The sequence below is a fragment of the Castellaniella defragrans genome, from assembly GCF_014203015.1.
GTDB lineage: Bacteria > Pseudomonadota > Gammaproteobacteria > Burkholderiales > Burkholderiaceae_B > Castellaniella > Castellaniella defragrans.
The window spans coordinates 1-110241 of record NZ_JACHIB010000015.1 but is presented as its reverse complement, the minus strand read 5'-3'; the positions used below and the strand labels follow the sequence as shown (position 1 = coordinate 110241).

The following is a 110241-nucleotide window of genomic DNA, read 5'->3' as shown; positions in this document are numbered from 1 at the left end:
ACCGTGGCGTCGGGCTTGACGCTGCGCAGGCCGCGCGTGAAGGCGTTGATGCCCTGCAGGACCTCGGGGATCGGGTAGGCGCCGACGTAGCCGACCACGCCGGTCTGGGTCTTGTGCCCGGCCAGGATGCCGGCGACGTAGCGCGCCTGGTAGAAGCGGGCGTTGGTGGTGGCGACGTTGGGCGCGGTCTTGTAGCCGGTGGAGTGGACGAACTTCACGTCCGGGAACTGCTTGGCGACCTTGATGGTCGGGTTCATGTAGCCGAATGAGGTGGTGAAGATCAGCTTGTTGCCCTGCTGGGCCAGGTCGCGGATGACGCGCTCGGCGTCGGCGCCCTCGGGCACGTCCTCGACGTACTGGGTCTTGACCTTGTCGCCCAGCTGCTGCTCCATGTACTTGCGGCCCAGGTCCTGTTGCCAGGACCAGCCGGCCTCGCCCACCGGGCTGACGTAGACGAAACCGATCTTCAGGGGCTCGGCGGCGGCGGGGCCGGCGGCCCAGAGGCAGGCCGCGGCAGTGGCGGCGGCCAGGGTTTGACGAAACAGGCGGGTTTTCATGGGAAGGGTCTCCGTGGACGACGATCAATGATTCGGGTTGAACACGCGCCCGAGCGACGCGGGCATGTTGATGCGGATCCAGTTCACGTTGCGCGAGATCAGGACCAGCACCAGGATGGTGGCCAGGTAGGGCAGCATCGACAGCAGCTGCGAGGCGATCGGCACCCCCAGCGCCTGCATGTGGAAGGTCAGGATGGTGATGCCGCCGAACAGGTAGGCCCCGGCCAGCACCCGCAGCGGGCGCCAGGTGGCGAACGGCGTCAGCGCCAGGGCGATCCAGCCGCGGCCGGCGACCATGTTCTCGACCCACATCGGCGTGTAGACCAGCGACATGAAGGCGCCGGCCAGACCGCAGCAGGCGCCGCCGAACAGCAGCGCCGCCAGGCGGATGCGGCGCACCGGGTAGCCCAGGGCGTGGGCGGATTCGGGGGACTCGCCCACCGCGCGCAGGACCAGGCCGGCGCGCGTGCGGTAGAGGAACCAGCTCAGCCCGACGGCCAGGGCGAGCGCGCCGTAGACCAGCGGATGATGCTGGAACAGGGCCGGCCCGACGAAGGGCAGGCCGGACAGGCCCGGCACCGCCCAGGACGCGGCCTGGATCGTGGCGCCGACGTAGGGCAGGCCGATGGAGGCGGACAGGCCCACGCCGAACAGGGACAGGGCCAGGCCGCAGGCGATCTGGTTGGCCCCCAGCCAGACCACCAGCCAGGCGAACAGGCCGGCCAGCAGGGCGCCGGCCCCGGCGCCGGCGAGGAAGCCCAGCCCCGTGCTGCCCGACTGCACGGTCACGGCGAAGCCCAGGGCCGCCGCCACCAGCATCATGCCTTCCGAACCGAGATTGATGACGCCGGAGCGCTCGTTGACGAGCAGGCCCAGGGCCGCCAGCATCAGGGGGGTGCCGGCGTTCATGGCGGCCGCGATCAGGGGAGCCAGTACGTCCATGGTGTCAGCGCCTCCAGCGCAGGCGTTGGTGGATCAGCACGTCGCAGGCCAGCAGCGAGAACAGCAGGATGCCCTGGAAGATGCCGGTGATGGCGCTGGGCATGCCCAGCCGCGTCTGGGACAGCTCGCCGCCGATGTAGAACAGGGCCATGACGAAGCTGGCGAAGATCACGCCCACGGGATGCAGCCGCCCCACGAAAGCGACGATGATGGCGGCGAAGCCGTAGCCCGGCGAGACCGAGGGCGTGAGCTGGCCGATCGGCCCCATGATTTCACAAGCGCCGGCCACCCCGGCCAGCGCGCCGGAGCCCAGCATGCAGCCCCACAGCGCGCGGCGCGAGGAAAACCCGGCGTAGCGCGCGGCCAGCGGCGCCAGGCCGCCCACCGTCAGGCGGTAGCCGGCGAACAGGCGGGCCAGCAGCAGCCAGGCCGCCAGCGCCGCCGCCAGCGCCAGCCCGAGCCCCAGGTGCAGGCGCGTGCCCGGCCACACCGGCAGCAGGAAGCCGTCGTCGAACAGCCGCGACTGCGGGAAGCCGAAGCCGTCCGGATCGCGCATCACGCCGTGCACCAGGTAGCTGAGCAGGAGCTGCGCGACGTACACCAGCATCAGCGACACGAGGATCTCGTTGGCGTGATAGCGGTCGCGCAGCCAGGCCACCAGCGCCGCCCAGACCGCGCCCCCCAGGGCGCCGGCCAGCAGCGCCAGCGCGATCATCAGCGGCCCGCCCCCGCCGCCCGTCCCGTCGTCGAAGCGCAGGATGAAGGCGCCGGCCACGATCGCGCCGACGACCAGCTGGCCTTCCGCCCCGATGTTGAAGATGTTGGCGCGGAAGCACAGCGCCAGGCCGACCGCGCACAGCAGCAGCGGCGCCATCTTGACGCCGATCTCGGCCCAGCCGTGGCCGCTGGCGAGCGGCTCCACGAAGAAGACGGCCAGGCCCTCCAGGGGCGGCCTGCCCACGGCCAGGAACATGAAGACGCCGCACAGCGCCGTCAGCGCGACCGCCATCAGGGGCGACAGCCACACCATCCGGCGCGACGGCTCGGCGCGGGAGACGAGCTCAAGCATGGACGGCCTCCGCGGCGGCGTGGCCGGCGTCCGGCCCGGCGGCCGCATCGGCCCCGGGCCACAGGCCGCTCATCCACTGGCCGATCCGTTCGCGCGTGGCCTCGGCGCGGGCGATGGGGGGCGACAGCCGCCCCTTGGCCAGGACGACCAGGCGGTCGGACAGCTCGAACAATTCGTCCAGTTCCTCGGAAATCAGCAGGATGGCGCAGCCGGCGTCGCGCAGCGCCAGGAGTTCGCCCCGGATCTGCGCCGCCGCGCCCACGTCCACCCCCCAGGTGGGCTGGGCGACGATCAGCAGGCGGGGCTGGCGCACGACCTCGCGGCCGACGATGTATTTCTGCAGGTTGCCCCCCGACAGGCTGCCGGCCAGCGCCTGCGGGCCGGCAGCCTTGACGTGGAAGCGCTCGATGATGCCGGCCGTGATGCGGCGCACGGCCCCGTCGCGGATCCAGCCGCGCCGCACGGTGTCCGGCCCCTGGTGCGAGAGCAGCAGGTTGCGCGCCAGGGACAGTTCCGGCACGGCGCCGCGCCCCAGGCGTTCCTCGGGCACGAAGGCCATGCCGCGCATGCGCCGCCAGGCCGACGAGCGGTGGCCGACGGGCTGGCCGTCGAACAGGATGCTGTCGCGCGCCGCGCGCCTGTCCTCGCCCGAGAGCGCGCCCATCAATTCCTGCTGGCCGTTGCCGGACACGCCCGCCACGCCCAGGATCTCGCCCGCGTGCAGGTCCAGGTCGATGCCCGCCAGCGGCGTGGCGAAGGGATGCGCGCGCGGCAGGTCCAGGCCGCGCAGCCGCAGCAGCACCGGCCCGGCCGCCCGCGCCCGGTGCTCGTGCACCGGCAGGTCGGCGCCGATCATCAGGCGCGACAGGCTGGCCTCGGTTTCCTGGCGCGGGTCGCAGACCCCGGTCACCCGGCCGGCGCGCATCACCGTGCAGCGATGGCACAAGGCGCGGATCTCGTCGAGCTTGTGGCTGATGTACAGGATGCTGCAGCCTTCGGCCGCCAGCTGGCGCAGGACCTCGAACAGGCGCAGCACGGCCTGCGGCGTGAGCACCGAGGTCGGCTCGTCCAGGATCAGCAGGCGCGGCTTGCCCAGCAGGGCGCGCACGATCTCCACGCGCTGGCGCTCGCCCACCGACAGGGTGTGGACGTGGCGGCGCGGCTCGACGTCCAGGCCGTATTGCGCCGCCGTGGCGGCGATGCGGGTTTCGAGGGCCCGCATGTCGGTGTCCGGCGGCAGGCCCAGGGCGATGTTCTCGGCCACCGTCAGGGTGTCGAACAGGGAGAAATGCTGGAACACCATGCCCAGGCCCAGGGCCCGCGCCGCCGCCGGATTGGCGATCCGCACTTCCTGGCCGTCCCAGTGGACCGTGCCCTCGTCCGGGCGGACCACGCCGTAGATGATCTTCATCAGGGTCGATTTGCCGGCGCCGTTCTCGCCCAGGATGGCGTGGATCTCGCCGGGCTCGACGGTCAGGTCGACCGCGTCGTTGGCCCGGACGGCCGGGTAGGCTTTGCTGATGTTTCGTAAGGCCAGTCGCGGTGGCATGCAGGCATCCTGTTTGAATCGTTCGTGAAACACCCGGGATGCGAAAAATTCTACTCAGGATGCGCAAGCCCACCTAAAGGGGATAAACCCCTAGCCTGAGAGGGCAAGCGCGATCCGCCACCGCAACGCCAGAGGGGCGACGGGCGGATGACACCGGTACATCACTCGATATGAATGATCGGTATTATTGCACGATGATGAGGCCCCGTGCCGAAGGCGGCGCCGGGATGTTTCAGGCCTCGAAGGCCATGCGTCCGGCGAACCACAGGAACAGCAGGCCGACCATTCCGCTGCCCGCGCGCGCCAGGCCCTGGCGGCGCCGGAACGCCGCCGCCAGGCGCGCGCCGCCGAAGATCAGGACGGACAGGTACAGCAGGCTGCAGGTCTGCAGGATCGCGGCCAGGATGAGGAAGGACAGGGCCGGATGCGGATAGGCCGGATCCACGAACTGCACGAAGAACGACAGCAGGAACAGGATCGCCTTGGGATTGAGCAGGCTGAGCAGCAGGGCCTTGCGGAACGGGCTGCCCGGACCGCCGGAAATCGTGTGCGCCTGGGCCGGGCCCGGGCGCCAGGCCGACATCAGCAGCCGGACCCCCAGGTACGTCAGGTAGACCGCTCCGGCGGCCTTCAGGGCGAAGAACACCATGGGCAGCAGCCGCAGCACCGAGGCCGCGCCGGCGGCCGTCAGGGTCATCAGGATGGAATCGCCGACGAACACGCCCAGGGCGGCCTGGTAGCCGGCCCGCACGCCGCGCCCGGCGCCGGTCGCCAGGACGAACAGGGAATTGGGCCCCGGCAGCAGCACGATGAAAATGGTGCCGGCCAGATAGGTCCAGACATTCAGGACGCCGTATTGAGACAGCATGATGGGGTTCGCCCGGGCCTGCGGCACCCGGCCTTTTCGGTTCAGACAGGCGTCATTGTATCGGCACGGACGGGATCCCAGGCGGCCGCATCCCGCCGGCGCCGCCAGAAGGGCGCGTCGCGCCAGCGCGGCTGGCTCGCATAGTAGAAGCCGAGCTGTGTTCGATAGGTTTCCCAGGCGCGCGCCTGCCGCTGCGCATACTGGCGCAGCTGGCGGGCGCGCTCGTCCGCCGCGCGGCCGCCGTCCTCCCGGCCTTCCTGGAGCAGGTCATGCGCCGCGTGCCCGGCCTGGCTGCCGGTGTCCAGCGCCTTCCAGATGCCCTGCGAAGACAGGGGATCGTACGCCTGCGCCGCATCGCCGGCGGCCAGCCAGCCCTCGCCGCAGAACGCGTCCAGGCGCTGGCTGTGCGCGGGCGCCCCGCGCACGGGGCCGCGGGCGGCGTAGGCGCGGTCGCGCAGCAGGGGCCCCAGCAGCACGGAGTCCCGCAGCAGGCGGTCGAAGCCCGCGGCGCTGGCGGCATCCCTGGCCGCCGGGGTGTCGCGGTCGCCATGGAACACCACCAGGCGCCTGGATCCGGCGCCGGCGGCGTGCAGGCGGTTGCTGTACCACCAGCCCTGCGGCCCGGCCTCGATGCGCGTGAGGCGGTCCTCGTCGGCGAGCGGGCTGTCGTACCAGCGGGCATAGGCGAACAGCCGGTCCAGCCTGGCATGGCCCACGCCCAGGGCGCGGCCCACGGCGGCCTGCCGGCCCGAGCAATCCAGCAGGAAGCGCGCCCGGCAGCGGCGCTGCCCGCCAGCCACCGCCACGGTCGCCAGCCAGTCCGCCGATCCGTCCGCCGCGCGCGCGCACGAGACGAAGCGCGCGCCCGTCAGCAGGGTGGCGCCCATGCGCGCCGCGCGCCGCCGCAGGGCCTCGTCGAAGGCGACGCGATCCACGCACAGGCCGTGGCCGGCCGGCGTGAAGAAGAAATCCGTCGTCTGCGGCGCGGCATCGGCCCAGACCGAGAGATTGCCGGCCGTCCGGAAGAACGCCAGGTCGCCGGGAAAGGACTCGGGCTCGCCGAGGAAATGCCGCACCAGCCCCAGCGCCCCCGGCGCGATCGACTCGCCCAGCTTGAAGCCGTGCGCCACGCTGCGATCCAGCAGCAGGACGCGCCGGCCGAAGCCGGACAGCACCATGGCGGCGGCGCTGCCGGCCGGCCCCGCGCCGACGATGATGACGTCCCAGGCGGCCTCGGGACCGGCGCCGCCATCGCTTTCGGGCCCGGGCAGGCCGGCCGGCATCAGCCGCCCTGCTTGGCGGGCGGACGATCCAGGGCGGGGTCGCGCTGCTGTTCGACGAATACGATCTCGCCGTTGTCGTGCACGACGCCGCCGTCGGGGCCCTTCAGCGGCAGCACCATGCCGAGCTTGGGCCAGGCATACACCATCTGGTCGTAGCCGTCCTCGGAGGACAGGGGCTCGCCCTGCTCGTCGTAGCCGCGGAACCATTCTCGGTGGGTGCGGGACTGGTCCTTGGGATCGTACTGGAAGACGACGTCCGGCCTTTGCGTCGGCCACCAGGCCGTGTTGCACGACCAGAAGTCCCCGTGCCAGGGGCTGGACATGTAGGCGCTGAGCTCGCCGGGCTCGATATCGCTGGCCACCCGGAACGGCGCCGCGAATTTTTCCCGGTAGATCACCAGATAGGGGAATTCGATGCCGGGATGGAAGCCCCCGCCGATGGTGGGCTCCACCGCGGCGGCATCCAGGGCATGCGGCTGCTCCTGCAGCGGCAGGCGGTCGAGGGGCACGGGCTCCTGCGGCGTGCCGGTCTCGAAATCGCCGTCCGCCCACGCTTTCAGGTGGCGCAGCTGCCAGTCGGTCAGGCTGAGGAACTGGTTGGGGAAGTGGTCGCCCAGCTGCTGGTTCTGCAGCGGCTTGCCCCCGGTGCCCCAGAGCTTCGGCATCTTGCGGTCGTCGACCTCGACGGCGAATTTCGGATCCTTCCAGCTGGTGGGGCGCTGCGGCGGCGCCGGCAGCAGGGAATCCACCAGGCGGCCGTTGGGGCCGGAGGCGTGGCGCATGAAGCCATAGATGCGCTGACGCAGCGGCTTCATCGTTTCGCCGGGATCGGCCAGCGCGGCGACGTAGCCCGGGCTCAGGAGATTGCCCGGCTGCCTGGGGCCGTGCGCCAGGTCCTTGGTGTGCGCCTCGACTCCCGCCGCTTCCGCGCTGACCCAGCCGTAATTGACGGCCTTGGCGAAGAGCGGATGGATGTCGCGGTAGAAGACGGTCTTTTTTCCCCGGTGCGGATAGGCTTCGGGGAACGCCTCGTAGATGCGGTCCAGGATGGACACCACGTGGAGCATGTGCGGTGCGTACTTGGGCGGCGCGGTGATGATCCAGGCGCCCTGCGCCGGATTGCGCCGGCCCTCGTCCTCGGCCTTGCTCACGCCGTCGCGCGTGCTGAGGACGGTGCCGTCCTTCAGGGTGACGGTGACGTCGATTTCGCCCCCGCAGGTGTCGTCCCACCAGCCGGGAATGTTGAAGTAGGCGAACTGGTTCGTCAGCGGGTCCGTGCCGCCCCGGGGACCGTTGGGCGCGTCGTGGAATTCGCTGGGGTTGGACAGGGCCACGCGGGGCGTGGTGACGCATCCGCCCTTGCCGGGCGAGGCCACGAACAGCAGGCGGCCCGCCTCGTCCAGCCGCAGCTGGCCGAGCTCGATGTCGTGCGCCGCCTGGTAGGTGACCTCGACTTCCTTGGAGATGTCTTTCGGCACGAAGCCTTCGTAGCGCAGTTCGCCGGGCAGCGTGCCCTTTTCGACGCCCGTGAACACGCTGCCCTTCAGGACGACCGGCTGCGCCTGGCCCGTCGAGAGGGTCTGCACGCCCGGATCGATGATGAGCTGGGTGCGTTCGCGCGGCTTGAGGCCGGGCTGGATGCCCGGGTTGCGCAGCTTGTCGGGGTCGAACAGGTAGGCGCCCTGGAAGGCGTAGTTGGCCGCCTTCATGTTGCGCACGTGCACCCGCCAGCGCATGGACCGGACCTCGCCCGAACCGGCGGAGAGCTCGCCGATCACGGCGCCCGCCTCGTCGTAGGCATACACGCGGTAGCGTTGCGCCTGGCGCTTCAGGCGCTGGGCGCCGTCGCGGTACGCGCCGCCTTCCGGGCCGGGGCCGCCCTGCCCGCCCGGATCGGGCACGATGCCGGGCGCCTCGGGACCGATGAAGAATTCGTCGCTGTCGCCCATGCGGGCCAGGCCGATGCCTGGATGAATGCGGATGCTCTTGATGGCTGCTGTCACGCGGCGTCTCCGATCTTGTTGGATGAAATCAGGGGCAATGGCAAGACCGCGGCCCGCTCAGGCGCGCGTCGTCGCCACGACGTGCCAGTCGAACAGATCCTGCGAGACGACCCGGTAACAGGTGCCGGCATGCTGGATGTCGGCATGGACGAGGCGGCCGTCGCAGCGGTGGCTGCGCACGGAAAAGCCGCCGCCGAAGCCGGCCTTGATGGATTTTTCGATTTGCGCGGGGCTCGGCCCGGCGGAGGAATGGGCGTCCGGGCCCGGGAGCCGCGACGCGCCCGCGAGTCCGGGGAGCATCATCGCGCTCGCGGCGCCGCATGCCTGCATGAAACGTCTGCGCTGGCTGTTCATATCACCTCAGGTTCAGGGAATCCACGATGGATCGACAACGGGAGGGAAAAACGGTCTGGCCTGCGGCAGCAGGCTTCGAGCTTTAAGGCAGATCAATTCTAGAGGGTGCCACCGGAACTGTCGAGGCACGCGGCGCTCCCGACAGGCACGCGGCGCGCCCCCGCCCCATGCCGGAGGGGGCCGCCCGGGACCGGTGCGCCGGTCCCGGCCGCGTTCAGGCACAGGCCATCTGCTCGCTGCGCATCGACCCGGTGCGGGCGTGGCGTTCGTGCCAGGACAGGGCCTCGCCGACGAGGTGCGGAGTGTGACCTCCCTGCGCGCGGGCGCGCCGGAAGTAGTCCATCAGTTCCTCCCGGTAGTCCGGATGCGCGCAGCATTCGATGACGCGGGGCGCGCGCTCGCGCGGCGCCAGGTTGCGCAGGTCGGCCAGGCCCCATTCGGTCACCAGGATGTCCACGTCGTGCTCGGTGTGGTCCACGTGGGCCACCATCGGCACCACGCTGGAGATGTCGCCGCCCTTGGCCACCGACTTGCTCACGAAGATCGACAGGTGGGCATGGCGGGCGAAGTCGCCCGAACCGCCGATGCCGTTCATCATGCGCGTGCCGCCGACGTGCGTGGAATTCACGTTGCCGTAGAGGTCGAATTCCAGCGCCGTGTTGATGGCGATGATGCCCAGGCGGCGCACGATCTCGCAGTGGTTGCTGATTTCCTGGGGACGCAGCACGATGCGCCGGGCGTATTCGTCCAGGCGCTCCATGAAGCGCCGGTACACCGGTTCGGACAGGGTGATCGACGAGGCCGAGGCGAACGACACCCGGCCCGCGTCGATCAGGGCGATGGCGCTGTCCTGGAGGACTTCGGAATACATCCGCAGGTCGCGGAACGGCGCGTCCACCAGCCCGTGCATGACCGCGTTGGCGATGGTGCCGATGCCCACCTGCAGCGGCAGCAGCGTATCGGACAGGCGGCCGGCGGCCACCTCGCCTTCCAGGAAGCCGATGATGTGGCGGGCGATCGCGCGGGTGTCCTCGTCGGGCGGCTGGACGCTGGAGGGACTGTCGGGGTGGTGGGTGACGACGATGGCGGCGATGCGCGACGGGTCGACGGGAATCGCCGGCGTGCCGATGCGCTGGTCCGGCTCGGTCAGAGGAATGGGCTGGCGCCCGGGATAGGCCTCGGGCACGTAGATGTCATGCATGCCCATCAGGCTCGTGGGCATGCGGGTGTTCAGCTCGACGATCACGCGCTCGGCCTGGGCGACGAAGCTGGCGGAATTGCCGACGGACATGGTGGGCACGATGCCGCCGTCGGGCAGGATGGCGGCCGCCTCGACCACGGCGATGTCGATCTTCGGAATGTGGCCCGCGCGCAGCTGCTCCACGGTCTCGGACAGGTGCTGGTCGATGAACATGACCTGCCCCTCGTTGATCCTGCGGCGCAGCCGGGCGTCGGACTGGAACGGCAGGCGGCGCGCCAGCAGCCCGGCCTCGGCCATGAGACCGTCGCTGTCGTTGCCCAGCGAGGCCCCCGTGATCAGGTTCAGCCGCAGCGTCTCATGCCGCGCCCGCTCCGCGAGGGCGGCGGGCAGGGCCTTGCAGTCCCCGGCGCGGGTGAAGCCGCTCATCCCGACCGTCATGCCGTCCCTGAACAGGGCGGCGGCTTGCGTCACCGTCATGATCCTGGATCTCAGCTCGGCGCATTGCAGGCGTTCCATCATCATGGTCTCCTCGTCTATTGGTGCGATGATGAGCCGAGAATATCATCGCCAATATTCATTGAAACCATAGGTACAATTCTATTTATTCATGATCAGGGGAGCCAGCCACGATGGACCTGCGCGCGCTCAGCTACTTCATCGAGACCGCCCGGCGGCAGAACTTCACCCACGCCGCCACGGCCCTGGGCGTCACGCAATCGACGATCAGCAAGATGATCCGCCAGCTCGAGGACGAGATCGGCGCCCCGCTGCTGGACCGGGAGCGGCGCCCGGCGCGGCTCACCGACATGGGCCGCGTGGTCCTGGCGCGCGGCCAGGACGTGCTCGCGGCACACCGGGCCCTGCTGCGCGACATCGCCCGCACCCAGGCCCTGGAACTGGGCCGGCTGGACCTCGGCCTGCCGCCGATGATCAACCGCCTGTTCACCGCGCCCCTGAAGGAATACCGCCAGCGCTATCCGAAGATCGAGGTCGCGCTGCACGAGGACACGGGGCGCGCCATCGAGCGCCAGGTGGCCGAAGGCCGGCTGGACCTGGGCTTCAGCCTGATGCCGGTGGCGCCGGAGCTGGGCCTGCGCCCGCGGGTCGTCGCCCGGCACCGGATCCTGGCCGTCGGCCAGCCCGGCCTGATGCGGCCGCTGCCGCCCGCGCCCCAGGTCCGTGACCTGCGCGGCCAGCCCCTGGTCCTGCTGGACGACGACTTCGCGCTGGCCCGCCTGCTGGACCGGCAATTCCAGGCCGCCGGCTTCGAGCCGCTGATCGCCGCCCGCAGCGGCCAGTGGGACTGGACCCTGTCCATGGCGCAGGCGGGGATGGGCATCGCGCTGCTGCCCGAGCCCTTCATCCGCACCCCGGAGGATCTGGGACTCGATGCCCGCCCCCTGGGGCCCGACACGCTGAGCTGGGACATCGCCCTGCTGGCGGCGGCCTGGCCGATGCTCGGCCACGCCGCCCAGGCCTGGGTGGACCTGTGCAGCAAGCACATCGACGGCCCCTGGCCGCGGATGGAGGACGGCGTGCCGGACTGAAGCGCGTCGCGGACGGGGCCGCGCACCCGGGAAAACGGCGGGCCGGATCGCTCCGGCCCGCCGTGCGGGAGGCGCGCCCCGGGGATCAGGCGACGGCCTTTTCCTCGGCCGCGACCGAGCTGCGGATCAGGTGGTCGAAGGCGGCCAGGGCGGCCTTGGCGCCTTCGCCGGCGGCGATGATGATCTGCTTGTACGGCACCGTCGTCGCGTCGCCCGCGGCGAACACGCCGGGCACCGAGGTCTGGCCGCGGGCATCGACCACGATCTCGCCGTGCTTGCTGAGCTCGACCGTGCCCTTGAGCCATTCGGTGTTGGGCACCAGGCCGATCTGGATGAACACGCCTTCCAGCTCGACGCGATGCGCGGCGCCGCTGGCGCGGTCGGTGTAGCTCAGCCCGGTCACGCGCTTGCCGTCGCCGTGGATCTCGGTGGTCTGGGCCGAGGTGATGACGGTCACGTTGGACAGGCTGCGCAGTTTGCGCTGCAGCACGTCGTCGGCCCGCAGGGCGTCGCCGAACTCGATCAGCGTGACGTGGCCCACGATGCCGGCCAGATCGATCGCTGCCTCGACGCCGGAGTTGCCGCCGCCGATCACCGCCACGCGCTTGCCCTTGAACAGCGGACCGTCGCAGTGCGGGCAGTAGGCCACGCCGCGATTGCGGTATTCGTTTTCCCCGGGCACATTGATCTGGCGCCAGCGCGCGCCGGTGGACAGGATGACGGTCTTGGCCTTCAGGACGGCGCCGCTGGCCAGTTCGACCTGGATCGACTTGCCCGGCACCAGGCGGCTGGCCCGCTGCAGGTTCATGATGTCCACTTCGTAGGCCTTGACGTGCTGCTCCAGCGCGACGCCGAACTTGGGCCCTTCGGTCTCGAGCACGGAGATGTAGTTCTCGATCGCCATGGTGTCGAGCACCTGGCCGCCGAAGCGTTCGGCCACCACGCCGGTGCGGATGCCCTTGCGCGCCGCGTACACGGCCGCCGCGGCGCCCGCGGGGCCGCCGCCGACCACCAGCACGTCGAACTCCTCGCGGGCGTTCAGGGCATCGACCTTGGCGCTCGTGTCGCCGGCGTCCAGCTTGGCCAGCAGTTCCTCGACGCCGGCGCGGCCCTGGTGGAACAGCTCGCCGTTCAGGAACACCGCGGGCACGGACAGGATCTCGCGCTGCTGGACTTCGTCCTGGAACAGGGCGCCGTCGATCGCCACGTGGCGGATGCGCGGGTTGAGGACCGACATCGCGTTCAGCGCCTGCACCACGTCCGGGCAGTTCTGGCACGACAGCGAGAAATAGGTTTCAAACGTATAGTCGCCCGGCAGCTTGCGGACCTGCTCGGCCACGGCCTCGTCCAGCTTGGGCGGATGGCCGCCGACCTGCAGCAGGGCCAGCACCAGCGAGGTGAATTCATGGCCCAGCGGGATGCCGGCGAAGCGCACGGCCACGTCGGTGCCGGCGCGGGCGATTGCGAACGACGGCACGCGCGCCCCGGGGGCGTCGTCCGTCACGGTGATCTTGTCGGACAGGCTGGCGATGTCTTCCAGAAAGGCCCGCAGTTCCTGCGACTGGGCGCCATCGTCCAGCGACGCGCGCAATTCGACGGGCAGCGTCACCCGCTCGAGGTAGGTTCCCAATTGCCCTTTGAGGTTTGCATCCAGCATATTCGTACCTTTTTGGAAAAAAGCGTCCCCCCCGACGACACCCACATGGTATCGCCCGCTCAGAAAGCGCGGGGGAGAAAAATCGGCGGCCCGCGGGCAGGCCGCCGAGACATCACGCGGCGCGCATCCCGAAGGCGCGCGCCGGTCCGGTGAGGGAAAGGATCAGATCTTGCCGACCAGGTCCAGCGAGGGGGTCGGCGTCTTGGCGCCTTCTTCCCACTTGGCCGGGCAGACTTCGCCCGGGTGGCTGGCGACGTACTGGGCGGCCTTGACCTTGCGCAGCAGTTCGGACGCGTCGCGGCCGATGCCGTTGTCATGGATTTCCAGGACCTTGATTTCGCCGGCCGGGTTCACCACGAAGGTGCCGCGCAGGGCCACGCCTTCTTCTTCGATCAGCACGTCGAAGTTGCGCGCCAGCAGGTGGGTGGGGTCGCCGATCATCGGGTAGTTGACCTTCTTGATGGCGTCGGACGTGTCGTGCCAGGCCTTGTGGGCGAAATGGGTGTCGGTGGACACGGAATAGACTTCCACGCCCAGCTTCTGGAATTCGGCGTAGTGGTCGGCCAGGTCTTCCAGTTCGGTCGGGCACACGAAGGTGAAGTCGGCCGGGTAGAACACGAACACGGACCACTTGCCGGCGACGGTCTGGTCGCTGACTTCGACGAACTTGCCATTGTGGTAGGCGGTGGCTTTGAAGGGCTTGATGGTGGTGTTGATCAGGGACATGGAAACTCCTTGTTCAGAGGTTCAGTGAAAGGGCCACGAGGGCGACGGAAACCGGTGTAGGCGAGCCCTTATGATAAGTAAAATTGATTGTTTAAATAGAGCCGATTGTCGATGACTATCAATCAAGGGTTCTGCGTGCTGAAACGTAATGGAGGCGTGTTGTTTTATGCCGATTTCGCATCATGAAACATGCGAAAAAAATATGTACCCCGGGTATGATGCTCGTTCGTTGGAATATTTGTCGTAAGTCATTGATACGAAAGATATTTTATACCTTAACGATCCTGGGGATCACCATGCGCAAGAACCTGCCCGTCACGCAACAGGAATACGATTTTCCAGAAGATGAGACGCTGCTGTCCGCCACCGACCTCAAGGGCCGCATCACGTATGCCAACGCGGCATTCGTGCGTGTGAGCGGCTTCGACTACAACGAGCTGCTGGGCAAGGCCCACAACATCGTGCGCCATCCCGACGTCCCCCCCGAGGCCTACCAGGATTTGTGGGATACCCTGAAAGAGGGCCGCTCGTGGACGGCCCTGGTGAAAAACCGGCGCAAGAACGGCGACCACTACTGGGTGCGCGCCAACGTCGCGCCCGTCTACCACCAGGGCGCGCTCAGCGGCTACCTGTCGGTGCGCACCAAGCCCAGCCGCGCGGAAATCGCCGCGGCCGAGCACGTCTACGCCTCCTTCCAGGCCGGCCGGCCCGTCGCGCGCTTCCATCGCGGCCTGCTGCTGGACACGGGCTGGCGGCGCTGGCGCAACGGGCTGCGCACGCTGTCGCTGCGCCAGCGGCTGGTGCTGATCCTGGGCAGCCTGATTCCGCTCTGGGCCGGCCTCGCCTGGCTGGCCGGACTGCGCGGCACGGCGTGGCTGGGCGCCGCGGGCGGCGGCGCCGCGCTGGTGCTGCTGGCCGGCCTGCTCCTGGACCACTGGCTGGTGCGGCCGCTGCGCGCCATCCAGCGCCAGGCCGTGCAGGCCGCCACGGGCCAGCCCGTGGACGACTGGCGCCTGCCCCGCCTGGACGAGATCGCCTCGATCCAGAAAGCCATCACGCAATCCAGCCTGAACCTGCGCTCCTTCATCGACGACGTGCACGCCCAGCTCGGCGGCCTGCGCCACGCCTCCGGCGAGATCGCCCAGGGCAGCCAGCACCTCAGCACCGAAACCGAACAGGCGGCCAACCGGCTGGCCGAGACGGCCAACGCCATGGAGCAGCTCGCCGACCTGATCGAAAGCAACGCCGACCGCGCCCGGCAGGCCGTCGCCCTGGCCAAGGATTCGGGCAATTCGGCCGTCCACGCGGCCAGCACCGTGGAACAGGCCGCGCACCAGATCGAACACATGGACGCGGCCAGCCAGAAGATCGGCGAGATCGTGGGGGTGATCGACAGCATCGCCTTCCAGACCAACATCCTGGCGCTCAATGCCGCGGTCGAGGCCGCGCGCGCCGGCGAACAGGGACGCGGCTTTGCCGTGGTGGCCGGCGAAGTGCGCGCGCTGGCCCAGCGCTCGGCCAGCGCCGCCAAGGAAATCGGCGGCCTGATCCACGAAACCGTGCAGATCGCCCAGGGCGGCGTGGCCCGCACGCGCGAGGCCACCGAAGCGATGGGCCACATCCTGGAGCAGAACCGCCAGGTGGGCGCGCTGATCGACCACATCCATCAGGCGGGGCGGGAGCAGGCCGACGGCCTGGCGCGCATCCGCGAAACCTTCGTCCAGCTCGGCGACCTGACCCGGGGCAACGCCGCCATGGCCGAGGAGTCGTTCACGGCCGTGCAGACCCTGGACGGCCAGACCCTGAACCTGGCCAGCGCGGCCGGGGTGTTCCGGCGGGACACGGAAGATGGCGCGCCGGCGCCGGCCCGGCCCGCGCCGCGGCGGCGGCTGGCGATCGCCTCGTAGGAGGAGGCACGACGCGACTCATGCGGTGCGGTTCGCGCGCTCAGGCATCCAGCAGCGTCTGGTAATGCTTGCGCGCCCGCAGGTACAGGTCCAGGGGAAAGCGCACCGGCACGTTCTCCAGGGCCGCGGCCAGCATGTCCAGGTGGCCGTCGAATCCCGCGCAGGCCTTGGCGGCGTCCTCGTCGCCGGGCAGGCGCACGGTCAGCGTCAGCCGCGTGCCGTCCGCCTCCTCGGCCAGTTCCCAGCGGATGGGCCGTTCGGGCTGCGAACCGCTGCTCCAGGAATATTCCAGCACGCGCTGCGGCTCCAGCGCCGTGACGGCGCTGTCGATCACGATGCCGCTGTCGGCGAAATCGATGCGCACGGCCCCGCCCTGCCGCAACTCGATGGTGCCGGGCGCCAGCCACTGGGCCAGGCGCGCGGGCTGCGTCAGCATGGCCCAGACGGCCGCCGGATCGTGGCCATAGAACCGCTCCAGCCGCCCCTCGAACCCCTGCTCCAGCCGCTGGATCGTGCCGGGCTGGAAATCGTCATCGCTCATCTCGAAACCTCTCTGGATTGCACGGGCCGGGAGCGCGGCGCCCCCACCGGGACACCGGCCCGCGGCCGAAACCCGCATCATCGCCCAGAAGGGGGCCGGATTTCCCCATAGCCCTGTCCGCTGCGGGGTCGTATGCTGGGGGCGGACGGCGCGCCGGGCCGCGGAGGCGGCCGCGCCGGACCCCAGCGCGGCGGCCGCGCCGCGCCCCGTTTCCCGGAGGACCGTTGCCGTGTCACCGACATGCTCTGCCCGCAGGCGCCTGGCGCGCGCCCTGCTTCCCTTCCGGGCCCCCGGTCTGCCGGCCCGCGTTTTGCCGGCTCCGGTCCTGCTGGCTTCCGTTTTGCTGACCCTCGGCCTGCTGGCCCCGGGCGGCGCCGCCCCCGCGCGCGCCGCGCACGTCCTGGTGGACGCGGGCCACGGGCCGGAACATCCGGGCGCGGCGGGCGCCAGCGGCCGCCCCGAGTACCTGTACAACCGGGATCTGGCCGCCGCCCTCGCCCGCGCGCTGGCGGCGCTGGGCGAGCGGACGACGCGGGTCGAAGGCATCGGCGCGGACATCCCCCCGGACCAGCGCGCGGCGGGTGCGCCGGATGCCGACGTCCTCGTCTCGATCCACCACGACTCGATCCTGGCGCGGTATCTCCAGGCCGGCCGCCAGGGCGAGTTCGCGGGCTATTCGATTTTCGTGTCGCGGCGCAACCCCCATCCCGCGCACAGCCTGCGCTGCGCCCGGCGCATCGGCGAGCGGCTGCGGGCGGCGGGCGAACGGCCCTCGAACTATCACGCCGAGCCGGTCGAAGGCGAAAACCATCCGTTCGTCGACCGCCGCCTGGGCATCCACCGCTACGACGGCCTGGCGGTGCTGCGCACCGCGCCCATGCCCGCCGTTCTGGTCGAGGCGGGGGTGATCGTCAATCCGGCGGAAGAAGCCCGCCTCGGCGAGCCGGAGACGGTCGCGCGCCTGGCCCGCGCCATCGCACGGGGAGTGCACGCCTGCCTGGCGGAGCGGTGAGGCGGCGGCATCAGGCCGGACCTGGATCGCCCGGGCGGGCGCGGGAGTTCAGGATCGCCCGGTGCGGCGATTTCAAGAAAATGCATGCAGTGGCTTGCTGACACGTACAAGAGGCAATATATGCCACCATTTGTAACCCAAGCAATGCATGCACACCATCGTACCCTGCCCTCGAATGGGCCGGCGGAAGGATGGCGAAGCAGCCGATTGGGCCGGCCTTGAACACCAGTGATGCGCCAATGTCCGTGGATCCGGATCTTTCCTGTCCGCCTCCGAGAAAACGCTTGGTGCAGTTCCATACATACTGAACATGCAAGGCGGGGTCCACCATGGAGCATGTACAGGATTGAAGTCGATGAGCCTCAGTGTTCCCTGCAGGCCCGGCGATACCTGTGCCAATGCCCGGGAGCGTGCTGCACCAGCGCACGGCTTTCCGTCCACGCCCTCCGCCGCGCGCTTCGATCCCCGCATCGCCCCTTCAATTTCCCGCTCGAAACCACCGTCGAAGATCTGTCTTGATTTTTTGGCGCAACCGGAACCTCGGATTTTCGATCCATGCTCCTGTCCAACGTTCTCCGCAAAGAAAACAACAATCTGGATATCTTCCGGCTGATTGCAGCGGCCATGGTGATATATGGCCACGCCTACGCCGTGCTTCCCACCGAAGGGAAGCTGGATTTCTTGAAAAGGCTGCTGGTTTTCGATTACTCGGGCTCGCTTGCGATCAAGACATTCTTCTTTCTGAGCGGCCTGGTCGTGACCAACAGCCTGGTCGAGAAAAAGGACACCTGCCAATTCCTGATGTCGCGGTTTTTCAGGATCTGGCCCGCGCTGGCGGTCGTGCTGGCAGCCATGGCTTTCGTGTTCGGGCCGCTCCTTTCGGCCCATCCACCCCACGAGTATTTTTCAAATCCCGCCATCTACGAATACTTCCTGCACGGACTGATCATGGACATGCAATATGATCTTCCGGGGGTGTTCCAGGACAATGCGCTCAGCTCCGTCAATGGATCATTGTGGTCGATCCCGTACGAGATCTATGCCTATGTCGCACTGCTTGCGGCATTCCTGCTGGGCTCGACCCGATCCCGCTCTCTGTCGATCGGGCTGTTTCTCGTCATCCTGGTGGATTCGGCCACCGGAAACACGCTGCTCTTCACCTGGCTGCCGCAGAACACCGAGATCACCATGCTCGCACCCTGTTTCGCCGCGGGGTCGCTTTTCACCCTGTTCAAGGACAGGATCCAGGTGCATTTCCAGGGGACCATTGGCGCATGGGCCCTGTACTTTTTGTTCATGAAGTCGTCGTACAATTTTTATTTCTTCTATCTCGCCGTTTTTTACTCCATCCTGTTTTTTTCCAGCCGGAAGGCCCTGCTGAAATTCAAGCCGGCCATCGACATCTCTTACGGGATGTATTTATGGGGCTGGCCGGTCCAGCAGGTGATGGCGCAATATTTTCCCGAACAGGGGATCAGCTTCAACCAGCTCGCATCGGTGGCGATTGCGGCATTGCTCGGCTATGTTTCCTGGCATTTCATCGAGCGGCATTTCATCCGGATGGGATCGAATTTCAGCCGGTGGGCGCCATCGGGGGCGGGCAGCCTTCCCTCCTGAAGCGCCGCCCGCGCGATCCATGGCCCCGGCGCCGGGCGGCCGCCTCGGGCGCCCGCCTGCAGTCCAGCATCGGCCTCGCCCACGCCTCAGCGCCTTCAGTCCCGTGGCCGGCAGGCCGCCGGACCCCTCGAAGGTCTCATCGGCGCCCCCTTACTTGTAACAAGCCCGGCTCCCCTCTTGAAACGCGGGGAATCGTCCTTATAATTAGCACTCGACGGGGTTGAGTGCTAACAATCCTCTGCCCCAGCACCCATTCACACTTTCTACGTACAGGAGTTCCTCCATGGCACTGCGTCCTTTGCACGATCGCGTGATCGTCAAGCGTCTGGACAACGAGCGCACCACCGCCTCGGGTATCGTCATCCCTGACAGCGCGGCTGAAAAGCCCGACCAGGGCGAAGTCCTGGCCGTCGGTCCCGGCAAGAAGACCGACGACGGCAAAGTGATCCCGGTCGACCTGAAGGTCGGCGACAAGGTCCTGTTCGGCAAGTACGCCGGCCAGTCCGTCAAGGTCGATGGCGAGGAAGTGCTCGTCATCCGCGAGGAAGAAGTCCTCGCCGTGATCCTGTAAGCCCCCCTCATACCAAGGAATTTCGACATGGCTGCAAAGCAAGTTTATTTCGGTGACGATGCCCGCACCCGCATCGTCCGCGGCGTCAACATCCTCGCCAACGCCGTCAAGACCACCATGGGCCCCAAGGGCCGCAACGTGGTGCTGGACCGCTCCTTCGGCGCCCCCACCGTCACCAAGGACGGCGTCTCCGTCGCCAAGGAAATCGAACTGAAGGACAAGTTCGAGAACATCGGCGCGCAACTGGTCAAGGAAGTCGCTTCCAAGACCTCCGACAACGCCGGCGACGGCACCACCACCGCCACCGTGCTGGCCCAGGCCATCGTCGAGGAAGGCCTGAAGTACGTGGCCGCCGGCATCAGCCCCATGGACCTGAAGCGCGGCATCGACAAGGCCGTGATCGCCGCCGTCAACGAGCTGCACGCCCTGTCCAAGCCCTGCACCACCAGCAAGGCCATCGCCCAGGTCGGCTCGATCTCGGCCAACAGCGACACCTCCGTCGGTGAAATCATCGCCAACGCGATGGACAAGGTCGGCAAGGAAGGCGTCATCACCGTCGAGGACGGCAAGTCCCTGGAAAACGAACTCGACGTCGTCGAAGGCATGCAGTTCGACCGCGGCTACCTGTCGCCCTACTTCATCAACAACCCCGACAAGCAAGTCGCCGTGCTGGACGATCCGTTCGTCCTGATCTTCGACAAGAAGATCAGCAACATCCGCGACCTGCTGCCGGTGCTGGAACAAGTCGCCAAGTCCAGCCGTCCGCTGCTGATCGTGGCCGAGGACGTCGAGGGCGAAGCCCTGGCCACCCTGGTGGTGAACAACATCCGCGGCATCCTGAAGACCACCGCCGTCAAGGCCCCGGGCTTCGGCGACCGCCGCAAGGCCATGCTGGAAGACATCGCCATCCTGACGGGCGGCACGGTGATCTCCGAGGAAACCGGCCTGTCGCTGGAAAAGGCGACCCTGGAGCTGCTGGGCCAGGCCAAGCGCATCGAAGTGGCCAAGGAAAACACCACCATCATCGACGGCGCCGGCCAGGCCGCCAACATCGAAGCGCGCGTCAAGCAGATCCGCGCCCAGATCGAGGAAGCCACGTCCGACTACGACCGTGAAAAGCTGCAGGAACGCGTCGCCAAGCTGGCCGGCGGCGTCGCGGTGATCCGCGTGGGCGCGGCCACCGAAGTCGAAATGAAGGAAAAGAAGGCCCGTGTCGAAGACGCGCTGCACGCCACGCGTGCCGCCGTCGAGGAAGGCATCGTCCCGGGCGGCGGCGTCGCGCTGATCCGTGCCAAGGCCGCCGTGGCCAAGGTCAAGGGCGACAACGCCGACCAGGACGCCGGCATCAAGCTGGTCCTGCGCGCCATCGAATCCCCGCTGCGCACCATCGTCAGCAACGCCGGCGACGAAGCCAGCGTGATCGTCAACGCGGTCGAGAAGGGCGAAGGCAACTACGGCTACAACGCCGCCACCGGCGAATACGGCGACCTGGTCGAGCAGGGCGTGATCGACCCGACCAAGGTCACCCGCACCGCGCTGCAGAACGCCGCCTCGGTCGCCAGCCTGCTGCTGACCACCGAAGCCGCCGTGGCCGAGATCGTGGAAGACAAGGCCGCGCCGGCCATGCCCGACATGGGCGGCATGGGTGGCATGGGCGGCATGGGCGGCTTCTAAGCTCCCGTCCGTCTCCAGCCGGCGCTCCGGCGCCGGCCCCGCCTTGCAGCTTGCACGCTGCCCGGATTCGGCAGGCACGAGATAGTCCGCAGGGGCTATCTCGTGTTCTGCATCATCCCCGTCACGGTTCGCCGCGGCGGGGATTTTTTATCGGCCGGGCTGCGCTGCCCCTACGGCAGCATCCACATCGACAGGCGGATGGAAGCGGCCGCTTCCCGACACCCCATCCATTACAATGCCCGCACCATCCGGACCCGTCGCCCCATGACCCAGCCCTCCCCTTACAAGAGCACCGGCGGACTGCTGCGCATCGCGCGCGCCTTCGGCTATTCGCTGCAGGGGCTGGGCGCGGCGTGGCGCCACGAGGCCGCCTTCCGCCAGGAAACGGTGCTGGCCGCGATCCTGATCCCGCTGGGACTGTGGCTGGGCGACAGCGCCGTCGAACGGCTGCTGCTGGCGGGCGCGCCGGTGCTGGTGCTGGCGGTGGAGCTGCTCAATTCCGCGATCGAGACGCTGGCCGACGCGATCGGCACCGACTATCATCCCCTGCTGGGACGCGCCAAGGACATCGGCAGCGCGGCGGTGCTGCTGACGCTGCTGCTGGCGGCCGCCGCCTGGGCGGCGGTGCTGGCGCCGCGCTGGTGGCCGTCCTGAGCTCCCGAGCCCATGAAGACGCACGCGGCGCGCGACCGCGAGCGCACCGCACTCCCCCGAACCCATACCCATACGAGACAGAGGCCGACCCCATGACCTTCATCGACAAGCTGAACCGCGCCTGGGCCGCCCAGGATTCCCTGCTGATGGTGGGCCTGGATCCGGACCCGCGGCGCTTTCCCAAGGAACTGGAAGGCCGGCCGGACGCGATCACCGAATTCTGCCTGCGCATCGTCGAGGCCACCGCGCCCTACGTCTGTGGCTTCAAGCCGCAGATCGCGTATTTCTCGGCGCTGGGCGCCGAGGACCAGCTGCAGGACATCTGCCGGACGATCCGCGAGCGGCATCCGGACCTGCCCATCGTGCTGGACGCCAAGCGCGGCGACATCGGCAGCACCGCCGAGCAGTACGCCCGCGAGGCGTTCGAGCGCTACGGCGCCGACGCGGTCACGGTCAATCCCTACATGGGGCGCGATTCCGTGCAGCCCTACATCGACTACGGCGAGCGCGGCGTCATCATCCTGTGCCGCACCTCCAACGTCGGCGGCGCCGATTTCCAGGACATGCGCCTGGCCAACGGCACGCCGCTGTACCTGCACGTCGCCGACCAGGTGGCCCGCGTCTGGAACACCAGCGGGCAATGCGCCCTGGTGGTGGGCGCCACCTTCCCGGAAGAAATCGCCCAGGTGCGCCGCCGGGTGGGGGACATGCCCCTGCTGGTTCCCGGCATCGGCGTCCAGGGCGGCGACATCCGGGCCACGGTGCAGGCGGGCCGCACGCCCGCCGGCCGCGGCATGATGATCAATTCGTCGCGCGCCATCCTGTACGCCAGCGCCCAGGAAGGCTGGGAACAGGCCGCCGCCAAGACCGCGCGCGCCACGCGCAGCGCCATCCGCGCGGCGCTGCAAGGCTGACCCCCGCCCGGCGGCCGCCCGCCCGCGACGTCAGGCGGGCCGGCTCGCAGGAAGACGGGCGCCGGGAAGATGCCTCCCAGGAGGACGGCCTCCGGGCAGACGGCTCACAGGAAGACACTCATGACCCTCGACTATCGCCAGCTCTACGACACGGTCCGCGCGCGCTTTGAATCCGACGAGGCCCTGGAAGCCTTTCTGCCCCGGGCGCTGACGCCCCGGGCCTTGAAGGACCAGGGCGACGACCGCTATCTTTCCGCCATGACCCGGCGGGTCTTCCACGCGGGCGTGCAGCACACGATGGTCGACGCCAAGTGGCCCGAATTCGAGCAGGCCTTCCAGGGCTTCGCCCCCGAGGCCATGGCGCAGCTCGGCCCTTCGCTGATCGAAGCGCACATGCAGAACGACCGGATCATCCGCGACCGCGCCAAGATCAAGAGCATTCCGGCAAACGCCCGCTTCATCCTGGACATCCGCCGGGAACGGGGCACCGGCTTCGGCGCGTTCCTGGCCGACTGGCCGGACACCGACACGATCGGCCTGTGGCGTCTGCTGGCCAAGCGGGGCGCGCGCCTGGGCGGACGCTCGGCCGCCGGATTCCTGCGCCTGGCCGGCAAGGACACGTTCCTGCTGACCAGCGACGTGGTCGCGCGCCTGGCGGCCGCGGGCGTCATCGAGCGCGAGCCCACCGCCCAGCGCGACCTGCAGGCCGTGCAGGAGGCTTTCAACGCTTTGCGGCGGGATTCGGGCCGGCCGCTGTGCCAGCTCTCGGCCCTGATGGCCCTGAGCATCAATCCGGCGTTCTAGGGCCGGCGCGGTCATCCGCCCGGCCTTCCCTAGATATCAAGCACCAGCGTGGGGCCCGCGCAATCCGCAACACAGACGCAGACCTCGCGTTCGCGCTCCCGTGGCGTCAGCACCCGATCGTGGTGGATGGGCGGCCCTTCGCTCCAGGGAGTGCGGCATGCGCCACAAATGCCGCCCCCGCACGACACAATGATGTCGGCATCCATGGATTCCAGGGTGGCCAGCAGGCCGATTTCGGGCAATACGTCCTTTTCACGGCCACTTTTGGCCAAGACGACACGATACGGCTTGACGCTCGGATCCGGCGTATGGGCAGGCGCAACAAAGCGCTCGATGTGCTTGCGATCTTCGGGCCAATCAGCGACCAGCGCCTCGACGGCATCCAGCATGCCGCCGGGCCCGCAGCAGAAGACTTTGGCAGTATCGCCATATTGTCTGATAAGGGTTCCCAGGTCAGGAGGAGCCACCCGTCGCGTATCGTACAGATGCACACGCCCCGCAGAGAGCGCCGGCTGGAGCATGTCGCCCAGGCTGGGCGGCCCCATGCTGGCCCAATGCAGCACGTAGTCATTCCTGCCCTGGCGTTCCAGCGTGCGGATGGCCGAGACAAAAGGCGTAATGCCAATGCCGCCGGCAATAAAGACATTCATCGCTGAATCGGCGAATTCCAGCCCGCCCCTGGGTACCGAGACACCAATGGTCTGGCCCGGCCGCAGGGTTTCATGAATATAGCGGGACCCACCCCGGCCATTCGCTTCTTTTTTCACGGCAACGATATACCGCCGATTGTCTTCGGGTTCATTGCACAGCGAATAGGTGCGCACCAGGCCCCCGTCCAAGTGCAGATCGATATGCGCTCCAGGTCGGAAAGCGGGCAATCGCCAACCATCCTGATCAGCCAACAGCAGCCGTTTCACACCGGGAACCGGCTCGTCAAGCGCCTGAACGAGCAACTGGAGATGTTTGATGGGAGACGCCATTTCACGCCTCCCGCACAATGTCGCCCACGCGGATCGTGCCGCCTTGCAGGATTCTGCAATTGAGCCCAGCCCGATTGATCATGGGATCAAACACGGCCTTGTCCAGGATTTCCTCGATATGCCGGCACGGCGTGGACAGGCGCGTAGCCTCCAGCAACGCCCCACCCAGCCAGAATCGCCGTCCGACCAGATGATTCAGAGGGACACCCTGAACGGTGACATTACGGCGATGTTCTTGCGGCAGCATTTCAATGCCGGCATCCCGCTGCAACGCCTCAAGCGTTTCAATCTCGAACAACGTGATCTGGCGTCCCTCCTCTGGTTTATGCGAATAAAACCCCTGCTCGTGGCCGAGGAGGTAGCGGTCGCCGACAATACCCTTGCCGGCCACCAGGGTGAGCTCCTGGAACGATTCCATGGGCAAAAAGGCACGCGGCGTGATGTGCAGATGCCGGATGACCCCCGTCCAGGCAGGAACGACCCTATGCTCCTGCGCGGGCTGACTGACAACGGTACTCATGTGAATATCCTTGATGTTGAGACGCTTGCCACAAGGCGGGTGCTTGGTTTCACCCCGCCAAGGCTCGATCCAGAAAGTCCAATCGGTCCTGGCCCCAGAAGACCTCCCCTGCCAGCACATAGCTGGGCGAGCCAAACACGCCAGCCGATACCGCTTCATCCGTGTAACGCCGATACTGTCGCTCCGCCTCAGGCTGTGCCGCACGCTGCATCATGGCAGGCCCAGGCAGCCCCAGCCGGGCGGCCACGCCCAACAGCACATCGGCCTGAGCAATATCCTGTTCGTGACACCATTGCGCAGCCAAGATTTCCTTGTGCAGCTGGGCCACGGGATACCCCAGCAGCTCAGCTGCGATCAGGAACCTTGAGGCCAGCGAGGCATCCGGACACATATACCGAGGCGTCACGTTAATCTGCATGCCCAGTAACGGCATCCAGCGCCGCAATTCCTGCTCGCGGTAATCCTGACGCTGCACTGAACGCTGGGACAAGGGGATGCCTCCGGTGCGCGCATAGACATCCAGCAAATCCACAGGCTTGTAGTTCACCTGGACATCCTGGCGCTGGGCCAGCAGCGCCAGTCGATCCGCTCCCAGCAAGGCCCAGTCGGAATTCAACCAGAAGTAATAATCAAGCTGCTTCATACTGACGCCCTTCGAGGACGGGGGCCTGCGAACGCATCCGCCAGGCACACACGCCAGCAATCGCACCCAGGCTGAGCAGGTACCACACCACATAGCGCGGACTGCCGTCGCCCAAGGCCAACAACCAGGTGGCCACCAGGGGAGCCAGCCCGCCGCCAATCGCCCCGGAGATCTGTACAGCAAGGGAAATGCCGCTATAGCGGACCTCGGGCGGGAACTGACTTGAAAACAGGCTGCCTTCGGGGCCGTAGAGCATGGCATAAACGCAGCCAATGGCCAGCACCATGCCCAGGGTGATCATGCCGAATTCACGCGTCGCCAGCAGATCGAAAAACACATTGCCGACGATCAGCACGCCGATGGCGCCGAGCATAAAAACGTATTTGTGTCCGATGCGATCACCCAGCATGCCGCACAAAGGCATGGTAAAGAACGAGACTGCGGCCCCCCACATGATGCCATCGAGCACTGTGATTTTCGGAATCCCCAATGTCCCGGTGGCATAGGCCAGGGCAAATGTCACGACGGTATAAAACCAGGTGACTTCACCCAGACGGGCACCGATCACCAGCAAAACGCTGCGAGGATGCTTGGTGAGCACCGTGCGCAAGGGCACTTCGATTTTCTTGCCGGCGGATTGCATGGCTTCAAAATCGGGCGATTCAGCCACGCGAATGCGAATGAACCAGCCCACCAGCAGCAGCACCACACTGGCCAGAAACGGCAGCCGCCAACCCCAACTGAGCATCTGTTCTTCGGGCAATGCCGCAACGGCGGCCATGGCAAAAGACGATAGCAGCAGACCCGGCGCCACCCCGGCCTGGGGCAGACTGCCGAAAAAGCCTTTCTTGCCCTCGGGAGCGTGTTCAACCGCCATCAGTACGGCGCCCCCCCACTCGCCACCGACCGCCACACCCTGCAGGAAACGCAGGATGACCAACAGAATGGCAGCCCAATAACCAATGCTGTCGTAGGACGGAATCAGCCCGATCAGAATGGTGGGCACCCCCATCATCACCAGGGTGATGAGCAACATGGACTTGCGTCCGACACGATCTCCGAAATGTCCGAACACGATCCCGCCCAGCGGGCGGGCGAAAAAGCCCACCGAATAGGTGGCAAACGCCGCCAGTGTGCCCATCAGGGGGTCAAACGCCGGAAAAAATATCTTATTGAAGATCAGGGCGGCGGCTGTCCCATACAGAAAAAAGTCATACCACTCGATGGTGGTCCCGAGCATGCTGGCTACACCAGCAGTCACATAGTGCTTCGATGACCCAGACTTGTGCGGCCTACCCGGGGATTGTTGGTTTTTCATGCGCATGTCTCCCTGCCGGCATTGGCCAGCATGTGTTTTGATCATTTTTTATGCCGGGGCGTCAGGCCCCGTTCAGATGGGTACTTCCAGTCAGGCGGCGGACCGGTCGATCTGGCGGCACCAGTAGTCGAACGTGCCCTTGACGATCGAAGGCTTGAGCAGATAGTCGTGAGCCTCCTGCGCCAGATGGTCCGGCACGGGGGTCAGCTCACCGTAGACGCGGGCACGGGTCTGCATGCGGGCCGCGCGCTCCAGGTAGACCGACAGGTAGGTGGCTTCGGCCATGGTGCCGCCCGTCGTCAGATAGCCATGATGCGCCAGGATGATGGAACGCTTGCCGCCGAGCGCCTCGGAAATCAGCACGCCCTCCTGGTCGGCGATGGGCACCCCGGGCCAGTCAGCCAAAAACGCGCAGTCATTGTGAAAAGGCGTCATGTCCATTTGCGCCACCACCAGGGGCTGGCGTGCGGCCACCAGCGCGCTGACCCACGGAGAATGCGTATGGATGATGGCATTGACATCCGGCCGGCTCTTGTAGATCCATAGGTGAAAGCGGGTCGCCGGATTGGCCATGCCCTGCCCCGACAGGGTTTCCAGGTCAGCGCCGACCTCGATAAAGTCATTGGGCGTGGCCTCGTCAAACCCTAACCCGAAGCGCAAAGTCCAGTAGGCCCCCGGGGTGTCGGAGCGCGCACTGATCTGCCCAGCCAGCCCGGCCTCCTGGCCGGTTGCGGCCAGGATCCGACAGGCATAGGCCAAGTCTTCCTGGAGGGTTCGCTGAACGGGGTGAAGATGTTCGCGCATTTCTTGTGTAGCGCGTTGATCAAAATACGATTTTTCCCTAAGCACTGCCGTCATGATTCGTCCCCGTGGTGTGATTAATTGACATGAATCATTCTAGGGACGGGGCCGTTCCAAGACCATGAACCTCAAGTCATACCAGCTATGCCAATACTTGCTATGCCATTGTGGAAATAGCCTTGGCCATGTTCAGCAACTGACGCGCCAAGCTGCCGGCGGCGATATCGTGGCGCACGATGGCGACCACCAGGCGTTGCAGTCCAGGCGCCTGCAAAGGAACCTTGACCAGGCCATAGTCTCGCAACAGTGGCGCCGGAATATTGGCCGGCAGCACACAAGCGCCGATACCCGTGGCGCTGAGCTGCAGCATGGCATCCACCGTTTCCGCCACCACGGTCACGCGCTCATCCAGTCCAGCGCTTTTCAACATGCGCCGCAAGGCATAGTTCTCTGGAAAGCCCACCAGCATCAACGACGAACGAGCGAGGTCCACAGACACCTGATCAGGCAGATCCTGCGCGCGCGCAATGAGACACATCTCGTCCATAAGCAGCGGGGTCGATTCCAGCCTGTCGCTGGCCACGGCCGAGTCATAGACCAGGCCGATGTCAGCCTTGCCCTTTTCCACCAGTTCAACGACTTCGGGGGAACTGCGCGCCAGAACCGTCAGGTTGACCTGGGAATGCTTGCCGACAAAGCGCGACAGCAGGTCAGACACAAAGTAATAGCCGACGGTATGGATAATGGCGATGCTCAAGTTGCCTTGCGTCAGGCCTTCCCTGTCGCGCAGTTGCACCAGCATGTCATCGATCGCCGTATAGGCCGGCAAGGCGGCCTCGGCCAGCTTACGGCCGGCCTCGGTCAGCTCCATGCCCCTGCCAGTGCGCAGAAACAGCGGTTTTCCCAGATGGGCCTCCAGGGACGCCAGCTTGCGGCTCAGGCCCGATTGGCTCAAGCCCAGGTCTTCGGCTGCACGCGACAGCGAAGATAATTCCGCGATCTTCAGAAAATACCGGATGGGCCGGTCCAGACAATCCATGGCATGAGCCTTCTTATGACGACCTGTACACTGCGCGGCCCGCACCCGCGCCAGAAACAATCACAATCCAACGAAGCCCCCGAGCTTACTGCGAAACGGGTCAACCAGCCCCCTATTCTTCCCGCCCGGCTGGCTTGAAGAATCCCGATCACGATTCGCTGACGGGGATTCTTGTGGTGTCCAACCACATTTTCCCTCATGGACATTTCCATGCCGCGACGCACCGGCATGGGCCTGCCCTGACTATCCTGTCCATCGGGAGCCCGTGTCAGCCGCTCATCAAAAATACATGTCACGCGATGAGACTGGAAGGGTGATCACTGCTGTAAAAACAAACAGCACTTGATACGATGGACGCCATGGAACGACATGACAGCCAAACTCATCGTCAACCAGAAATCCTTTGATGAAACCGGCGGCATCATCCAAATGACCGTCTGGTCCGTCCCAGAACCTGTCCCGCCTTCGACGCACGGATTCAAGTACCGGCTGGTCTATGCACGGAACGGCCGCCGCCTGGTTGGATTCGACAACGGACGCGGCAAGGGTGACCCCATGCGTCTGGGGCAAGCGGAACTGCACTATCCATTCACGACAATCGACCAGCTCATCAAGGACTTCATCACGGAAGTAGAAATCATCAGAGGTCCCCCATGACGACACCCAGAACACTGACGATTACCATCGACCCGGACTGGAAGACCGTGCTGCGGACCGCTGGGCACAAAGCGGCCATCGGCCTTGCGACGGGCCAACCGCAAGGCGAAACCTTGAACTTCGAGACCCCTGCCGTCTTTTTTGCGTACCTGAACGGGCGGCGCTGGCTGCTGCTGCGCGATCTGCTGGGCCAGGGAACCGTCGGGGTTCGGGAACTGGCGCGCAAAGTAGGCCGCGACGTAAAAGGCGTCCATACCGACACCCAGATCCTGGTCGATATCGGCCTGCTGGAAAAGGACGCCAAGGGTGCGCTGCGCTGCCCCTACGACCGCATCCATATCGACATGGTCATGCAGGCCGCAGCCTGACCCAGGCTCAGGTCTTCCCCAGTTCCACCAGCGCCGCCTGCAGGGCGCGGCGCACCGCCGCGGCGCGCACGGCCTCGCGGTCGCCCTCGAAGACCTGGGTGAGGGCGCGGGTGACGATCCCGGCGCCGGTGCGGCGCGCGATGCCGAAGCACACCATGCCGACCGGCTTGCCGGGGGTGGCGCCGCCCGGCCCGGCGATGCCGGTGGTGGACAGGGCCAGGTGGGCCTGGGGCACCGCCGCCAGCACGCCGCCGGCCATTTCCATGGCGGTTTCCTCGCTGACGGCGCCGAAGCGTTCCAGGGTGTCGGACGACACCCGCAGCTGCTCGATCTTGGCGGCATTGCTGTAGGTGACGAAGCCGCGCTCGAACCACAGGCTGGAGCCGGGGCAGGACGTGATGGCGCCCGCCAGCAGCCCGCCGGTGCAGGATTCCGCCGTGGCGCACAGCCAGCCGGCGGCGCGCAGGGCGGCGCCCACTTCGCCCGCCAGGACTCGCGTCTCGCGTTCGTTCATGACAACACTCCCAGGCGGACGAGCAGCGCCCCCGCCAGCAAGGCATACAGGGCCGCGACGATGTCGTCGATCATGACCCCGAAGCCGTTCTTGAAGCGCCGGTCGAGCAGGCCGACCGGCGGCGGTTTGACGATGTCGAAGAAGCGGAACAGCGCCACCGAGGCGGCCTGGGCCCAGAAGCCGTGCGGCATCAGCCACAGCACCAGCCAGATGGCGACGATCTCGTCCCAGTTGATGCCGCCATGGTCCGGCACGCCCAGGGCATCGCCGCAGCGCTGGGCCGCCCAGCAGCCGATCCCGAAGGACAGCAGCAGGATCAGGATCATCCAGCCGTCGGACAGGCCGCGCAGCAGGAGCGCCCACAGCAGCCAGCCCATCAGCGTGCCCCAGGTGCCCGGCGCCGGATGGATCAGGCCCGAGCCCAGGCCAAAGCCCAGGATCCGCTCGGGCCGGGCGAAGACCCAGGCGGCGGAGGGGCGCAGGATGGGCCGCTCGGGGCCCGCATGCCGGCCCGCATCCCGGCCCGCGTGCTTCGGATCGTTGGGGTCTGTCATGCGAGGTCTCCGCACGGCTCGGCAAAATGGTCGAAGCCCCGGCGCGCCACCGGCACGGCCTGGCCGGCGCCGTCCAGCACGCGCACGCCCTCGCCGCGCACCAGCCTGCCCACCCGGGTCACCGGCACGTTCAGCTGGCGCCCCAGGACCTCGATCTGCTCGCGCCACAGGGGCCGGGCGGTGAAGCACAGTTCGTAGGCGTCGCCGCCGGCCAGCAGGGCCTCGCGGCGCAGGGCCTCGTCCAGGCCGGCCAGCGCCGGATGCGCCGGCAAGGCGTCGAGCCACAGTTCGCCGCCGCAATGGCTGGCCTGCAGGATATGGCCGAAATCCTGCAGCAGGCCGTCGGACACGTCGATGGCGGCATGGGCCACGCCGGCCAGGTAGCGGCCCAGTTTCAGGCGCGGCATGGGGCGGTCCAGGGCGGGCCGGACGGCCCGCAGGCGCTCGGGATCGGGGGGCAAGCGGCCCAGCAGCAGGCGCAGGGCCAGGTCGGCCGCGCCCAGCGTGCCGGACACCCAGACGTCGTCGCCGACGCGGGCCGCGTCGCGGCGCAGGGCGTGCGAGCGGCGGACTTCGCCCAGCACCGTGATGCTGAGCACCACCGCGTCGCCGCGGGTGGTGTCCCCGCCCACCAGCGGACAATGGGATTCGCGGGCCAGGGCGTGGAAGCCTTCGGAGAAGGCCGCCAGCCAGGCGTGGTCGACGGCGGGCAGCGACAGCGCCAGCGTGCAGGCCAGCGGCCGGGCGCCCATGGCGGCCAGGTCGGACAGGTTGACCGCCAGGGCCTTGTGGCCCAGGGAGGCCGGGTCCGCGTCGGGCAGGAAATGCCGGCCCTCGACCAGCATGTCGGTGCTGACGGCCAGTTCGCAGCCCGACGAGAGCGACATGAGGGCGCAGTCGTCGCCCACGCCCAGCATCCGGTCCGGCGCGGGCCGCTTGAAATAGCGTGCGATCAGGTCGAATTCGCCATCCGCCTGCATAAGCCCGCCCCGTGCCGCATCAGCGGCGCGCCGTCGCCTGGACCTCGGGAGCGCGGACTTCGGCCGCGAGCTTGTCGAGCACGCCGTTGACGAAGCGGTAGCCGTCCGTGCCGCCGAAGGACTTGGCCAGCTCGACGGCCTCGTTGATGGCGACGCGGTAGGGGACTTCGACGTGCTGGACGAGCTCGAAGCTGCCGATCAGCAGCACGGCGTGCTCGATGGGGGACAGCTCCGCCAGGGGCCGGTCGATGTAGGGCACGAAGCGCTCGCGCAGCGCGGCGGCCTGGCCGGCCGCCCCCTGCAGCAGGGTCTGGTACCACTGGGCGTCGGCCTGGTCGAAGTCTTCGCCATCGCGCACGTGGGCGTCGATCTCGCCCAGCTCGGCCAGATCGGCGCCGCCGCGCAGCAGCCAGGCGTACACGCCCTGCAGCGCGAATTCGCGCGCCAGACGGCGCGCGCTGCGGGCATTGGCGCGGCCGCCGGCGCGCGCGGGCTTGGACTCAGTCATCCACGTCCTCTTCGTCCTCGTCCTCGTCGTCGAAGTCGTCGTCCTCGTCTTCGTCGTCGTCCGATTCGGGCTCCAGGGCGGCCACCAGATTGGCCATCTCGACGGCGGCGCGGGCGCAGTCGCGGCCCTTGTCGGCCGCGCGGGCCTGGGCCTGCTCGTCGGTGTCGGTGGTGAGCACGCCGTTGGCGACCGGGATCCCGGTTTCCAGCGCGATGCGGCTGATGGCCGACGCCGATTCGTTGCTGACGATCTCGAAGTGGTAGGTTTCGCCGCGGATCACCGCGCCCAGGGCGATCAGGGCGTCGAATTCAAAGGTTTCGGCCATCTGGGCCAGGGTCACGCCCAATTCCAGCGCGCCGGGCACGGACACCACCATGACGTCGCGCTCGTCCACGCCCAGGGCGGCCAGCTCGTCCAGGCAGGTCTGCAGTTCGGCCTGGCCGATTTCCTCGTTGAACCGGGCGCGCACGATGCCGATATGCAGGCCCTCCCCGTTCATGTCGGGGGTCATCACGTAAGGGTTCATGGTCGCGATTCCTTGATCAGGTCGCGGCGTCGGATACGCCGGGTTCGTTATGGTAACCCGTAATGGTCAGGGAGAACCCTGCCATGCTGGGCATTTTGCGCGGCCGCGCCAGCAGCCGGGCCTGGCCCACGCCGAGGTCGCGCAGGATCTGCGCGCCGATGCCGAAGGTGCGCAGGCCGTGGCGTTCGCCGTCGGTGGCCGGCCGCCCGGCCTGGGCGTCGCCGCTGCGCGCCCAGGCATCGAACTGGGCGAACAGCAGATCGGCGTCGCCATGGCAGTTCAGCAGCACCAGCACGCCGCTGGGCGAGGCCGCGATGGCGCCCAGGGCCTGGGGAATGGTCCAGCTGTGGCGGGTGGCGCCTTCGCACAGCAGGTCCAGCACGCTGGCGGGCTCGTGCACGCGCACCAGGGCTTCCTGGTCGGGGCGGATGTCGCCGTGCACCAGCGCCAGGTGGGGCGCGTTCGAGGCGCGGTCCCGGTAGGCCACCGCCTGGAACGAACCCCAGGGCGTCTTCACCGGCCGCTCGACCAGGCGCTCGATCATGGATTCGTGCTCGCTGCGGTACTGGATCAGGTCGGCGATGGTGCCGATCTTCAGTCCGTGCTCGCGGGCGAAGACCATCAGGTCGGGCAGGCGCGCCATGCTGCCGTCGGGCTTGAGGATCTCGCAGATCACGGCGGCCGGCGTCAGGCCCGCCATGGCGGTGAGGTCGCAGCCGGCTTCGGTGTGGCCCGCGCGCACCAGCACGCCGCCCTGGACGGCGCGCACCGGGAAGATGTGGCCGGGCTGGACCAGGTCGGCCGGCCGGGCGTCGCGCGCCACGGCCGCCTGGATGGTGCGGGCGCGGTCGGCGGCGGAAATGCCGGTGCCCACGCCCTCGGCGGCTTCGATGGAGACGGTGAAATTGGTGCCGTAGCGCGTGCCGTTCTGGTTGGCCATCAGCGGCAGCTGCAGCTGGGCGCAGCGTTCGTGGGTCAGCGTCAGGCAGACCAGGCCGCGCGCGTGGGTGACCATGAAATTGATCGCGTCGGGCGTGACGAAATCCGCCGCCAGGACCAGGTCGCCCTCGTTCTCGCGGTCTTCCTCGTCCACCAGGATGACCATGTGGCCGGCCCGCAGCTCGTTCACGATCTCCTGGACCGGGGAAATGTCGAAGGGCGGCTCGTTCGATGCCGCGCCGGATGCCATGTTCATGCCATACCTGTCGAATGGAAACGGAATGCGGGCATTTTAGCCCGTGCCTCAGGCCCTGTCGGTCTCGGGTCCGCCCAGCAGCGCGTCGGCGAACTCCGCCGCGACGAAGGGCTGCAGGTCCTGCATGCCCTCGCCCACGCCGATCCAGTACACGGGCACCGGCCGCACGCCCTGGCTGCCCGCCGCCACCGCCGCCAGCGTCCCGCCCTTGGCCGTGCCGTCGAGCTTGGTGACGACCAGGCCGGTCAGGCCCAGCGCGGCGTCGAAGGCGCGGATCTGCGCGAGCGCGTTCTGGCCGGTGTTGCCGTCCACCACCAGCAGGATCTCGTGGGGCGCCGCCGGATCGGCCTTGCCGATGACGCGCTTGATCTTCTTCAGTTCTTCCATCAGGTGCAGCTGGGTCGGCAGCCGGCCGGCGGTATCGACCAGCACCACGTCCGCCGACCGCGCGCGCCCGGCGTTGACCGCGTCGAAGGCCACGGCCGCCGGATCGCCGCCTTCCTGGGCGATGACGGTGACGCCGTTGCGCGCGCCCCAGGCCACGAGCTGCTCGCGCGCCGCCGCGCGGAAGGTGTCGCCGGCCGCCAGCAGCACCGAGGCCTGGCGTTCCCGCAGGGCATGGGCGAGCTTGCCGATGGAGGTGGTCTTGCCCGCTCCATTGACCCCCGCGATCATGACCACCATGGGCGCGGCCTCGCCCACGACGAAGGGCTTTTCCAGGACCTTCAGGTGCTCGGCCAGGATGTCGCGCAGCGCGGCGCGCACGGCCTCGGGCCGCTCGATGCGCTGGCGCCGCACGCGCGCGCGCAGCTGCTCCAGCAGCTTTTCCGTGGCCTCGACGCCGGCGTCGGCCATGATGAGCGCGGTTTCCAGTTCCTCGAACAGGGCCTCATCGACCTTGACCCCGGTGAACAGGCCGCCCAGGCTCTGGCCGGTGCGCGACAGGCCGCGCCGCAGCCGGCCCAGCCAGGAGCCCGAGGACGCGGGCGCGGCCGCCTCGGCGCTGGCCGCGCGGTCCAGCCGGACCAGGGGATCGGCCGTCTCGTCCGGCCGGTCCGACCAGGCGTCGGGGGGCTGGACGGGCGCCGCGGCGGGCGCCGGCCCGGCGCCCGAAACGAACTCGGACACGGGCTCGGCCGCCGCGGCCGGCGCCTCGTGCGCGGACGCATCGGCGCCGGCTTCGGGCGGCCCGCCGGCATCCGCCGGCCAGGTCTCGGGCAGTTCGGTCGGCGCGACCGGCGCCACTTCCGGCGCGTCCGGGGATGCGGCGGCGCCGAGGGCTTCGTCCCGCCCGGGCGCCGCTTCCTGCGGCGCGGGCGCCTTCTTGCGTTTAAAGAAACTGAACATAGGCTTTACACTGAAAACGATCCGGCCAAGGCCCGGCACGGACCCAGCGGACCGCGCATGAAGAAACACCAGATCCGTATTGTAGGCGGTGCCTACCGCCGCACGCCCATTTCCGTCCCCGACGGCGATCACCTGCGCCCGACGCCCGACCGCGTGCGCGAGACCCTGTTCAACTGGCTGGCGCATTTCTGGGGCGGCACGTTCGCCGGGCGCCGGGTGCTGGACCTGTTCGCCGGCAGCGGGGCGCTGGGCTTCGAGGCCGCGTCGCGGGGCGTGGAGACCGCCCAGCTGGTCGAGCAGGCGCCGGCCGCGCTGGCCGGCCTGCGGGCCGTCCAGGCGCGCCTGAAGGCGCCCGCCATCCGCATCCACGCGGGCGACGCCTGCGCCTTCCTGCGCGGCCAGCAGGCCCCTTCCTACGACCTGGTGATGCTCGATCCGCCCTTCGGCGCGGGCTGGCTGGCGCGGCTGTGGCCCCTGCTGGACCGGGCCGTGCTGCCGGGCGGGCTGGTGTACCTGGAATCGGAGGCCGCCTGCGCGCCGCCGCCGGAATGGGAACTGCTGCGCCAGAGGCGGGCGGGCCAGGTCCACTACGGATTGATACGATTTGCTGCAACGCAAAAAAATATGAATAATGAACGTTTGGGGACACTCTGAACGGCCGCCCGCGCGTCCGGCACCCGGGAACCCCTGGATCCGCATACCGATTCCGTCAACCTATACGGAGACCGCATGATCACCGCCGTCTACCCGGGCACTTTCGACCCGCTCACCCGTGGACACGAGGACCTCGTGCGACGGGCGGCCAGCCTCTTCGACCAGGTCGTCGTGGGCGTGGCCCACAGCCAGAACAAACGGCCGTTCTTCACCCTCCAGGAACGCCTGGAGATCGCCGAGGAGGTCCTGGGGCATTACCCCAACGTGCGGGTGCGCAGCTTCGGCGGCCTGCTCAAGGATTTCGTGCGCGAGCAGGACGCCCGCGTCATCGTGCGCGGCCTGCGCGCCGTGTCGGACTTCGAGTACGAATTCCAGATGGCCGGCATGAACCGCCACCTGCTGCCCGAGGTCGAGACCCTGTTCATGACCCCGTCGGACCAGTACCAGTTCATCTCCGGCACCATCGTGCGTGAAATCGCCATCCTGGGCGGGGACGTCAGCAAGTTCGTGTTCCCGTCGGTGGAGCGCTGGCTGCACGCCAAGGCCAAGGTCCTGCGGGAAGCGCAGGACGCGGCCAACGGGAAATGAAGCCTAGCCGGGCCAGCTCACCGGCCCGGCGTCCGGATGCACCTTCACCAGCCGGCAGGGCTGGCCCAGCCACTGGGAAAACCAGGCCGCGGCCAGCTCGCCCTCGTCCACCACCCGGACGGCGCGGCCGCCGATCCGCGCGGTGCGCTCGACGCTGTCGTCGTCCTCGATCACGTCCAGCGGCACGTCCAGGCGCAGCATGCCGGCCGCGCGCAGCACCAGGTAGCCGAAGCGCAGGCTGATTTCCAGGCCCGCCAGGCCCGGTGCGCGGACGGCATCCAGCCAGCCGTTCCGGTCGTCGACCACCAGCCAGCGGCGGTCGTAGGGCCTGGCGGCCTCGTCCGCCAGGGCGGCCGCCCCGGCGATCGGCTGAAAAACGGTCTCGGTCGTCATCGCGTGTGCTTTCCTCGTGTCTCTCATTGTCCCAGCAGGCCCTTGAGGGCCTTGCCGATGCGCTCCACCGGATCGGCGCCGGCGGCCGGCGCGGCGGAATTCCGGGGGGCGGCGCCGGCCGCCTCCGGCTCGGGCGCCGGCAGGGCCTGATCGATCAGGTCCCGGCCCTGGAGCAGGTCCATCAGCCCCGATTTCAGGGCGCGCTGGATGGACGGATTGCGGATGTTGGACCAGTCCACGTCGTACTCGGGACGATCCCAGGCGCCGCGGATGCGGATGGGGATGGTCGAGCCCAGCAGCGGCGTCAGCGCGGCATCCAGGCCCTTGGGCAGCCGCGCCGCCACCTGGGCCTGCAGGACCAGGTCCAGGGTGCGGCCGGGCACGTCGATGCGCGCCGGCTTGCCCTCGGACAGCTTCACCAGGTCGGACACCAGGGACAGCTTCGACAGGGTGCCCTGGCCGTCCTTGAGATCGAGGCGGGCATCCAGGCTGCTGAAGGCGGTGCTGCGGCGGCTGTCGAACGGCGAGGCCACGGCGTCCAGGCGCCCCTTCAGGACGTTGCCCAGCGCCGCCGCCACCTCCGCCAGGGTACGCGCGGCGTCCACGCCCTGCACCGCGCCGTCGCGCACCTGCAGGGCCGCCCGGCCCGCCAGCGAGCGCTGCAGTTCGTCCACCGTGGCGCCCTGGGCGCGCAGATCGATCTGCGCCGCGCCGCGCCCCGACAGCAGGCTCATGCCCGCCGCGGCCTGGATCAGGGGCGCCACGGCGATCTTGTCCAGGTTCAGCTTCAGGCCGAAGGTCTGGTCGGCCGCGGCGTTGAACTGGCCCGTGAGCGTGCCTTCGTACAGGCCGGCCGCGAGCCTGGAGACGGCCAGCGCGCCCTTCTGGACGCGCGCCTGCAGGCCCACGCCCGTCAACTGCACGTTGCGCACCCGCAGGTCGCCGATCTTCACGTCGCCTTCGATGTCCAGCCCCCGCAGGAAGGACAGGTCGACGGGCGTGGGCGCAGGCGCGGGCGGCGGCGCGGCGGCGGCCTGCTCCGGCGCCTTGTCCGCCGCCTTGTCCTTCGGGGCCTCCTTGCCGCCGCCGGCCGGCTTGGCTGCGGCGCCGGCGGACGGCGGCACGGGCAGCCAGCGGTTCAGGTCGAGCTTTTCCGTATTGAGGGTGAAGCGGGTCTGGGGCTGGGGCGCGGTCAGCCCCGTGGTCTGGGACTTGAAGACGGCCTGCCCGCCGTCGATCACGGCGCTCAGGTCCGCCGACAGCAGGTCCTGCACCAGGTCCAGGTGCACGCTGCCGATCATGGGGAATTCATAGCTGCCGGAGGGCAGCGCCCGGTCGCGCACGCCCATGTCGCCCTTGATGGCGTTCAGGGCGCCCTTGCGCAGGGACATGTTCCAGGCCAGCGGCGAGGTCAGCTTCAGGTGCAGCAGGCGTTCGCCCTGGGTCAGCGCGCCGTCCAGGCTGGCGGCGCGGAACTGCCATTCGTTGGCGTTGCCCGACAGCCCTTCCAGGCCGAGCGAGACGGCCAGCGTGTCGTCGCCGGTCCATTTCAGGGTGCCGGTCACGGGATCGGCCTGGGCGGAATCGGGCGAAATCGCCAGGGCCGGCGCGTCCAGGGCCAGGTCCAGCGCGCGCTTGCGGTCCTGGCCCACGGCGCGCAGGGCGAGCTTGTCGATCTTGAGCGCGGTGTTACGCTGGTCCAGGCGCAGCTGCGCGGCCGTCAGGCTGGCCTTCAGCCCCTGGATCGGATGGGCGCCGACGATGTTGCCGTTCAGGGCCAGCTCCAGGTTGTCGGCGGAAAAATGGCGGGCCTCGCCGTCGTAGGCCAGGTTGCCGCGCAGCGTGGCCTGCGACTGGTCCAGATTGCCCAGGCGTCCGCTCAGCTGCACGTTGATCTTCTGCGCCGAATAGCCGCGCACGGCCGGGTTCAGGCGCAGCAGCGCCTGGGCCTGGAGCTGGGCGTTCTGCACCGGATCGTTGCCCGTGATCGCGGCCTTCAGGGACACGTCGAACGGCTGGTCGTAGGTGACCCGGCCGGTGTTCGCCTCGATCTGGTCGAAGACCGTGGACAGGCCGTCGCGCTGGTCGACGTACTGGACCCGGCCGGACTTCAGCTCCAGGCCGGCGATGTCGATGTTGAAGTCCGATCCGGCGCCGGATACCGCCGCCGCGGCGGCCATGGGCGCGGGCATCGAGGCGGCCGCCGACGCCGTCCGGGCATCCAGCAGGTCGCTGAAATTGAAGCGGCCCTGGGCGTCCCGCACGACATAGGCCTTCAGGCCGGTGACGGCCACGTGGTCCACCACCAGGCGGTTGGACAGCAGCGGCCAGATCGCCACCGCGAAGCGGGCGCTGTCGACGGAGACGAAGGTGTCCGGGGCGTCGCGTTCGGACAGGGACACGTCGCTGACGGACAGGCCGATGCGGGGGAACAGCGACAGGCCGATGTCGCCGCCGATGGTCAGCGTGCGCGCGGTGCGCTCGAACACGAAGGATTCCAGCCTGGACTTGTAGGCGTTCGGATTGAAGGTCAGCAGGAAGATCGCCAGCCCGACCACCGCCAGCAGCAGCGCCACGACCAGGCTGAACAGCACCCGCTTCAACCAGACATTCATATCGCAACCCGCATTCTGACCCGCCTCATCGATCCTCGCCGCCCGCACATGCCGCACGGCAAACGAAATGCTAACCCATGCCCGCGCGCGGCACGGCCGTTTGCGGCGCCCGGGCGCATTCTATTGCACCACATTGCATTTCGTAGAAGAATGCACAGGACTTTATATGACACGACGCTATATGAAAATAGGGCCATAGACCTTATGCTGCAACGGCATTCGCCGGTACGATGGTCGATCGCCCCATAAACACGCAGTTCAGAGGAGACTTCGCATGACCCGCCGTTTCGAGACCCTGGCCATCCACGCCGGCTACTCCCCGGACCCCACGACCAAGGCCGTCGCCGTGCCGATCTACCAGACCACCTCGTACGCGTTCGACGACACCCAGCACGGCGCGGACCTGTTCGACCTGAAGGTGGCGGGCAACATCTACACCCGCATCATGAACCCCACCACCGCCGTCCTGGAAGAGCGCGTCGCCGCCCTGGAAGGCGGGGTGGCCGCGCTGGCCGTGGCCTCGGGCATGACGGCCATCACCTACGCCATCCAGACCCTGGCGCAGGCGGGCGACAACATCGTCTCCACCAGCAAGCTCTACGGCGGCACCTACAACCTGTTCGCCCACACCTTCCCGCGCCAGGGCCTGGAAGTCCGCTTCGCGCCCCACGACGACGTCGCCGCCCTGGAGGCCCTGATCGACGAGCGCACCCGCGCGGTGTTCTGCGAATCGGTCGGCAACCCGGCGGGCAACATCATCGACATCCAGGCGCTGGCCGAGGCCGCGCACCGCCACGGCGTGCCGCTGATCGTGGACAACACGGTCGCCTCGCCCGCCCTGTGCCGCCCCATCGAATGGGGCGCCGACATCGTCGTGCACGCCCTGACCAAGTACATGGGGGGACACGGCACCAGCATCGCCGGGGCCGTCGTGGACAGCGGCAGATTTCCCTGGGCCGAGCACCGCGACCGCTTCCCCATGCTGAACGAGCCGGACCCGTCCTACCACGGCGTGGTCTACACGGAAGCCTTCGGGCCGGCCGCCTTCATCGGCCGCTGCCGCGTCGTGCCGCTGCGCAACACCGGCGGCGCGATCTCGCCCTTCAATTCCTTCCTGGTGCTGCAGGGCATCGAGACCCTGGCCCTGCGCATGGAACGCCACTGCGCCAACGCCCTGGCCGTGGCGCGCTTCCTGCGGGACCACCCCCAGGTCGCCTGGGTGAACTACGCCGGCCTGCCGGACCATCCCGAGCACGCGCTGGCGCAAAAATACATGGGCGGGCTGCCCGCCAGCATCCTGTCCTTCGGCATCCAGGGGGGCCGCGCCGCCGGCGCCCGCTTCATCGATGCCCTGCAACTGATCCTGCGGCTGGTCAACATCGGCGACGCGAAATCCCTGGCCTGCCATCCGGCCTCGACCACGCACCGCCAGCTCAGCCCCGAAGAACTCGCCCGAGCCGGAGTCGGCGAAGACATGATCCGCCTGTCCATCGGCATCGAGCACATCGACGACATCCTCGACGATCTGCGCCAGGCGCTGGACGCCAGCCGCTGACCCCGGCCCCGCGTTCCGCCCGAAACCCTCAAGACATCAAGGAAACCCCATGCAGCAAGACTGCCACATCCCCGCCGGGAGGCCGCCATGCAGGTAGGCATCCCCCGTGAAACCCTGCCCGGCGAGACCCGGGTCGCCGCCACGCCCGAAACCGTCAAGAAGCTGGCCCAGGCCGGCCATCGGGTGCTGGTCGAGCGCGGCGCCGGCACGGCCGCCCGCCATCCCGACGCCGACTACGAAAAAGCGGGCGCCGAACTGGCCGACGCCGGCGCCGCCCTGGGCGCCGAGCTGGTCCTGAAGGTGCGCCGCCCCGACGCGGCCGAACTGGCGCGCATGAAATCCGGCGCCGTGCTGCTCGGCATGCTCGATCCCTTCGACCGGGACGGCCTGCAGGCCCTGGCGGGCGCGGGCCTGACGGCCTTCGCCCTGGAGGCCGCGCCGCGCACCACCCGCGCGCAAAGCCTGGACGTGCTCTCGTCCCAGGCCAACCTGGCCGGCTACAAGGCCGTGCTGCTGGCCACCCAGTACTACGGCCGCATCTTCCCCATGATGATGACCGCCGCCGGCACCCTGAAGGCGGCCCGCGTGGTCGTGCTGGGCGCGGGCGTGGCCGGCCTGCAGGCCATCGCCACCGCGCGCCGCCTGGGCGCCGTGGTGGAAGCCTCGGACGTGCGCCCCGCCGCGCGCGAGCAGGTCGAGTCGCTCGGTGGCAAGTTCATCGACGTGCCCTACGAGACCGACGAGGAACGCGAGATCGCCGAAGGCGTCGGCGGCTACGCCCGGCCCATGCCGGCCGCGTGGATGGCGCGCCAGGCCGCCCTGGTGGCCGAGCGCTGCAAGCAGGCCGACATCGTCATCACCACGGCCCTGATCCCCGGGCGCCCGGCGCCGACCCTGATCCAGCCGGACACGGTCGCCGCCATGAAGCCGGGCTCGGTCATCGTCGACCTGGCCGTGGAGCGCGGCGGCAACTGCCCGCTGTCGGTGCCGGGCGAGGTCGTCGAGCGCGACGGCGTCACCCTGGTCGGGCTGGCCAACCTGCCCGCCCTGCTGGCGACCGACGCCTCCGCGCTGTACGCGCGCAACGTGCTCGATTTCCTGAAACTCGTCATCGACGCCGAGGGCCGCTTCGTCCTCCCCGCGGACGACGACATCGTCAAAGCCTGCCTGGTCTGCAAGGACGGCCAGGTCCTGAGGAGCGCCTGATGGAAGCCGTCAACCCCACCCTGATCAACATCATCATCTTCGTGCTCGCCGTCTACGTGGGCTTTCACGTGGTCTGGAACGTGACCCCGGCCCTGCACACCCCGCTGATGGCCGTCACCAACGCCATCTCGGCCATCGTCATCGTCGGCGCCATGCTGGCGACCGGCCTGACCGACGGCGGCCTGGCCCAGTCGATGGGCGTGTTCGCCGTGGCCCTGGCCGCGGTCAACGTCTTCGGCGGCTTCCTGGTCACCCAGCGCATGCTGGAGATGTTCAAGAAGAAGGAACGCAAGGGAGGCCAGGCATGATCTCGGCCAACCTCGTCACCCTGCTCTACCTCGTCGCCTCGGTCTGCTTCATCCAGGCGCTCAAGGGCCTGTCCCACCCCACCACCTCGCGGCGGGGCAACGCCTTCGGCATGATCGGCATGGCGATCGCCATCGTGACCACGGCGGCGCTCATCGTCGGCCTGGCGCGCGACGGCGCCACCGCCGCCGGCCTGGGGCGCGTGGTCCTCGGCCTGCTGGTCGGCGGCGCCATCGGCACCGTGCTGGCGCGCAAGGTCCAGATGACCAAGATGCCGGAGCTGATCGCCTTCATGCACAGCATGATCGGCCTGGCGGCCGTGGCCATCGCCACGGCGGTCGTGGCCGAGCCGCACGCCTTCGGCATCGCGGCCGACGGCGCGCCGATCCCGGTCGGCAACCGGCTGGAACTGTTCATCGGCACTTTCGTCGGCGCCATCACCTTCTCCGGTTCGGTGATCGCCTTCGGCAAGCTGTCGGGCAAGTACAAGTTCCGCCTGTTCCAGGGCGCGCCGGTGGTCTTCCCCGGCCAGCACATGCTGAACCTGCTGCTGGCGGTCCTGATGCTCGCCTGCGGCTTCTGGTTCATGGCGACGCAAGCCTGGCTGCCCTTCATCCTCATGACGGCCATCGCCTTCCTGCTGGGCGTGCTGATCATCATCCCGATCGGCGGAGCCGACATGCCGGTGGTGATCTCCATGCTGAACAGCTACTCGGGCTGGGCGGCGGCGGGCATCGGCTTCTCGCTGAACAACCCGATGCTGATCATCGCCGGCTCGCTGGTGGGCTCCTCCGGCGCGATCCTGTCCTACATCATGTGCAAGGCGATGAACCGGTCGTTCTTCAACGTGATCCTGGGCGGCTTCGGCGCCGAGCCGTCCGCCGCGGGCACCGCGGACCAGGTCCAGCGCAGCGTCAAGTCCGGCAGCCCGGACGACGCCGCCTTCCTCATGAGCAACGCCGAGACCGTCACCATCGTGCCGGGCTACGGCCTGGCCGTGGCGCGCGCCCAGCACGCGCTCAAGGAACTGGCCGCCAAGCTCTCGGCCCAGGGCGTGACGGTGAAATACGCCATCCACCCGGTGGCCGGGCGCATGCCGGGGCACATGAACGTGCTGCTGGCCGAGGCCGAGGTCCCCTACGACCAGGTGTTCGAGATGGACGACATCAACGGCGAATTCGGCCAGACCGACGTGGTGCTGGTGCTGGGCGCCAACGACGTGGTCAACCCGGCGGCCAAGACCGACCCGAACTCGCCCATCGCGGGGATGCCGATCCTGGAGGCCTACAAGGCGCGCACCGTGATCGTCAACAAGCGTTCGATGGCGGCGGGCTACGCCGGCCTGGACAACGAGCTGTTCTACATGGACAAGACCATGATGGTGTTCGGCGACGCCAAGAAGGTCCTGGAGGACATGGTCAAGGCCCTCGAATAGGGGTCCTCGTGCTCCCGGGAAGGCCCGCGCATGCGGGCTTTCCCGCATTCCCGGAACGCCGTCTTCCGGGACCCTATCGTTTAGAATTCATCCTTGTCGCACTCTAGGCGCAGCCCACGACCATGCCCTTTCAGGAAGACGATCCCTGCCTGGTATCGCAATCACTCGAAATCAATTCCATCCTGCAGGGCCTGCTCAGCCAGCGCGTGCTGGTGCGTCTGGACATTCCCGGCAAGGCGGTCTCGATCATCTCCACGCTGCTCGACGTCGATCCGAAGAGCGGCACGCTGCTGCTGGACACCGCCTCCGAGGAGCAGATCAACACCCAGCTGCTGCGCGCCGAGGCCGTGCGCCTGCAAGGTTCGCTGGCGCGCGTGATGATCGAATTCTCGGGGCCGGTCAGCCCCGCCATGCACGACGGCAAGCCCGCCCTCTCGATGGCCTGGCCCACCCAGCTGCGGCGGGTCCAGCGGCGCGAGTTCTTCCGGGTGGACGTGCCGGCCAGCAGTCCCGCCCACTGCCTGATCGAGGACGCCTCGCTGCCCTCGGGCAAGGCCCGCTTCCGCATCGCCGACATCAGCGCCGGCGGCCTGCAGCTGGTGGACCGGGACAATCTCCTCACCCAGACGCCCGTGGGCACGATCTTCGACGAATGCACGCTGGAACTGCCCGCCGCCGGCGAACTGGACGTCGCCCTGCGCGTGCTGCGGTCCACCCACCTGATGCAGGACAACGGCAAGCCGCAGCACCAGGTCGCCTGCCGCTACTTCAACCTGCCCGACAACCGCCAGGTCGCCATCCAGCAGTACATCGTCTCCCTGGAACGCGCCGTCCTCGCCCGCCGCTGGGGCATGGAATGAACACCCGGCCCGTGTAAATATATTGGTTGAATATTTACCGCGTCTGTGAAATCATCCCCGGTATCGGACCCATGCGGGGTCCTGACCGGCAACCATCATGAACGCTTCCTCCTGTGACGTCGCCATCGTGGGCGGCGGCATCATCGGCCTGAGCTGCGCCCTGTACCTGCGCGAAGCCGGGCACGACGTCGTCGTGGTCGAACGCAACGACCCGGCCAGCGGCGCCAGCCGGGGCAACGCGGGCGCCCTGGCCTTCGCCGAAATCCTGCCGCTGGCCTCGCCGCGCATCATCCGCAAGGCGGTGCGCTGGCTGTTCGACCCGCTGGGGCCGCTCAGCCTGCCGCCCGCCTACCTGCCGCGCATCGCGCCCTGGCTGCTGCGCCTGTGGCGCGCCAGCTGGCCGTCGCATTACCGGGCCAACATCCAGGCCCAGGTCGCCCTGATCGGCCTGGCCGAACGGGAAATGCTGGCCATGCTGGCCCGCACGGGGCTGGAGCGCCACCTGGGCACCGAAGGCGTGCTGGAAGTCTACGAGGGCGCCGAGCGCTTCGCCGCCGCCCGGGAAACCGCCCGCCAGCGGCGGGCCCACGGCATCGAAAGCCACCCCGTCCAGGGCGCCGAACTGGCCGAACTGCAGCCCGGCCTGGCGCCCCGCTTCACCCACGGCATGCTGGTGCCCCGCTGGCGCAACGTGGACGACCCCCAGGCGCTGGCCGTGGACATCGGCCTGCGGGCGCAGGCGCTCGGCGCCCGGCTGCTGCGCCGCGAGGTGCGCGCCGTCGAGCCCGCCGCCGCGGGCGCGCGCCTGCTGCTGGACGACGGTACCGCCCTGCAGGCGAGCCGCGTCGTCATCGCCGCCGGCGCCTGGTCGCACCGGCTGAGCCGCCCGCTGGGCGACCCCATCCCCCTGGAGACCGAGCGCGGCTACAACACGACCCTGCCGCCGGACGCGCTCGACCTGCGCCGCCAGATCACGTTTTCCGACCACGGCTTCGTGGTCTCGCCCCTCGCCTGCGGCATCCGCGTGGGCGGCGCCGTCGAGCTGGGCGGCCTGGAACGCCCGCCCGACTATCGCCGCGCCCAGGCCATGCTGGACAAGGCCAAGGCCTTCCTGCCGGCGCTGCGCACCGAGGGCGGCGAGCAGTGGATGGGCTTCCGGCCCAGCCTGCCCGACTCGCTGCCGGTGATCGGCCGCGCGCGGCGCCATCCGGACATCTTCTACGCCTTCGGCCACGGCCACCTGGGCCTGACGCAGTCGGCGGCCACCGCCCGCCTGATCCGCGACCTGATCGGCGGCCAGCCCCCGGCCATCGATCCCGCCCCCTACCGGCCGGAACGCTTCTTCTGAGGACACATCATGCATCGCATCGCCATCCTGGATTCCCACACCGGCGGAGAGCCCACCCGGCTGGTGCTCGACGGCTTTCCCGACCTGGGCGGCGGCTCCATGGCCGAACGCCGCCGGCTGCTGGCCGAGCGGCACGACGCCTGGCGCAAGACCGTGATCCTGGAGCCGCGCGGCAGCGACGTGCTGGTCGGCGCCCTGCTGTGCGCGCCCGTGGATCCCGCCGCCACGGCCGGCGTGATCTTCTTCAACAACACCGGCTACCTGGGCATGTGCGGCCACGGCACCATCGGCCTGCTGGCCTCGCTCGCCTGGCTGGACCGCATCGAGCCGGGCGAGCACCGCATCGAGACCCCGGTGGGCACCGTCACCGCCACGCTGCACGAGGACGGCTCGGTCGGCGTGCGCAACGTCCCCGCCTACCGCCACCGCAAGGCGGTCGCCGTGGACGTCCCCGGCCACGGCACCGTGCGCGGCGACATCGCCTGGGGCGGCAACTGGTTCTTCCTGGTGGACGCCCCCGACCGCGTGGTGCCCGGCGCGGACCGGGCCGCGCTGACGGAATACGCCTGGGCCATCTGCCAGGCCCTGGACGCCCAGGGCATCCGCGGGCGCGGCGACGCGCGCATCGACCACATCGAGCTCTTCGGCGCCGACGAGGACGCCGACAGCCGCAACTTCGTGCTGTGTCCCGGCAAGGCCTACGACCGCTCGCCCTGCGGCACCGGCACCAGCGCCAAGCTCGCCTGCCTGGCCGCCGACGGCAAGCTCGCGCCGGGGCAGGTCTGGCGCCAGTCCAGTATCATTGGCAGTCAGTTCGAGGCCAGCTACGAGCCGGGCGAGGACGGCGAGGTCGTCCCGACTCTGCGCGGGCGCGCCCACATCAGCGGCGAAACCACCCTGATCCTGCAGGACGACGACCCCTTCCGCTGGGGCATCGAACCGCAGTCCTGATTCCATGACATCCGCATCCCCCACCGTCAAGATCCGCGCCACCGAGGCGGCCTACGACCGCATCGAGCAGATGATCGCCACGCTGCAGCTGGAACCCAACCAGCCCATCGTGGAAAGCGACCTGATCCAGATGACCGGCCTGGGCCGCACGCCCATCCGCGAAGCCCTGATGCGGCTGATCGCCAGCGGCCTGATCGAGCAGCAGCCGCGGCGCGGGCTGCGCGTGAGCGAGATCCGCATCGCGGAGCACCTGATCCTGATCGAGACGCGGCGGGTGCTGGAACGCCTGATCGCCGGATCGGCGGCGCGCCGCGCCACGGCGGGGCAGCGCGCCGCGCTGCTGCAATGCGCGCACGACATGACGGAGGCCGCGCGCCGCGGCGACCTGGAAGGCTACATGCGGGCCGACCAGGCGCTGGACCGCGTGACCCACGAGGCCAGCCGCAATCCCTACGCGGTGCAGGCCATCATCCCGATGATCATCCAGTGCCGGCGCTTCTGGTACGCCTACCAGCACGAAGGCGACCTGGAACGCGGCGCCCGCTGCCACCTGATGCTGGCCGAGGGCATCCACGCCAACGACCCGGACCGCGCCATCGCCGGCGCGGACGCGCTGATGGACTATCTGACGGAATTCACCCACACCGTCATCGAAGGATGAAAAAGGCGCCTTACGGCGCCTTTTTCATCCTCAGTTCACATACCAGATCGTCTTGACCTGCTGGTACTGGTCCAGGGCCTCCAGGCCGTTGTCGCGGCCGCCGAAGCCGGACTGCTTGTAGCCGCCGAACGGGGTGGTGATGTCGCCTTCCGAGAAGCCGTTGACCGACACCGTGCCCGCCTGGATGGCGCGCGCCACGCGCTGGGCGCGGCCCACGTCGCGGGTGTACAGGGACGCGGCCAGGCCGTAGTTGCTGTCGTTGGCCAGTTCGATGGCCTCGGCCTCGGTCTCGAAGGTGGACACGGCCAGGATGGGGCCGAAGACCTCTTCGCGGAACAGGCGCGATTCGCGCGTGACGCCGTCGAAGATGGTCGGTTCGACGTACCAGCCGCTGCCCAGCTCCGCATGGATGCGGCCGCCGTGCGCCAGGCGCGCGCCCTCGGCCGCCGCGCCTTCCAGGAAACCGCGCACCTTGTCGAAGTGCGCGCGCTCGACCATGGGGCCGATCTGCACGGACTCGTCCGTGGGCAGGCCGACCTTCCAGTCCGACAGGCGGGCGCGCAGGCGGTCCAGTACGGCGTCCTTGACGCCCGCCTGGACGATCAGGCGCGAGCCGCAGCTGCAGTTCTCGCCCATGTTCCAGAAGGCGGCGGCCAGCACGTGGTCCACCAGCCCGTCCAGGTCCGCGTCCTCGAAGATCACCTGCGGGCTCTTGCCGCCGCATTCCAGGACGATCTCCTTCAGGTTGCTCTCGGCCGAGTATTTCAGGAAATAGCGGCCGACCTCGGTGGAGCCGGTGAAGGACACCACGTCCACGTCCATGTGGCGGCCGAGCGCCTGGCCGACTTCCTCGCCCAGGCCGGTCACCAGCTGCAGCGCGGCGGCCGGGACGCCGGCCTCGTGGGCCAGCTGGGTCATGCGGTAGGCGCTCAGGGAAGTGAGCTCGGCCGGCTTGACGATGACCGAATTGCCGGCCGCCAGCGCGGGCGCGACCTTCCAGGCGTACATCTGGGCGGGGAAGTTCCAGGGCAGCACGGCCCCCACCACGCCGATGGGCTCCTTGACGATCAGGCCCGTGGCGGCCGGCCCGGTCGGGGCGATGCGGCCGAAGCACTTGTCGATGGCCTCGGCGTACCAGCGGAAGGTGTCCAGCGTGGCCGGCAGGTCCGTGTTCAGGCATTCGGTGATCGGCTTGCCGGCGTCGATGCAGTCCAGCGCCGCCAGTTCCTCGGCGTGGGCCTCCATCAGCTCGGCCCAGGCCAGCAGCACGCGCTTGCGTTCCGCGGGGGCGCGCTGCGACCATTCGCCGGACTTGAAGCTGGCGCGCGCCACGCGCACCGCCAGGTCCACGTCGGCGGCGGTGCCCGATTCCAGGGCGCCGATCACGCTGTTGTCGATCGGCGTGGTGTTGTCCATCCGGACGCCCGGCACGTCGTGGCCGGGGATCAGGTGTCCGGCCCACAGGCTGCCCGCGCGGGCCTGGGCGAAAATCTGTTCCTTGGTTTGCGGCATGGCGGTCTCCTCAGCCCTGGTAGGCGTCCAGCAGCGCCAGGAAGGCGCGTTCGTCCTGTTCCGGCAGCGGCGCCAGCGGCAGGCGCACCGGGCCGGCCTCGATGCCGTGGCGGCGGCAGCCGAGCTTGGCCTTCTGGTTGTAGTCGCCGGATTCCATGGACTGGATCACGGGATACATGGCGCTCATCAGGCGGCGCACCTCATCCCAGCGGCCTTCGCCCGCGGCCTTGACCATCGCGGCCTGCTCGGCCGGGAAGACGTTGGCGCCGCCGCTGATCCAGCTGCGCACGCCCCAGAACAGGAAGTCGGCCGCCATGTCGTCGGAGCCGCTGATGATCTGGAAATCCGGGATGCCGGCCTGGATCAGGGCCAGGGCGCGGTTGAAGCTGCCGCTGCTTTCCTTGATGCCGACGATGTTGGGGATGCGCGCGAGTTCGATCACCGTGTCCACGGCGATCTGCACGCCCACCCGCGCCGGGAAGTCGTACATGATGATGGGCAGCTGCGTGGCCTGCGCGACCGTGCGGAAGTGCTGCGCGATGCCGGCCTGCTCGGGCAGGCTGTAGGGCGGCGTGGACAGCATCAGGCCGTCGTAGCCCAGCGCCTCGGCCTGGTGCGCGTTGCGGATGGCCTGGGTCGTGGACAGGGCGTTGATGCCGGCGATCGCCGTCACGCGGCCGCGCGCGGCCTCGGCCACCGTGCTCAGCACGAGCTCGCGTTCCTCGTCCTCCAGCGCATAGTATTCGCCCGTGGTGCCGCAGGCCACGATGCCGGCGACGCCGGCCTCGATGAAGCGCTCCACCAGCCGGCGCAGCGCGTCGGCGTCGACGCGGCCGTCCGCCGCGAAGGGGGTGACGATGGGAACCAGGACTCCTTCGGTGTTCATGTGCTTTTCCTAAAACAAAAAGGCTGCCCGCGGACCGGGCGGGAACGGGGCGCGAGGCCCCGCGGTCGGATTCAGAACCCCACGACGCGCTGCGGCAGCCAGGTGGCCAGGGCCGGGAACAGCACCACCAGCGCCAGGGTGGCGATCTGGACCAGGATGAAGGGCACCACGCCCTTGCAGACCTGGCCGTATTTCATGTCCGGCGGCGCGATCGACAGCAGGTAGAAGATCGAGGACGCCATGGGCGGGGTCAGATAGCTGGTCTGGATGACGATGATCACCAGCGTGCCGAACCAGATCGGATCCACCCCGGCCGCCGTCAGCACGGGCAGGAACAGCGGCACGCAGATCAGCACGTTGGCGGTCCAGTCCAGCACGAAGCCCAGCAGGAACACGATGAACAGGAACAGCACCAGGGTGCCCGGCAGGCCCAGGCCCATGTCGGAGATCAGCCCCTGGATCAGGCGCGAGCCGCCATTGGCCGCGAAAATCCCCGTGAACATGATACCGCCGGCCACGATCAGCAGGATCATGGCGGAGATCCGCACCGTGATCGCCAGCGATTCCCGCATCACGCCCAGGCTGAACCTGCCATAGCAGATGCACAGGATCAGCGCGCCGATCGCGCCGACCGCCGCGGCCTCGGTGGGCGAGGCGATGCCGGCCATCAGCGAGCCCAGCACGGCCACGATCAGCAGCATGGTCGGCAGCAGGCCGCTGAACGTGATCTTCAGTTTTTCCATCACCGGCAGGCGCATGTCCGGGTCGTCGGCCCGGGGGCCTTTTTTCGGGTCCAGGATGCAGACGGCGATGATGTACAGGATGAACAGCCCCACCATCACCAGCCCCGGGAACAGCATGGCGGCGAACAGCTCGCCCACCGAGATCTGCGCCAGCGAGGCGTACACCACGGCCACCACCGAGGGTGGGATCATGGTGCCCAGCGAGCCGCCCGCGCAGATGGTGCCGGCGATCAGCGAGTTGTCGTAGCGGAAGCGCTGCATGGCCGGAATGGCCATCAGGCCCACCATGACCTCGACCGCGCCCACCACGCCGGCGGCGGCGGCGAACGTGGCCCCCATGGCGATGGTCGCCACGGCCAGGCCTCCGGGCAGCCGCCCCAGCCACAGCTGCATGGTGCGGAACAGCCGCGCGGCGATGCCGGAGCGCTCCAGGATCGCGCCCATGAGCACGAACATGGGGATGGCCGACAGGATGTAGTTGGTGGCGGCCGAATACAGGCCGCCGTAGAGCTGGTTGAACACCTGGTCGCCGAAGGCGAACCAGCCCGCGATCACGGCGGGGATGATGAGGGAAAAGGAAACCGGGATGCCCAGGAAGATGAGCAGGAACATCCCCGGAAACATCAGGGCGGCGATGGTCGGATTCATCAGTGGTCCTTCCGGGCGGCGGAATCCAGGCCGCGGAAGGCCCGCAGGCCCCCCACCGCCAATTGCAGGGTCAGGGCGATCAGCCCGAGCGCGATGCACAGATAGAACGGCCACATCAGCGGCGCCCAGGGGCTGACCGTCTCCACCTCGTGCAGCACCCAGGCCCGCCAGGTGTGCGATACGGCGATCCAGGACAGCATCCCGAAGAACGGCGCCAGGATCAGCAGGTAGGCGATGCCCTGGACTCCGCGGTTGAAGCGGACGGGCAGGCGGTTGCGCAGCACGTCGATGCGGATGTGGGCGTCTTCCCGCAGGACGTAGGCCACGCCCAGCAGGAAGACGGCGCCATTGGCCATGTAGGCGATGTCGAAGGCCCAGGCCGTGGGCGCGTCGAACACGTAGCGGGCGGCCACCTCGTAGACCATGGCCACGGTCAGGACGGCCGCCGCCACGCTGGCCAGCTGGGAGGCGCACCAGGACACGCCGTTCGCAAATCGGGTCAGGACATCGAGCATCTCGGCCTCGCTGGGTGCAGTCGCGGATCGGCCGCGGATCAATCGCGGATCAGGTAGCCGCTCTCGGCCTTCCAGCGCTTGTGATAGGCCTCGTATTCGGCCAGCACCTCGGCCATGTCCGGCTTGCCGGCGGCCTTCTGCGCCTCGGCCGTCTTGTGCATCCAGTCGTAGCCCGCGTCGGACAGCTGCTTCACGAACTCGGGACTGAGCGTGATGATCTCGTTGCGGCCGCTGCGGTACTTTTCCATGGCCTTCATGTCCGCGTCATAGAAATAGTCCAGGCTCTGCTCGGTGGTCAGGTGGGCGGCGGCCTCGATCAGCGGCTTCAGTTCCGCGGGCACCTTGTCCCAGGTGTCCTGCTTCACGACCACTTCCCACATGAAGGTCGGCTGGTGCACGCCCGGCACGACAATGTACTTGGCGGCCTGGTGGAAGCCTTCCGGCATGTTGGCCGACGGCGGCGCCCATTCCACGGCGTCCACGCCCTTGCGCTGCAGCAGCGTGTAGGTCTCGCCCGGCGGCACCACGGTCGGCACGGCGCCGAAATAGTCGCGCATCACTTCCGCCCAGGGGCCGGAGGTGCGGTATTTCAGGCCCTTGAGGTCTTCCGCGCCGCGGATGGGCTTGTTGGCATGCGCCAGGATCTCGGAAGATCCGATGCCGACGATCATGGTCTTCAGGCCCTGGCCGGCGCGCAGCTTTTCCAGCCTTTCCTTGCCGCCGCCCTGGTACAGCCAGGCCTTGTAGGCGTCCGGCCCCATGCCGCCGGGGAAGCCCGAGAAAATGGCGTTCTGCGGGTCCTGGTTGACCAGGTAGCTGGAGGTGGAATGGCCCGCCTCGACCACGCCGTCGCGCACCGCGTCGAACACCTTCAGGGCCGGCACGATGACCCCGGCGCCGAAGGGCTGGATCTCGACCCGGCCCGCCGTCAGGGTCTTGACGTTGGCGGCGAAGCGCTCCAGGAAATTCTGGTAGAAGGGCGAACCCTCGGGCACCGAGGTCGGTACGCGCCAGGTCACGTCGGCCGCCGAGGCGGCGCCCATCGCGCACATCGTGAAGGCCGCCACGGCCAGGCTGCGAAACATTTTCTTCATGGTCTCCCCCTTGGATATGGAATACGCGACGGCCCTCCAGGCATGCGCGTTGGCACCAGTCTAATATCCAATAAATATATTTACAACATATCAAGGGTAAATACCGATGCCGCCGGCGGGGGAAAGCGGTCGTCCGGGGGAAGAGGAAGGGGAGGGAAAATGGCCGGGCTGTGGCTGGCGGGAGGCGGGAGGCGGGAGGCGGGAGGCGGGAGGCGGGTTATGCTAGCCTCCCTCTCCTCACTTCACCGGAGCCACGCCATGCCGACCATGCACATCGAATTGTTCGAGGGCCGCACCCCCGAAAAGAAACGCGAACTCGTCCGTGCCCTGACCGAACGCACCTGCGAAGTCCTGGGCTGCGCGCCGGAATCGGTGGACATCATCCTGACGGAGATCAGCAAGGACCGTTGGGCCACCGGCGGCGTGTTCTGGTCCGAAAAAAACTGATTCCGCCCGGGCGGAACGCCCGCGCGATCCTGGAGCCGGCGGACGGCATCCCCGCCGACCCCGCGCCTCCGGCCGCCGGGCGGATCGGCCCCGGGGCCGGACGGACCCGGCGCATCGTCGTCACTGGCCGACCATGCGCTCGACCTTCTGGCGCAGTTCGGGGTTCTCGCGCACGGCGCGGCTGATGCCGTTGTATTCGGCGACGCTCATGCCGCCCGCTTCGACCTGGTCCACCATCTTCTGGTCGGCCTCGACGCGGACCGCCTGCTTGGCCGGCTCGTCCTGGGCGGCCTCGAGCTTGGGCTGATATTCCGCCGCCACGGCGCTGACCTTGCGCACGGCGGCCGCATAACGCTGCAGCTGCTCGTCGGTCGGCTGGTCCACGGCCTCGTAGGCCGTCTGCGCGCCCGCCGTCCGGGGCACCGCCAAAGGACCCGCCAGGCCCAACGCGATAACGGACGCGGCTAGAAAGCCTTTCATCAGCTGGCTCATCCTGTACTCCCGCATGACGTGATCGACCGTTTCATGATCGCGGCGGAGGCGGGGCATTTCAAGTTTCCCGATGTATGGGCCTGTGTCGCCATGACACAGGGATTTCCCGTCCCCTCCCGCCGCCGGCCCCCGCCCGCCGGTATGTATCGCAAAACCCATATTCGCACTATCAGGATCCCGGCATGCCCGTGAGGCCAACACTTCGTTACGTTAGCGGGGCGCCGCATCAGGCGCGCGGCATCGCGGAACATCCGCCGCCGTCCCTCTCGAAAACAATAGCACTGGAGACACTATGCAAAAACAGTCGCTGCGCCTGCTGGCCGCCACCTGCCTCGGACTGAGCGTATCCGCGGGCACCGCCCACGCCGCCAACTGGAGCGACAACTTCGTCGGCTACCGCTACAGCCCGTCGTACACGGAACCCACGAATCCGGAAACCATCACGAAGAACATCCTGTCCTTCACCCACGCCAGCGGCTACGACTACGGACAGAACTTCCTGAACATCGACATCCTGCAATCCAGCAGCAACGACCCGACGAACGGCGGCTCGCGCAACGAAAGCAGCACGGGAGGCGCGACCGAGGCCTACCTGACCTACCGGCACCAGTTGCTCCTGGACAAGGTCTTCGATCGGGACCTGGCCTTCGGCCCCGTCAAGGACGTCGCCTTGACGGCGGGCTTTGACCTGAGCACGAAAAACACAGCGTTCGCTCCCCGCAAGCGCCTGCTGGTGCTCGGCCCGACGCTCAAATTCGACGTGCCCAAAGGCTTTGTCGACCTGAGCCTTCTCTGGGGCAAGGAATGGAACCATTGCGGCCTGGGCGCCCCGGCCTGCCCCGAGGCCAACGTCGCATTCGATCCGCAATGGATCGTGAGCCTGGCCTGGGGTCTGCCGTTCCAGGCCGGACGGGTCCCCCTGAAATTCCAGGGCTTTGCGAATTACAACAGCAAGAAGGGCCGCGACTACGCCGATGTGGCAACCGAGCCGGAAATCCTGGTGCGGGCTTCGCTCATGGCCGACGTCGGACAGATGATGTTCGACAAGAAGAACACGCTATGGGTCGGGGTCGGCTATGAATACTGGCACAACAAGTTCGGCAACCGCTACTTCGGCAACGGCGCGAAGAAGGACGGCATCCTGACGACCGCGCCCGCGCTGCAGGTCGAATACCACTTCTGACCGCCACCCAGGGAACCATCCAGGAACCGCTACACTGGGGACTTGCGGTTTCCGGATGGAACACGAGACATGGATACGGATTTCTGGCTGCAACGCTGGGAGCACGGGCAGACCGGCTTCCATCAATCGCGCGTCATGCCGCTGCTGCAGAAGCACTGGCCCGGGCTCGGCCTGCCGGCCGGCAGCCGGGTGCTGGTGCCCCTGGCGGGCAAGTCCCTGGACGTCGCCTGGCTGGCGGAACAAGGCCACGCCGTGCTCGCCGTGGAACTGTCGCCGATCGCCGTCGGGCAGTTCTTCGAGGAACACGCGCTGCGGCCCGACATCCGCACCACGCCGCGGGGCACGCTGTACCGCGCCGGATCGATCGAGTTCCTGTGCGGCGACATCTTCGGCCTGGATGCGGCCACCCTGGCCGGCTGCGCGGCCTGCTACGACCGTGCCGCCCTGATCGCCCTGCCGCCGGCATTGCGCACGCGCTACGTGCGCCACGTCTACGACCAGCTGCCCGCCGGCTGCCGCACGCTGCTGCTGACCCTGGACTACCCGCAGGCGGAAATGGACGGCCCGCCGTTTTCCGTGCCGGAATCCGAGGTCCGCGCGCTCTACGGCGAGCGCTGGCGCATCGAACGGCTGGAGCACCGCGACATCCTCGACCAGGAGCCGCACTTCGCCGCCCGCGGCATATCGCGCCTGGGCACCGACGCCTACCGCCTGACGGCCACCTGAAGCCTGGAGCGATTCCCATGCGATTCCCGCATGAACAAAGGGGTTAAGCGGCGATAAACGAAATACTGGGGCGGCTATTGCCCGCTGCTGGATCGATCATGAGCCCAGGGTTTTCCCTAACATTGAGGGTATCCTTCCCCACACGGCGTACGCCGCCGAACCCTCATGAAAAACCTCAAGATCAGCACGCGGCTCGCCGCGGCTTTCGGCTTCATCCTGTTCCTGGCGCTGATCCTGGCGCTGATCGGCATCTGGAACGCATTCAACGCCCAATCGATCGCCGCTGAAGTCGGCCAGCGCCAGCAGGCCAGCCAGCTGATGGACCAATGGACCCGGGACGTGGACGTCCGGGCCAACCAGGTCATGGCCTACGCCCTGGCCTCGGATCCGAAGATGATCGGGTACTTCAAGCAGGGCATCGACGGCGCGACGGCGCGGATCGCGGACTACACGCGGCAGGCGGACGCCCTGTTCACCGTGCCTGAATCGCGCCGCCTCTTCCAGCACATCATGGACCAGCGCGCCAGCTACCTGAACACCCTGGACACCATCTACAAGGCGCTGGACGCCCGCCAGGCCACGGCCGCCCTCGACGTCGTCCGTGAACGGCTGCCGGAGATCAACCGGACCTATCTCGCCAGCATCGAGGCCCTGCGCAGCTACCAGCAGGAGCAGGTGGACCACGCCCAGCGGCGGGCGGCGGACCAGGCCGTGCTGAGCGAACGCATCCTCGCGCTGGCCACGATCCTGGCCCTGATCCTCGGCCCCCTGTTCGCCTGGCGCGTCATGCGCGCCATCACCGGGCCGCTGCGCCGCGCGGTCGCGGCCGCCGAGGCCATCGCGCAGCGCGACCTCAGCCATGAAATCCACGTGGATTCGGCCAACGAAATCGGCCAGCTGCTGAGCGCGCTGGCCACCATGACGCGCAACCTGCGCGGCGCCATGACCGAGGTGCGCACCGGCTCGGACGCCATCGCCTCGGCCTCAAGCCAGATCAGCGCCGGCAACCTGGACCTGTCCTCGCGCACCGAGCAGCAGGCCAGTTCCCTGGCCGAGACCGCCGCCACGATGGAGGAAATCACCGCCACCGTACGCCAGAACGCCGACAACGCCCAGCAGGCCAACACCCTGGCCGCCTCGGCCGCCAAGACCGCCACCGACGGCGGGGCCATCGTCGCCGAGCTGGTCTCCACCATGAGCGAGATCAACACCAAGTCCCAGCAGGTCGCCGACATCATCGGCGTGATCGACTCCATCGCCTTCCAGACCAACATCCTGGCGCTCAACGCCGCGGTCGAGGCCGCGCGCGCCGGCGAACAGGGCCGCGGCTTCGCCGTGGTGGCCTCCGAGGTGCGCGCGCTCGCCCAGCGCTCGGCCGGCGCGGCCAAGGAGATCAAGGGCCTGATCGACACCTCGGTGGAATCGACCGCCAAGGGCAACGAGCAGGCCTCGCGCGCGGGCGCCACGATGCAGGACATCGTCGACAGCATCAACCGCGTCACCGACATCATGGGCGAGATCAGCGCGGCCAGCCGCGAGCAGACCACCGGCATCGAGGAGATCAATGCCGCCGTCACGCAGATGGACGACGTCACGCGCCAGAACGCCAGCCTGGTGGAAGAATCGGCCGCCGCGGCTTCCAGCCTGCAGGAGCAGGCCGACACCCTGGCGCACCTGGTCGCCACCTTCACGCTGAGCCAGAGCGATGCGGCCGGCGCCCAGGGCGGCGCCCATGCGCGCGCCCGGACCGGTGCGCAGGCCGGTGCCCAGGCGGGCGCGCGCGCGGCCCAGGCGGAGGCCGCCGCCGCGGGCGCCGGCGCCGCACGCGCGGCCCAGCCGGCGCGCATTCCCTCGGCGCCGGAAAAGGTCGTCAGCCCCGCGCCGCACCGGCCCCGCCACGACGCCCCGGCCGATGCGCCCGCGCCGCGCGCGGCCGCGAAGCCGGCCCTGCGCGCGCCCGGCAAGCCCGCTCCGGCCTCGGCCGACACCGAGGAGTGGACCGAGTTCTGAGTATTACAATCACGCATGATTCGTGCACGGCCCGCAATCGCGGGCCGTGCTTCATTCAGGAGACATCCGCCGTGAACATCCGCATCCCCGGTGCCGCCCTGGCTGCCGCCCTGGCCCTGGCCTTTCCGCTCCACGCCCATGCCCAGGTGAAAGTCGGCGTGGTGGTGTCCGCCACCGGCCCGACCGCCCTGGTCGGCATCCCCCAGAAGAACACGGTGCCGCTGCTGCCGACCCAGGCGGGCGGGCAGAACATCGAATACATCACGCTGGACGACGCCAGCGATCCGACGCAGACCGTCACGGCCTTCAAGAAGCTGATCACCGAGGCTCGCGTGGACGCCCTGATCGGCCCCACCGGATCGCCCAATTCCATGAGCGTGCTGCAGTTCGCCGCCGAATCCGGCACGCCGATGCTGGCGCCGGTGGGCGCGGCCTCGGTGGTGCTGCCCATGACCGAACAGAAGAAGTGGGCCTTCAAGACCACCCAGAACACCGAGATCATCGCCCAGGCGCTGGTGCAGGACATGGTCGCACGCGGCATCAAGACCGTGGGCTTCATCGGCTTCGCCGACGCCTACGGCGACGACTGGTACCAGGTCTTCAGCCGCATGGCCAAGGACAAGGGCCTGAATCTGACCGTGGTCGAACGCTACCAGCGCACCGACAGCTCCGTCACCGGGCAGGCCCTGAAGCTGCTGGCGGCCAAGCCCGACGCCATCCTGGTCGCCGGCACGGGCGGCGCCGCCGCCCTGCCGCAGGCCACGCTGGCGCAGCAAGGCTACAAGGGCCGCTTCTACCAGACCCACGGCGCCGCCCTGCCCGCCTTCCTGAAGTTCGCCGGCAAGTCGGCCGAAGGCACCATCCTGGCCGCCAGCCTGATGCTCGTGCTGCCCGAGATCCCCGACAGCAATCCGTCCAAGCCCATCGCCCAGGACTACATCCAGCGCTACGAGGCGAAATACGGCGAGAAGCCCGCCACCTTCGGGGCCAACGTCTACGACGCCGGCCTGCTGCTGCAGCACGCCATCCCCGTCGCCCTGAAGTCCGCCAGGCCGGGCACGCCGGAATTCCGCCGCGCCCTGCGCGACGCCCTGGAGCAGACGCACGAACTGGTGGCCACCCAGGGCGTCTACACCATGAGCCCCGAGGACCACAGCGGCTTCGACCAGCGCGGCCGCGAACTCATCACCGTCAAGAACGGCGCCTGGACGCTGCTGAAGTGACCGCCGTCGGGCGCGCAGCCGGCGCCCGGCGCATGCATCGGCCGTGCAATGCCATGATTTCAGGGCGAGGCCGGCAAGCACCTCTTCAGATGGCCGGAAGTTCGGTTCCATTGATAAACTCCAGCAATGGAACCGCATCAGTCCAGCGATGCGGCATGCCGGGCTATTACTCGCCGAACTTCTCATGAGCGCAGCCACCAGCTCCTATCGTGGATCGGAGAAGCACAAAGACCGGCCGGCACAAGGCGCCAAGGGGACTTTGTGCCCGGAATGGACGCACGCCACATCCACCCGCAATCTAGGGAACGACCCATTCGACCACGAATGGCCACAGACTGAAGCTCACGACCTTTTTGAAAATGCGCTTCCCCATCCTCAAGGAGAAGAGCGCCGCTACGCAACCAGAAAAGGAATCGCCTTCGAGGCGAAACCCACCAACGATGGCCATTGGCATGGCTATCCCATCCCCTGGGAAAGCGTTCCCGGCGATCTCGTTGACAAATGGCTCACAGAAAACCTGGTGACGAACCGGCAGATCAAAAAGTACAGAAGCTTTTCCAGGAGCAACATCGACTGGGCTTTGAACAGTGATACCCAATGATGGACATGCAGAGATTCGGCGATCCCAATCGCTTTGAAATTTCGGCTCGATGGCTGGAAGATCGAGAGCCCAGGGAGCGGCTGCCCAAAGAATACGGATGGTCGATGGGAGAATTGTGCATAAAAGTCGGGGGGGTTATTCTGACGGAGCACCGCATCCACGGCAGATCGCAGGATGCAATCCAATGGTATCTCGGGCCCGTGGTGTCCTGGATGCTCAAGCAATGGAAATGGCTGATGCACGAGGAAGCCTATGTCTGGCCAACTCGTGCGGGAGACTCGGCCGCGTTCACCGTTACCGCCGATCTCGAGCGGTACATGGGGTCGGATTTCCCCAGGGACAAAGAGATCTACAAACGAGTCAAATCCTGGTGGATACGGCACGCACTGCGCTCCGCCGATCCAAGCGCCCTGTATCCCCATATTTTTATTCGCAGGGTCGAAGACAATATCGAAGTATCCTGGCTCGACAAGCAGCCCGAGTTTGCGCCCACAGGATTTGAACTGAGCCTGAACCCCGGCACGGCCCTCCTTGCCGTCGATGAAGTCGCTGCTCCACTCTGGGATTTTCTGCGATGGGCCACTTCGTCGGCACGGCCGGCTACGGAATGCGATCGGACACAAGTAGACGCATTGCGCACCCGACTCGACTCCGTTCTACGGAGCCAGCCCGCCGAGCTCGAAGCCGTGCACGTGACAAACGAAATCTTGAACATCATCAGGGAAGGGGTGCAAGCGGGCCGATGGACTCCGAACAGAAGAGCATTGGCAACCCCCCCCGTCATTACTGGATTTGATGCGCCCGTGCTGATGTTCGGCGGCCTGAACGTGGACATTGGCGCACACGACGCACGTGCGTTATTCGATGTACTGATACGACAGCATCAAGGCCACGAACACGAACAACTCAATGCACTCGTTTCATCACCATCGATCTACGAATACTTGCAGCCCTATGCGCACGGCTATGAACTCGCCTACCAGATCCGGGAATCGCTTCGTATAGATCCTTGCACAGCGTTTATCGATATCGAACAACTTCTGACGGACTTGGGTATCACCATTCTGGAAACGCACCTGGAAACCAGCGGCATTCGCGGCGTCGCGATTGCTGGTCAAGATTTCTCCCCAGCCATCGTCATCAATGCGAGCCATAAGTTCAACAGTAATTCCCGAGGGCGGAGATTCACCCTGGCGCACGAGTTCTGCCACATCCTGTTCGATCGTTCACGTGCAAGGCGCCTCTCGCACATCAGCGGCCCCTGGTCATCGGCACGGGTCGAGAAACGAGCCAATGCCTTCGCCGCCATGTTTCTTGCCACTCCACATGCTTTGGAAAAAGCGTTGAGCACGAAAGACCCCCGAGAGGCATCCACGATCAAGCATCTTGCCAACAAGTTCGAAATAGGAACGGCCGCGCTACTTGAACACTTGCGTAATCTGGATCTTATTTCCGACGATGATTTCCAAACCATAAGCGGTTACAGACACCACCCGAGCTCGCCGATGCGCTGATCAGGAAGCACCCTGAGCGTCCAGCTTCTTCTTCAGCGCTTCCAGCGGCAGCGCGCCGTTGACCCGGCTGCCGTCGGCGAAGAACAGGGCCGGCGTGCCCTGCACGTTCAGCTTGCGCCCCAGGGCCAGGTTGGCCTGGATCGGCGTGTCGCATTCGGCCTTGGCGGGGTTCGTACCGTCCAGCATCCAGGCCTTCCAGGCCTTGGCCGGGTCGGCCGCGCACCAGATGTCGCGCGAGCGGGTGGTGGAGTCCGGCGACAGGATCGGGAACAGGAAGGTGTAGACCGTGACGTCGTCCACGTCTTCCAGCGTCCGGTGCAGCTGCTTGCAATAGCCGCAGTTGGGGTCCTCGAACACGGCGACCTGGCGCGCGCCGGTGCCCTTGACCTGCTTGATCGCGTGGTCCAGCGGCAGGCTGTCGAAGGCCACCTGCTGCAGGGCTTCGAGCCGCTCGGCCGTCAGGTCGCGGCGCGCATGGGCATCGATCATCGAGCCCTGCAGCACGTAGTCCACCTGGGCGTCGGTGTACAGCAGGTCCAGGCCCACCTGGACCTCGAAGATCCCGTTCATGGGCGTCACCCGCACGGCATCCACGTGGATGCCGGGAAAGCGCTGCTCGAAGGCGCGGCTGACGGCCTGGGCGGGCGCGGTGGACAGGACCTTGTCCGCCGCGCCGCCGCGCGCGGCCGGTTCGGCCGGTTCGGCCGGCGTGACCGGTGTGGCCGGCGCGGCCTGATCGGAGGGCGGCCGGGTGCTCAGGACCTGGTCGCCGGAGGGCTGCGCCAGGGCGGACAGGCTGCCGCACAGCAGCAGCGCGGCCAGGCTCAGGGAGTATTTCATGGAATAGGACCTCAATGGAAAAACGGGCCGGCGTCCAGGGGACTGTGCGTACCGGACAGACCCTAGTCGCCGGCGGCCGCCCGGATCAGGCGGCGTTTCAGGAAAGGCAGGCCATCGACGAGGCGCATGCCCTGGTTGCGGGCCCAGGCCACCGGGGCGTTGGACGTGCCGAACAGCCGGTGCAGGCCGTCGGTGACCAGGCCCATGGCGCAGACGGGCTCGGCCCGGCGGCGGCGGTAGCGCGCCAGGATCCGCGGGTCGCCCGGCGCGCGCTGGGGTTCGCGCGTGCGCAGGACGTCCAGCAGGTCCCGCACGTCGCCCAGGCCCAGGTTCAAGCCCTGCCCGGCAAGCGGGTGGACGCGGTGCGCGGCATCGCCCACCAGGGCGACGCCCGGCGCGATCATGGCGCTGCGTTCGAGCGTCAGCGGAAAGCCCTGGGGGCGCGTGCGCAGGCGCAGCGGCCCCAGGCGATCGCCCGTGATGGCCCGCGCATGCGCGGCGAAGAACGCCTGCTGGGCGTCGGCGTCCAGCGCCAGCCATTCGCGCGCCCGGCCTTCGTGCATCGACCACACCAGGGACGCCTGCGGACCGTCGGCCGTGTCCGGCATGGGCAGCAGGGCGAACACGCTGTCGCCGGTGAACCACTGGCAGGCGCGGTTCTGGTGCGGCAGGCCGATGTCCAGGTGCGCGACCACGCCCATGTCGCCGTACGGCGTGTAGTGATGCTCGATGCCGGCCGCCAGCCGCACCGGCGACCGCGCGCCGTCCGCGCCCACCAGCAGGGCCGCGTCCAGCACACGGCCCTGCGCGGTCGTGACGCGCACGCCCAGGCCGCGGGTCTCCAGGCGCTCGAAGCGGTCCTCGTGCCAGGCGATCCCCATGACCCGCACGGCCTGGTGGAGCGCACGCTCCATCTCGCCGGCCTCGACGATCCAGGCCAGGGTGTCGCGCGCGTCCTGCCAGGCGGACAGGTCCAGGCGGCCGTCGGCGTCGCCATGGACTTCCATGGCCTCGACGGCGGTGATGCGGCGCGCATCCATCAGCGACCAGGCGCCGAGCCGGTCGAGCAGCTCGCGGCTGGCCGGGGAAATCGCGTAGACGCGCGGATGGTAGTCGTCGGCCGCGCGCACGGCCGGGACCTGGCGCGGCCCCAGCAGGGCGGCGGACAGGCCCGCCCGGGCCAGCCCCAGCGCGCAGGCCAGGCCGGCGATGCCGCTGCCGCAGACGAGTATGGGTTCCTGAGTCTTCATCCGGTCATCTTACCGCGCGGCGGCGCGGCGCGCGTTGCGGCACGCCAAGGAAAACGGGTTTCACAGGCCGGCCGCCAGGCCGGCTCAGCGCGCCGACGGCGCCCCGGCGCGCGCCGGCCACAGCAGCCACATCCGGCCGGACTGCTTCATGCGGCCGGCGCGCGCGCCGGCCTCGTCGCCCGTGCCCCAATAGAAGTCGGCCCGGGCCGCGCCCTTGATCGCCGCGCCCGTGTCCTGGGCGAACACCAGCCGGCGCAGCGGCTCGGCCCCGCCCTGGGGGCCGGCGTCGAGGAAGACCGGCGTGCCCAGCGGCACGTAGGCCGGATCGACCGCGATCGCGCGCCGCGGCAGCAGCGGCACCCCGTAGGCGCCCCGGGGACCGAGCTCCGGATCGACGATGGGCTCCTCGCGGAAGAACACCATGGCCGGGTTCACGTTCAGCAGCTCCGGCACGCGCTCGGGATGTGCGCGCGCCCAGGCCTTGATGTTCTGCATCGACGTCTGGGCCAGCGGCATCTCGCCCTGCCGGGCCAGCCATTGGCCGATGGAGACGTAGGGCCGGCCGTTGTGGTCGGCGTAGGCCAGCCGCAGCACCCCGCCATCGGGCAAAATGGCGCGCCCCGAGCCCTGGATCTGCAGGAAGAAGGCCTCGACCGGGTCGTCCGCCCAGACGATCACGGCCGGCTGCCGGGCCGGGTCGGAGGCGATCTGGGCGCGCGTGTCGTAGGGCACCACGCGGCGCCCGTCGAGCTTGCCGCGCACCCGCTTGCCGGCCAGTTCCGGATAGACCGAGCCGAGGTCGATGGTCAGGAGGTCGTCGGGCGTAGCGTAGAGCGGCCACTGGTAGGCGCCCCCGCGCGTGCGCGAGGCCCGGATGAGGGGCTCGTAATAGCCCGTCACCGTGCCGCTGGCAGCCTGCCCGGAAGCGTCGTCCAGCCGCCAGGGCCGCAGGTGGTCCTGCAGGAACCGGCGCACCGCCGGGCCGCCGGCCTCGGTCCCCAGGCCGGATTGCACCGCCGCCTGGCAGACCGGCTGCCAGGCCCGGGGCGCCGCGCGCGCCGGCAGCGCGAGCGAGCCCGCCACGGGCCGCATCAGGCCGCGGCAATCGTTCAGCAGCGCCTTCCAGGCGTGGTTCAGGTCGTCGCCCCCCCAGCCCGGCACGCCGTCCCAGGAAACCGCCGTGTAGCGTCCCTGCAGGGGCCGCACGGGCGTTTCCGGCAGGGCCGAGAGCGGCGGGACGACCAGGGGCTGCTCGACCGAAACCGGGGCGCCGGCCTCGCCGCCCGGCGCCGGTTCTTCGGGCGGCACCGTGGAACAGGCGCTCAGGACGACCAGCGCGGCAGCGGACAACCAGTGGATTTTCATTCCGGATTGCGGCACCCGGGGGTGCACTAAAATGAAGGCTGCAAAACCGTCATCATGACATATCCGGACCCTCCCCCGCCATGACCGAACTGCCCGCCGCCCGCATCGCCCCCAGCCTGCTGTCCGCCGACTTCGCCCGCCTGGGCGAGGAAGTCGCCGCGGTGGTGGCCGCCGGCGCCGACTGGATCCATTTCGACGTCATGGACAACCACTACGTCCCGAACCTGACCATGGGCCCCATGGTGTGCGCCGCCCTGCGCCCGCACACCACCGCTCCCATCGACGTGCACCTGATGGTCGAGCCCGTGGACGCGCTCGTGCCTGCCTTCGCCAAGGCCGGCGCGGACATCATCAGCTTCCACCCCGAAGCCTCGCGCCACGTGGACCGCACCCTGGCCCTGATCCGCGACCACGGCTGCCGCGCCGGGCTGGTGTTCAACCCGGCCACGCCGCTGGAATGGCTGGACCACGTCATGGAGCGCCTCGACCTGGTGCTGCTGATGTCGGTGAACCCGGGATTCGGCGGCCAGTCCTTCATCCCGCACACGCTGGACAAGCTCGCCCAGGCGCGCGCCCGCATCGACCGCTGGCGGGACCGGGGCGGCCAGGCCATCGACCTGGAAGTCGACGGCGGCGTCAAGGCCGACAACATCGCCGACATCCGCGCCGCCGGGGCCGATGCCTTCGTGGCCGGCTCGGCCGTGTTCGGCCAGCCCGACTACCCGCGCGTGATCGCCGCCCTGCGCGAGGGCATCGCCCAGGGAGACGCCCGGCGCCGCGCGGCCGGCGCACAGGGTTCGTAACCAAACAGGGGCGGCATATTCTTCCTGGTGATGATACGATGACGCCCGCCGATGCCCGGGCGTCCACACGCGCCCCGACGCTCTCATGATTCACCTGGCCGCCGATCCGGCACGGCCGCTTTCCCCAGCGCGCGACACCATGCAATTTCCCGGAATTCTGTTCGACCTGGATGGGACCCTGCTGGACACCATCCCCGATCTGGCGGACGCCGCCAACGCCATGCGCCAGGACATGGGCCTGGCGCCGATCGCCGAGGACGTCATCGCCACCTACGTCGGCAAGGGCGTGGAGCAGCTGGTCATCCGCACCCTGGGCCACGACGGCCGTCCCGCCAGCGTGGACATGGTCATGCGCGGCCTGGCGCGCTACCAGGACCACTACCGCGCCCTGAACGGCCAGCGCAGCCGCGTGTATCCCGGCGTGGTGGCGGGCCTGCAGGCCTTCCGCGCCCAGGGCTCCCGCCTGGCCGTGGTCACCAACAAAGGCACCGAATTCACCGCTCCCCTGCTGCGCCAGATGGGCCTGGACGGCTATTTCGACGCGGTGGTCTGCGGCGATACCTGCGAGCGCAAGAAGCCCGATCCCATGCCGCTGTTCCACGCCTGCGACCTGCTCGGCATCGTGCCCGCCCAGGCCCTGTTCATCGGCGACTCGATCAACGACGCCCTGGCCGCCAACGCCGCCGGCATGCGCGTGCTGGCCCTGCCCTACGGCTACAACGAAGGCCGTCCCGTGCAGAGCCTGCCGGTGGATGCTATAGTTGATTCCATCGTCGCGGCCGCCCAGTGGGCCGCCGATGCGACTTCGCACACCGAACACGCATGAACATCATCCGTTATTACCCGATCACCGCCGGCGCCTATTGGCGCTGGTGGTGTTCTCGTTCCGGGTAATGATGGTCACCCGGCGCGCGGGGCTACCCGTGGCGCCCACCTGCAGCCCGGACCCTTGATCGGCCGGGCTGTTTCAATTCTGTCCCGGTCCATACCCCCACCCAGAGACCCCCATGACGGAAATCGAATTCAACGCACTGGCCGCCCAAGGCTACAACCGGATTCCGCTGATCGCGGAAACCTACGCCGACCTGGACACGCCCCTGGCGATCTACCTGAAGCTGGCCCATGCGGGACCGGAAGCCGGGCGCAACAGCTGCCTGCTGGAATCGGTGGTGGGGGGCGAACGCTTCGGCCGCTATTCCTTCATCGGCCTGCCGGCCAGGACCCTGATCCGCGCCACCGGCACCACCACCGAGGTCGTCACCCGCGGCCAGGTCGTGGAAACCCACGAAGGCGATCCCCTGGCCTTCATCGAAGCCTTCCAGAAACGCTTCCGCGTGGCCCTGCGCCCGGGCATGCCGCGCTTCGCCGGCGGCCTGGCGGGCTATTTCGGCTACGACACCGTGCGCCACATCGAGCCGCGCCTGGGCCCCTGCGTCAAGCCGCGCCCGACCGGCCAGCAGCCGGGCACGCCCGACATCATGCTGCTGCAGATCGACGAACTGGTCATCGTGGACAACCTGGCCGGCCGCACCTACCTGATCGTCTACGCCGACCCCCAGCAGCCGGAAGCCTACGCCCTGGCGCGCCGCCGCCTGAAGGCCCTGCGCGAGAAGCTGCGCACGCCCGTGGTCATCCCCTATGCCTACGCCAGCATGCAGACGCCCACGGAGCGCGACTTCAAGAAGGACGACTACCTGGCCGCCGTGCGCAAGGCCAAGGACTACATCGCCGCCGGCGACCTGATGCAGGTGCAGATCGGCCAGGTGATCGCCAAGCCCTTCCGCGACTCGCCGCTGTCGCTGTACCGGGCGCTGCGGTCGCTGAATCCCTCGCCCTACATGTACTACTGGAACTTCGACACCTTCCACGTCGTGGGCGCCTCGCCGGAGATCCTGGTGCGCCAGGACCGCGAGTTCGAGAACGGCCGCGCCCGCGAGATGGTCACCATCCGCCCCCTGGCCGGCACGCGCAAGCGCGGCGCCACGCAGGACGAGGACCTGCGCCTGGAGCAGGAACTGCTGGCCGACCCGAAGGAGCGCGCCGAGCACGTCATGCTCATCGATCTGGCGCGCAACGACATCGGCCGCGTGTCCAAGCCCGGCACGGTCGAAGTCACCGACACCATGGCCATCGAGCGCTATTCCCACGTCATGCACCTGGTGTCCAACGTGCGCGGCGAGCTGAACGACGGCATGAGCAACATCGACGTGCTGCGCGCGACCTTCCCCGCCGGCACGCTCACCGGCGCGCCCAAGGTCCGCGCCATGGAAATCATCGACGAGCTGGAGCCCGTGCGCCGCGGCATCTACGGCGGCGCCGCCGGCTACATGAGCTACGGCGGCGAGATGGACCTGGCCATCGCCATCCGCACCGGCATCATCCGCGACGGCATGCTGTACGTGCAGGCCGCCGCCGGCATCGTCGCCGATTCGGACCCCGAAAAGGAATGGCAGGAAACCGAGGCCAAGGCCCGCGCCCTGCTGCGCGCCGCCGAGCAGGTGCAGTTCGGGCTGGACGAGCCTATCTAGGACCCCAAAAGGGGGCGCTTCTTGCCTTGGGACGGCCCGGCGGCAAAAAGAAGGCCCCCACGCCGCGCAGGCGGCAAGCGGTCGGGCCCACGCGGTACGGTTTCAGGCGCGCACCAGCAGATCCGGCGTGATGTCGGCGATGGTGCGCGCGCCGGTCAGGGTCATGGCCACGCGCATTTCCTTTTCGATCAGGTCCAGCAGATTGGCGACGCCCGCCTCGCCGCCCACGGCCAGGGCGTACAGCCAGGCGCGGCCCAGCAGCACGCCATCGGCGCCCAGCGCCAGCATGCGCACCACGTCCAGACCGGTGCGCACGCCCGAATCCGCCAGCAGGGTGATCCGGCCCTTGACCGCGTCGGCGATCGCGGGCAGCGCGCGGGCGGTGGACAGCACCCCGTCGAGCTGCCGCCCGCCGTGGTTGGACACCACGATGCCGTCGGCGCCGAAACGCACGGCGTCGCGCGCGTCGTCCGGATCCAGGATGCCCTTGATGACCATCGGCCCCTGCCAGAAGTCGCGGATCCACTGCAGGTCCTTCCAGGAGATCGAAGGATCGAAATTGGCCCCCAGCCAGCCGATGTAGTCCTCCAGGCCGGTGGGCTTGCCCAGGTACCTGGACACATTGCCCAGGTCGTGCGGCCGGCCCCGCAGGCCCACGTCCCAGGCCCAGCGCGGGTGCAGGACGGCCTGGAAGTAGCGGCGCAGGGCGGCGCACGGGCCGCTCATCCCGGCATGGGCGTCGCGGTAGCGCGCGCCCGGCACCGGCATGTCCACGGTGAACACCAGCGTCGACACCCCGGCCGCCCGGGCGCGCTCCAGCACGCTCTTCATGAAGCCGCGGTCCTTCAGGACGTAGAGCTGGAACCACAGGGGCCGGCTGATGGCGGGCGCGACCTCCTCGATGGGGCAGACCGACACGGTGGACAGGGTGCAGGGGATGCCCTTGCGGTCCGCCGCCCGCGCCGCCTGGACCTCGCCGCGGCGGGCGTACATGCCGGTCAGGCCCACCGGCGCCAGGGCCACCGGCATGGACAGGGTCTCGTCGAACAGCCGCGTGGACAGGTCCAGCTGCGACATGTCGTTGAGCACCCGCTGGCGCAGCGCCACGCCCGACAGGTCGCTGACGTTGTGCCGCAGCGTGTATTCGGCATACGCCCCGCCGTCGCCGTAATGGAACAGGAAGGGGGGCAGGCGGCGCCGGGCGGCTTCGCGGTAATCGGTGGAGGCGGAAATGATCATGATGTGAGAGAGAAAGGGGGCAAACGGGATGAACGGGCGCGCCGCGCCTCGTCTTCGTCGAGCTTGCGCACGCTGCCGTGCACGAACTCCAGATGCCGCCAGACGGTCGTCCGGGCGGCTTCGGCGTCACCGCGCAGGATGGCTTCCATCAGCGCCTGGTGCTGGGCCGTCAGCTGATCCTGGGTATGCTGGATCAGGTACATGCGCTGGCGGTTTTCCGTGACGGTGGACCGCAGCAGCTCGAATACGCCGCGCATCATCTGCAGCAGCACCGCGTTGTGGGAGGCCTCGGCGATGGCCAGGTGGAAGCGGGCGTCGGCGCGCGCCGACAGGGCGGGATCGCCGCTGCTCTGGAAACGCACGATGTCCTCGAAGCAGCGCTGGATCGCCCGTCGGTCCTCCGCCGTGGCGCGCAGCGCGGCATGCCAGGCGGTGCCGCCTTCCAGCGCATGGCGGGCCTCCAGCACGTCGTAGCGGTATTCGGGGTCGTCGGACACCAGCTCATCGAGCGGCCGCACCAGGTGCCTGTCGGGCCAGTCGTCGGCGGCGGGCTCGCGCGCCTGGACGTAGGTGCCGCCGCCCTGCCGGCTGCGCAGCAGCCCCTGGCTGGCCAGCTGGCGGATGGCCTCGCGCACCGAGGGCCGCGAAGCCCCCAGCGCCTCGGCCAGCCGGCGCTCGGCCGGCAGGCGGTCGCCGGGCCGCAGTCCCTGTTCGTCGATCAGGGACCGGAGCTGTTCCGCGAGTCGGTCGGAAAGGCGCATGGCGAGAAGAAGCCGAAGGGATGCGAGGAGATTCGGGGGGGATTCGATCGACGGCCGGTTCATCGATGTCCGATTCATTGCTTGCCGGTTTCTGATGGACGGCTTATTGGTCTTACCATTTTCCCGGATCGTGAACTGGCCACCGCATTATAAAAATGCGGCACGGCCCAGGTCAATCTTTATCTGGATCTGCGTTTACCCTGTAACCTCGCAAAAACCCAGGATTCAAGCGCCTTTCCGGTAGGAAAGCAGCGTATGCCGTCCGCGCGTTCCAGCAACGGCCGCCCACCTGTATATGCTCCGTCCACCCATAATGGTATGACCACTTAGAGGAAATCCCGGCCGAGCCCGATGAGCCGGGCGGATGCGGGGAAGGCGTAGGGAACGCCCGCGTCCACCGGTATTTACCCCGCTCGACAGCGCCCGCGCCGCACAGTAGAATGCTTGCCATGATTTCACACGCGACCGTGCACGCTTCGTTCTGGTGGCGCTCCTCCTAGGGGCGGCATCCTCATGCGTGATTCATCGCACCTTGCCGCCGTTCTGGCAGGCATAGGTCTTCGTGAATCTATCTCCGGTGCGGCGGCTCCTGACTCCAAGGAAGACCATGTCCGTATCGCATTCCCCTCTCCGCATCACCCGGCTTCCGCGGCCCGCCTCGCTGCGCGCGTCCGCTTCCCGACACTGACCAGGACGACCCGATCATGAAGCTGCTGATGCTGGACAACTACGATTCCTTCACCTACAACCTGGTGCAGTATTTCGGCGAACTCGGCGCCCAGGTCCAGGTCGTGCGCAACGACCAGATCGACCTCGCCGGCGTCGAGGCCATTGATCCCGACCGCATCTGCGTGTCGCCGGGGCCGTGCTCGCCGGCCGAGGCCGGCATCTCCATCGAGCTGATCCGCCATTTCGCCGGCAGGAAGCCCATCCTGGGCGTCTGCCTGGGCCATCAGGCCATCGGCGCGGCCTACGGCGGGCGCATCGTGCGCGCCCGGGAAATCATGCACGGCAAGGTCTCGCCCATCACGCACCGGGGCACCGACGTCTTCGCCGGGCTGCCGTCGCCCTACACCGTGACCCGCTACCATTCCCTGGCGATCGAGCGTGCCTCGCTGCCCGACTGCCTGGAGATCACCGCCGAGACCGCCGACGGAGAAATCATGGGCGTCGCGCACAAGACCCTGCCCGTCTACGGCGTGCAGTTCCACCCGGAATCCGTGCTCAGCGAACACGGCCACGCGCTGCTGCGCAATTTCCTGGAACTGTAGGGCGTCGGCGACGGTCCATTCCGAAGACGGGTTCCGCAGGCACGCAGACACTGGCACGCAGACGCAGCAGGCACGCCGACATCCGGACACGCCGAGACACAGAAACGCAAAAACGCGAAAACGCGAAAACGCAGACACACGAATACACGAAGACAGAAGGAATCATTCATGCCGCCGATCACCCCCAACGAGGCCCTGGCCCGCTGCATCGAGCACCGGGAAATCTTCCACGACGAGATGCTGGAACTGATGCGCATGCTGATGCGCGGGGAAATGTCTCCCCAGCTGGCCAGCGCCCTGCTGATGGGCCTGCGCGTCAAGAAGGAGACCGTGGGCGAGATCACGGCGGCGGCCCAGGTCATGCGCGAATTCGCCCTGGCGGTGGACACCCCCTACCCCGAGGACCTGCTGGACATGTGCGGCACGGGCGGCGATGGCTCGCACACCTTCAACATCTCCACCGCCGCGATGTTCGTGGCCGCCGCCGGCGGGGTCAAGATCGCCAAGCACGGCAACCGCAGCGCCTCGTCCTCCTCGGGCAGCGCCGACGTGCTGGAAGCCCTGGGAGTGCGCATCGCCGCCACGCCCGCCCAGGTCGCCGAATCCATCGAGGCCACCGGCATCGGCTTCATGTTCGCCCCGGCCCACCACGGCGCGATGAAGAACGTCGCCGCCGTGCGCCGCGAACTGGGCGTGCGCACGATCTTCAACATCCTCGGCCCGCTCACCAATCCGGCCGGCGCGGCCAACCAGCTCATGGGCGTGTTCCACCCCGACCTGGTCGGCATCCTGGTGCGGGTGCTGCAGCGCCTGGGCTCGCGCCACGTGCTGATCGTGCACGGCAAGGACGGCATGGACGAGGCTTCGCTGGGCGCGGCCACCCTGGTGGGCGAGCTGAAGGACGGCGAGGTGCGCGAATACGAGATCCACCCCGAGGATTTCGGCATGACCATGGTGTCCAACCGCAGCATCAAGGTCGCCAACCGCGACGAATCCGCCCAGCTGGTGCGCGCCGCGCTGAACAACACGGCCGGCACGGCGCGCGACATCGTCGCGCTGAACGCGGGCCTGGCCCTGTACGCCGGCAACCGCGCCGACTCGATCGGCGCCGGCATCCGCCAGGCCTTCGAGCTGATCGCCTCGGGCGCCGCGCGCGACAAGCTGGAACAATTCCGCCAATACACGCAAAGGTTCTCCGCATGAACGACATTCTGGCCCGGATCCTGGACACCAAGCGCACCGAAGTCGCCACCGCGCGGCAGATGCGCAGCGAATCCGAAGTGCTGCGCGAAGCCCAGAGCCGCCAGGACATCCGCGGCTTCGCGCGCGCCATCGAAGACAAGATCGCGCAGGGCAAGCCCGCCGTGATCGCGGAAATCAAGAAGGCCTCGCCCTCCAAGGGCGTGATCCGCGAGGACTTCCGCCCGGCGGACATCGCCACCAGCTACGCCGGCCACGGCGCCGCCTGCCTGTCGGTGCTGACCGACGTGCAGTATTTCCAGGGCGGCTACGACCACCTGCGCCAGGCGCGCGCGGCCTGCAGCCTGCCCGTGCTGCGCAAGGATTTCCTGATCGACCCCTACCAGGTCATCCACGCCCGGGCGCTGGGCGCCGACTGCGTGCTGCTGATCGCCGCCGCCCTGTCGCCCGCCCAGCTGCGCGAGCTGGAATCCGTGGCCGCGAGCCTGGGCATGGACGTGCTGGTCGAAGTCCACGACCGCGACGAGCTGGACGCGGCCCTGTCCCTGGACACGCCGCTGATCGGTATCAACAACCGCAACCTGCGCACCTTCGAGACCCGCCTGGAAACCACCCTGTCGATGCTGCAGGACCTGCCGGAAGGCAAGCGCGTCGTCACCGAAAGCGGCATCCTGCTGCCCGAGGACGTCGACCGCATGCGCGACCACGGCGTGCAGGCCTTCCTGGTGGGCGAGGCCTTCATGCGCGCGCCCGATCCCGGCATCGCGCTGCAGGAGCTGTTCTTCGCCCGCTGATGCCGAATCCGCCCCGCGCCCGCGCCCGCGGGCGGCGGGCCCCTGCACCGCTTCCGCTGCCGCCATGGCCTTTTTCCCCGACTGCCCGCTCTGCACTCCGGACCACGCCGCCCTGCTCTGGCAGGACGACCGCCTGCGGATCGTCCGCGTGGACGATCCCCGGCACCCCGGCTACCTGCGCATCGTCTGGCACCGCCACGTGGCGGAAAACACGGACATCGATCCCCTGGGCCGCCTGCACCTGATGCGCACCGTGTTCCAGGTCGAGCGCCTGCAGCGCGCCTTCCTCGCGCCCGACAAGGTCAACCTGGCCAGCCTCGGCAACCAGGTGCCCCACCTGCACTGGCACGCGATCCCCCGCTGGCGCGCGGATCCCTGCTTCCCGGACGCCATCTGGGCGCCGCCGCGGCACGATGCCGCCCGCGCGGCCGCCTGGGCCGATTTTGCCGCCGCGCTGGCCCCGCGCGCCGAGCGGCTGCACCGCTTCCTGTCGGCCCGGGGCCCGGCGGCCGACATCCCCGAGCCCGATGCCTGAGGCGCCCGGTCTTCCGCCCAGCCTTCCTTGACGGCCCGGCCATACCGAAGATCCGGCCGGCGCCCTGCACCGGGATGGACCGGCCGAACCGGTTGGGATTGGACGCGGGGATGAAAAAAAGCGCCCCGAAGGGCGCTCGCGCTTTTTTTTGCGTCTTTGCGAACCGGGCCTGGAGACGGGGCCCGAACGGACCGATCCATCGGAGCCGCCCGCCGGACCCACCCGGCCGGCCCGCGGGACGGGCCGGATCGATCGATCCGGCCGAAGCCGCTCAGTGGGAGCTGCGTTTCTGGCTGAACTTGCGCGCGGCGGCGGCCTGGGCCGCCAGCATGGCGAGCTCGGCTTCGACCACGGCGATGTCGGCCTTTTCCTTGGTGTTGCGCAGGGCTTCCTCGGCGCGCTCGCGCGCGGCGACGGCCTTGGCCTCGTCCAGGTCGGCCGCCCGGATGGCCGTGTCGGACAGCACCGTCACGGCGTGCGGCTGGACTTCCAGGATGCCGCCGGCCACGAAGATGTGCTCTTCGGTGCCGTCGGGACGCCGGATTTTCAGCGTGCCGGGACGCACGCGCGAGATCAGCGGCGTATGCCCCGGCAGGATGCCGAGGTCGCCCGACTCGCCCGGCAGGGCGATGAAGGCCGCCTCGCCGGAGAAGATCGAGGCCTCCGCGCTGACCACTTCGATGTGAAGAGTCGCCATGTGCAATCCTTATTGGAGGGTTTTGGCCTTCTCGAAGGCTTCGTCGATGCCGCCCACCATGTAGAAAGCCTGCTCGGGCAGCGCGTCGCACTCGCCCTCGACGATCATCTTGAAGCCGCGCAGGGTCTCGGCCAGCGGCACGTACTTGCCGGGCGAGCCGGTGAAGACTTCGGCCACGTGGAAGGGCTGCGACAGGAAGCGCTGGATCTTGCGGGCGCGGGCCACGGCCTGCTTGTCTTCCGGCGACAGTTCGTCCATGCCCAGAATGGCGATGATGTCGCGCAGTTCCTTGTAGCGCTGCAGCGTCTGCTGCACGGCGCGGGCCACGTTGTAGTGCTCTTCGCCGACGACCTGCGGGTCGAGCTGGCGGCTGGTGGAATCCAGCGGATCCACGGCCGGGTAGATCCCCAGGGCGGCGATGTCGCGCGACAGCACCACGGTGGAGTCCAGGTGCAGGAAGGTGGTGGCGGGCGACGGGTCGGTCAGGTCGTCGGCCGGCACGTACACGGCCTGGATGGACGTGATGGAGCCGGTCTTGGTGGACGTGATGCGTTCCTGCAGCTTGCCCATTTCCTCGGCCAGCGTCGGCTGGTAGCCCACGGCCGACGGCATCCGGCCCAGCAGGGCGGACACTTCGGTGCCGGCCAGGGTGTAGCGGTAGATGTTGTCCACGAAGAACAGCACGTCGCGGCCTTCGTCGCGGAACTTTTCCGCCATCGTCAGGCCCGACAGGGCCACGCGCAGGCGGTTGCCCGGGGGTTCGTTCATCTGGCCGAAGACCATGGCGACCTTGGATTCCGCCAGGTTGTCGAGCTTGATGACGCCCGCGTCGGACATTTCGTGGTAGAAGTCGTTGCCTTCGCGGGTGCGCTCGCCCACGCCGGCGAACACCGACAGGCCGCTGTGGGCCTTGGCGATGTTGTTGATCAGTTCCAGCATGTTGACGGTCTTGCCCACGCCGGCGCCGCCGAACAGGCCGACCTTGCCGCCCTTGGCGAAGGGGCACACCAGGTCGATCACCTTGATGCCGGTTTCGAGCAGTTCGACCGAGGGGGAAAGCTCGTCGAATTTCGGGGCGGCCTGGTGGATGGCGCGCTTTTCATCGGACTGGATGTCGCCGCGCTCGTCGATGGGACGGCCCAGCACGTCCATGATGCGGCCCAGGGTGCCGGCGCCCACGGGCACCGAGATCGGCGCGCCGGTGCCGGCCACGGACATGCCGCGGCGCAGGCCGTCGGACGAACCCATGGCGATGGTCCGCACGACACCGTCGCCCAGTTGCTGCTGGACCTCGAACGTCAGGCCCTTTTCCGCGAAGGCGGAGGACTCGTCGGTCAGGGTGAGCGCGTCGTAGATGTTGGGGATGCTGTCGCGGGGGAACTGAATGTCCACCACGGCGCCGATGCACTGAACGATGGTACCGTTGCTCATGTTTAGTCCTATAAGTATCTCTGGGTTGCCGGTGCCTGCGTCGATCAGACCGCGGCGGCGCCGCCCACGATTTCCGAAATTTCCTTGGTGATGGCCGCCTGGCGGGTCTTGTTGTAGACCAGCTGGAGGTCGCCGATGACTTTCTTGGCGTTGTCGGACGCGGCCTTCATGGCGACCATCCGGGCGGACTGCTCGCTGGCCATGTTTTCCGCCACGGCCTGGTAGACCAGGCCTTCGACGTAGCGCAGCAGCAGCTCGTCGATCACGGTCTGGGAATCCGGCTCGTACAGGTAGTCCCAGCCGTACTGGCTCTGCAGGGCGTCCTCGTCCTGGGACCCGGTCTGGAAGGGGTCTTCCAGGCCCGAGGGCAGCGGCAGCAGGCGGATGAAGCTGGGATCCTGCTTCATGGTGTTGACGAAGCGGCTGGTCGCCACGTAGACCGCATCCACCTTGCCGTCGATGAAGTCGTCGAGCTGGACCTTGATGGCGCCGATCAGGCGTTCCAGGTTGGGCGCGTCGCCCAGCTGGACTTCCGAGGACACCACGTTGACGCCGACGCGGTTGAGCAGCCCCAGGCCCTTGGAGCCCAGCGCCGTGGCCTGGACGCGCACGCCCTGCTGCTCGAATTCCTTGATCCGCGCCAGCACCAGGCGCGAGATGTTGGTATTCAGGCCGCCGCACAGCCCCTTGTCGGTGGTGACCAGCACGACGCCCACGGACGACAGCTTCGGGCGTTCCACCATGTAGGGGTGGGTGTAATCCGGGTTCGCCTGCATCAGGTGGGCCGCGATGGCGCGCACCTTGGTGGCGTAGGGACGGCCCATGCGCATCCGGTCCTGCGCCTTGCGCATCTTGGACGCGGCGACCATTTCCATCGCCTTGGTGATCTTGCGCGTGTTTTGCACGCTCTTGATCTTGGTTCGTATTTCCTTGATTCCGGCCATTCCACTATCCTGTCAGGGCGGTCCGGGACGCGCGCCGCGCGCCCCGTGCGCTACTTAAAACGTGCCGTGCTTCTTGAATTCCTGGATGGCGGCGCCCAGAGCGGCGTCGTCTTCCTTGGAGAGTTCCTTCACGTCTTCGATGCGCTGGATCAGGGCTTCGTGCTTGGCCTTCAGGTAGTCCTTCAGGGCCTTTTCAAAAGCCAGCACCTGGCCGACTTCGAGGTCGTCCAGGTAGCCGTTGTTGACGGCGTACAGGGCGACCGCCAGTTCCCAGACCTGCTGCGGCTGGTACTGGGGCTGCTTGAGCAGTTCCACCACGCGCTTGCCGCGTTCCAGCTGGCGGCGGGTGGCGTCGTCCAGGTCGGAGGCGAACTGCGCGAAGGCGGCCAGTTCGCGGTACTGCGCCAGGTCGGTCCGGATGCCGCCCGAGAGCTTCTTGACGACCTTGGTCTGGGCGGAGCCGCCCACGCGCGACACCGAGATGCCGGCGTTGATGGCGGGCCGGATGCCGGCGTTGAACAGGTCGGTTTCCAGGAAGATCTGGCCGTCGGTGATGGAAATCACGTTGGTCGGCACGAAGGCGGACACGTCGCCGGCCTGAGTTTCGATGATCGGCAGCGCGGTGAGCGAGCCGGTCTTGCCCTTGACGGCGCCGTTGGTGAACTTTTCCACGTATTCGGGGTTCACGCGGGCGGCGCGCTCCAGCAGGCGGGAGTGCAGGTAGAACACGTCGCCGGGATAGGCTTCGCGTCCGGGCGGACGGCGCAGCAGCAGGGACACCTGGCGATAGGCCCAGGCCTGCTTGGTCAGGTCGTCGTACACGATCAGGGCGTCTTCGCCGCGGTCGCGGAAGTATTCGCCCATGGTGCAGCCCGAGTAGGCGGCCAGGTACTGCATGGCGGCGGAGTCGGACGCGGCGGCGGCCACGACGATGGTGTATTCCATGGCGCCGTGTTCTTCGAGCTTGCGCACCACGTTGTTGATGGTGGACGCCTTCTGGCCGATGGCGACGTACACGCAGGTGACGCCCTTGCCCTTCTGGTTGATGATGGTGTCGACGGCCACGGCGGTCTTGCCGGTCTGGCGGTCGCCGATGATCAGCTCGCGCTGGCCGCGGCCGACGGGCACCATGGAATCGATGGCCTTCTGGCCGGTCTGCAGCGGCTGCGACACGGACTGGCGGGCGATCACGCCGGGCGCGACCTTTTCGATCACGTCGGTTTCCTTGGCGTTGATCGGGCCCTTGCCGTCGATCGGGTTGCCCAGGGCGTCGACCACGCGGCCGCGCAGTTCCGGGCCGACCGGCACGGACAGGATCTTGCCGGTGGTCTTGACGGCGTCGCCTTCGGAGACGCCGACGTAGTCGCCCAGAATCACGGCGCCCACGGAATCGCGTTCCAGGTTCAGGGCCAGGCCGAACCGGTTGTTGGGGAATTCGAGCATTTCGCCCTGCATCACGTCGGACAGGCCGTGGATGCGGGTGATGCCGTCGGTGACGGACACGACCGTGCCCTGGGTGCGGACATCGGTGGATGCGCCCAGGCCTTCGATGCGGCTCTTCAGCAGTTCGCTGATCTCGGACGGGTTAAGTTGCATGGTAAGACTCCTGGAATCCTGTTGTATGGCCCGCCATCACGCGGCCAGCGTATCGCGCAGGGCGGCCAGCCGGGCCTGCACGGAAGTGTCGAGCACGTGATCGCCGACGGCGACGCGCACCCCGCCGATCAGTTCCGGGTCGACCGTCACCTGGGACTTGAGCTTGAGGCCGAACTTGCGCTCCAGCCCCTGCAGCAGGGCGGCCACCTGGGCATCGTCGAGCGGATAGGCGCTGGTGATGCGCGCCAGGGCGGTGCCTTCGAGCTGGTTGCGCAGCAGTTCAAATTGCTCGGCCACCTGGGGCAGCGCCTGGACGCGGCCGTTCTCGACCACGAGGGCGACGAGATTGGCCGCCTGCGCGGGAAGCTCCTGGGGGACCAGGCCCGTCAGCAGTCCGGTGCGCTGCGCGTCGGACAGGCGCGGATCGGCCATGGCCTCGAGGACGTCGGGCATGCCGGACACCTGGGCCAGCAGCGACATCACGCCGGACCAGTATTCGAGCCCGCGCGCGTCGTCGCGCACGGATTCAAACAGGGCCTCGGCGTAGGGCCGCGCGATAGTGGATAGTTCAGCCATGACTCGCCCTGATTCAGAGTTGGGCCTGGAGCTGGTCGAGCAGCTCGGCGTGCGCCTTGGCATCGACCTCGCGGCGCAGGATCTGCTCGGCGCCCTTGACGGCCAGCACGGCCACTTCGGCGCGCAGGGTCTCGCGCGCACGCTGGACTTCCTGGGCGGCGTCCTGACGGGCCTGGGCGAGGATGCGGGCCTTTTCGGCTTCGGCTTCGCGGCGGGCCTGATCGATCAGCGAGGTGGCCTGCTTTTCGGCTTCGGCCAGGCGCGCGTGGTTTTCCGTTTTGGCAGCCGCTTCCATCAGACTGACGCGAGCCTGGGCCTGGGCCAGATCGGCCTTGCCCTTCTCGGCGGCGGCCAGACCGTCGGCGATTTTCTGGCGACGATCATCCATTGCCTTCGTCAGGGGCGGCCAGATGAATTTCATCGTAAACCAACCCAGAACGAAAAACACGATCATCTGGAAAAAGAGAGTCGCGTTTAAATTCACGGTCGTTTTCCTAATTTACCCGTTCGTGCCTCGCGGCGATTCCGCAAGGCACCTAATCCGGCCGCCCGCGACCCGCGCGGGCCGCCGACGAACCCCTGGCCTGCGGCAAGCGCCCAGGCCTGCGCCGACATCAGCCCACGAAGGGGTTGGCGAACGCGAACAGCATGGCCAGACCCACGCCGATCAGGAAGGCCGCGTCGATCAGGCCGACCAGCAGGAACATCTTGGTCTGCAGGGTGTTCATCAGTTCGGGCTGGCGCGCGGAGGCTTCCAGGTACTTGCCACCCATCATGCCGATGCCGATGCAAGCGCCGATGGCGCCCAGACCGATGATCAGACCGCAAGCGAGAGCAACGAACGCAACGTTGGTCATAACAACTCCTTGGTAAGTAAACGTTGTTTAGTCAAAAAATCAAGAACCAGAAATCAGGGCAAGCCCCGCGAGCCCGCCCGGGAAGCCCGGGCGAATTTTAGTGGCCTTCGTGCGCCTGCCCGATATACACCAGGGTCAGCATCATGAAGATGAACGCCTGCAGCAGCACGATCAGGATGTGGAAGATCGCCCATGCCGAACCGGCGAGCACGTGTCCGAACGCAAGGCTGATACTGGAAGCATTCGCCCCCGTCCAGGCACCACCCAGCAAGGCGATCAGCATGAACAGCAGTTCGCCCGCATACATATTGCCGAACAGCCGCATGCCCAGCGACACGCACTTGGCCGCATATTCGATGAGGTTCAGCAGGAAATTGAAGGGCGCCAGGACGAGCGCCGCGACGCCGTGCGCATGGAAGGGCGCGGTGAAGAGTTCCTTGACGAAGCCGACCGGGTGCTTGATCTTCACGCCGTAGTACAGCATCAGGACCAGCACGCCCAGGGACATGCCGATGGGGATGTTGAGGTCGGCGGTGGGCAGGATGCGGTGGTAGTACAGCGGATCGGAGTGCTCGGCGCCCAGGCCGGTGATGCGGAAGATCCAGCCGGCCAGATCGACGGGGATCAGGTCGAGCGTGTTCATCAGCGTGATCCAGAGGAACACGGTGAGCGCCAGCGGCGCGGCGAACTTGCGCGTGGTTTCGTTGGGGATGATGCCCTTGGCTTCCTCGTGGACCATGCCCACGAGCATTTCGATGGCCATCTGGAAGCGGCCCGGCACGTCGGTGGTGGCCCGGCGCGCGGCGCGCCAGAGGAAGAAGATGACGATGGCGCCCATCAGGATCGACCAGAACAGCGAGTCGTAGTTGACGACGTCGAAGTTGGCGATGATGTCCTGCTTGTGCCCGAGATTGTTCAGGTGAACCAGGTGGTGCTGAATGTATTCGGACTGAGGCGTGCTTGCAGCGTCGGTCATCGGAAACCCTTTTTCGTATTCAAATCATGGCAGCCGGCGCAAGGCCAGCAGCACCACGTACCCCTTCATGACGCCCAGCAGGCCCAGCAGGAAGGCCAGCCAGTTCAGCCAGCCGCCCCACCGCCACGCCACCAGGACCACCACCCCCGCCACGACCAGCAGCTTGAGGAATTCGCCCCAGAAAAAGGCGAGCGATCCCGGGCGTTTCGGCCCGAAGTACCCCAGCAGCAGCCGCAAGGCGAACAGCGCATTGGGCACGAAATAGGCCGCCGCCCCGATGAGGGCGGAGAGCCCGGCGTCCTTCCCAGCAATTCCCCAGGCGCCCAGCACCACCAGCATCCCCGTGAATGCCTGGGCAGCCAGCGCCTGAAACAGACCGATCCGTGAACGGCGGGCGATGATCGCGCGATCCCGGTCGGACAGCGCCAGCGCCGCGACCGAAGACGCCCCGCCATCCAAGCCATCGCGCGGATCCGGCGCGGACCGATCATCCATAAAAGCCCGTTCACAACCAGGCACCCCAAAGCCCCCAAAACGCGGTCCCAAGGAATACCAGGCGATACAGTCAAACTATTGAATTATAGCTTTTTTTGGCGGGGCGTTCAGCGCCCCAGTCCAAAAGGCGCACCATTTTAGCCTAGATCGGCCTCCCGTGTCTCAGGCCGAACCCGCCCGACAGACTAGGCCGTTTCTCCGACGGCCGGCCGACCGCCCACCCGGCAAACGGCGTAGCGATTCCGGCCTATGGATGGCCGCGGGGCCGGCCCATAACATTCTCCACACGGCATCACAGTTCGACACGTTCGGCAAAGATCGTCGCAGCGGACAGGAGAAGCGCATGCGGTCCATGGGTTTGCGGCTCGGCATCATCATCGCGGCGCTGCTGGGCGCGGCGGCCGCCGCGCAGGAGCCCGGCCAGGAGCCGCGCGACCTGGACCAGGGCCGGATCGACAGCGATCCCCTGCGCGGCCTGGTGATCGGCCGGACCGTCACCGTGCTGGGCTGGGAATTCTACAAGAGTTTCTCGGAAATCTGGCAGGCGCTGTATCCCGATTCGCAGGACACGATCACCGTCATCGAACGGCCGACCGCCCAGTTCGGCAGCGAGATCTGGATCAGCTACGACAACCAGACCCTGTTCCACACCTTCCTGTCGCCCGCCCGCTCGCGGGCGCGCCAGGAAAGCAAGGAGGCCGTCGGCATCGTCCACGACGGCATCGAATCCATCCACATTCAGCGCAGGTTCGTCCAGGACGCCGACCTGGGCCCGGAGGAGATGTAAATGAGCACGCACGAAGCGCACAAAGCAGGTACGCACACAGGCAGCACAGGCAATCCGCACAGGGCCCGGGGCCGCCTGCAGGCCGCGCTGGCCGCCGCCGGGCTGCTGCTGTCGGGCACCGCCCCGGCGGGCCAGCTGGTCTACGTGCCGGTGAACCCGTCCTTCGGCGGCAATCCGCTGAACGGCTCCTACCTGCTGCAGAGCGCCCAGGCGCAGAAGCGCTACCCGTACCCCCTGGACGACCTGGGCCTGGACGGCAACGGCGAGATCAAGATCCTGAACGCCGGCACCGCCCCCATCATCCAGGTCGGCAACGGCGTCTACATCTACGACTCGACCAAGGGCCAGTGGATCCCCTTCGATCTGGACAGCCTGCCGGCCGGCGGCTCGGCCGCGGCGTCCAGCGCCGCCAGCCTGCTCGCGCCGGCCCAAAGCCCGGCGAGCATCGACAGCGGAGTCCTGCAATGAGCACGCTGCCGATCCCCGCGCGCGCCCGGCGCGCCCGCCTCTGCCTGGCCGCGCTGGCCGCGCTCACGCTGTCGGCCTGCGCGCTGCAGAAGCCGGCGAACGTCTCGAACGAGGCGCGGCTGACGCCGGCCACGCCCTCGACGGTCGACCTCATGCGGCTGCCGCCGCCCCAGCGCAAGATCGTGGCGGCCGTCTATGGCTTCCGCGACGAGACCGGCCAGTACAAGCCGTCCCCGGACAGTTCTTTTTCCACCGCGGTGACGCAGGGCGCGGCCTCGATGCTGATGAAGGCCCTGAAGGATTCGGGCTGGTACGTGCCGGTGGAGCGCGAGGGCCTGCAGTCCCTGCTGACCGAGCGCCGCGTGCTGCGCGCGGTGGGCGAGCATCCGCAGGGCGGCGGGCAGCAAGGCGGCGGGCAGCAGGGCCAGGTGCCCAACCTGCTGCCGGCCACCATCATCCTGGAAGGCGGCGTCATCGCCTACGACAGCAACACCCGCACCGGCGGGCTGGGCGCGCAGTTCCTCGGGATCGGCCTGTCCACCCAGTACAGCGTGGACCAGGTCACCGTCAACCTGCGGGCGGTGGACGTCCTGAGCGGCGCCATCCTGAACAGCGTCTCGACGACCAAGACCATCTATTCGTACGAAATCCACCCCAGCTACTTCCGCTTCGTCAACTACTACGACCTGCTGGAAGTCGAGGGGGGCTACACCCACAACGAGCCGGCGCAGCTGGCCGTCAAGGAAGCCATCGACGCCGCGGTCATGCACCTGACCGTGCAGGGCATCAAGGACAACCAGTGGCGCCTGAAGAATCCAGGCGACTGGAACGATCCCCTGATCCAGCGCTATCTGGATGCCGAGAAGGACTACACCCTCACCGTGACGCCGCGGCAGGCCGCGGGGCCGGCGGGCGCCGCCCCGGCACAGGGCGACGGCCAGGCGGCCACGCTGTAGCGGCATCCGCCATCCCGCGAATCAGGAGACCTCCATCATGCACGAATTCCTTCCGACCTCCCCGCGCCGGCCCGCCCGGCGGGGACTGGCCCTGTGCGCCGCCGCCCTGCTGGCCGCGGCCCCCCTGGCCGGATACGGCGCCGGCGCCGAGCCGGCCCGCCCGTCCGAACTGCCGCCGGCCGAACTCGGATCGGCGTCGCTGCGGGCAGACTCGGTCCAGCAGGGCGCGATGAACGCCAGCCGGATCCGCCAGCAGGGCGCGCGCTCGTCGGCTGCCGTCACGCAGCGGGGCGACGGCAACGGCGCCGCGATCACGCAGGCCGGCGCCGGCAACCGGGCGTCCGCCAGCCAGGCCGGCTCCGGCAACCAGGTGGAGATCACCCAGGTGGGCAACAGCGACACGGCCATCGCCCAGCAGGTGGGGAGCGGAAACCTGGCCGTGATCGAGCAGTACACCAGCAACGCCAGGGCCACGGTGGACCAGTTCGGCAGCATGAACGAGGCCCGGGTGCTGCAGAAGAAGCCGGGGTCTTCCGCCCCCGTCCTGCAGTTCGGCGACCGCCTGAAGATCACCGTGGTCCGGTAGGCCCGCCCCGGCGCCCATCCGCCCGGCCTTCCCGCTTTCCGCTTCCTGTTTTCCGGTTTTCCGTTTTCCGACGAAGCCCGGTCCAAGACCGCCGGGCGGCGTATTTCCCAAACCGGTCTTATCGACTCCTGAGGAGCATCATCATGAAAACGCAACTTCGCGTCCTGGCATCCGGTCTCGCCCTGGCTTTCGCCGGTTCGGCGGCATTCGCGGGCAGCACGGGCAGCACCGACCAGCGCGGCTTCAACAACGACGCGGCGATCACCCAGTCGTACAACACCAACGCGTCGGCCTACATCGACCAGGAAGGCGACCGCAACGTCGGCAAGATCAGCCAGACCGGCGTGATCGGCCAGGCCAAGATCTGGCAGGCGGGCGTCAACAACACGGCCGACGTGCAGCAGACGCACACGCACGCCCGCGCCGAGGTGGTGCAGAAGGGCAGCCAGAACGTGGCCAACGCGATCCAGTCGGACGGCTCCGGCCAGGAATCCTCGATCCGCCAGTCCGGCTTCAACAACACCGCCAGCACCTCGCAGAAGTACGACTCCTTCGCCGAGGCGAGCATCATCCAGGAAGGCGACCAGAACGTCGGCAACATCACGCAGAAGAACGGCTGGGGTCAGGAAGCCAGGATCTACCAGGCCGGCTTCAACAACACGGCCAACGTCAGCCAGACCGGCGCCTCGCTGTACGCCTCGGCGGTACAGAAGGGCAACATGAACGTCAGCACCATCACCCAGACCGGCTGGTAAGCCGCCGGGCCGGCGGCCCCGCGCCCGGGACGGCCGCCCCCGGCCGGCCCGGGCGCCTCCCTCCCCCGGCGCCGCAGCATCAGGAGACGACCATGATGGCAATGGATGCAGGCCTGCAGGTCTGGCTGGACACCGTGCCCGGCACGCGGCCCGGCATCATCATCCCCTACGTGCGCAGCCCCGAGGACGGCACCCTGCGCTACCAGTTGAGCGCCGTCCGGCAGGGGCGCAGCGGAACGTCCTCCCTCCAGCAAAGCGGCAGCGTGCCGCTGCGCGCGGACACGCCGACCGCCCTGACGCGATTTTCCCTTTCCGTGGGCGAACGGGACCAATGCCGGATCGAGCTGGTCCTGTACGCCAACGGACATCCGGCGGGCACGTACACCTTCGCGTGCCCCCGCACCCCCTGAGCCGCGTCCGCCATGAAGCCCGCCCGACCCGCCCGGCCGCCGGCCGCCGCGCTCATCGCGCTCATCGCGCTTGCAACGTGCGCCATCCTGGCACTGCCCGGCACGGCCGCGTGCGCCCCGACGCAGGCGACCCAGGCGACGCAAGGGACGCAAGGGACACGAGGGACACAAGGGACGCAAAAGACGCAGGAGGCGCAGGATTACGACGCATTGATCCGGCAGGCCCGCGCGGGCGACCACCAGCCGGCGCTGGACATGCTGAAGCGGCGTCTGCAGCAGACTCCGGAAGACCGCCGCGCGCTGGAGGACTACGTCACGATCGCCGGCTGGGCGGGCCAGCCCCATGCGGCGCTGGAACTCGCCACCGCGGCCTACGAGCGGGCGCCGGACGCGCCCGGGGTGGCGCACGCCTACGTCCTGGCCCTGCGGCAGGCGCGGCTGCCCCGCGCGGCCCTGCGCATCGCGCAGGCGCATCCCGGCCTGGCCGACCCCGCCCTGGTCCGCGCGCTGCAGGCCGACGCCGCGGCCCAGCTGACCCGGACCGCGTCGGCCGACGCCCGGGGCGAGGCCGAGCGGTACGTCCTGGCGGACCGCGCCCTGGCCGAATACGACCGGCTGATTCCGCAATGGCGCGCCCTGGGCCCGCAGGCCCGCGGCGACGTGCGGCGCGCCGAGACGGACCGCCTGCAGGCCCTGCGCGCACGCGGCCGCATGCGGGACCTCGCGGCGGGCTACGAAGCCATGCGGGCGGAGGGCACGCCCGTCCCGGATTACGCGCTCGACGACGCGGCGAGCGCGTACCTGGCCCTGCGCCGGCCGGAAGAGGCCGCGCCCCTGTTCGAGCGCTCCCTGGCCTCCACCGCGGGCCAGGACGCGACGGCCCGGGCGGCCGGCCAGATCGGCCTGTTCTACGCGCTGTCCGAGTCGGACCGGACCGGCGCGGCCAACGCCGAGCTGGACCGGGCGCTGGCCGCGCTGCCCACCTGGGTCTGGATCAAGGGCGATCCGATGCGCCGTCCCAATCCCGCGAAGCTGGACGCCGAACTGGTGCGCGCCCTGGGCGCGCTGTACCAGGGCGATACGCTGGACGCCCAGGCCCGCCTGGACCGCATGGCCGGGGAAGCGCCCGGCAACACCGGCCTGCGCGTGGCGCGGGCGGAAGTCTGGCGCGCGCGGGATCTGCCGCGCCGGGCGGAAAGCGAACTGAAGATCGCCGAAACCCAGGCGCCCCGATCCATCGAGGTCGAGCTCGGCCAGGCCGAGACCGCCCTCGCCCTACAGGAATGGCGCCAGGCCGGGCTGCTGCGCGACGACCTGACGGCCCGCTTCCCGGAATCCGCCGCGGTGCAGCGGCTGGACCGGGCATGGACCGCGCACCGGCAGGCCGAATGGCGGACCAGCGCCAGCCGGGGCGGCGCCAGCGGCGGCGCGGTGCTGGGCAGCCGCGAGGCGAGCATCGACACCGTGCTGTACTCGCCGCCGCTGGACGAGAACTGGCGCGCGTTCGCCGGCACCGGCTACGCCGAGGCCCGGTTCGAGGAAGGCACCGGCCATTACGCCTGGGCGCGCGCCGGCCTCGAATGGCGCGGCCGGGACCTGACGGCCCAGGTGGAAGCCTCGGGCAACCGCTACGGCCACGGCACCCGGGCCGGGGCCGCGTTCTCGGCCTTCGTGGACCTGGACGACCACTGGCAGGCGGGCGTGGGCGCCTCCCTGCTGTCGCGCGACACGCCGCTGCGGGCCTTGAAGCACGACATCAGGGCCAACGGCCTGAGCGCCTCCCTGCGCTGGCGCGGCGACGAGCGCCGGGAATGGACCCTGACCGTGGCGCCCGCCTTCTTCTCCGACGGCAACCGCCGCCTGGAGGCCGGCCTGTCCGGGCGCCAGCGCCTGTACACCGCGCCCAGCGTGCGGATCGACGCGCTGCTGGACCTGTCCGCCTCGCACAACACGGCCGACGACGCCCCCTACTTCAATCCCCGCTCGGACCTGACGATCCTGCCGGCGCTGCAGCTGGCGCACACCCTGTACCAGCGGGGCGATGTCCGGTGGGAGCAACGGGTGCAGCTGGCGGCCGGCGCCTACGCGCAGCAGGGCTATGGCACGGGCGGCCTCTACACCCTCGGCTACGGCCTGCGCTACCGCCACGGTCCCGCGTTCGAGATCGGCTTTCTCGCCTCGGTCGCTTCGCGGCCCTACGACGGCCAGCGCGAGCGCAGCTTCAACTTCCTCGTCGACGCGACGATCCGGTTCTGACTCGGGAGCGCGCCATGCCACGATCCTTCACCTGCGGTCCGCGCCTGTTCCTGCTGGCGTGCTGCCTCGCGCTGCTCGCCGGCTGCGCGCGCGACATCCCGGCGTTCGTGCCGCCGGCCCAGAGGCCCGTGGTCGCCATCGACCGGCCCTGGCCCGCCAATCGCGTGCTGGCGCTGGCCTACCACGACGTGGAGGACAGCGATCCCGACCAGCGGTTCCTGGCGGTGCGCACGGACCAGCTCGTCGCCCAGCTCGAATGGCTGCGGAACAACGGCTACCAGGCCGTGTCCGTCGACCAGATCCTGGCCGCCGGCCAGGGCGGCGCGCCCCTGCCGCCCAAGGCCGTGCTGCTCAGCTTCGACGACGGCTACCGCAGCTTCCGCAGCCGCGTCTACCCCATCCTGAAGGCCATGGGCTGGCCCGCCGTCTGGGCGCCCGTGGGGCGCTGGATCGACACCCCGCCGGACCAGCCCGTGCGCTTCGGCGATCTGCGGGTGCCGCGCGACCGCTTCGCCACCTGGGAGGACGTGCGGCAGATGGCCCGCTCCGGCCTGGTCGAGATCGCCTCGCACACCGACGACCTGCACCAGGGCATCCCCGCCAATCCCCAGGGCAACGCGGAGCCGGCCGCCGCCACGTACCGCTACGACGCCGGCGCGCGCGCCTACGAGACCCCCGCGGCCTACCGGCGGCGCATCGCGGACGACGTCCGGCGCATCACGCGCAAGATCCGCCAGGCCACCGGCAAGGCGCCCCGCGTCTGGGTCTGGCCCTACGGCGCCGCGAGCGGCGAGGCGCTGGACATCGTCCGCAGCCAGGGATACCGCATGGCCCTGACCCTCGACGGCGGCCTGGGCAGCGTGGATGCGCCGCTGTCCATGCCCCGCATGCTGGTGACGGACTCGCCCGACATGCCGGCGTTCGCGCGCTCCGTGCTGGGCGCCGAGTCCCGCGGCGACTTCCGCGTGGCGCAGGTGGATCTGGACTACGTCTACGATCCCGACCCGGCCCAGACGGACAGGAACCTGGGCGCCCTGGTGCAGCGGATCGCCGACCTGAAGATCGACACGGTCTTCCTGCAGGCCTATGCCGATCCCACGGGCGACGGCCTGGCGCGCGCGGTCTATTTCCCCAACCGCCGGCTGCCCATGCGCGCCGACCTGTTCAACCGCGCCGTCTGGCAGCTGCGCAACCGCGCCCGCGTGAAGGTCTACGCCTGGATGCCGGTGCTGAGCTTCGACCTGCCCGGCATCGGCCGCGTCCTGCGCCTGGACCCCGCGCATCCGGACGCGCCTCCGGCGCCGGATCCCGCGCAATACCGCAGGCTGTCGCCCTTCGACCCGCGCGCCCGGGCGGCCATCGCGGACCTGTACGAGGACATGGCGCGCGCCGCGCCGATCGACGGCGTCCTGTTCCACGACGACGCCCTGCTGGGCGACTTCGAGGACGCCGGCCCGGCGGCGCTCGCCGCCTACCGGCGGGCGGGCCTGCCCGATTCGATCCCGGCGCTGCGCGCCGACCCGGACACCCTGCGGCGCTGGACGCGCTACAAGAGCCGCGCGCTGACCGATTTCACGCTCGCGCTGGCGCGGCGCGTGCGCGCCATCCGCGGGCCGCAGGTGGAGACCGCCCGCAACCTGTACGCCGAGCCGGTCCTGAACCCGGCCAGCGAAGCCTGGTACGCGCAGAACCCGGACGACTTCCTGCAGGCCTACGACTGGACCGTGCCCATGGCCATGCCGCTGATGGAGCGGGTCCCCCTGGCGCGTTCCGGCGCCTGGATCGACCGCCTGGTCGCGGCGATGCGGCAGCGCCCGGGCGCGCTGGAGCGCACGCTGTTCGAGCTCCAGGCCCGCGACTGGAGCCTGCCGGGCCGCCCGCCCGTGGACAGCCGGATCCTGGCCGGCTGGATGCAGCGCCTGCAGCGCGCCGGCGTGCGGCATTTCGGCTACTACCCCGACGATTTCGCGCACGACCGGCCGGCGCTGGAGACCATCCGGCCCGCACTCTCGACCGCCTGGTATCCCCACCGCTGAGGAGAATCCGTGATGACGGACCGATTGTTCGCCTTCCTGATCCTGTGCCTGGTCGCGGGCGCGCCCTTCGGGGTGGCGCTGCTGTGGACGGGCAACCTGATCCTGGACTTCGTCTTCTTCTATCCGCTGTTCATGTCGAGCCTGTGGATGTTCGGCGGGCTGTACTACTGGCTGCACTGGGAGCGCTACTGGCCCTGGGGCCCGGACGCCGCCCCGCCGGCACTGCGCGGACAGCCCTGGGTTTCCATCCTGATCCCCTGCCACGACGAGGCCGAGCACGGCGCCGACACGATCCTGTCGGCGCTGGGCCAGCGCTATCCGCGGGTGGAGGTGATCGCCATCGACGACGGCTCCACGGACGCCACGGGCGCCTTGCTGGACCGGCTGTCCGAGGCGCACACGCGCCTGCGGGTGATCCATCTCGCCCGCAACCAGGGCAAGGCCATGGCCCTGCGCATGGGCGCGCTGGCGGCCCGCGGCGAATACCTGGTCTGCATCGACGGCGACGCCATCCTGGACCGCGACGCCGCGGCCTACCTGGTGGCCCCCCTGATCGACCACCCGCGGGTCGGCGCGGTCACCGGCAACCCGCGCATCCGCACCCGGTCCACGCTGATCGGCCGGGTCCAGGTGGGCGAATTCTCGTCCATCGTGGGCCTGATCAAGCGCACCCAGCGCGTCTACGGCCAGATCTTCACCGTGTCCGGCGTGGTGGCCGCCTTCCGCCGCGGCGCGCTGGACCGGGTCGGCTACTGGAGCCTGGACATGGTGACCGAGGACATCGACATCAGCTGGAAGCTGCAGCGCGACCACTGGTCGATCTTCTACGAGCCGCGCGCGCTGTGCTGGATCCTGATGCCGGAAACGCTGCGCGGCCTGTGGAAGCAGCGGCTGCGCTGGGCGCGGGGGGGCGCCGAGGTCTTCCTGAAGAATCTCCCCGGCATCCGGGCCTGGCGCCACCGCCGCCTCTGGCCCATGGCGCTGGAATACTGCGTATCGACGATCTGGGCCTTCGCCCTGGCCCTGTCCCTGGCGCTGTGGGCGGCGGGCCTGTTCGTGGCCCTGCCCGCGCGCATCCACGTCGAGACGCTGGTGCCGCCCGCCTTCACCGGCATGGCGCTGGCCGCGGCCTGCCTGTTGCAGTTCTGCGTCAGCGTCTTCATCGACCACCGCTACGAACGCGGCCTGTTCCGTTCGCTCTACTGGGTCATCTGGTATCCCCTGGCCTACTGGATGATCAGCCTGCTCACCACGCTGTGGGGCTTTCCCCGCGTCATGCTCCGGCGCCGCCGCGACCGGGCCCGCTGGAAGAGCCCCGACCGCGGCATCAAGGCGCCGACATCATGATGATCATCCAGACCCCCCGCTCCGCCCTCGCCGCCGCGCTCGACGGCCTGCTCACGACGCTGGCATGGGCCACGTTCGGCTTCCTGTTCGCCTCGGGCGTCCACTCGATCATGGCGGGCACGGCGCATGCGGCCGCCAGCCCCGCCGTGTCCCGCCTGCTGCCGGACGCGCAGGCGCTGCTGGCCTACGCGCTGGTGGCGGCCTGCATCGGACTGCTGCTGTCCGCCTGGGCCTGCTACAACGCCGTGCGCTTCAGCGGCCTGCACCGGCGCAGGCCGCCGGGCGCCCCGGGGCCGGAGACGCTGGCGCGGCACTTCGGCGTCAGCCTGGCGCAGCTGCGGATCCTGCGCACCAGCCGGAGCCTCCTCATCCACCATACCGACGAAGGCCGGATCAGCATGATCGACTTCGCGCAGCGCCCGGCCGAGGACGCCGAGCCCGGGCACATGGCACTACAAATGCAACAATGATCCCTACAGATTGGTTACGAGTGGAAAGATTAGTCACACATGGAAAATTAAGGATTGTCAAATCCGCCTTACCCATCAAGAATTGAACACCCGTTTCACTGCGTGTAACCAAAGTCCTTCTCAAAGGAGCATCACGATGGTGACCATCACGGTAGTGGAGCCCAACGCGCTCCTGCGCATGGGACTCCTGACGCTGCTGCGTACGCTGGACTGCGCCTTCACCAGCACGGGCATCGACTACGCGCAGCTGTTCCACGACACTCCGCGGCGCAGGGAGACGGACCTGATGCTGCTGTCGGTGCCGGGCGTCTACGACCGGATGATCGAGCTCGTCACCGCGGCGCAGGAACACTATACGCCGCGCCGCCTCCTGCTGCTGTCGGAAACCTGGACCCTGCCCTACTCGCTGCTCAACCTGCCTCCCGTGCTGGCGGGGTACATTTCCAAGCACGCCTCGCAGGACGTGCTGAAGACCTCCGTCATGCTGGTCCTGGCCGGCGGCAAATGCTTTCCGCACCCCGACGCGCGCCAGGCCGACATCCTGCAGCCCGACGGCCGCGAGCAGCCGAGGCGGCGCTGGTACGACCGCCTGGAGCTGCCTTCCCTGCCCCGCAGCGACGAGCCCCAGCCCGACAATCTGCTGCATCTTCCGGGCGGCGGCCACGCGCCGCCCGCGCCGCGGGCCGGGATCCAGACCCTCACGCCCGAACTCGTCGCCCGCGAAGCCCCCATGCTGCACCTGACGCACCGCCAGTACGAAGTGCTGGTGCTGCTGGCCCAGGGCTATCCGCTCAAGAAGATCAGCCGGGAACTGAACATCTCGGTGGCCACCGCCAAGACCCACGCCGAGGCGCTCTACCAGCGCCTGGCCGTCAACAGCCGCAACGCCGCGGTCTACGCGGCCGTGTCGCGCGGCGCCACGCTGGGCTGGCACGACCCCGCCACGATGCGGCGCGATACCGCCGCCTAGGACAACAGGCACCACTGCGCGAGGACTCGCGCGGCCCGGCTGGCGGCGGCATCGGGCCGATAGCGCGTGACCGGCTGCTTGCACGCCAGGGCCTCGGACAGGCACGCATCGCGGCGGATGGCCTGCGGCAGCACGCGCGGCCCGTAGTGGTGGCGCCAGTCCAGCACGACGTCGCACGCCAGCGGCCAGGACGGCTCGAAATCGTTGATCAGCAGGTGGCTGGCCGCGCCCAGGCCGATCTGCGCCAGCAGCACGTGGGCGGCGGCGTCCGGCTGGGCGACCAGCACGTCCAGCGTGCTGCGGAAGCGCAGCGCGCGCGCCTGCCGGCCCGGATAGGCGGGACAGTCGAACAGCACCCAGTCGAAATCCCCGGCCAGGCCGGCGAGGGCGCGCAGCCAGAAATCGTCGCCATGCAGCAGGGGCGGCATCCCCGCGTCCTCGACGGCCGCGCGGCCGAACGGCACCAGCGCCAGGCCGGGCGCCGGCTCGAATGCCTGCTGGCGCCAGTCGAACGGGAAGCCGGCGGCGGCCCAGCCATGCCCGTCCCGGTGCGGCACGCCGAAATGCAGGCGCAGCAGATCCGAGGCATTCAGGTCCACCAGCAGCACGCGCTGGCCCAGCGCGTGCAGGGCATCCCCCAGCATCCCCGCGACCGTCGTGGTGCCCTCGCCGCCGCGCACCCCCGTCAAGGTGAGGATGTTCATCGCGCCGCGTCCGGATCGTCGTCCCGCGCGGACGGCGCGCGCCGGCTCCGGGCCAGGTAGCGGTCCATTTCCGCCAGCAGCGGCCAATGGGCCAGGGCCTGGCGGAACGCCGGGCCGTCGGCGGGAGCGGCCGGATCGGTCTCGCGCCGCGCCCGCGCGCCCGGATGCGCCCGCACGGCGGCCGGAACAGGGCCGCGGCCATGCAGCAGTTGCGTCTCAGCCATCGCACCCCCGTGACCAGGACCAGGTCGTTCAAGACATTCTGTATCCGGTGACGATAAGGGTTTTCCGGCGCACCCGTAAGGGACGAACGGCCGATCGGCCGTTCGGGCTAGGCCCGTCCATCCGCGGGAGGACGGGCCGCGCCCCGGAAGGAGCCGCGCCTAGCGGTGCTTGAAATCCGGCTTGCGCTTTTCCACGAAGGCGCGCATGCCTTCCTTCTGGTCCTCGGTGGCGAACAGGGCGTGGAAATTGCGCCGCTCGAACAGCAGCGAGTCGTCCAGCGAGGCCTCGAAGGCGCGGTTGACGCATTCCTTGGCCATCATCACGGCCTGCAGCGGCATCGAGGCGATGGTCGCGGCGGCTTCGAGGGCCTCGTCCAGCAGGCGTTCGACCGGGACGATGCGCGACACCAGCCCGGCGCGCTCGGCCTCGGCGGCGTCCATCATGCGGGCCGTCAGCACCAGGTCCATGGCCTTGGCCTTGCCCACCGCGCGCGGCAGGCGCTGGGTGCCGCCATAGCCCGGGATCACCCCCAGCTTGATTTCCGGCTGGCCGAACTTGGCGTTCTCGGCGGCGATGATGAAGTCGCACAACATGGCCAGCTCGCAGCCCCCGCCCAGCGCGTAGCCGGAGACGGCCGCGATGAGGGGCTTGCGGGTGCGGCGCAGCGCGTCCCAGTTGCCGCCCAGGTAGTCGGCCTTGTAGACGTCCATGTAGGTCCAGCCGGACATGGCGCCGATGTCGGCCCCGGCGGCGAAGGCCTTCTGGCTGCCGGTGAGCACCATGGCGCCGATGCCGTCGTCGGCCTCGAAGGCGCGCACGGCGGCTGACAACTCATCGATGACCTCGTTGCTCAGGGCGTTCAGGACCTGCGGGCGGTTCAAGGTCAGCAGGCCGACACGGCCCCGGACCTCGACCTTGACGAACGATTCGCTCATGGTGCCTCCAAAGTAAACTACCGCTATGAAAAATGTGAAAGACGAACAGATGATCCGCTATCAGGTGCGGCTCGCCGACCCGGCCGGGCACCGCTACGCCGTCCGCCTGACGATCCCGCGCCCCGATCCGGCCGGCCAGAAACTGCGCCTGCCCGCCTGGATTCCAGGCAGCTACCTGATCCGTGATTTTGCCCGACAGATCGAAACTTTGCAGGCCCGCTGCGGCGGGCACCCGATCGAGGCGCGCAAGACCGACGGCAGCACCTGGCGCTGCACCCCCTGCGCCGGGCCGCTCACCGTGGACTACCAGGTCTACGCCTGGGACCTGTCCGTGCGCGGCGCGCATTTCGACGAAAGCCACGCCTTCTTCAACGGCTGCAGCCTGTTCCTGGCCGCCGTCGGCCAGGAATCGCAGCCCTGCCTGCTGGAACTGTGCCCGCCCGCCCATGCGCGCGGCTGGCAGGTCCACACCAGCCTGCCGTCCGCCGCCGGCCATCCGGACGCGGCGCCCCCGCGCGGCTTCGGCCTCTACCAGGCGGGCGACTACGACGCGCTGATCGACCATCCCGTCGAGATCGGCACGCCCCAGTGCGTCAGCTTCGAGGCTCACGGGGCAGTCCACGACCTGGTGTTCACCGGCCTGGCTCCCGGCCTGGACCTGGAGCGCATCGCCGCCGACGCGCAGAAGATCTGCGCCGCGCAGATCGAGTTCTTCGAGCCCGACACCCGCCGCGCGCCGTTCCTGGACAGCGCCGGGCGCTACGTGTTCCTGGTGACGGTCACGGGCGACGGCTACGGCGGCCTGGAACACCGCGCCTCCACGGCCCTGATCACCCGCCGCGCCGATCTGCCCGCGCGCGGCTGCGAGGCGCCCGAAGGCTACGTCACCTTCCTCGGCCTGCTCAGCCACGAATACTTCCACACCTGGAACGTCAAGCGCATCAAGCCCGCCGCCTTCGTGCCCTACGACCTGAGCCGCCCCAACCACACGGAACTACTGTGGGTGTTCGAGGGCTTCACGTCCTACTACGACGACCTGATGCTGCTGCGCGCGGGCGTGATCGACGAGCCCGCCTACCTGAAGCTGGTCGGCCGCACGCTGGACCAGGTGCTGCGCGCCGGGGGCCGCCTGAAGCAGTCCGTGGCGGCCAGCTCCTTCGACGCCTGGACGCGCTACTACAAGCAGGACGAGAACTCGCCCAACGCCTTGGTCAGCTACTACACCAAGGGCGCGCTGGTCGCCCTGGGCCTGGACCTGGAAATCCGCCGCCAGAGCGGCGGCGCTCGCAGCCTGGACGACGTGATGCGCCTGATGTGGCGGCGCTACGGCCGCGACTTCTACCAGGGCCGCCCGCGCGGCGTGGCCGAGGGCGCCATGCCGGACCTGATCCGCGCCGCCACCGGCGCCGACGTGGCCGACTTCATCGCCCGCCACGCGCGCGGCCACGAGGACGTGCCCCTGAAAGCCGCCCTGGCGCGCGCCGGCATCGAGCTGTCCGCGCAGCCGGAGGGCACCCGCCCCGAGCTGGGCGTGCGCACCCAGGCCGATCCGGCGGGCGTGCGCCTGGCCACCGTGTACGAACACGGCCCGGCGCACCGCGCCGGCCTGTCGGCCGGCGACCTGCTGATCGCCGCCGACGGCCTGCGCATCGCCGACGCCGCCGGGCTGGACCGCCTGCTGGACGCGCGCCGACCGGGCGAACGCCTCGCCCTGCACGTGTTCCGGCGCGACGAACTGCGCCAGTACACGGTGCGGCTGGGCAAGCCGGCCGTCCTGCGCCACCAGTTGCGGCGGGCCGCCCCGGCAGAAGCGGCCTCCGGCGCCCCGGAGGCCGCGTGAGCGCGCCGGGCCGCCCCGGGCGCCCGGAAGGCGGCGGGGCCACCCGGCGCGTGATCCTCGACGCGCTGCGCGTCCAGGCCCCCATCGGCATGCTGGAGCACGAGCGCCGCGCCGCGCAGCCGCTGACGATCCGGGCGGAATTCGACACCGACGCCGCGCGGCCCGTGGACGACGCCGACATCGGCACGGTGCTCGACTACCGCCTGCTGCGCGCCGCCCTGGTCGAGGAGGCCACGCGCGCCCACACCGACCTGCTGGAAACCCTGGTGGACCGCACGCTCGACCGCGTCCTGCGCGATTTCCCCGCCGTCCTGGAGGTTAAAATCCGCATCTGCAAGCCGCGGGCCTTCGACGACTGCACCGTCTGCATCGAACAGTCCCGCCGCCGCTGAACCCGTCTCCGCCCGCCCCATGAACACTTCCTCTCCGGCGCCGTCCGCGGCGGCCCCCGACTCCGCCCCGATCCAGGCCGCCGATCCCGCGCCGGTCCCGGGCGCCGGCGCCGCGCAGATCCCCGCCGCCAGCCAGGCTGCCGACGCGCAGCCGCGCGCGCCGCAGCGCCGCAGCGTCAGCGAGAACAAGCTCGTCAAGCGCCTGCTGCGCGAAACCGGCAAGGCCATCGCCGACTACGGCATGATCGAGAACGGCGACCGCGTCATGGTCTGCCTGTCGGGCGGCAAGGACTCCTACGGCCTGCTCGACATCCTGCTGACGCTGCGCCAGCGCGCGCCCATCGACTTCGAGATCGTCGCCGTCAACCTGGACCAGAAGCAGCCCGGCTTCCCCGAGCACGTGCTGCCCGACTACCTGAGCGCGCGCGGCATCCCCTTCCACATCGAGAACCAGGACACCTACTCCGTCGTCAAGCGCCTGATCCCGGAAGGCAAGACCACCTGTTCGCTGTGCTCGCGCCTGCGGCGCGGCATCCTCTACCGCGTCGCCCGCGAGCTGGGGGCCACCAAGATCGCCCTGGGCCACCACCGCAACGACATCCTGGCGACCTTCTTCCTGAACCTGTTCTACGGCGGGCGCATGAAGGCCATGCCGCCCAAGCTGGTGTCCGACAACGGCGAGCACGTCATCATCCGGCCGCTGGCCTACGTGCGGGAAAAAGACCTGGCCGCCTACGCCCGGCTGCGCGAATTCCCCATCATCCCCTGCAATCTGTGCGGCTCGCAGGAAAACCTCAAGCGCAAGGAAGTGGGCCGCATGCTGGAGGAATGGGACCGCCATTTCGCCAACCGCACCTGGAACGTCTTCCGCGCCCTGTCGCACGTGGTGCCCTCGCACCTGATGGATCCGGCGCTGATGGACTTCGCCGGCCTGCGGCCCACGGGCCGGGCCGACGCCGACGGCGACCGCGCCTTCGACGAAGAGGACTTCCCCGCGCCGGCCTTCTCCGAGGACGAGGACGACGACATCCAGGACGCCGACGGCCCCGTCGAGCAGGTGATCGCCCGGCCGCGCGTGCGCAGGCCGGATGCGCCCTAGGACCGCCATGGTCCGCTGGACCCTCGCCGCCTTCGCGCTGGCCTTCATCGCGGGGGCGTTCTGGTGGCTGAGCCTGCGGCCGTCGAACGACCGCGACTGGGCCGACGAGGTTTCCCGCCCCCTGCGCGGCAGCATCCAGGGCTCCGTCGTCACGCTGCACGACATCCGCGATTTCGACTGGCGCAGCGACACGGACTACACCGCGCGCTGGCACGACGGCGTCTACGACCTGGACGAGCTCGCGTCCGTGGACATGGCGCTGTCCTACTGGATGGGACCGGCCATCGCCCACACGCTGGTGTCCTTCGGCTTCACGGACGGGCGCCACGTGGTGTTCTCCGTCGAGATCCGCCGGGAACGCGGCGAGGCCTTTTCCACCGTGGGGGGCTTTCTCAAGCAGTTCGAGCTGGCCATCGTGGCCGCCGAGGAGCGCGACATCCTGCACGTGCGCGCCGGCCCGCGCGGCGAGCAGGTCTTCCTGTATCCGATCCGCATGCCCGTGCCGGCCATGCGCGCCCTGTTCCGCTCCTACGTGGCGCGGGCCAACCGGCTCGCGGACGAGCCGCGCTTCTACCACACGCTGACGGCCAACTGCACGACCCTGGTCTACGACATGGTGCGCCCGCTGGTGCCCGGCCTGCCGCTGGACATCCGGCTGATCCTGTCGGGCTACCTGCCCGAATACCTGTACCGCCACGGTGGCCTGGACACCAGCCAGCCGCTGGAGGTCCTGCGCGCACAGGCCGACATCACGCGGCGCGCCGCCCGGCCGGGGACCGCGGCGGAGTTCTCGCGGCGCATCCGCGCGCCGGAGCCGGCGGACGGGCCCGCGCCTCCGCCGCCGCCTCCGTCATGAGCGCTCCGGCCATGGACGCCCCGGCCATCGGCGCCGCCGTTGCGGACGCCCGCGCCGCGCGCACCCCCATCACGGGGCGCTCCGGAAGCGCGGACCGGACATTCGCAGGCCGGACATTCGCGGGCCGGACATTCGCGGACCGGACATCCGCGGGCCGGACATTCGCGGACCGGACATCCGCGGGCCGGACATTCCTGGCCCGCCTCGCGCGCTGGACCGGCCTGCTGCTGGCGGCCTGCTTGCTGGCCGGCTGCGCCGGCGTCCGCATCCGCCCCATGAGCACCCAGGAATTCATCACCCAGCGCCGCGGCGACATCCTCAGCTCCGGCGCGCTCAGCATCGCCGCGCGCGACACCCTGTCGGTCATCGGCCAGGACCCGGCTCCCTGCCGCCGGGACCCCGCGCCCTGCATCGAGGCGCTGTCCAGCCCCTCGGGCCTGGGCACGGAAAAACGGCTCTCGGCGCTGGCGGAACTGTGGCTGGCCCGGGCCTTGAACGAGGACGTCCCCGACAGTCCGGCCGGCCTGGACACCTACCTGCAGGCGGCCCGGTACGCCTACGCCTACCTCTTCTACACCGAGCGGCCGCCCGCCCTGCGCACCTTCGAGGACCGCCAGACCCAGGTGCGCGACTACTACAACTACGCCACCCAGCAGGCCTCCCTGAAAGCCTACCGCCATTACCGGGAGCACCCGGCCGAGCTGCGGCGCGGCGGACCCGGGCTGCGGACGGCGAACTGGCGGCTGCGCATCCGCAACGCCGACGTGCGCCTGCCCGAGGGCGAGCGCCTGCCCGACGAACTGATCCCCGCCAGCACGCTGACCTTCCGGGGCCTGCGCAGCATCTACCGGCGCGACGGCCTGGGCGCCGAACTGGTCGCGGTCACCCGCACCGGCCGCGAGGAAGCGGAAGACTTCCAGCAGCCCTGGAGCGAGCCCGCCTTTCCGGCCGTGACCGCCGTCCTGTCGTTCCCGGGAAACGACCTGGAGGCCGTGCTGCGCACCCGCGAGGCCGCGCTCACGGTCTACGACCCCTACCGGCACGACGCCATCCGGCTGGCCGGCGACACGGTGCCGCTGGCGGCCAATTTCACTTCCGGCTACGGCCTGTGGCTCGCCCGCTCGGGCTTCGCCGCCCAGGCCATCCGCAACGTCCTGGGCAGCGCCGACGGCCTGCGCGCACCGCGCATCTACCTGCTGCAGCCCTACGATCCCGAACGGCGCATCGTGCTGATGCTGCACGGCCTGGCCAGCAGCCCCGAAGCCTGGGTCAACGTGGCCAACGAAGTCCTGGGCGACGAGGAACTGCGCCGCAACTACCAGATCTGGCAGGTCTACTACCCCACCGGCCAGCCGCTCGCCTACAACAACCAGGCCATCCGCCAGGCGTTCCGGGACACCCTGGCGCACTTCGATCCCGACCGCGCCGCGCCCGCCAGCCGCGATATCGTGCTCATCGGCCACAGCATGGGCGGCGTGCTGGGCCGCCTGCTGGTGTCCTCGTCGGGCAACGTGCTGTACGACGCCATCCAGGCGCACTATCGGCCGGGGCCGGACCTGCAGGCCCGGATCGTGCGCGACTTCGGCGGCCTGCTGCACTTCACCCCGGTCGCGGGCATCAGCCGCGCGGTGTTCATCTCCGCGCCGCACCGCGGCACGCCCTACGCCGACAACAACCTGGCGCGGCTGGCCTCGTCGCTGATCCGCCTGCCCGTGACCCTTCTGGAGCAGTTCGGCGGCCTGACGCGGATGGCGCAGCCGGGCAAGGCGGACCGCGCCCTGGTGGCCAACGGCATCGACAACCTGAGCGAGAAGGACGACTACCTGCAGTTGAGCAACGCCATGGCGATCTCGCCGGCCGTGCGCTATCACAGCATCATCGCCCGCCGCTCGGAGGCCGGCCCGCTGGAGGATTCGGACGACGGCCTGGTGCCCTGGCGCAGCGCCCACCTGGACGGCGCGGAATCGGAAAAGATCATCCCGGGCTCGCACAGCGTCCAGGAAACCCCGCCGGCGATCCTGGAAATCAGGCGGATCCTGGACGAGCACCTGCGGACGCTTGCGCCGTCCCGCTGAGGGCCCGCTCGCGGGCCGGGCGCGCATGCCGGGCCCGCCATTCGCTGGGCGACAGCCCGAAGCGGCGGCGGAAGGCGTGGCTGAACGCCGAGGTGTCGATGAACCCGTGCGCATAGGCCAGCTCGCCGATCTGGCGCGTACAGGCGGGATCGGCCAGGAGTTCCCGGCATCGCTCCAGGCGGGCGCCGAGGATGTAGTCCGCCGGGGTGAGCCCCCGGGCGGCGAACAGCTTGTACAGATAGCGGCGGGACATCCGGAAGCGCCGCGCCAGGGTATCGGCGTTCATCGCGCCGTCGTGCAGGTGCTCGTGCACGTGATGCAGGATGACGCGCAGCTGGCCCTGGCGGACGTCCTCCAGGCTCGATGCGCCGCCCCCGTCGGCATGCTCGCCCAGGCTGAGGGCGAACAGCCGCATCACCGTCGAGGACACCTCGAACGCCAGCTCCGGCCCCAGCGCCGGGCCCTGGGACACCAGCGCCCGCAGGGCGTCCATGGCGACCCGCGCGCTGCCGCTGCCCGAGCCGAAGCGCCGGGCGAGCTGCGACTGGATCCAGGGCTCCCACACGGAGAGCACGTGCGCCGGCACCTGCAGCACGAGGAAATGCGCATTCGGCTCTTCGCTGATCTCGTAGGGCCGCGAGGTGTCGTAGATGCCCCAGTCGCCCGGATCGAGCAGGGCCGAGCGCCCGTCCTGCGCGATCAGCGTGCGGCCGGAGATCTGCACGCTGAATTTGTATTGGGCGCTTTCGGAGCGGCTGGCCAGCACGCGGGTGCGCCGCACCCGCTGCGCCGACGTCACCAGCTCGGAGACCTGGAGGCAGCCGAGCGTCTCGTTGGCCGCCAGATTGCGGAACGGGCCGTTGCCGCCGGGCTCGACTTCGAGGGGCACGAAATGCTCGGAAATCGCGTCGGCCCAGGCGCAGCGCGTGTCGAACCGCCGCAGCGGCGTGCGCAGCCACGTCGGCTCGAAGGCGGAGACCGCAGATTGAGGCATGGGAGCGGACATGATGTCGATCTCTCCTGCTAATATCTAAGCAATCTACCCTCCGGAAAGGATCACGGCCAGCAGGGCAAACCCCTAGCCGGACGTCCGGAACCGGACACTCCGGCGCGGATCGAAGCGGCGCTCACCAGGAAAGCCCCGGCCGGCGCCGGAGCCGGGGGTCAGTTCGATCCATAGAGATACGGCGCGGGCGTCAGGCCCATCTGCTGCAGCCGGGCTTCCAGCCGCCGCCGCTCGGCCACCACGTCGTCGAAGCGGTACGGCCGCGCCGCTCCCACCTCGCCGGCCGTGAACGGCCTGAAATCGGGCGCCAATGCGTCCGGGCTGTAGTTGGCGACCATCCAGTTCAGGACGTCCGCGAGCTCGGCGTTGCCCAGCTGCGACTGGGCGGCGCCGGGGACGCGGATCATGTATTCCCGGCCCTCGGGCAGGCGGGTGAACAGGCCGATCGAATTGCGGAAGCTGGGCACCGCGTTGCGGGCCACGCCTTCGCCGTCGTAGCGGTGACAGCCGCCACAGTTGAGCATGTAGTCCTTGTAGGCCGATACGCTGGCCCCCATGGACTCGATCGCCGCATGCCGGGCGGGCCCGGCTTCCCCGGCCATGGCCGCGGCCGACAGGGCCAGCGCCAGGCAGGGGAGCAGACCGGTCCGCAGCGCGCTCGTGAACTTGGACATGATCCGCTCCCCCCGGGGTCAGTTCTTGCCCAGCCCCACGATGGTGGAGACCGTGCAATGGTACGTCGTGTTGCTGTTGGCCATGCACCAGTTCACGTCGTTGTGCAGGAAGAACTCGTAGCCCGGCCGTTCGCGCACCTGGCCGCCGCAGTAGCAGCGGCCGCAGGCCGTCTTGCCGCAGCAGTCGTGGTAGCTGACCAGATAGTCCTTGCCGTCCTTGGGATTGTGGCAGGTGCCGACCCACGAGATGGGCGAGGGCTCGCTGCCCGGCGGGCACGTGGTGGCCGAGCCGCCGCAGCAGGTGCACAGGAAGCCGTCCACCGCGCAATAGCGCCAGTAGTCGCAGGAGGCGAGTTCTTCCTCGGTTGCGGTCTCCAGGTCCGTCTTGGGCGCCGCTTCGGCGGCGCGGGCGATCCGGGCGACCGGCAGCACCGGCATCACGAAGGCCGTGCCCACGAACACCTTGCCGATCGAGCACAGCACGCTGCGCCGCGACGAGGCATGGGCCACCTTGCGGGTCAGGGATTCACCGAAACGATCAAGCCAGCGCATTGCCATTCTCCTTGCGTACGATTTCCTGGACCTGCGTGCCGCGCTCCAGCCATTCCTGAGCCGAGGCCACGCCGATCTCCTTGGCCGTGAACAGGCTTTCGAGCTGTTCGCGGGAATTGATCAGGCCCTTGGCCCGGACGATGCCCTGCTCGTCGATCAGGATGGCGTAGGGCAGCTTGCTGACCTGGAAGCGCATGCCGATCTCGGTGGACAGGACGTAGGGAAAGGGTTCCAGGCCGGCCTTGCGGTAGAAGGCCAGGTGCTCGGGCATCTCGCCGTCGCTCGCCAGGACGATATCCAGCCAGGCGGCCTCGGTGCGCGCCACCGACTTCAGGATGGGCAGCAGCTTCTTGCACACCGGGCAGGTGGGGGACACGAAGAACAGCAGCTGGCCGCGTCCGCCGCCGTAGCCGATGCGCTGGGCGCGGCCCAGCAGGTCGTCGAGCTCGAATTGCGGCGAGGCGGCGCCCACCGCCGGACCCTTGTCGATGGTCAGGGCGCCCATCGGCGCAACCCGCTCGTACAGCACGCCGATCTGGCGGGACAGCGCCAGCACCACCAGCAGCAGGGCCAGCACCACGGCCCACAACACGATATTGGATACGATCAATGCCGTCATGATTGACTCCTTTTGCGCATCTCGAGATGGGATGCGAGCAACTGATTGAAAGCGAGATAGAGGCCGATCAGGGCCAGCGACATGCCGAAGAAGGTGATGCCGTCCAGCCACACCAGGTCGCGCGGCGAAGGACCGCCGGCCTGGGGCCACGCAAGCAGGGCCAGGACCGCCAGCAGGCCGTTGCGCAGCACGACCCACCAGGACAGGCTGGTCGGCGCCTGCGACAGGCCGCCGCAGCCGCAGTCGATGTCGGTGCGCCCGCGCAGCAGGTTCACGGCCACGCCCAGCGAGGCCGCGGCGAGCACGGCCAGGGCCGTCAGGATCCCCGCGGTGCGCGCGGCGGGCAGCAGCAGGAGCCCCCCGGCGAGCACTTCGGCGGCGATGAACGCCAGGGCGAAGGGCCGCTGCAGCACGGCGGGCATCAGGCGGTAGCCGGCCACGGCGGCCTCGAAGGCGGCGAAGTTGCGCAGCTTGTGCAGGGCGCCCAGCCAGAAGAGCGCGGCCAGCACGGCCAGTGCGGCATACGCGATGACGGGATCACCCATTGCCGCCTCCCGCATAGCCCATCACCTGCAGGGCGGTCTCGCCCGCGGCCGTGATGGTGCGCAGGAGCTTGGGCTCGGGCGCGGAGATGTCGTAGATGTTGACGTTCCCGCCGTCCAGGGTCAGCAGCTGGGGCTTCTTGCCCGGGATGACGGACATGGACAGCGCGTCCTTGCCCGGCACGCGGGCCACGCGCTTGCGGGTCTTCAGGTCGTAGACCCAGATCTCGGCGGCGGGATTCTTGTGCGAGCCCTCGACGCCGTCGGGATGCATGAAGACGTACAGGCGCTCGCTGCGCGGCTCGACCGCCAGCAGGTTGTAGCCGCCCGGCACCCAGTGCTTGGCCCGGTCCGCTTCGTCGAGCAGCGACCAGAGCGGCTCGAACTTCATGGAACCATCCTTCTGCGGCCGGGCCGTGTAGACGTTGCCGTAGAAGGACACGAACACCAGCCCGTCCGACAGGCGGCCCGGCGTGATGAAGATGGGATCGTCCTTGACGGGGAACATGGGCTCGCTGCGCTTCTGCGACGCCACCTTGCCGTCGTCTCCGAGCGTGATGGTCAGCAGGGCGCCGTCGCCGCAGATCGTGGAGAAGCTGCGCGGCGTGCCGGGCACGGGAATGATGCTCCAGCAGCCGGCCGTGGCGGTGATCTCGTCGACGAAGGCGCCCTTCTTCATGTCCACCACGCTCACCGAGGCCGCCGGCGTGGCGTTCTGCACCAGGACGAAGCGGCCGTCGCCGGTCTGGCGGAACATGCCGTCGTAGTTCAGCGAACCGGCCCGCTTGGGCGGGATCTTGATCTCGCGCACGAAGCTGAGCTTGTCGTTGTCCCAGACCTCGACCACGTCGGTGCGTTCGCCGCGGGTGACGCGCTCGAAGTAGGTGGTGGTGACGTAGACCTGCTTGCCGTCCTTGGACAGCTGGGCATGGCCGTTGAACGAGGTCGGGATCATGCCCAGGAATTTCCCGGTGCCGCGGTCGTACATGTTGAGACGGCTGTCGGTCAGGTGGAAGAACACGGCGTCCATCACGTAGATGCGCTCGGCCGGGTCCACCTTGACGGAATGACCGCCGGTCAGCTGCTCGACCGGCAGGGGCGGGGCGGCCTGGACGCCCACGGCGGACCCCAGCAGCAGGGCCGCCGACAGCAGGCCGGCCCCGGTCGGGATCCTGAAGGGTGTTTTTTTCATGGCATGAGTCTCCTGGGTTCGGCCTAGAAGGCGTAGACGTAGCGCAGCTGCACGCCGCGCATGCGCGGACCGTTCTCGACCTTCAGGTCGTGGATGTACTGCAGCTGCACCTGGTTGGCGTCGTTGATCTGGTGGGTCACCTCGAAGGCGAGCTGGTGGTTGTTGGCGCGCGAGACCATCTCGACGCCATCGACCTTTTCGCGGCCGCCGGTCTCGTAGCGGTAGCGCATGCCGACGTAGGTGCTTTCGGTGATGTTGGTCGATGCCAGCGCCATGAGGCGGATGGCCGGCGACTTCTTCAGGGTGCTGCCGTAGTAGTTGTCGTTGTCGCCGAAGAACTCGAATTCGGCCACGGCTTCGAGGAAGGTCGATTCCCCGATCCCCTGGACGAAGGCGAAGTCCTGGAGGGTGGTCCAGCGGTGCTTGCCCGGCGAGACGTCGGCCTGGCCGCCGCGGTACAGGCCCGTGGGCACCGTGATGAACGGCTCCCAGGCGAACCAGGTCTTGGTCTGCTCGTTGTTGACGAACCAGACCGCCGCGCCCAGCTGGGCGTCGCCCACGCCCGTGACGCGGTCGTCGGGCATGCCGCTGACGCCGATGGTGGTGCGCAGGGCGGGCAGGATCAGCTCGTACTGGACGGTCTTGCCCAGGATCTCGCTGAAATACATGGGCCGCAGGACCAGGCCCTGCACGTCCACGGTGGGCCCGTCGGGAACCCGTTCGCCGCGGTCGTAGAAGCCGTGGGAACTCAGGCCGAGCAGGTAGGTGGCGAACACGCTGGTGCCCGGGGGCGCCGGAATCCAGTCCCGCGCGCTGGGGTCTCCGGCGTGGGCCGTGCCCGCCGCCGCCAGGGCCGCGGCCAGCGCGAACCGGCGCATGGTGCGCATCATCGTCATGCTAAGTCTCCTCATGGCCGGCTTCGGAGCCGGCTCTGCTGGAATGAAAAAAACGCTAGATCATGGAACTGCTTGAATGGCTCGAATATTGCTCGATTACCGCTCGAATTTCTGGAGTTTCTGGAATTTCTGGAATGAAATCCGGAGCCGGCCCGAAACCGGGCCTCAGGCCGCCCCCGGGTAGGCGATGCAGACCGACTTGGTCTCGATGTAGTTGTCGATCACGGCGCGGCCATGCTCGCGTCCGATCCCGGACTGCTTGTAGCCGCCGAACGGCATGCTCGGATCGAGCATGTTGTGGGTGTTGACCCAGACCGTGCCGGCCTGGATGCGCGGCACCAGGCGGTGCACGCGTCCGAGGTCGTTGCTCCAGATGCTGGCGCCCAGGCCGAAGCGCGTGTCGTTGGCCAGGGCCACGGCCTGGTCCTCGTCGCGGAACCGCGCGGCCACGACGACCGGGCCGAAGATTTCCTCGCGCACGATGGAGGCGTCGGGCGCCGCGCCGTCGAACACCGCCGGACGCACGAAATAGCCCGGGCCGTCCCAATCCCGTCCGCCCGCCACCAGGCGCGCGCCCGAGGCCCGGCCGGCCGCGATGAAGTCGGACACCCGCTGGCGATGGCGCGCGGACACCATGGGGCCGATCTGCGTGTCCGGATCAAAGCCGGAGCCGATCCTGAGGCCGTCGGCCACCGCCGCCAGGCCTTCCAGCACCCGGTCGTAGAGGCCGTCCTGGATGAACAGCCGCGAGCCGGCCGTGCAGACCTGGCCCTGATTGAAGAAGATGGCGCCGGCCGCGCCCTGGATGGCCTGGTCGATGGGGCAGTCGTCCATGATGAGGACCGGCGACTTGCCGCCCAGTTCGAGCGAGACGCGTTTCATGCCGTCCATCGCGACGCGGCCGATGAGCTTGCCGACCTCGGTGGAGCCGGTGAAGGTGATCTTGTCGATGCCCGGATGGGCGACCAGCGCCGCGCCGGTGGTTTCGCCCCGGCCGGTGATCACGTTGACCACGCCGGGCGGGAACCCGACTTCCAATGCGAGCTCCGCCAGGCGGATGGCCGTCAGCGGGGTTTCCTCCGCCGGCTTGAGCACGACCGTGCAGCCCGCCGCCACGGCCGGCGCGATCTTCCAGACGGCCATCAGCAGCGGAAAATTCCAGGGCACGACGGCGGCGACCACGCCCACGGGCTCCGCCCGGGTATGCGCGTGATAATGGATGCCGGGCGGAAAGGGGATCGACAGGTTCAGGCTTTCGCCGGTGATCTTGGTGGCCCAGCCCGCCATGTAGCGCAGCCACTGGGCGCTGGCGCCGACTTCGAGCATCTGGGACAGGCCCAGCAGCTTGCCGTTGTTGAGCGTCTCGAGACGGGCCAGGGCCTCGCCTTCGGCTTCGAGGCGGTCGGCCAGGGCGAGCAGCAGGCGCTCGCGGCCCGCCGGCGGCATGGTGCGCCAGGCGGAGGACTCGAAGGCGCGGCGCGCGGCCTGCACCGCCTGATCCACCTGGGCCGGGCCGGCCTCGACCTGATGGGCAATGACGTCGCCCGTGGCCGGATCATGAACGGGCAGCCGGCCTTCCCCCTGGGCGCACGGCTTGCCGTCGATGATCATGTGCTCACGAATGGCGGCCTGCTCGGGGCGCGTATCCGTCACGGTCATGTCTACCTCTTCCTGGAATTGATTTACAACCAAAGCATACCCGCGCCCGCCGGCCGGCGATTGTCCCGCCGTGCACCGAAAGATGTCCCGCCGTGCACGCACCGCCCGGCGCGGGGGCACGCGCGGGAAGCCGGACGAGGGCGCGGGAAGGGACGCGCGGGACGCCGCGCGGACGGGTCCGCGCCCGCGCCGGCTAGGGATGCGCCGGCCGCGCGCCGCCCGCCAGGATGTCCACCCCGGCGAGCCGTTCCTTGACGAAATCGATGAACACCCGCGCCCGGGCCGGCATCATGCGGGACGGAAACAGGGCCGCCATGGGCATGGGCGCGAAGGACCAGTCGGGCAGCACCCGGACCAGGCCGCCGCCCTTCATGTCCTGGATGGACAGGGGCACGATGCCCATGCCCGATTCCCCCATGCGGCGCAGCATCAGCACCTGGTTCAGCGCGATCCGCCCCCGCACCCGGACCTGCTGCTCGCGCCCGTCCTCGGCGAACAGCGTCCAGACGGAATCCCCGCGCTCGGTGCTGGACCGCAGGCATTCGTGGCGCGCAAGGTCCGCCGGATCGGCGGGGATGCCCCGCGCGTCCAGGTACTCGCGGGATGCGTACAGCCCCAGGACGAGGGTCCCCAGCCGCCGCGACACGACCCCGGAATCGGGCGGCTGCCCCACCCGGATCACCACGTCGTAGGGGTCCGAGCGCAGGTCGATCGGGCGGACGCTGAGGTCGTATTCGCATTCGATCTCGGGGTAGCGCAGCGAGAATTCGCGCAGGGCGTCCGACAGCAGGGACATGGCCAGCGTGGACGGCATCGAGACCTTCAGGCGCCCGCGCGGGTTGCAGGCTCCGTCCACCAGCATTTCGTGGGCGATGCGCGCTTCCTCCACGATGTGCTGGCAGCGGGCGAAATACGCCGCACCCGCCTCGGTCAGGCTCACCTTGCGGGTGGAGCGGTTCAGCAGCCGCACGCCGATGGATTTTTCCAGCGCGGCGATCCGCCGCGAGATTGTGGAGGCCGGCATGTCCAGCGCCTCGCCCGCGCGGGTGAAGCTGCTGCCGCGCGCCACCTCGACGAACAGCTCGATATCGTTCAACGAAGGAGACATGGCTTCTTTCCAGGGCGGGACCCGGCGGCCCCGGCATGGCGGCATTGTCCCGCATTCCCGGCCTCATTGCTTTCATCAATGGAAAACTGAATTCGCATCCAGGCCATTTATCGAGAGGCAGCCGCGGCGCAGAATACGTTTCACCGAGGCAGGACATGTCGCGCAAAACGGAAAGCCCGCAGCGCCCTGCCCCATTTACCCACTTTGATTGAAGGAAACCATCATGAAAGCCACCGCCACCCTCGCCGCCCTCACCCTCGGCCTCGCCACCGCCGGCCTGGCCCAGGCCGCCGACCTGAGCCGCACTCAAGTCGTGGAGCAGCTGCACACCGCCCAGGCCCAGGGCCTCGTCACCTTCGGCGAGCATCCCGGCTACCCGGTCGAAAGCACGCCCAGCACCCTGAGCCGCGCCGAAGTGGTCAATGCGCTGCGCCTGGCCCAGGCGCAAGGCCAGGTCGAGCCCGGCGAGCAGGCCGCCTACCCGCAGGCCCAGTCCGCTGGCGCGTCCAAGACCCGCGCCGAAGTGCTGGCCGAACTGGCCGCCGCGCGCGCCGACGGCTCGGTGATCGTCGGCGAAAGCGAACACTATCCGCTGTAATCGCCGGCGGCCGGGGGGGCTGCGGCCCCGGGCGCCCGCGCCGGTCTGGCCCGCGCCGGACTGCCCGGCTTGGCTGGCTTGGCCGGTCCGGCCCCACGCGCTGCGTCCCGTGGCGCGTGGGCGGGATGCCGCGCAAGCCCGCGAAAGGAACGGCGGGCATGGGCCGGACAGGATCCGGCGCTGCTAGCGCCCCAGGTCCTTGGCCGTGGTGCCCGCGATGCACCAGTTTTCCTTGGGCATGTCGTGCACCCAGATGCGCACGTTCTGCTGCGGCACCCCGAGGGTCTCGACGAGCACCTGGGTCATTTTCTCGAACATGGCCTTCTTCTGTTCCTCGGTCCGGCCTTCCAGCATGTACACCTGAACGAACGGCATTTTCGCTTCCTATGAAAAATTGAGGGAGACCGAGCCCATGCCTTGCGCATGCAGGGCCACGTGGTCGCCCGGCTGCACGGCCACCGCCTCGGTCAGCCCGCCCGTCAGGATCAGCGTGCCCGCCGGGAT

Annotated in this window: 112 protein-coding genes and 1 pseudogene (1 of these 113 only partly in view); 52 read left to right on the top strand and 61 right to left on the bottom strand. The window is 68.8% G+C overall.

The window, feature by feature from the left end; all coding sequences use genetic code 11:
- The 9 genes from HNR28_RS13180 to HNR28_RS13140 form a co-directional block, all read right to left on the bottom strand.
- Positions 1-557, bottom strand: the 5' portion of a protein-coding gene (locus HNR28_RS13180) for a BMP family ABC transporter substrate-binding protein (RefSeq protein WP_151024134.1). The gene continues 526 nt to the left of window position 1, outside the view; only the first 557 of its 1083 coding nucleotides appear in the window; its start codon is at positions 555-557; its stop codon lies beyond the left edge, outside the window.
- Between the two features lie 24 nt (positions 558-581).
- A complete protein-coding gene (locus tag HNR28_RS13175; protein ID WP_151024133.1) occupies positions 582-1499 on the bottom strand; it encodes an ABC transporter permease in 918 nt (305 codons plus the stop codon).
- 4 nt (positions 1500-1503) lie between these two features.
- Complete coding sequence (locus HNR28_RS13170; protein ID WP_043687849.1) at positions 1504-2568, bottom strand: ABC transporter permease; 1065 nt, start codon at positions 2566-2568, stop codon at positions 1504-1506.
- A complete protein-coding gene (locus tag HNR28_RS13165) occupies positions 2561-4117 on the bottom strand; it encodes an ABC transporter ATP-binding protein (protein WP_151024132.1) in 1557 nt (518 codons plus the stop codon). Before HNR28_RS13165 ends, HNR28_RS13170 begins: the two co-directional genes overlap by 8 nt.
- 232 nt (positions 4118-4349) lie before the next feature.
- Positions 4350-4985 carry a leucine efflux protein LeuE gene (gene leuE / locus HNR28_RS13160; protein WP_151024131.1) on the bottom strand — a complete coding sequence of 212 codons (636 nt, stop codon included), beginning with the start codon at positions 4983-4985 and terminating at the stop codon, positions 4350-4352.
- Between the two features lie 41 nt (positions 4986-5026).
- Complete coding sequence (locus HNR28_RS13155) at positions 5027-6268, bottom strand: NAD(P)/FAD-dependent oxidoreductase (RefSeq protein ID WP_151024130.1); 1242 nt, start codon at positions 6266-6268, stop codon at positions 5027-5029.
- On the bottom strand, positions 6268-8271 hold the full coding sequence (locus HNR28_RS18820) for a LodA/GoxA family CTQ-dependent oxidase (protein ID WP_151024129.1): 2004 nt from the start codon (positions 8269-8271) through the stop codon (positions 6268-6270). The genes HNR28_RS13155 and HNR28_RS18820 overlap by 1 nt, the downstream gene beginning before the upstream one ends.
- A gap of 57 nt (positions 8272-8328) precedes the next feature.
- Complete coding sequence (locus tag HNR28_RS13145) at positions 8329-8625, bottom strand: twin-arginine translocation signal domain-containing protein (RefSeq protein WP_043684768.1); 297 nt, start codon at positions 8623-8625, stop codon at positions 8329-8331.
- Positions 8626-8839: 214 nt separating this feature from the next.
- Complete coding sequence (locus tag HNR28_RS13140) at positions 8840-10348, bottom strand: acetyl-CoA hydrolase/transferase family protein (protein WP_151024128.1); 1509 nt, start codon at positions 10346-10348, stop codon at positions 8840-8842.
- 107 nt (positions 10349-10455) lie between these two features.
- Here HNR28_RS13140 and HNR28_RS13135 point away from each other — a divergent pair, with 107 nt between their 5' ends.
- Positions 10456-11373, top strand: coding sequence for a LysR substrate-binding domain-containing protein (locus HNR28_RS13135; RefSeq protein ID WP_043684774.1), 918 nt, complete (start codon positions 10456-10458; stop codon positions 11371-11373).
- An 85-nt stretch (positions 11374-11458) separates the two neighbouring features.
- Here HNR28_RS13135 and ahpF read toward each other — a convergent pair whose 3' ends face one another.
- Together ahpF and ahpC are read right to left on the bottom strand one after the other, a co-directional pair.
- On the bottom strand, positions 11459-13030 hold the full coding sequence (gene ahpF, locus HNR28_RS13130; RefSeq protein WP_151024127.1) for an alkyl hydroperoxide reductase subunit F: 1572 nt from the start codon (positions 13028-13030) through the stop codon (positions 11459-11461).
- A 162-nt stretch (positions 13031-13192) separates the two neighbouring features.
- Positions 13193-13756, bottom strand: coding sequence for an alkyl hydroperoxide reductase subunit C (ahpC, locus tag HNR28_RS13125; protein ID WP_151024126.1), 564 nt, complete (start codon positions 13754-13756; stop codon positions 13193-13195).
- Between the two features lie 296 nt (positions 13757-14052).
- Here ahpC and HNR28_RS13120 point away from each other — a divergent pair, with 296 nt between their 5' ends.
- Positions 14053-15663 carry a methyl-accepting chemotaxis protein gene (locus HNR28_RS13120; protein ID WP_151024125.1) on the top strand — a complete coding sequence of 537 codons (1611 nt, stop codon included), beginning with the start codon at positions 14053-14055 and terminating at the stop codon, positions 15661-15663.
- Positions 15664-15703: 40 nt separating this feature from the next.
- Here HNR28_RS13120 and HNR28_RS13115 read toward each other — a convergent pair whose 3' ends face one another.
- Positions 15704-16204 (bottom strand): SRPBCC family protein, encoded by a 501-nt coding sequence (locus tag HNR28_RS13115; protein WP_151024124.1) that lies wholly within the window; start codon positions 16202-16204, stop codon positions 15704-15706.
- Between the two features lie 259 nt (positions 16205-16463).
- Between HNR28_RS13115 and HNR28_RS13110 the strand changes: the two genes are divergently transcribed.
- From HNR28_RS13110 to HNR28_RS13080, 7 genes are all read left to right on the top strand, one after another.
- Positions 16464-17216: an N-acetylmuramoyl-L-alanine amidase family protein gene (locus tag HNR28_RS13110; RefSeq protein WP_151024139.1), complete on the top strand. Its 753-nt coding sequence runs from the start codon at positions 16464-16466 to the stop codon at positions 17214-17216.
- 555 nt (positions 17217-17771) lie between these two features.
- Positions 17772-18833 (top strand): acyltransferase family protein, encoded by a 1062-nt coding sequence (locus tag HNR28_RS13105; protein WP_151024123.1) that lies wholly within the window; start codon positions 17772-17774, stop codon positions 18831-18833.
- Positions 18834-19116: 283 nt separating this feature from the next.
- The gene (locus HNR28_RS13100) at positions 19117-19404 is read left to right on the top strand and encodes a co-chaperone GroES (protein ID WP_043684786.1); all 288 of its coding nucleotides are present in this window, start codon (positions 19117-19119) and stop codon (positions 19402-19404) included.
- 27 nt (positions 19405-19431) lie between these two features.
- On the top strand, positions 19432-21078 hold the full coding sequence (gene groL, locus HNR28_RS13095; protein WP_043684789.1) for a chaperonin GroEL: 1647 nt from the start codon (positions 19432-19434) through the stop codon (positions 21076-21078).
- A 264-nt stretch (positions 21079-21342) separates the two neighbouring features.
- Positions 21343-21732 (top strand): diacylglycerol kinase, encoded by a 390-nt coding sequence (locus HNR28_RS13090; RefSeq protein ID WP_043684792.1) that lies wholly within the window; start codon positions 21343-21345, stop codon positions 21730-21732.
- A 92-nt stretch (positions 21733-21824) separates the two neighbouring features.
- Entirely contained in the window at positions 21825-22646 is an 822-nt protein-coding gene (gene pyrF, locus HNR28_RS13085; protein WP_043684794.1) for an orotidine-5'-phosphate decarboxylase, read from the top strand.
- Between the two features lie 120 nt (positions 22647-22766).
- Complete coding sequence (locus HNR28_RS13080; RefSeq protein ID WP_151024122.1) at positions 22767-23450, top strand: DNA-3-methyladenine glycosylase I; 684 nt, start codon at positions 22767-22769, stop codon at positions 23448-23450.
- Between the two features lie 29 nt (positions 23451-23479).
- Here the strand turns inward: HNR28_RS13080 and HNR28_RS13075 are convergent, their stop codons facing one another.
- From HNR28_RS13075 to HNR28_RS13050, 6 genes are all read right to left on the bottom strand, one after another.
- Positions 23480-24430, bottom strand: a complete 951-nt coding sequence (locus HNR28_RS13075) for a PDR/VanB family oxidoreductase (RefSeq protein ID WP_151024121.1) — start codon at positions 24428-24430, stop codon at positions 23480-23482.
- 1 nt (position 24431) lies between these two features.
- Positions 24432-24950, bottom strand: a complete 519-nt coding sequence (locus tag HNR28_RS13070) for an MOSC domain-containing protein (RefSeq protein WP_043684802.1) — start codon at positions 24948-24950, stop codon at positions 24432-24434.
- 49 nt (positions 24951-24999) lie between these two features.
- Positions 25000-25593, bottom strand: coding sequence for a 2-hydroxychromene-2-carboxylate isomerase (locus tag HNR28_RS13065; RefSeq protein ID WP_151024120.1), 594 nt, complete (start codon positions 25591-25593; stop codon positions 25000-25002).
- Entirely contained in the window at positions 25580-26911 is a 1332-nt protein-coding gene (locus tag HNR28_RS13060; protein WP_043687876.1) for an MFS transporter, read from the bottom strand. The genes HNR28_RS13065 and HNR28_RS13060 overlap by 14 nt, the downstream gene beginning before the upstream one ends.
- A gap of 90 nt (positions 26912-27001) precedes the next feature.
- Positions 27002-27769, bottom strand: a complete 768-nt coding sequence (locus HNR28_RS13055; protein ID WP_043684808.1) for an aldolase — start codon at positions 27767-27769, stop codon at positions 27002-27004.
- Between the two features lie 100 nt (positions 27770-27869).
- Entirely contained in the window at positions 27870-28751 is an 882-nt protein-coding gene (locus HNR28_RS13050; protein ID WP_043684811.1) for a LysR family transcriptional regulator, read from the bottom strand.
- A gap of 369 nt (positions 28752-29120) precedes the next feature.
- Here HNR28_RS13050 and HNR28_RS13045 point away from each other — a divergent pair, with 369 nt between their 5' ends.
- Positions 29121-29408, top strand: coding sequence for a toxin-antitoxin system TumE family protein (locus HNR28_RS13045; RefSeq protein ID WP_151024119.1), 288 nt, complete (start codon positions 29121-29123; stop codon positions 29406-29408).
- A complete protein-coding gene (locus tag HNR28_RS13040; RefSeq protein ID WP_043684814.1) occupies positions 29405-29776 on the top strand; it encodes an HVO_A0114 family putative DNA-binding protein in 372 nt (123 codons plus the stop codon). The genes HNR28_RS13045 and HNR28_RS13040 overlap by 4 nt, the downstream gene beginning before the upstream one ends.
- A gap of 7 nt (positions 29777-29783) precedes the next feature.
- On the opposite strand, the gene HNR28_RS13035 is transcribed toward HNR28_RS13040, so the two are convergent.
- From HNR28_RS13035 to ftsY, 7 genes are read right to left on the bottom strand one after another with little or no spacing between them, the layout of a single operon-like run.
- Entirely contained in the window at positions 29784-30290 is a 507-nt protein-coding gene (locus HNR28_RS13035) for a CinA family protein (RefSeq protein WP_043684816.1), read from the bottom strand.
- Positions 30287-30844, bottom strand: a complete 558-nt coding sequence (locus HNR28_RS13030) for a phosphatidylglycerophosphatase A family protein (RefSeq protein WP_151024118.1) — start codon at positions 30842-30844, stop codon at positions 30287-30289. The genes HNR28_RS13035 and HNR28_RS13030 overlap by 4 nt, the downstream gene beginning before the upstream one ends.
- Complete coding sequence (thiL, locus tag HNR28_RS13025; protein WP_151024117.1) at positions 30841-31824, bottom strand: thiamine-phosphate kinase; 984 nt, start codon at positions 31822-31824, stop codon at positions 30841-30843. Before thiL ends, HNR28_RS13030 begins: the two co-directional genes overlap by 4 nt.
- A gap of 19 nt (positions 31825-31843) precedes the next feature.
- The gene (gene nusB / locus HNR28_RS13020) at positions 31844-32332 is read right to left on the bottom strand and encodes a transcription antitermination factor NusB (protein ID WP_043684822.1); all 489 of its coding nucleotides are present in this window, start codon (positions 32330-32332) and stop codon (positions 31844-31846) included.
- The gene (gene ribH / locus HNR28_RS13015; RefSeq protein ID WP_043684824.1) at positions 32325-32858 is read right to left on the bottom strand and encodes a 6,7-dimethyl-8-ribityllumazine synthase; all 534 of its coding nucleotides are present in this window, start codon (positions 32856-32858) and stop codon (positions 32325-32327) included. Before ribH ends, nusB begins: the two co-directional genes overlap by 8 nt.
- 16 nt (positions 32859-32874) lie before the next feature.
- Positions 32875-34053, bottom strand: coding sequence for a bifunctional 3,4-dihydroxy-2-butanone-4-phosphate synthase/GTP cyclohydrolase II (gene ribBA, locus HNR28_RS13010; RefSeq protein ID WP_052355974.1), 1179 nt, complete (start codon positions 34051-34053; stop codon positions 32875-32877).
- Between the two features lie 48 nt (positions 34054-34101).
- Positions 34102-35400, bottom strand: coding sequence for a signal recognition particle-docking protein FtsY (ftsY, locus tag HNR28_RS13005; RefSeq protein ID WP_184142939.1), 1299 nt, complete (start codon positions 35398-35400; stop codon positions 34102-34104).
- Positions 35401-35457: 57 nt separating this feature from the next.
- Here ftsY and HNR28_RS13000 point away from each other — a divergent pair, with 57 nt between their 5' ends.
- Both HNR28_RS13000 and coaD read left to right on the top strand, forming a co-directional pair.
- Entirely contained in the window at positions 35458-36054 is a 597-nt protein-coding gene (locus HNR28_RS13000; protein ID WP_151024317.1) for an RsmD family RNA methyltransferase, read from the top strand.
- Positions 36055-36129: 75 nt separating this feature from the next.
- A complete protein-coding gene (gene coaD, locus HNR28_RS12995; protein ID WP_043684832.1) occupies positions 36130-36642 on the top strand; it encodes a pantetheine-phosphate adenylyltransferase in 513 nt (170 codons plus the stop codon).
- 3 nt (positions 36643-36645) lie between these two features.
- Here coaD and HNR28_RS12990 read toward each other — a convergent pair whose 3' ends face one another.
- Together HNR28_RS12990 and HNR28_RS12985 are read right to left on the bottom strand one after the other, a co-directional pair.
- The gene (locus HNR28_RS12990) at positions 36646-37035 is read right to left on the bottom strand and encodes an MOSC N-terminal beta barrel domain-containing protein (protein ID WP_151024316.1); all 390 of its coding nucleotides are present in this window, start codon (positions 37033-37035) and stop codon (positions 36646-36648) included.
- A 23-nt stretch (positions 37036-37058) separates the two neighbouring features.
- On the bottom strand, positions 37059-39650 hold the full coding sequence (locus HNR28_RS12985) for an AsmA family protein (protein ID WP_151024315.1): 2592 nt from the start codon (positions 39648-39650) through the stop codon (positions 37059-37061).
- Positions 39651-39924: 274 nt separating this feature from the next.
- Between HNR28_RS12985 and HNR28_RS12980 the strand changes: the two genes are divergently transcribed.
- From HNR28_RS12980 to HNR28_RS12945, 8 genes are all read left to right on the top strand, one after another.
- The gene (locus HNR28_RS12980; RefSeq protein ID WP_043684838.1) at positions 39925-41205 is read left to right on the top strand and encodes a bifunctional O-acetylhomoserine aminocarboxypropyltransferase/cysteine synthase; all 1281 of its coding nucleotides are present in this window, start codon (positions 39925-39927) and stop codon (positions 41203-41205) included.
- Positions 41206-41292: 87 nt separating this feature from the next.
- Entirely contained in the window at positions 41293-42411 is a 1119-nt protein-coding gene (locus tag HNR28_RS12975; RefSeq protein ID WP_043684841.1) for a Re/Si-specific NAD(P)(+) transhydrogenase subunit alpha, read from the top strand.
- A complete protein-coding gene (locus HNR28_RS12970) occupies positions 42411-42719 on the top strand; it encodes an NAD(P) transhydrogenase subunit alpha part 2 (protein WP_043684843.1) in 309 nt (102 codons plus the stop codon). Before HNR28_RS12975 ends, HNR28_RS12970 begins: the two co-directional genes overlap by 1 nt.
- The gene (locus HNR28_RS12965) at positions 42716-44152 is read left to right on the top strand and encodes an NAD(P)(+) transhydrogenase (Re/Si-specific) subunit beta (protein ID WP_151024314.1); all 1437 of its coding nucleotides are present in this window, start codon (positions 42716-42718) and stop codon (positions 44150-44152) included. The genes HNR28_RS12970 and HNR28_RS12965 overlap by 4 nt, the downstream gene beginning before the upstream one ends.
- Positions 44153-44274: 122 nt before the next feature.
- Positions 44275-45012, top strand: coding sequence for a flagellar brake protein (locus HNR28_RS12960; RefSeq protein ID WP_043684850.1), 738 nt, complete (start codon positions 44275-44277; stop codon positions 45010-45012).
- A 97-nt stretch (positions 45013-45109) separates the two neighbouring features.
- Positions 45110-46360, top strand: coding sequence for an NAD(P)/FAD-dependent oxidoreductase (locus tag HNR28_RS12955; RefSeq protein ID WP_151024313.1), 1251 nt, complete (start codon positions 45110-45112; stop codon positions 46358-46360).
- 9 nt (positions 46361-46369) lie between these two features.
- The gene (locus tag HNR28_RS12950) at positions 46370-47311 is read left to right on the top strand and encodes a 4-hydroxyproline epimerase (protein ID WP_043684856.1); all 942 of its coding nucleotides are present in this window, start codon (positions 46370-46372) and stop codon (positions 47309-47311) included.
- A gap of 4 nt (positions 47312-47315) precedes the next feature.
- Entirely contained in the window at positions 47316-47972 is a 657-nt protein-coding gene (locus HNR28_RS12945; RefSeq protein WP_043684859.1) for a GntR family transcriptional regulator, read from the top strand.
- 30 nt (positions 47973-48002) lie between these two features.
- Here HNR28_RS12945 and HNR28_RS12940 read toward each other — a convergent pair whose 3' ends face one another.
- The 5 genes from HNR28_RS12940 to dctP all read right to left on the bottom strand — a co-directional run bounded on the left by HNR28_RS12940 (position 48003) and on the right by dctP (position 53370).
- Complete coding sequence (locus tag HNR28_RS12940; protein ID WP_043684861.1) at positions 48003-49484, bottom strand: aldehyde dehydrogenase; 1482 nt, start codon at positions 49482-49484, stop codon at positions 48003-48005.
- Between the two features lie 10 nt (positions 49485-49494).
- Positions 49495-50370 (bottom strand): 4-hydroxy-tetrahydrodipicolinate synthase, encoded by an 876-nt coding sequence (gene dapA, locus HNR28_RS12935; RefSeq protein WP_043684866.1) that lies wholly within the window; start codon positions 50368-50370, stop codon positions 49495-49497.
- Positions 50371-50441: 71 nt separating this feature from the next.
- A complete protein-coding gene (locus HNR28_RS12930; protein ID WP_043684869.1) occupies positions 50442-51761 on the bottom strand; it encodes a TRAP transporter large permease in 1320 nt (439 codons plus the stop codon).
- A complete protein-coding gene (locus HNR28_RS12925) occupies positions 51761-52276 on the bottom strand; it encodes a TRAP transporter small permease subunit (RefSeq protein WP_151024312.1) in 516 nt (171 codons plus the stop codon). Before HNR28_RS12925 ends, HNR28_RS12930 begins: the two co-directional genes overlap by 1 nt.
- Positions 52277-52314: 38 nt before the next feature.
- On the bottom strand, positions 52315-53370 hold the full coding sequence (gene dctP, locus HNR28_RS12920; RefSeq protein ID WP_043684875.1) for a TRAP transporter substrate-binding protein DctP: 1056 nt from the start codon (positions 53368-53370) through the stop codon (positions 52315-52317).
- A 219-nt stretch (positions 53371-53589) separates the two neighbouring features.
- On the opposite strand from dctP, the gene HNR28_RS12915 reads away from it, so the two are divergent.
- Positions 53590-53817 (top strand): 4-oxalocrotonate tautomerase, encoded by a 228-nt coding sequence (locus tag HNR28_RS12915; protein ID WP_084330747.1) that lies wholly within the window; start codon positions 53590-53592, stop codon positions 53815-53817.
- Positions 53818-53937: 120 nt separating this feature from the next.
- Here HNR28_RS12915 and HNR28_RS12910 read toward each other — a convergent pair whose 3' ends face one another.
- The gene (locus HNR28_RS12910; protein WP_170288440.1) at positions 53938-54297 is read right to left on the bottom strand and encodes a DUF4168 domain-containing protein; all 360 of its coding nucleotides are present in this window, start codon (positions 54295-54297) and stop codon (positions 53938-53940) included.
- Positions 54298-54601: 304 nt separating this feature from the next.
- On the opposite strand from HNR28_RS12910, the gene HNR28_RS12905 reads away from it, so the two are divergent.
- The 6 genes from HNR28_RS12905 to HNR28_RS18140 all read left to right on the top strand — a co-directional run bounded on the left by HNR28_RS12905 (position 54602) and on the right by HNR28_RS18140 (position 61566).
- Positions 54602-55492 carry a hypothetical protein gene (locus HNR28_RS12905; protein ID WP_151024310.1) on the top strand — a complete coding sequence of 297 codons (891 nt, stop codon included), beginning with the start codon at positions 54602-54604 and terminating at the stop codon, positions 55490-55492.
- 69 nt (positions 55493-55561) lie between these two features.
- Positions 55562-56218 (top strand): thiopurine S-methyltransferase, encoded by a 657-nt coding sequence (locus tag HNR28_RS12900; RefSeq protein WP_043684886.1) that lies wholly within the window; start codon positions 55562-55564, stop codon positions 56216-56218.
- Positions 56219-56383: 165 nt separating this feature from the next.
- On the top strand, positions 56384-58228 hold the full coding sequence (locus HNR28_RS18710; protein WP_184142936.1) for a methyl-accepting chemotaxis protein: 1845 nt from the start codon (positions 56384-56386) through the stop codon (positions 58226-58228).
- Between the two features lie 71 nt (positions 58229-58299).
- Positions 58300-59451, top strand: coding sequence for an ABC transporter substrate-binding protein (locus HNR28_RS12890; protein ID WP_151024499.1), 1152 nt, complete (start codon positions 58300-58302; stop codon positions 59449-59451).
- Positions 59452-59635: 184 nt separating this feature from the next.
- A complete protein-coding gene (locus tag HNR28_RS12885) occupies positions 59636-60052 on the top strand; it encodes a hypothetical protein (RefSeq protein ID WP_151024498.1) in 417 nt (138 codons plus the stop codon).
- Complete coding sequence (locus tag HNR28_RS18140; RefSeq protein WP_211369299.1) at positions 60049-61566, top strand: ImmA/IrrE family metallo-endopeptidase; 1518 nt, start codon at positions 60049-60051, stop codon at positions 61564-61566. Before HNR28_RS12885 ends, HNR28_RS18140 begins: the two co-directional genes overlap by 4 nt.
- Here HNR28_RS18140 and HNR28_RS12875 read toward each other — a convergent pair whose 3' ends face one another.
- The 3 genes from HNR28_RS12875 to mltA form a co-directional block, all read right to left on the bottom strand.
- Positions 61567-62406, bottom strand: a complete 840-nt coding sequence (locus HNR28_RS12875; protein WP_151024497.1) for a DsbC family protein — start codon at positions 62404-62406, stop codon at positions 61567-61569.
- A gap of 62 nt (positions 62407-62468) precedes the next feature.
- The gene (locus HNR28_RS12870) at positions 62469-63656 is read right to left on the bottom strand and encodes an FAD-dependent monooxygenase (RefSeq protein WP_151024496.1); all 1188 of its coding nucleotides are present in this window, start codon (positions 63654-63656) and stop codon (positions 62469-62471) included.
- An 84-nt stretch (positions 63657-63740) separates the two neighbouring features.
- Positions 63741-65021 (bottom strand): murein transglycosylase A, encoded by a 1281-nt coding sequence (mltA, locus tag HNR28_RS12865; protein WP_151024495.1) that lies wholly within the window; start codon positions 65019-65021, stop codon positions 63741-63743.
- An 80-nt stretch (positions 65022-65101) separates the two neighbouring features.
- Between mltA and rpe the strand changes: the two genes are divergently transcribed.
- The 3 genes from rpe to trpE all read left to right on the top strand — a co-directional run bounded on the left by rpe (position 65102) and on the right by trpE (position 68352).
- Positions 65102-65824 (top strand): ribulose-phosphate 3-epimerase, encoded by a 723-nt coding sequence (rpe, locus tag HNR28_RS12860; protein WP_151024494.1) that lies wholly within the window; start codon positions 65102-65104, stop codon positions 65822-65824.
- A gap of 139 nt (positions 65825-65963) precedes the next feature.
- Complete coding sequence (locus HNR28_RS12855; RefSeq protein ID WP_043687898.1) at positions 65964-66650, top strand: phosphoglycolate phosphatase; 687 nt, start codon at positions 65964-65966, stop codon at positions 66648-66650.
- Positions 66651-66831: 181 nt separating this feature from the next.
- A complete protein-coding gene (trpE, locus tag HNR28_RS12850) occupies positions 66832-68352 on the top strand; it encodes an anthranilate synthase component I (RefSeq protein WP_043684910.1) in 1521 nt (506 codons plus the stop codon).
- Between the two features lie 102 nt (positions 68353-68454).
- Here the strand turns inward: trpE and lldD are convergent, their stop codons facing one another.
- Both lldD and lldR read right to left on the bottom strand, forming a co-directional pair.
- Positions 68455-69591, bottom strand: a complete 1137-nt coding sequence (gene lldD, locus HNR28_RS12845) for an FMN-dependent L-lactate dehydrogenase LldD (protein WP_151024493.1) — start codon at positions 69589-69591, stop codon at positions 68455-68457.
- The gene (lldR, locus tag HNR28_RS12840; protein WP_211369298.1) at positions 69588-70352 is read right to left on the bottom strand and encodes a transcriptional regulator LldR; all 765 of its coding nucleotides are present in this window, start codon (positions 70350-70352) and stop codon (positions 69588-69590) included. The genes lldD and lldR overlap by 4 nt, the downstream gene beginning before the upstream one ends.
- 704 nt (positions 70353-71056) lie before the next feature.
- On the opposite strand from lldR, the gene HNR28_RS12835 reads away from it, so the two are divergent.
- The 4 genes from HNR28_RS12835 (at position 71057) to HNR28_RS12820 (ending at position 74152) form a co-directional block, all read left to right on the top strand.
- On the top strand, positions 71057-71623 hold the full coding sequence (locus tag HNR28_RS12835) for an anthranilate synthase component II (protein WP_043684919.1): 567 nt from the start codon (positions 71057-71059) through the stop codon (positions 71621-71623).
- 168 nt (positions 71624-71791) lie between these two features.
- Positions 71792-72826, top strand: a complete 1035-nt coding sequence (gene trpD / locus HNR28_RS12830) for an anthranilate phosphoribosyltransferase (protein WP_043684922.1) — start codon at positions 71792-71794, stop codon at positions 72824-72826.
- Entirely contained in the window at positions 72823-73617 is a 795-nt protein-coding gene (gene trpC / locus HNR28_RS12825) for an indole-3-glycerol phosphate synthase TrpC (protein ID WP_043684924.1), read from the top strand. The genes trpD and trpC overlap by 4 nt, the downstream gene beginning before the upstream one ends.
- Before the next feature lie 64 nt (positions 73618-73681).
- Positions 73682-74152, top strand: coding sequence for an HIT family protein (locus tag HNR28_RS12820; protein ID WP_151024492.1), 471 nt, complete (start codon positions 73682-73684; stop codon positions 74150-74152).
- A gap of 271 nt (positions 74153-74423) precedes the next feature.
- On the opposite strand, the gene HNR28_RS12815 is transcribed toward HNR28_RS12820, so the two are convergent.
- The 9 genes from HNR28_RS12815 to HNR28_RS12775 all read right to left on the bottom strand — a co-directional run bounded on the left by HNR28_RS12815 (position 74424) and on the right by HNR28_RS12775 (position 81724).
- Entirely contained in the window at positions 74424-74849 is a 426-nt protein-coding gene (locus HNR28_RS12815; protein WP_043684927.1) for a F0F1 ATP synthase subunit epsilon, read from the bottom strand.
- A 9-nt stretch (positions 74850-74858) separates the two neighbouring features.
- Positions 74859-76280 carry a F0F1 ATP synthase subunit beta gene (gene atpD, locus HNR28_RS12810; protein WP_043684930.1) on the bottom strand — a complete coding sequence of 474 codons (1422 nt, stop codon included), beginning with the start codon at positions 76278-76280 and terminating at the stop codon, positions 74859-74861.
- Between the two features lie 44 nt (positions 76281-76324).
- A complete protein-coding gene (gene atpG, locus HNR28_RS12805) occupies positions 76325-77224 on the bottom strand; it encodes a F0F1 ATP synthase subunit gamma (RefSeq protein WP_043684933.1) in 900 nt (299 codons plus the stop codon).
- A gap of 54 nt (positions 77225-77278) precedes the next feature.
- Positions 77279-78820, bottom strand: coding sequence for a F0F1 ATP synthase subunit alpha (atpA, locus tag HNR28_RS12800; RefSeq protein WP_043684936.1), 1542 nt, complete (start codon positions 78818-78820; stop codon positions 77279-77281).
- Between the two features lie 36 nt (positions 78821-78856).
- Entirely contained in the window at positions 78857-79396 is a 540-nt protein-coding gene (locus tag HNR28_RS12795) for a F0F1 ATP synthase subunit delta (RefSeq protein WP_043684939.1), read from the bottom strand.
- Between the two features lie 13 nt (positions 79397-79409).
- The gene (locus HNR28_RS12790; RefSeq protein ID WP_043684942.1) at positions 79410-79880 is read right to left on the bottom strand and encodes a F0F1 ATP synthase subunit B; all 471 of its coding nucleotides are present in this window, start codon (positions 79878-79880) and stop codon (positions 79410-79412) included.
- A 130-nt stretch (positions 79881-80010) separates the two neighbouring features.
- Positions 80011-80253 carry a F0F1 ATP synthase subunit C gene (gene atpE, locus HNR28_RS12785; protein ID WP_043684944.1) on the bottom strand — a complete coding sequence of 81 codons (243 nt, stop codon included), beginning with the start codon at positions 80251-80253 and terminating at the stop codon, positions 80011-80013.
- Positions 80254-80350: 97 nt separating this feature from the next.
- Entirely contained in the window at positions 80351-81229 is an 879-nt protein-coding gene (gene atpB, locus HNR28_RS12780; RefSeq protein ID WP_043684947.1) for a F0F1 ATP synthase subunit A, read from the bottom strand.
- Positions 81230-81253: 24 nt separating this feature from the next.
- A complete protein-coding gene (locus HNR28_RS12775) occupies positions 81254-81724 on the bottom strand; it encodes an ATP synthase subunit I (protein ID WP_151024491.1) in 471 nt (156 codons plus the stop codon).
- Positions 81725-82067: 343 nt separating this feature from the next.
- Here HNR28_RS12775 and HNR28_RS12770 point away from each other — a divergent pair, with 343 nt between their 5' ends.
- From HNR28_RS12770 to HNR28_RS12720, 11 genes are all read left to right on the top strand, one after another.
- Positions 82068-82511, top strand: a complete 444-nt coding sequence (locus HNR28_RS12770; protein WP_170288454.1) for a curli production assembly/transport protein CsgE — start codon at positions 82068-82070, stop codon at positions 82509-82511.
- Positions 82512-82979 carry a curli assembly protein CsgF gene (locus tag HNR28_RS12765; RefSeq protein WP_151024489.1) on the top strand — a complete coding sequence of 156 codons (468 nt, stop codon included), beginning with the start codon at positions 82512-82514 and terminating at the stop codon, positions 82977-82979.
- Positions 82976-83935, top strand: coding sequence for a CsgG/HfaB family protein (locus tag HNR28_RS12760; RefSeq protein WP_151024488.1), 960 nt, complete (start codon positions 82976-82978; stop codon positions 83933-83935). The genes HNR28_RS12765 and HNR28_RS12760 overlap by 4 nt, the downstream gene beginning before the upstream one ends.
- A 37-nt stretch (positions 83936-83972) precedes the next feature.
- The gene (locus HNR28_RS12755; RefSeq protein ID WP_052355981.1) at positions 83973-84521 is read left to right on the top strand and encodes a hypothetical protein; all 549 of its coding nucleotides are present in this window, start codon (positions 83973-83975) and stop codon (positions 84519-84521) included.
- A 143-nt stretch (positions 84522-84664) separates the two neighbouring features.
- Positions 84665-85276: a hypothetical protein gene (locus tag HNR28_RS12750; RefSeq protein ID WP_043684954.1), complete on the top strand. Its 612-nt coding sequence runs from the start codon at positions 84665-84667 to the stop codon at positions 85274-85276.
- A gap of 92 nt (positions 85277-85368) precedes the next feature.
- Positions 85369-85686, top strand: a complete 318-nt coding sequence (gene csgH, locus HNR28_RS12745) for a curli-like amyloid fiber formation chaperone CsgH (RefSeq protein WP_084330752.1) — start codon at positions 85369-85371, stop codon at positions 85684-85686.
- A 12-nt stretch (positions 85687-85698) separates the two neighbouring features.
- A complete protein-coding gene (gene pgaA / locus HNR28_RS12740) occupies positions 85699-87942 on the top strand; it encodes a poly-beta-1,6 N-acetyl-D-glucosamine export porin PgaA (protein WP_184142933.1) in 2244 nt (747 codons plus the stop codon).
- 14 nt (positions 87943-87956) lie between these two features.
- Complete coding sequence (pgaB, locus tag HNR28_RS12735) at positions 87957-89978, top strand: poly-beta-1,6-N-acetyl-D-glucosamine N-deacetylase PgaB (RefSeq protein ID WP_151024655.1); 2022 nt, start codon at positions 87957-87959, stop codon at positions 89976-89978.
- Positions 89979-89990: 12 nt separating this feature from the next.
- Positions 89991-91325: a poly-beta-1,6-N-acetyl-D-glucosamine synthase gene (gene pgaC, locus HNR28_RS12730; RefSeq protein ID WP_151024654.1), complete on the top strand. Its 1335-nt coding sequence runs from the start codon at positions 89991-89993 to the stop codon at positions 91323-91325.
- A complete protein-coding gene (gene pgaD / locus HNR28_RS12725; protein ID WP_151024653.1) occupies positions 91322-91795 on the top strand; it encodes a poly-beta-1,6-N-acetyl-D-glucosamine biosynthesis protein PgaD in 474 nt (157 codons plus the stop codon). Before pgaC ends, pgaD begins: the two co-directional genes overlap by 4 nt.
- A gap of 136 nt (positions 91796-91931) precedes the next feature.
- A complete protein-coding gene (locus HNR28_RS12720) occupies positions 91932-92765 on the top strand; it encodes a response regulator transcription factor (RefSeq protein WP_244978295.1) in 834 nt (277 codons plus the stop codon).
- Here the strand turns inward: HNR28_RS12720 and bcsQ are convergent.
- From bcsQ to HNR28_RS12705, 3 genes are all read right to left on the bottom strand, one after another.
- The gene (gene bcsQ / locus HNR28_RS12715) at positions 92762-93469 is read right to left on the bottom strand and encodes a cellulose biosynthesis protein BcsQ (protein WP_151024652.1); all 708 of its coding nucleotides are present in this window, start codon (positions 93467-93469) and stop codon (positions 92762-92764) included. The two genes, HNR28_RS12720 and bcsQ, sit on opposite strands and share 4 nt — an antisense overlap.
- Complete coding sequence (locus tag HNR28_RS12710; RefSeq protein WP_151024651.1) at positions 93466-93693, bottom strand: hypothetical protein; 228 nt, start codon at positions 93691-93693, stop codon at positions 93466-93468. The genes bcsQ and HNR28_RS12710 overlap by 4 nt, the downstream gene beginning before the upstream one ends.
- Before the next feature lie 159 nt (positions 93694-93852).
- Positions 93853-94629, bottom strand: coding sequence for an enoyl-CoA hydratase (locus tag HNR28_RS12705; protein WP_151024650.1), 777 nt, complete (start codon positions 94627-94629; stop codon positions 93853-93855).
- Between the two features lie 25 nt (positions 94630-94654).
- Here HNR28_RS12705 and HNR28_RS12700 point away from each other — a divergent pair, with 25 nt between their 5' ends.
- From HNR28_RS12700 to HNR28_RS12680, 5 genes are all read left to right on the top strand, one after another.
- A complete protein-coding gene (locus HNR28_RS12700; protein WP_151024649.1) occupies positions 94655-96469 on the top strand; it encodes a M61 family metallopeptidase in 1815 nt (604 codons plus the stop codon).
- Entirely contained in the window at positions 96466-96861 is a 396-nt protein-coding gene (locus HNR28_RS12695; RefSeq protein WP_282958981.1) for a dihydroneopterin aldolase, read from the top strand. Before HNR28_RS12700 ends, HNR28_RS12695 begins: the two co-directional genes overlap by 4 nt.
- A gap of 19 nt (positions 96862-96880) precedes the next feature.
- Positions 96881-97960, top strand: coding sequence for a tRNA 2-thiocytidine(32) synthetase TtcA (gene ttcA, locus HNR28_RS12690; RefSeq protein ID WP_151024648.1), 1080 nt, complete (start codon positions 96881-96883; stop codon positions 97958-97960).
- 7 nt (positions 97961-97967) lie between these two features.
- The gene (locus HNR28_RS12685) at positions 97968-98816 is read left to right on the top strand and encodes an Lnb N-terminal periplasmic domain-containing protein (RefSeq protein ID WP_244978294.1); all 849 of its coding nucleotides are present in this window, start codon (positions 97968-97970) and stop codon (positions 98814-98816) included.
- Between the two features lie 275 nt (positions 98817-99091).
- Positions 99092-100891, top strand: coding sequence for an alpha/beta fold hydrolase (locus HNR28_RS12680; protein WP_151024646.1), 1800 nt, complete (start codon positions 99092-99094; stop codon positions 100889-100891).
- Here the strand turns inward: HNR28_RS12680 and HNR28_RS12675 are convergent.
- The 9 genes from HNR28_RS12675 to HNR28_RS12635 all read right to left on the bottom strand — a co-directional run bounded on the left by HNR28_RS12675 (position 100842) and on the right by HNR28_RS12635 (position 109139).
- Positions 100842-101885: an AraC-like ligand-binding domain-containing protein gene (locus HNR28_RS12675; protein WP_151024659.1), complete on the bottom strand. Its 1044-nt coding sequence runs from the start codon at positions 101883-101885 to the stop codon at positions 100842-100844. The genes HNR28_RS12680 and HNR28_RS12675 overlap by 50 nt on opposite strands.
- 170 nt (positions 101886-102055) lie before the next feature.
- Positions 102056-102571: a cytochrome c family protein gene (locus HNR28_RS12670; protein WP_052355984.1), complete on the bottom strand. Its 516-nt coding sequence runs from the start codon at positions 102569-102571 to the stop codon at positions 102056-102058.
- 18 nt (positions 102572-102589) lie between these two features.
- Positions 102590-103123: a methylamine dehydrogenase light chain gene (locus tag HNR28_RS12665; protein WP_043684979.1), complete on the bottom strand. Its 534-nt coding sequence runs from the start codon at positions 103121-103123 to the stop codon at positions 102590-102592.
- Positions 103110-103742 carry a methylamine dehydrogenase accessory protein MauD gene (mauD, locus tag HNR28_RS12660; protein WP_043684982.1) on the bottom strand — a complete coding sequence of 211 codons (633 nt, stop codon included), beginning with the start codon at positions 103740-103742 and terminating at the stop codon, positions 103110-103112. Before mauD ends, HNR28_RS12665 begins: the two co-directional genes overlap by 14 nt.
- Positions 103739-104287, bottom strand: a complete 549-nt coding sequence (locus tag HNR28_RS12655; protein WP_151024645.1) for a MauE/DoxX family redox-associated membrane protein — start codon at positions 104285-104287, stop codon at positions 103739-103741. The genes mauD and HNR28_RS12655 overlap by 4 nt, the downstream gene beginning before the upstream one ends.
- Positions 104280-105476 carry an amine dehydrogenase large subunit gene (locus HNR28_RS12650; RefSeq protein ID WP_043684988.1) on the bottom strand — a complete coding sequence of 399 codons (1197 nt, stop codon included), beginning with the start codon at positions 105474-105476 and terminating at the stop codon, positions 104280-104282. The genes HNR28_RS12655 and HNR28_RS12650 overlap by 8 nt, the downstream gene beginning before the upstream one ends.
- A gap of 23 nt (positions 105477-105499) precedes the next feature.
- Positions 105500-106372: a transporter gene (locus tag HNR28_RS12645; protein ID WP_244978293.1), complete on the bottom strand. Its 873-nt coding sequence runs from the start codon at positions 106370-106372 to the stop codon at positions 105500-105502.
- Between the two features lie 165 nt (positions 106373-106537).
- Positions 106538-108031 carry an aldehyde dehydrogenase family protein gene (locus tag HNR28_RS12640; RefSeq protein ID WP_151024644.1) on the bottom strand — a complete coding sequence of 498 codons (1494 nt, stop codon included), beginning with the start codon at positions 108029-108031 and terminating at the stop codon, positions 106538-106540.
- A gap of 193 nt (positions 108032-108224) precedes the next feature.
- Entirely contained in the window at positions 108225-109139 is a 915-nt protein-coding gene (locus HNR28_RS12635) for a LysR family transcriptional regulator (RefSeq protein WP_151024643.1), read from the bottom strand.
- A 223-nt stretch (positions 109140-109362) separates the two neighbouring features.
- On the opposite strand from HNR28_RS12635, the gene HNR28_RS12630 reads away from it, so the two are divergent.
- Entirely contained in the window at positions 109363-109737 is a 375-nt protein-coding gene (locus HNR28_RS12630) for a DUF4148 domain-containing protein (protein ID WP_151024657.1), read from the top strand.
- A 183-nt stretch (positions 109738-109920) separates the two neighbouring features.
- Here the strand turns inward: HNR28_RS12630 and HNR28_RS12625 are convergent, their stop codons facing one another.
- Complete coding sequence (locus HNR28_RS12625; RefSeq protein WP_151024642.1) at positions 109921-110112, bottom strand: 2-hydroxymuconate tautomerase; 192 nt, start codon at positions 110110-110112, stop codon at positions 109921-109923.
- 9 nt (positions 110113-110121) lie between these two features.
- A pseudogene (locus HNR28_RS18535) lies at positions 110122-110241 on the bottom strand (4-oxalocrotonate decarboxylase); the annotation flags it as partial.

Coding starts and splice junctions, on each gene's coding strand:
- HNR28_RS12710 (WP_151024651.1), bottom strand. CDS start 93,693: ATGGCTGAGACGCAACTGCTGCATGGCCGCGGCCCTGTTCCGGCCGCC.
- trpE (WP_043684910.1), top strand. CDS start 66,832: ATGACGGAAATCGAATTCAACGCACTGGCCGCCCAAGGCTACAACCGG.
- pgaA (WP_184142933.1), top strand. CDS start 85,699: ATGAAGCCCGCCCGACCCGCCCGGCCGCCGGCCGCCGCGCTCATCGCG.
- HNR28_RS13060 (WP_043687876.1), bottom strand. CDS start 26,911: ATGAAAAACCAACAATCCCCGGGTAGGCCGCACAAGTCTGGGTCATCG.
- HNR28_RS13135 (WP_043684774.1), top strand. CDS start 10,456: ATGGACCTGCGCGCGCTCAGCTACTTCATCGAGACCGCCCGGCGGCAG.
- HNR28_RS12900 (WP_043684886.1), top strand. CDS start 55,562: ATGGATACGGATTTCTGGCTGCAACGCTGGGAGCACGGGCAGACCGGC.
- HNR28_RS12990 (WP_151024316.1), bottom strand. CDS start 37,035: ATGACGACCGAGACCGTTTTTCAGCCGATCGCCGGGGCGGCCGCCCTG.
- HNR28_RS12950 (WP_043684856.1), top strand. CDS start 46,370: ATGCATCGCATCGCCATCCTGGATTCCCACACCGGCGGAGAGCCCACC.
- HNR28_RS12980 (WP_043684838.1), top strand. CDS start 39,925: ATGACCCGCCGTTTCGAGACCCTGGCCATCCACGCCGGCTACTCCCCG.
- ftsY (WP_184142939.1), bottom strand. CDS start 35,400: ATGTTCAGTTTCTTTAAACGCAAGAAGGCGCCCGCGCCGCAGGAAGCG.
- HNR28_RS13155 (WP_151024130.1), bottom strand. CDS start 6,268: ATGCCGGCCGGCCTGCCCGGGCCCGAAAGCGATGGCGGCGCCGGTCCC.
- trpD (WP_043684922.1), top strand. CDS start 71,792: ATGCCGCCGATCACCCCCAACGAGGCCCTGGCCCGCTGCATCGAGCAC.
- HNR28_RS13055 (WP_043684808.1), bottom strand. CDS start 27,769: ATGACGGCAGTGCTTAGGGAAAAATCGTATTTTGATCAACGCGCTACA.
- HNR28_RS13140 (WP_151024128.1), bottom strand. CDS start 10,348: ATGATGATGGAACGCCTGCAATGCGCCGAGCTGAGATCCAGGATCATG.
- trpC (WP_043684924.1), top strand. CDS start 72,823: ATGAACGACATTCTGGCCCGGATCCTGGACACCAAGCGCACCGAAGTC.
- HNR28_RS12910 (WP_170288440.1), bottom strand. CDS start 54,297: ATGAAAGGCTTTCTAGCCGCGTCCGTTATCGCGTTGGGCCTGGCGGGT.
- HNR28_RS13045 (WP_151024119.1), top strand. CDS start 29,121: ATGACAGCCAAACTCATCGTCAACCAGAAATCCTTTGATGAAACCGGC.
- HNR28_RS13120 (WP_151024125.1), top strand. CDS start 14,053: ATGCGCAAGAACCTGCCCGTCACGCAACAGGAATACGATTTTCCAGAA.
- mauD (WP_043684982.1), bottom strand. CDS start 103,742: ATGACGGCATTGATCGTATCCAATATCGTGTTGTGGGCCGTGGTGCTG.
- HNR28_RS13000 (WP_151024317.1), top strand. CDS start 35,458: ATGAAGAAACACCAGATCCGTATTGTAGGCGGTGCCTACCGCCGCACG.
- HNR28_RS13170 (WP_043687849.1), bottom strand. CDS start 2,568: ATGCTTGAGCTCGTCTCCCGCGCCGAGCCGTCGCGCCGGATGGTGTGG.
- HNR28_RS12820 (WP_151024492.1), top strand. CDS start 73,682: ATGGCCTTTTTCCCCGACTGCCCGCTCTGCACTCCGGACCACGCCGCC.
- HNR28_RS13100 (WP_043684786.1), top strand. CDS start 19,117: ATGGCACTGCGTCCTTTGCACGATCGCGTGATCGTCAAGCGTCTGGAC.
- HNR28_RS12965 (WP_151024314.1), top strand. CDS start 42,716: ATGATCTCGGCCAACCTCGTCACCCTGCTCTACCTCGTCGCCTCGGTC.
- HNR28_RS13080 (WP_151024122.1), top strand. CDS start 22,767: ATGACCCTCGACTATCGCCAGCTCTACGACACGGTCCGCGCGCGCTTT.
- HNR28_RS12705 (WP_151024650.1), bottom strand. CDS start 94,629: ATGAGCGAATCGTTCGTCAAGGTCGAGGTCCGGGGCCGTGTCGGCCTG.
- HNR28_RS12665 (WP_043684979.1), bottom strand. CDS start 103,123: ATGCGCTGGCTTGATCGTTTCGGTGAATCCCTGACCCGCAAGGTGGCC.
- HNR28_RS12795 (WP_043684939.1), bottom strand. CDS start 79,396: ATGGCTGAACTATCCACTATCGCGCGGCCCTACGCCGAGGCCCTGTTT.
- pyrF (WP_043684794.1), top strand. CDS start 21,825: ATGACCTTCATCGACAAGCTGAACCGCGCCTGGGCCGCCCAGGATTCC.
- HNR28_RS12885 (WP_151024498.1), top strand. CDS start 59,636: ATGAGCGCAGCCACCAGCTCCTATCGTGGATCGGAGAAGCACAAAGAC.
- mltA (WP_151024495.1), bottom strand. CDS start 65,021: ATGAAAATCCACTGGTTGTCCGCTGCCGCGCTGGTCGTCCTGAGCGCC.
- lldD (WP_151024493.1), bottom strand. CDS start 69,591: ATGATCATTTCCGCCTCCACCGATTACCGCGAAGCCGCCCGGCGCCGC.
- HNR28_RS13035 (WP_043684816.1), bottom strand. CDS start 30,290: ATGAACGAACGCGAGACGCGAGTCCTGGCGGGCGAAGTGGGCGCCGCC.
- HNR28_RS13105 (WP_151024123.1), top strand. CDS start 17,772: ATGCTCCTGTCCAACGTTCTCCGCAAAGAAAACAACAATCTGGATATC.
- HNR28_RS13050 (WP_043684811.1), bottom strand. CDS start 28,751: ATGGATTGTCTGGACCGGCCCATCCGGTATTTTCTGAAGATCGCGGAA.
- HNR28_RS12770 (WP_170288454.1), top strand. CDS start 82,068: ATGCGGTCCATGGGTTTGCGGCTCGGCATCATCATCGCGGCGCTGCTG.
- ttcA (WP_151024648.1), top strand. CDS start 96,881: ATGAACACTTCCTCTCCGGCGCCGTCCGCGGCGGCCCCCGACTCCGCC.
- rpe (WP_151024494.1), top strand. CDS start 65,102: ATGACCGAACTGCCCGCCGCCCGCATCGCCCCCAGCCTGCTGTCCGCC.
- pgaC (WP_151024654.1), top strand. CDS start 89,991: ATGACGGACCGATTGTTCGCCTTCCTGATCCTGTGCCTGGTCGCGGGC.
- leuE (WP_151024131.1), bottom strand. CDS start 4,985: ATGCTGTCTCAATACGGCGTCCTGAATGTCTGGACCTATCTGGCCGGC.
- HNR28_RS12955 (WP_151024313.1), top strand. CDS start 45,110: ATGAACGCTTCCTCCTGTGACGTCGCCATCGTGGGCGGCGGCATCATC.
- HNR28_RS12685 (WP_244978294.1), top strand. CDS start 97,968: ATGGTCCGCTGGACCCTCGCCGCCTTCGCGCTGGCCTTCATCGCGGGG.
- ahpC (WP_151024126.1), bottom strand. CDS start 13,756: ATGTCCCTGATCAACACCACCATCAAGCCCTTCAAAGCCACCGCCTAC.
- HNR28_RS13070 (WP_043684802.1), bottom strand. CDS start 24,950: ATGAGTACCGTTGTCAGTCAGCCCGCGCAGGAGCATAGGGTCGTTCCT.
- groL (WP_043684789.1), top strand. CDS start 19,432: ATGGCTGCAAAGCAAGTTTATTTCGGTGACGATGCCCGCACCCGCATC.
- HNR28_RS12905 (WP_151024310.1), top strand. CDS start 54,602: ATGCAAAAACAGTCGCTGCGCCTGCTGGCCGCCACCTGCCTCGGACTG.
- HNR28_RS12750 (WP_043684954.1), top strand. CDS start 84,665: ATGAAAACGCAACTTCGCGTCCTGGCATCCGGTCTCGCCCTGGCTTTC.
- nusB (WP_043684822.1), bottom strand. CDS start 32,332: ATGACTGAGTCCAAGCCCGCGCGCGCCGGCGGCCGCGCCAATGCCCGC.
- ahpF (WP_151024127.1), bottom strand. CDS start 13,030: ATGCTGGATGCAAACCTCAAAGGGCAATTGGGAACCTACCTCGAGCGG.
- HNR28_RS12945 (WP_043684859.1), top strand. CDS start 47,316: ATGACATCCGCATCCCCCACCGTCAAGATCCGCGCCACCGAGGCGGCC.
- HNR28_RS12700 (WP_151024649.1), top strand. CDS start 94,655: ATGAAAAATGTGAAAGACGAACAGATGATCCGCTATCAGGTGCGGCTC.
- ribH (WP_043684824.1), bottom strand. CDS start 32,858: ATGAACCCTTACGTGATGACCCCCGACATGAACGGGGAGGGCCTGCAT.
- dctP (WP_043684875.1), bottom strand. CDS start 53,370: ATGAAGAAAATGTTTCGCAGCCTGGCCGTGGCGGCCTTCACGATGTGC.
- atpE (WP_043684944.1), bottom strand. CDS start 80,253: ATGACCAACGTTGCGTTCGTTGCTCTCGCTTGCGGTCTGATCATCGGT.
- HNR28_RS12675 (WP_151024659.1), bottom strand. CDS start 101,885: ATGCCTCAATCTGCGGTCTCCGCCTTCGAGCCGACGTGGCTGCGCACG.
- coaD (WP_043684832.1), top strand. CDS start 36,130: ATGATCACCGCCGTCTACCCGGGCACTTTCGACCCGCTCACCCGTGGA.
- pgaB (WP_151024655.1), top strand. CDS start 87,957: ATGCCACGATCCTTCACCTGCGGTCCGCGCCTGTTCCTGCTGGCGTGC.
- HNR28_RS12835 (WP_043684919.1), top strand. CDS start 71,057: ATGAAGCTGCTGATGCTGGACAACTACGATTCCTTCACCTACAACCTG.
- HNR28_RS12635 (WP_151024643.1), bottom strand. CDS start 109,139: ATGTCTCCTTCGTTGAACGATATCGAGCTGTTCGTCGAGGTGGCGCGC.
- HNR28_RS13030 (WP_151024118.1), bottom strand. CDS start 30,844: ATGACAGACCCCAACGATCCGAAGCACGCGGGCCGGGATGCGGGCCGG.
- HNR28_RS12720 (WP_244978295.1), top strand. CDS start 91,932: ATGGTGACCATCACGGTAGTGGAGCCCAACGCGCTCCTGCGCATGGGA.
- HNR28_RS13075 (WP_151024121.1), bottom strand. CDS start 24,430: ATGGCGTCTCCCATCAAACATCTCCAGTTGCTCGTTCAGGCGCTTGAC.
- HNR28_RS12970 (WP_043684843.1), top strand. CDS start 42,411: ATGGAAGCCGTCAACCCCACCCTGATCAACATCATCATCTTCGTGCTC.
- HNR28_RS12775 (WP_151024491.1), bottom strand. CDS start 81,724: ATGGATGATCGGTCCGCGCCGGATCCGCGCGATGGCTTGGATGGCGGG.
- HNR28_RS13175 (WP_151024133.1), bottom strand. CDS start 1,499: ATGGACGTACTGGCTCCCCTGATCGCGGCCGCCATGAACGCCGGCACC.
- HNR28_RS12650 (WP_043684988.1), bottom strand. CDS start 105,476: ATGAAAAAAACACCCTTCAGGATCCCGACCGGGGCCGGCCTGCTGTCG.
- HNR28_RS13040 (WP_043684814.1), top strand. CDS start 29,405: ATGACGACACCCAGAACACTGACGATTACCATCGACCCGGACTGGAAG.
- HNR28_RS12870 (WP_151024496.1), bottom strand. CDS start 63,656: ATGAAGACTCAGGAACCCATACTCGTCTGCGGCAGCGGCATCGCCGGC.
- dapA (WP_043684866.1), bottom strand. CDS start 50,370: ATGAACACCGAAGGAGTCCTGGTTCCCATCGTCACCCCCTTCGCGGCG.
- HNR28_RS13065 (WP_151024120.1), bottom strand. CDS start 25,593: ATGAAGCAGCTTGATTATTACTTCTGGTTGAATTCCGACTGGGCCTTG.
- atpB (WP_043684947.1), bottom strand. CDS start 81,229: ATGACCGACGCTGCAAGCACGCCTCAGTCCGAATACATTCAGCACCAC.
- HNR28_RS12640 (WP_151024644.1), bottom strand. CDS start 108,031: ATGACCGTGACGGATACGCGCCCCGAGCAGGCCGCCATTCGTGAGCAC.
- HNR28_RS12815 (WP_043684927.1), bottom strand. CDS start 74,849: ATGGCGACTCTTCACATCGAAGTGGTCAGCGCGGAGGCCTCGATCTTC.
- HNR28_RS12940 (WP_043684861.1), bottom strand. CDS start 49,484: ATGCCGCAAACCAAGGAACAGATTTTCGCCCAGGCCCGCGCGGGCAGC.
- HNR28_RS18710 (WP_184142936.1), top strand. CDS start 56,384: ATGAAAAACCTCAAGATCAGCACGCGGCTCGCCGCGGCTTTCGGCTTC.
- pgaD (WP_151024653.1), top strand. CDS start 91,322: ATGATGATCATCCAGACCCCCCGCTCCGCCCTCGCCGCCGCGCTCGAC.
- bcsQ (WP_151024652.1), bottom strand. CDS start 93,469: ATGAACATCCTCACCTTGACGGGGGTGCGCGGCGGCGAGGGCACCACG.
- HNR28_RS12655 (WP_151024645.1), bottom strand. CDS start 104,287: ATGGGTGATCCCGTCATCGCGTATGCCGCACTGGCCGTGCTGGCCGCG.
- HNR28_RS13115 (WP_151024124.1), bottom strand. CDS start 16,204: ATGAGCGATGACGATTTCCAGCCCGGCACGATCCAGCGGCTGGAGCAG.
- thiL (WP_151024117.1), bottom strand. CDS start 31,824: ATGCAGGCGGATGGCGAATTCGACCTGATCGCACGCTATTTCAAGCGG.
- lldR (WP_211369298.1), bottom strand. CDS start 70,352: ATGCGCCTTTCCGACCGACTCGCGGAACAGCTCCGGTCCCTGATCGAC.
- HNR28_RS12855 (WP_043687898.1), top strand. CDS start 65,964: ATGCAATTTCCCGGAATTCTGTTCGACCTGGATGGGACCCTGCTGGAC.
- HNR28_RS12760 (WP_151024488.1), top strand. CDS start 82,976: ATGAGCACGCTGCCGATCCCCGCGCGCGCCCGGCGCGCCCGCCTCTGC.
- csgH (WP_084330752.1), top strand. CDS start 85,369: ATGATGGCAATGGATGCAGGCCTGCAGGTCTGGCTGGACACCGTGCCC.
- HNR28_RS13145 (WP_043684768.1), bottom strand. CDS start 8,625: ATGAACAGCCAGCGCAGACGTTTCATGCAGGCATGCGGCGCCGCGAGC.
- atpG (WP_043684933.1), bottom strand. CDS start 77,224: ATGGCCGGAATCAAGGAAATACGAACCAAGATCAAGAGCGTGCAAAAC.
- HNR28_RS12630 (WP_151024657.1), top strand. CDS start 109,363: ATGAAAGCCACCGCCACCCTCGCCGCCCTCACCCTCGGCCTCGCCACC.
- atpA (WP_043684936.1), bottom strand. CDS start 78,820: ATGCAACTTAACCCGTCCGAGATCAGCGAACTGCTGAAGAGCCGCATC.
- HNR28_RS13090 (WP_043684792.1), top strand. CDS start 21,343: ATGACCCAGCCCTCCCCTTACAAGAGCACCGGCGGACTGCTGCGCATC.
- HNR28_RS12625 (WP_151024642.1), bottom strand. CDS start 110,112: ATGCCGTTCGTTCAGGTGTACATGCTGGAAGGCCGGACCGAGGAACAG.
- HNR28_RS13165 (WP_151024132.1), bottom strand. CDS start 4,117: ATGCCACCGCGACTGGCCTTACGAAACATCAGCAAAGCCTACCCGGCC.
- HNR28_RS12680 (WP_151024646.1), top strand. CDS start 99,092: ATGAGCACCCAGGAATTCATCACCCAGCGCCGCGGCGACATCCTCAGC.
- HNR28_RS18140 (WP_211369299.1), top strand. CDS start 60,049: ATGATGGACATGCAGAGATTCGGCGATCCCAATCGCTTTGAAATTTCG.
- HNR28_RS12875 (WP_151024497.1), bottom strand. CDS start 62,406: ATGAAATACTCCCTGAGCCTGGCCGCGCTGCTGCTGTGCGGCAGCCTG.
- HNR28_RS12930 (WP_043684869.1), bottom strand. CDS start 51,761: ATGAATCCGACCATCGCCGCCCTGATGTTTCCGGGGATGTTCCTGCTC.
- ribBA (WP_052355974.1), bottom strand. CDS start 34,053: ATGAACATGGCATCCGGCGCGGCATCGAACGAGCCGCCCTTCGACATT.
- HNR28_RS12960 (WP_043684850.1), top strand. CDS start 44,275: ATGCCCTTTCAGGAAGACGATCCCTGCCTGGTATCGCAATCACTCGAA.
- HNR28_RS12645 (WP_244978293.1), bottom strand. CDS start 106,372: ATGACGATGATGCGCACCATGCGCCGGTTCGCGCTGGCCGCGGCCCTG.
- HNR28_RS12915 (WP_084330747.1), top strand. CDS start 53,590: ATGCTAGCCTCCCTCTCCTCACTTCACCGGAGCCACGCCATGCCGACC.
- HNR28_RS12985 (WP_151024315.1), bottom strand. CDS start 39,650: ATGAATGTCTGGTTGAAGCGGGTGCTGTTCAGCCTGGTCGTGGCGCTG.
- HNR28_RS12670 (WP_052355984.1), bottom strand. CDS start 102,571: ATGTCCAAGTTCACGAGCGCGCTGCGGACCGGTCTGCTCCCCTGCCTG.
- HNR28_RS12755 (WP_052355981.1), top strand. CDS start 83,973: ATGCACGAATTCCTTCCGACCTCCCCGCGCCGGCCCGCCCGGCGGGGA.
- HNR28_RS12925 (WP_151024312.1), bottom strand. CDS start 52,276: ATGCTCGATGTCCTGACCCGATTTGCGAACGGCGTGTCCTGGTGCGCC.
- HNR28_RS12765 (WP_151024489.1), top strand. CDS start 82,512: ATGAGCACGCACGAAGCGCACAAAGCAGGTACGCACACAGGCAGCACA.
- atpD (WP_043684930.1), bottom strand. CDS start 76,280: ATGAGCAACGGTACCATCGTTCAGTGCATCGGCGCCGTGGTGGACATT.
- HNR28_RS12975 (WP_043684841.1), top strand. CDS start 41,293: ATGCAGGTAGGCATCCCCCGTGAAACCCTGCCCGGCGAGACCCGGGTC.